Genomic DNA, 115,343 nt, shown 5'->3' with positions numbered 1-115,343 from the left:
GAGGCCGCCCTGCACGACATCCCGAAACCGGACCGTATTCTGGCCGTAGGCAAGCCCGCCGCCGCCATGGCACGGGCGGCCTTGGCGCGGTTCGGCACGGTTCCCACGCTTGTTGTGACCAAGGACGATCACGGCCGTGACTTGCCGGACACTGTCGAGGTGATCGAAGCCTCGCACCCGGTTCCGGACAACCGCAGCCTTGAAGGCGGGCGTGCTCTGCGTAAGGCGCTGGAACAGATGGACCCCGGATCACATGTGCTGCTTCTGGTGTCGGGTGGCGCATCTTCGCTGGCCGAAGACCTTTTGCCCGGAAAATCACTGAACGATCTCGAAGCATTGAACCGCAAGTTGCTTTCAGAGGGGATGGATATCGGTGCGATGAACGCTGAGCGGCGCAAACTGTCCCGCATCAAAGGCGGGGGGTTACTGTCGCACTTTGCGGGCGCGCGCGCGACCGTTCTGGCCATCTCGGATGTACCGGGCGACGACCTCAATGTCATTGGATCGGGTATCGGCGCTTTGCCTTCCAGCCACACATTTGGGGCCACCACTCGGATCGTGGCCTCAAACGCCCATGCCCGCAATGCGGTTGTGCAAGCCGCCGAAGCAGCTGGGCTAAAGGTTTGGGCCAATGAAGAGGCGCTGCATGATGACTATCTGAAGGTCGCCGCACATCTTGGCCAACTGCTGCGCGGAATGGAAAAAGGCGTGATGGTCTTCGGTGGGGAACCGACTGTGGTCTTGCCGGATCACCCAGGGCGCGGTGGACGAAACCAGGCACTGGCACTTGCGCTGGCGCAGGAGATTGCCGGGCAGTCAAACCTGACAGTTGTTGTCGGCGGAACGGACGGCACAGACGGACCGACCAATGCGGCAGGGGGAATCATTACCGGTGCAACATGGAACGACAGCGGGATGACTGCGCTTATAAATGCTGACAGCGGGTCGTTTCTGGACAAAGCACAAGCCTTGCTGACAACCGGGCCAACTGGCACCAATGTCATGGACCTGGTTGTCGCAATACGTGGATGAATTGACGCATATCGCACCGCGCCGTACCGCAAAGGCTCGGAAACTGGCCTGAAACAGAATTGTATCATAGTATTCTTGTGGAAAGGGCATCGCGCCAAACAAAGTTACTTGCGCTTCGGCCTTCGGCATCAAGGAGAAATATCCTTGCCCGGTCCGCCGAAATAAGTCAACGTTGACTCATGCGTCAACAAAAACCCGAAAAGGGTTAAAACCACTCGATAGGGAGAATACTCGATGAACGAACAAATCACGCATATGGCCGGTCAGGTCACAGCCGGAAAAATGACCCGCCGCGAATTCATGGGGAAAGCCGCGGCGCTGGGTGTTTCGGCTGCGATGGCCAGCACACTGTTCGCGGACGCCGCTCGGGCTGCTGGGCCGAAAAAGGGCGGTGATTTGAAGATCGGCTCTGTCGGTGGCGAATCGACGAACTCTCTGGACCCCGCAACTTACGCCAGCCAAGTGCCTGCGCTTAACGGTCGCCAATTCGGTGACACGCTTGTGGTTGTAGCGCCGGACGGCTCGATTGAATCGCGCCTGTCCGAAAGCGTCGAAGCCAGCGCAGACGCCAAAGTTTGGAACTTCAAGATCCGGCAGGGCGTTGAATTTCACAACGGCAAGACACTTACCAGCGAAGACGTGCTGAAGACCATGCAGCGCCATTCGGACGAAAACTCGAAATCTGGTGCCCTAGGCATCATGAAAGAGATTGAGTCGATGAAAGTTGACGGCGATGTCTTCTCTGTCACCTTGAACAGCCCGAACGCTGACTTGCCCTACCTCATGGCAGACTATCACCTGATCATTCAGCCAGGCGGTGGCCTCGAAAATCCAGGTGCAGGTATCGGTACCGGTCCGTACAAGTTGGAAGTCGATGAGCCGGGTGTGCGTCACGTCTTTAGGAAGTTCGAGAATTACTGGGCGGATGATGCGCACTTTGACAGTGTCGAGATAATCGCGATCAATGATTCCACGGCTCGGACTGCGGCACTTCAGTCCGGTCAGGTTCACCTTATCAACCGGGTTGAACCCAAGGTTGCAGGACTACTGGGTCGCGCACCGGGCCTCAGTGTACAACCCACGACAGGTCGCGGGCATTACGTCTTTATCATGCATTCGGACACAGCACCGTACGACAATCTCGATCTACGACTGGCTTTGAAATATGCGATCAACCGCGAGGAGCTGGTTGAGAAGATTCTACAGGGCTATGGCAGTGTCGGTAACGACATTCCAATCAATGCGGCCTATCCGCTCTTTGATGATACGATCCCGCAACGTCCGTTCGATCTCAAAAAGGCAGCTGAACACTACAAGAAGTCTGGCCACGACGGATCACCGATCGTACTGCGCACGTCTGAAGTTGCCTTCCCGGGCGCTGTGGACGCGGCTCAGCTCTTCCAACAAAGCGCCGCTGCCGCCGGTATCCCGCTCGTGGTCGAACGCGTGCCGGGTGATGGATATTGGTCTGAAGTCTGGAACGTGCAACCCTTCTGCGCCTCTTACTGGACTGGCCGCCCGGTACAGGATCAGATGTATACCACCGCGTATCTTTCGACCGCCGACTGGAATGACACACGCTGGAAACGGCCCGAGTTCGATGACATGCTGAATAAAGCAAAGGGTGAACTCGACACCGCCAAGCGTAAAGAGTTGTACTCCCAGATGGGTCGACTGCTTAACGAAGAGGGCGGTCTGATTTGTCCGATGTTCAACCAGTTTCTCGACGGTGTCAGCGATCAGTTGGCCGGTTGGGAACCTGATCCCTATGACGAATTAATGGGTGGACAAGCCAGCCGCAAAATGTGGTTCGCGTAAAACAGGCCACGGATCATGCATCCTATCATCAAACTGGTTTCCCAGCGCCTCGCGCTGGGACTCCTATTGCTGTTTGGCGCTTCGGCCCTGATTTTTGGCCTGACCGAAGCCCTTCCCGGAGACGCAGCGCAAGCCGTCCTGGGGCAGTCCGCAACCCCCGAGGCCCTTGCAAACCTGCGCGAAGAAATGGGCCTGAACCGGCCTGCCCTGACCCGCTATTTCGAATGGCTGGGCGGTATCGTTCAAGGTGATTTGGGTCAGTCCCTGACCAACAAGCTGGACATTGCGGAAAGCATTGGCAAACGGTTGGGCAACACGTTGTTTCTGGCATGCGCCGCAGCCGTGGTTTCGGTTCCGCTTGCCATCTTCCTGGGCTTGCTGGCAGTTCGCTACCGCAACCGCTGGCCGGACAAGCTGATCTCTGCCATCACGCTTACGACAGTGTCGATACCAGAGTTTCTGATCGGCTACGTGGTGATCTACTATGTCTCGGTAAAGCTGGGCTGGTTTTCCTCGCTTGCGATGATCAACGACTCGATGTCATTCGGGCAAAAACTCAATGCGATCGCGTTGCCCGCTTTCGTGCTGACGCTGGTGGTCTTGGCGCAGATGATGCGCATGACCCGCGCGGCGATCCTCAACCTGATGCAGTCAGCCTATATCGAAACGGCGGAACTGAAGGGGTTGTCAAACTTTCAGGTCATTGCGCGACACGCCTTTCCGAACGCGATCTCGCCCATTGTAAACGTGGTGATGCTGAACCTGGCCTATCTGGTCGTGGGTGTTGTCGTGGTCGAAGTGGTGTTCGTTTATCCCGGCATGGGACAATACCTTGTGGACTCGGTGACCAAGCGTGACGTGCCGGTCGTGCTGGCGTGCGGTGTGGTCTTTGCCGCCGTCTATATCGGGCTGAACATGGTGGCCGATATCGTGTCGATCCTGGCCAACCCAAGACTGAGGCATCCGAAATGATGAAGAATATTCCAATTTCGGCGATGATCGGTCTGTTTTTCACAGGTCTCTATTTCTTTGTCGCCTTAGCCGCGCCTTTGATTGCGCCCTACGGCATGGCCGAAGTGGTTGGCGATGTGTGGGAGCCATCAAGCGCCGAACACCTGTTGGGCACCGACAATATAGGTCGGGATCTGCTGACACGCATGATCTACGGCGGGCGTACGACGATCTTCATTGCGGCTGCGGCTACGATCCTCAGCTTTGTAACCGGCACGTCGCTGGGTTTGCTGGCTGCGGTTCTGGGCGGTTGGGCTGATCAGGTTCTCAGCCGGGCAGTTGATCTGGTCATGTCGATCCCGACCCTGATCCTGGCACTGGTCATTCTGGCCATTGTCCCGGTGACAGTCCCGATCCTGATCCTGGTGATGGGTCTTCTGGACGCGACACGCCCGTATCGCCTGTCGCGGTCGGTTGCCGTCGACATCAACGTGATGGATTATGTCGAGGCCGCCAAGTTGCGCGGCGAAGGCCGTGCCTGGATCATCTTCCGTGAAATCCTGCCAAACGCCCTGTCACCGCTGGTGGCCGAGTTTGGGCTGCGGTTTATCTTTATGGTCCTCTTCATCTCGACCCTTTCGTTTCTGGGGCTGGGCGTTCAGCCACCGCTGGCCGACTGGGGCGGCATCGTGAAGGAAAACAAGGACGGCATCGTTTATGGCATCGGCGCAGCTTTGTACCCAGCTGTGGCCATCGCGACGCTGGCGATCTCGGTCAACCTTGTCGCTGACTGGGTCCTGAACAGAACCACATCGCTGAAAGGAGGCCGGGGATGAGTGATACCCTTCTCAAGGTCCGTGACCTCAAGATCGGTGCAACGGTCTATCCACCGGGTGAAAAACCCCATGACATCGAAATCGTGCACGGGGTCAGTTTTGACCTCGAACGCGGCAAGGTGCTGGGCCTGATCGGAGAATCCGGTGCCGGTAAGTCCACCATCGGCCTCGCTTCTATGGCCTATGGCCGGGGCGGTGTTGAAATTACCGGCGGCGAGGTTTGGGTAAACGGGCGCGATATTCTGAAATCGTCGCATGGCGATATCCGCAATCTGCGCGGGGGTGAGGTTGCGTATGTGTCGCAATCCGCAGCCGCGTCGTTCAACCCGGCAAAGAAGATCATGGATCAGGTTGTCGAAGCTGCGGTCGAGCACAAGAAATTTTCGCGAAAAGAGGCCGAAGGCCGCGCGCGGGAACTGTTTGCCAAACTAGGCCTACCCGACCCGGATAATATCGGCGAACGCTACCCACACCAGGTTTCAGGCGGACAGTTGCAGCGATGCATGACGGCGCTGGCGCTGTGCCCTGAACCCGATCTGGTGGTGTTCGATGAACCCACCACGGCACTGGATGTGACCACGCAAATCGACGTGCTGATGGCGATCAAAGAAGCCATTCGCGATACCGGTGTTGCTGCTCTCTACATCACGCACGACCTTGCGGTCGTGGCGCAAGTCAGCGACGAAATCATGGTTTTGCGGATGGGGAATACGGTTGAATACGGGTCAACCGATCAGATCATCAACAACCCGCAGGAAGAGTACACGCAGGCTCTGGTCTCGGTCCGTTCGATCGAGCACGAGGAAAAACAGCCCACAGCGGAACCGCTGCTGAGCGTTGACGGTATCACCGCGCGCTACAAGGGGTTGAATTTCGACGTGCTGCACAACGTCAATGTCGAGCTTCATCCGGGTCAGACGCTGGCGGTTGTGGGTGAATCCGGGTCGGGTAAATCGACACTTGCCCGAGTGATCACCGGCCTGCTGCCGCCGCGCGACGGCGAGATTACGTTTGCCGGACGCAAGCTTTCGCCTGACCTTGCCGGACGATCCCGCGAGGACCTGCGCGAGTTGCAGATGATCTATCAGATGGCTGACGTGGCAATGAACCCGCGCCAGACAGTGGGTACGATCATCGGACGCCCGCTGGAGTTCTACTTCAACATGCGCGGTGCCGAAAAGCGCAAACGGGTCGTCGAACTGCTGGACGAGATCGAGTTGGGCGAGAAGTTCATCGACCGTTATCCGGCCGAGTTGTCCGGTGGCCAAAAGCAACGCGTCTGCATCGCGCGGTCACTGGCAGCCAAGCCCAAGATGATCATCTGTGACGAAGTGACATCGGCGCTCGACCCGCTTGTAGCGGACGGTATCCTCAAACTGCTGCTGGATTTGCAGAAGATCGAGGATGTGGCCTATCTGTTCATCACCCACGATCTGGCGACGGTTCGGGCGATCAGCGACAGCATCGCGGTGATGTATCAGGGACGCGTGGCTCGTTATGGTCCAAAGAGTCAGGTGCTCAGCCCGCCATTCGACGACTATACAGACCTTCTGCTGAGCTCGGTGCCCGAGATGCATCTGGGCTGGCTGGAAGAGGTCGTTGCCCATCGCAAAATGGAAAGTGCGGGGAACTGATCTCTGCGCCTGTAACATCACTTTGAAGAAATGGATTCCCGGCGTTTTGCACCTTGGCTGACGTCGGGAATTTATTATTTGGGACGCGATTTGGCAGGCGCGTGGTTTCAACTCGCGTATCGTCCGCATGAAATACTCAGATCAAAGGGCCAAGCCATGGACCGTAAACTACTATTGATCATTCTGGACGGAGTACCATACCGGAATTTCCGCCGCCTGTTCGGCAACCTCGAAGGCTGGGTCGACAGCGGCGAAGCTCGGGTGTGGAAGCACCGCGCAGTGCTGCCTTCAACTTCGGCCAGTTGCTATGCATCGATCCATACGGGCGTAACGCCGCAAGAACACGGCTGCACCGGAAACGGCAACGTCTTTCGCCTGAGCCATAAGGATGTCTTTAGCCAGGTACGTGAGGCCGGCGGCGTGACTGGGGCTGTCACACACAGTTTTTGGTCGCAGTTCTTCAACCGTCACCCGTTCGACTATGTCCGCGACGTCGAATATGACGAGCCAGAGAGCCAGACCATCAATCACGGTCGCTTTCACAGCATGACCGGCTACGGCAAAGACAACCAGATGACCCCGTCCGACGTCGATCTATTTGCCACCTTGACCAATCTGTGTCTGCGCTTTGGGCTGGACTATGGCATCCTGCACACCTGTACACTGGACAGCATGGGGCACCGTTTCTATCACGACTGCGAAGAAATGGATCATGCCTGCTTTGTTGCAGACGAGATGCTGGCCCCGTTCATCCCTCGCTGGCGCCAATTGGGGTATGAGGTGATCGTCACCGCCGATCATGGCCAAGACGAGCGCGGACACCACGGAGGGCGCAGCCCCCTGCAACAGGAAACCGCGCTGTATTACTTCGGCGATGCCGACGGGCCTGACGTAGAAACCGTAATCGACCAGATCCAATTGGCCCCGACCATTCTGAGCCGATTGGGTGCGCCCCTCGCAGACACGATGAGGGCTAAGCCGTTCCTGATGTAACTGACTCACTTCAGTCGTAGGGCCAGATCTCTTGCCCCAGTGCTTCGATAGCGACCGAGATCCGTTCGAAGCTGTCTGCTGCGCGCTTTACCGAGGTTCGCGCACGTAGGTACCCATGAACAAGGCCAGGTTCGTTGATCCAATGGGCCTGACCACCAGCCGCGCTTATCCGCTCGCAATAGACCTTCCCGTCATCGCGGAGCGGGTCACAGTCAGCGGTAATCACAACAGTTGGCGGCAGTTTCGAAAAATCATTGTCCTGTAGCGGCGCATAAGTCGGATCGCCTTGCGGATGGGCGCCTGTGTATCGGACGGTTTCATAGAATTTGATGTCGTCCAGTGTCAGTAAAGGAGCATGGGCGTGCTCAAGATATGAGCCGCGCGATTGATCTCCGCCAAGGCTGGGGTAGACCAGGACTTGCCCCAGAATATTGTCCAGCCGCCCGCGCGCATGGTGGGCAATAGCTGCTGACAAATTTCCTCCCGCGCTGTCCCCGGCCAGAACCAGCGGGTCGCCATACTCGGCCGCCGCCCATTTCACAGCTGTCCAGCAATCCTGGAACTGCGCTGGATGCACATGTTCAGGACACAGCCTGTAGTCGACTGAAACGACGCGGTATCCCGTCTGCGCACAAAACTCGGCACAGACATCATCGTGGCTGTCCAACCCGCCAACGACAAAGCCACCACCATGAAAATACACAACAGTTCGGGTCGGATGCCCGGCGGTATAATGGCGGACCGGCACGCCATCGGCGTACAGGTCCTGGGTTTCGACACCGGCAGGGCGCGGTTGGCGAAACTGCTTGCACATCGTGTCATAGACCCGACGCTGGTCCTCGATGGACAAATCGACCGCATCATCCGGATAGCTTTCGGCCGTGCGGCGTATGAACGCCCAGGTTTCTTCGTCGATCAGGCGTTCATAGTCCATTGTTCCTCCGGCTTATTTGGACCACTCCCAGGGCCGGGTATATGCGCCCAGCACTTTCGAGACATCGTCTTCCGAAGATCCGTTCGCGTCAAGCTGCGCGACAAGGCCACGCTTTTTATCGTCGATCACCAGAACAACCCGCGCAGCAAGACCCGCAGCGTCAAGAGCACCGTTGTAGATGCGGGTGATGGCGTGTTTGCGCAGGTCCGGCTTGAAAACCTTGCCGACGGCAGTTTTCGGCAACTCGTCAAGAATGGTTATATGCTTGGGTTGTGCGGCTCGCTCATGCACGTGAACTTTGCAATATTCCAGCAGCTCATTTTCAGTGACCGACGCCCCATCAACCAATTCGACAAAGGCGCAGGGCACTTCGCCCGAATGCGCGTCTGGCTGACCGATCGCTCCTGCGAAGGCAACTGCATTGTGACCCAGCAGCGCCTCTTCGATTTCGGCAGGATCGATATTGTGACCACCGCGAATGATCAGGTCCTTGGCGCGACCGGTGATCCAAAGGTAGCCGTCTTCGTCAAACCGCCCCAGGTCGCCCGTACGCAGGTACTTGTCAAAGTGATAAAGACCAATGTTCTTTTCGGCCTCTGTATACGTGTTGCCTGCATACACACCGGGATTCGAGATGCAGATCTCACCAATCTGATCAGTGCCGCACTCTGTCGGCCCATCCGGCCCGTCCAGCAGGATTTTGACATCCGTATAGGGGAACGGAATACCGATCGAACCGATCTTTTTCTCGCCATCCACAGGGTTGCACGAGACCAGACAGGTGGCCTCGGTCAGGCCGTAGCCTTCGACGATGGTGACGCCCGTCGCCTCTTCAAAGCGGCGGAACAACTCCACCGGCAGTGGCGCCGAACCCGAAAAGGCGGTTTTCACGCTTGAGATATCTGCATCCACCGGGCGTTGCATCTTGGCTGATATGGCGGTTGGAACAGTGATGATAAAGCTCACTTTCCAGCGCTCGATCAGCTTCCAGAAATTGTCGAACACACCGTCACCGCGATAACCTGCAGGTGTCGGGAAAATCACATGTGCACCCGACGACACGGCCGCCATCACGATAACATGCACGGCAAAGACGTGGAACATCGGCAGCGGGCACATGATGACGTCATTCTCATCAAACAACAGCGTGTTGCCTAGCCAGCCGTTGTAGATCAGACCCGAGTATTTATGCTGCGCCACCTTGGGCATCCCGGTGGTCCCACCGGTGTGGAAATAACAAGCAACGCGATCTTCTTTGCTGTCCTCGAATGTCAGCGTCGCCGGTTGCTTGGCAAGTTCCTTGTTGAAGTTTTTGTAATCCGCGTGCGCCAGCTTTTCTTTTTCGCCCATCTTGGGGCGCAGGAAGGGAACCAGCCACGACTTGGGCGGCGTCAGGTACCGGTTCAGGTCGATTTCCAGAATGGTGTTGACCTTGGGCGCGTGGCGCACCGCCTCTTCTACCTTTTGTGCAACATCTGTTTTCGGGAAAGACTTTAGTGTAACAACCACTTTGGCGCCTGTCTCGCGCAGGATCGCCGCAATCTGCTCGGGCTCCAGCAACGGATTGATCGGGTTCACGATTCCCGCAACTGCACCGCCCATCATTGTAATCAGTGTTTCGTTACAGTTTGGCAGCACATAGGCCACCACGTCTTTTTCACCGACACCCAGCGAGCGGAACAGGTTTGCCGCCTGATTGACCTTGCCCAGAAGTTCCGACCAGGTCAGGGTCTCAGCCTTGTCCGTGGGCCCGGACAGTAGCTGAAAACTGATGGCGTTGTGGTTGGGAAATCTCTCTGCCGTGCGCGACAGGAGCTGATGGAAGGTGACAGGCAGATCCCGATCCTCCCACGACATTTCCTGTTCCATGCGCGTTTTGTCTTCCAATCCCACAAAGGCCATGTGGTTCCTCCCGTTTTTCTCCCGTGTTTTTGCACGAGCTTGTTGTTCGCATCCAAGATGGAAGCAAAACAAACCTCGCGCAAGCGAGGCCTTAGCTTTGAAAGAGAGTAAACTGTAGAATGACGCTACGGCGAATTCACAAATGCCCGAGCGTCACTCCTATTCTGCTGCTACGCCATCGGTGAACTGCAACCGTGCGAGGCGCGCATATAGCCCATCCTGGGACACCAGATCATCATGGCTGCCCTGCGCCACGATACGGCCCTCGTCCAGCACGACAATGCGGTCGGCTTTCTTTACGGTGGCCAATCTGTGCGCAACAATCAGGGTCGTGCGGCCGGCACGCATCTGATCCACGGCGCCCTGCACCGCTCGCTCACTCTCCGCATCAAGAGCTGAGGTCGCCTCGTCCAGCAGCAGCACAGGTGCGTCGCGCAATATGGCGCGGGCGATTGCGATACGCTGCTTTTGCCCACCCGACAGCATGACACCGCGTTCGCCGACAAAACTGTCATACCCATCGGGCAATGCGGCAATGAAATCATGTGCGATGGCTGCACGGGCTGCGGCTTCTACTTCGGCATCCGTTGCGTCCAGACGACCGAAACGAATGTTTTCGCGGGCTGAGGCGGCAAAGATCACTGGATCCTGCGGCACCAATGACATGTACTTTCGGAAATCTGTGCGATCCAGTTCCCGCAGATCATGGCCATCCAACATCACCCGGCCCGAATTTGGGTCATAGAACCGTTGAATCAATTGAATGATCGTCGTCTTGCCCGCCCCTGACGGTCCGACAAAGGCAACGGTCTCGCCCGGGTTTACCTGAAGCGACAAGTGATCCAGCGCGATTGTATCGGGGCGCGCTGGATAGCGAAAACTTACATCTTCGAACCGGATTTCGCCCCGGACGTCCTTTGGCAAAGGAGCGGGTTTGGCCGGGTCCGAAACCGTATCTTCGGCATTCAGCAACTCGACAAGACGCTCGGTGGCTCCGGCGGCGCGCTGAAGCTCGCTCCAAATCTCGGACAGGGCCGCGACTGAGCCCGCCATGATGATCGAGTAGATCACGAATTGAATCAGAACGCCCTCGGTCATCACACCGTTGCGCACGTCATTTGCACCCATCCACAGAACGCCAACGATGCCTGAAAATACAAGAAAGATCACAATCACCGTCAGCACCGCGCGCGTCTGAATCCGACGCAGCGAAACGGTATAGGACATCTCGGTCATCTCATCAAATTGCTGGCGGCTGGCCTGTTCGTGGGTAAAGGCCTGCACGGTCTGCACCGCCCCCAATGCCTCGCCCGCGTTTCCGGATGACGCAGCGATCCAATCCTGGTTTTCACGGCTGATCACGCGCAAACGCCGACCCAGAATCAATATCGGCACTACCACCACGGGGATAAGCAGCAAGACAAGCCCGGTCAGCTTGGCCGAGGTCAACAGCATCAGAACCAGCCCGCCGATAAACATCAGCATATTGCGCAGCGCGATGGAAACAGATGAGCCAAGAACCGATTGGATGAGGGTCGTGTCGGTGGTAATCCTGCTCAGCACTTCACCGGTCATAATACGTTCGTAGAATTCGGGGCTCATGCCGATCACGCGATCGAACACAGCCTTGCGGATATCGGCAACCACACGTTCCCCCAACCGTGTGACCAACGCATATCTGATACCGGTTCCCGCAGCCAGAACAGCGGCAATGCCCAACGCTGCCAAAAAGTACCAGTCCAGCAATTCACCGTCCTGAATGCGGAAATTGTCAACCACGCGTCGCACGGCCAATGGCAGGGTCAACGTCATGCTGGCCGTCAGGATCAGAGCCAGTGTCGCCCCGATCATCAATAACCTGTAAGGCTTCATAAAGGGCCAGAGCGACCCCAGCACCCCGATTTTCCTTGAGCGGGCCCGCTCTTCGCTAGCGCCAGGAGCCGCTGATTGTGCTGGTTTATTGGCGGTCTGTCTTGCCATGTCCGGCCCTTGTGAATTGAACGCTACAAAGTGAACGCTTTCTTGGCCTCAGCCGTCGTTCCGGTCAAGCATTCCTGCCAAAAACAGCCAGCCATAAGGGCCATTTGACGCAGAAATCAGTGGGGATTGGAGCGGGTAGACGGAATCGAACCGACATAGCCTGCTTGGAAGGCAGGGGCTTTACCATTAAGCTATACCCGCAAATGGTTTGCGCTGGTTAAGTCATGCGCCGGGGCGCGTCAAGCGGGAAGTGTGAAAATTCGCGCGACCAAAACCGTGATATTTCCCGGTGGATGTACGGCCTTCAATCGTGACTGCGGAATATCCGCGTCGAGGAGAAAAACCGCTCAAGTTCCTCAATGCGTTCCTTGCTTTCTTCCCACCGTGCCTCTTGCACTTCAGCGATCAGGGTTTCCGATATCAGCTGCAATGCAATTGTTGAATCCCAGCTGGATGGTGCCTCGACCAGTGCGTGAAAGGTGTAATTGGCGGTCTTGCCTATCGGTGATCCCCACTGGTCGGTGAACAGGATAACCGTCACACCGCGGTTGGACGCGACCTGCGCCAGCTTCTCGAGATAGGCCTCGTATCTGCGGATATCAAAAATCACCAGAACCGAGGTTTCATCCATATCAAGCAGGTACTGCGGCCAAACGTTTGCCGAATTGCCCAGCATCGTCACATTGGGTCGAATAATCTGCATGTGATTGAACAGATAGTCCGCATTTGAACGTGTGATACGCCCGCCCACGACGTAAAGATGGCGATCCGTGTTTGCCAGAAGCTGGGCAACGGTGTCGAACATCTCTTTGTCCAGACGTTCCAGCGTGTGGCGCATATTTGTCCAAACGGCCTGCGCAAACCGCGTTGTGGGGTGTTCCGCCTCGTCATCCACAACCCAGGCATCCCGTTTCGAGATCGGCTTTTTGATCTGTGCCGCAACCTCTTCTCGCAGGGCATCCTGCAGGGCGGGAAAACCGTCGAAACCCAGCTTGCGTGCCATACGTATGACCGTCGGGGTCGAGACCTGCGCCGCAGCGGCCAGCTTGGTGATCGATTGCAAGCCGGTCATCGGGTAATCCTGCAAAAGTACCGAGGCCAGCTGCCGTTCTGACCGTGTCAGATCGTCAAGCTCTTCCTGGATCCGCTGTTTGACAAGTTTCGCAACGGTGGCCATCGGCACCTTCGTTTCTCAAATTTTCTACAGGATATGTTCGTTTGTAATTTTGTCTACAGTAATTTTCTTGACAGGTCTGAGGTTGCTGTAACAAATGCTACCTATGCACCACGATTCCGTGACATCAATGCTACTACCAACCGAAGCTCCGGCAGCCCGCGTGCAGAACGCCAACGGCCGGGCACAATGCGTTTTGGTATGCGAACATGCTAGCCGATTCATCCCAGCGTCACTGAACGGATTGGGCCTGACTGAAGACGCCGCATTGTCCCATGCCGCTTGGGATATCGGCGCATTGGCGCTTTCGGTCGAACTGACGAAGGCCTTGGACGCGCCGCTGGTTCATTCCTGCATCAGCCGACTTGTTTACGACTGCAACCGCTCGCCTGAACGTGCAGATGCTATGCCGCAGGTAAGCGAAGTGTTTTCCATTCCCGGCAATGAGAACCTGACAGACACCCAACGCGCCCAAAGAATCCACGAGGTTTACGAGCCGTTCAAACAGCTTTTGTCGTCCACTCTGGACGCGCAGGACCGGCCGCCTGTCGTTGTCACGATGCACAGTTTCACGCCCGTCTACAACGGAAAAACACGATCAGTCGAACTAGGCATTCTTCATGACGAAGACGACAGGGCGGCCCAACTTATGCTGCGCTGTGCCAAGGGCTCGGGTCTGAATGCCGCGTTGAACGAACCTTACTCTGCCACGGATGGCGTCACGCACACGTTGCAGGAACATGCGATCAGTCGGGGGCTTCCGAATGTCATGGTCGAGGTTCGAAACGATCTTATCGACACACCAACGGGAGTAGACCGCATCGCCGGGATTCTGACGCCGATCCTGCAAACGGTAATTGATGCGTATTCGCACACAGAGGCGAAACAATGAGAGTTGAGGTATCGAGATGAAGTTCTTGCGGGGCTACGTGGCGGTCATTGATCGAACGAACCGCTGGATCGGACGCGTCGTCATGTACGGCATTTTCGTCATGATGGGTATTCTGTTCTGGTCTTCGGTCTCGAAAACCTTTTTCGTACCGTCGCTCTGGACACTCGAGATGGCTCAGTTCGCCATGGTGGCCTACTATATGCTTGGTGGCCCTTATTCGATCCAGATGGGGTCAAACGTGCGAATGGACCTGCTTTATGGCGAATGGTCTCATCGCCGCAAGGCCTGGACGGATGCCTTCACAGTCGTATTCCTGATCATTTATCTGCTCATCTTGCTGTGGGGTGGATGGGACAGCCTGATGTATTCTTTCCAATATGGCGGTGAGCGCAGCGCGACGATCTGGCGGCCCTACCTGTGGCCGGTCAAGCTGATCATGGTTATCGGTATCTTCCTGATGCTGCTGCAAGCCGTGTCCGAATTGTTCAAGGATATCTTGCGCCTGTGCGGCGACGATATCCCGCGTGAGGTAATCTGATGTCATACGAGATGATTGCCTTGCTGATGTTCGCATCAATGATGCTAATGATGCTGACCGGCCAGCGCGTCTTTGGTGCAATCGGCTGTGTCGCTGTGGTTTCAGCCTTGTTCCTTTGGGGGGATAGGGGCGGTTACGATCTGGGTTTTGCCGCTGCGATCAAGGTCATGAAGTGGTACCCGCTGCTGACACTGCCCATGTTCATTTTCATGGGATACATCCTTTCCGAAAGTCGGATCGCAGATGACCTTTACAAGATGTTCCATGTCTGGATGGGTGGCTTGTCCGGTGGTCTGGCTGTCGGAACCATCGGACTGATGGTTCTGATCTCGGCAATGAACGGGTTGTCCGTTGCAGGTATGGCGATTGGTGCCACGATTGCCTTGCCGGAGTTGCTGCGCCGGAAATATGACAAGCGCATGGTGACCGGCGTCATTCAGGCCGGATCATCCCTTGGGATTCTGGTGCCACCATCCGTTGTTCTGGTTCTTTATGCCATGATCGCGCGGCAACCCGTTGGCCAGCTATGGCTCGCCGGAGTGATACCCGGGCTAATGATGGCTGCCATGTTCATCATCTACATTGTCATCCGCTGCCGCATCAATCCGTCGCTCGGCCCGGTCCTGCCCGCAGAAGACCGCGACATTCCGTTGCGAGAAAAGCTGCTGCTGTTGCAAGCCGGATTGTTACCCTTGGGCATATTTATGGTGATGATGGTCCCTTTTGTTAACGGTTGGACATCATTGGTGGAATCCTCTGCCATCGGAGCCACCACGGCCATGCTGGCCGCCTTTCTGAAAGGACGGCTGACACGCACGGTTTTCGAGAATTCAATTCGGCACACATTGGGCATCTCGTGCATGTTCATGTGGATCATTCTGGCGGCTCTGGCTTTTGGCGCTGTCTTCGACGGGTTGGGTGCGGTCAAGGCAATCGAAAGCCTGTTCACCGAAAAACTGGGTCTTTCCCCGTGGATGATCCTGGTTCTCATGCAGCTCAGCTTTATCCTGATGGGCACGTTTCTGGACGATACGGCCATGCTGGTTATCGTCGCGCCGCTTTACGTTCCGCTGGTGGGTGCGCTTGGCTTTGATCTTATCTGGTACGGCGTACTTTATACGATCACCACGCAGATCGCTTATATGACGCCGCCATTCGGCTATAACCTGTTCCTGATGCGCGCGATGGCCCCCCCGGAAATATCGCTGCGCGATATCTACAGTTCGATCGTTCCATTTGTTCTGGTGATGGTCTGCGCCTTGGCCATAATCATCATCTTTCCTGAAATCGCGCTATGGCTGCCTAATTATGTCTATGGAAATTAAGTCACAAGACCCCGGCAAGGGGCGAAGTTCAGCAAGACTAAACAGAGGAGAAAAGACAATGACTACAAGACGCAGATTTCTAAGCTCCGCCGGTCTGGCGGGAGCCGCCACACTGGCCTCTCCTGCGATCGTCAAAGCGCAATCCGCCATCAAGTGGCGGTTCCAGACCTATGCCGGTGGCGCATTGGGCGAGCATGTGACCAAGCCAGCCATCGATTACATCAACGCCAATGCCAATGGTGAACTTGAGATCGAACTTTTCTATGCAGACCAAATCGTTCCGACAGGTGAACTGTTCCAGGCCCTGCAACGCGGCACGATTGATGGTGTTCATTCGGACGACGATTCCATGGCTTCGCCTACTCCGCTGCGTCAATTCGGGGGCTATTTCCCCTTCGCGACCAAGCATATTCTGGATGTTCCGGTGCTGTTCAACCAGTACGGTCTGGCTGATATCTGGCGCTCGGAATATGAGAAGGTTGGTGTGACGTGGCTGTCGGCAGCGGGTCAGGACCCCTGCAACTTCAACACCAAAAAGGAAATCAAAAGCCTTGGCGACCTGGATGGGCTGAAGCTCTATACCTTCCCGACGGCCGGGCGTTTTCTTGCCAAGTTTGGCGTTGTACCGGTCAATATCCCCTACGAAGACGCGGAAGTGGCGGTGCAAACCGGTGAGTTGGACGGAATGGCCTGGTCGGGCATCACTGAAGACTACACCGTTGGCTGGGCCAATGTGACCGACTACTTCCTGACCAACAACATCTCGGGCGCGTGGATTGGGTCCTGGTTTGCAAACCAGGAACGCTGGGCCGAGCTGCCCGACCACCTGAAATCGGTTGTGATGGCGGGCGTCGAAGCAGGCCACACCTATCGTAACCAGTGGTACTGGGGCGGTGAAGCGGCCTTGCGCGCAAAGGGTGACAAGCTACAGCTGCGTCAGGTTCCGGCAGCGGAATGGAAAGAAGTGGAAAATGCCGCTATCGAATTCTGGGACGAGGTCGCACAGGAAGGCGAAATTCACCAGAAGATCGTTGGTATCTTCCGTGAGTATAACTCGGTCATTAACCAGGCCGGTGCCCCTTACACCTTCGATTGATATCAAAACAGGGGCGCTGTCATTCGGCGCCCCTACTCAACGCATGAGGTTTGTTTCATGACCGCAACTCTGACTTTCGAAACCCTGAAATCGCTTGTCGCAGACGGCGCGATCGACACAGTATTGGTTTGCATGGTTGACATGCAGGGTCGTTTGATGGGCAAGCGTTTTCATGCAGGTCATTTTGTGGCTGGCGCGTGGGAAGAGACACATTGCTGTAACTACTTGCTGGCCACGGACCTCGAGATGGCGACGCCGGATGGGTATGCCTCGACCAGCTGGGAGCGGGGTTATGGCGACTATGTGATGAAGCCAGACCTTAGCACATTGCGCCCGGTGCCCTGGCTGGAAGGCACCGCGATGGTCATGTGCGATATGCTGGATCACCACACCCATGAGGAAGTGCCACATGCGCCGCGTTCGATCCTGAAGAAACAGGTGAACCGCCTGAAGGCGATGGGGTATGAGGCGATGTGCGCCACCGAACTGGAATTCTTCCTGTTCGCGAAGAGTTTTGATGCAATCCGAAAGGAAGGGTTCCGCGATTTGGAGCCGATCTCGGGCTATAACGAAGATTATCACATTCTGCAGACCACCAAGGAAGAGCATGTGATGCGCCCGATCCGCAACCACCTGTGGGATGCGGGCATCCCGGTCGAGAACACCAAAGGTGAGGCCGAGGCCGGGCAGGAAGAACTGAACATCAAATACGCACCTGCGATGGACACGGCAGAGTATCACTCGATCGCCAAGAACGCGGTGAAAGAAATCGCCTGGCAGCAGGGTCATGCGGCGACCTTCCTGCCGAAATGGCATCATGAAAGGGTTGGTAGCTCGTCTCATGTGCATCAGTCGCTATGGGCGGATGGCAAACCTGCCTTCTATGATGCATCGGATGAGCTGGGCATGTCGGCGCTGATGAAAAGCTATATGGCCGGTCTGCTGAAATACGCCGCTGATTACACGTATTTCATGGCGCCTTACATCAACAGCTACAAGCGGTTTATGAAAGGTACTTTTGCACCGACACGGATCATTTGGTCTGTAGACAACCGTACGGCCGGGTACCGCCTGTGCGGGGATGGCACCAAGGCGATACGGGTCGAGTGCCGTATTCCCGGGTCGGACATGAACCCATATCTGGCGATTGCAGGGATGCTGGCGGCCGGGATCGCAGGGATCGAAGAAGGGCTGGAGTTGCAGCCGCCGACCAAGGGCGATGTCTATCAGGGCGAGACGGGAAAGATCCCGGGTACATTGAAGGATGCACGCAACGCTTTGCACGGATCACAGATGCTGCGCGCGGCGATGGGCGATGACGTTGTCGATCACTATACCCGTGCGGCTGAGGTCGAAATCGAGGAATTCGAGCGCGTGGTAACCGATTGGGAAATTGCCCGCGGGTTTGAGCGGGCTTGAGATGGAGGAAGCGAGGGGCCAGCCCCTCGCGCACCCCGGGATATTTATGGCCAGATGAAGCAGGGATCCTGCTCTCTTTAGAGATGGAGTAACTATGGGGCAGATGTTGCAATGTGTCTCGCCGATCGATGGATCGGTATTTGCGGAACGCGAGGTGCTGTCGCGGGAGGCTGCGTTTGAGGTCGCAGCGCGGGCGCGGGCGGCGCAGGGGGCCTGGGCAGCGCGACCGTTGCAGGAGCGGATTGATCTGGTGATGGCGGGCGTCGCGGCTGTCGGCGCAATGAATGATGAGATCGTTCCGGAACTCGCGCATATGATGGGCCGCCCGGTGCGCTATGGCGGCGAGTTTGGTGGCTTCAACGAACGTGCCAGCCATATGGCAAAGATCGCCGAGACGTCACTGGCCGATATTGCCGTGGGCGAGGATGAAACCTTCAAACGCTATATCAAACGTATTCCGCATGGGGTGGTCTTTGTAGTTGCCCCCTGGAACTATCCTTACATGACGGCGATCAACACGGTGGCGCCCGCGCTGATCGCGGGCAACACGGTTGTTCTGAAGCACGCAACCCAGACTTTGTTGGTTGGTGAGCGGATGGCGCAGGCGTTCCATTCGGCGGGGGTGCCCGAAGACGTGTTCCAGAATGTGTTCCTCAGCCACGACGTGACCAATGACCTCATCGCGGGTAACGCGTTCGACTTTGTGAACTTCACCGGTTCGGTCGGTGGCGGTCAGGCTATGGAGCGTGCGGCGGCGGGGACTTTTACGGGCGTGGGCACTGAACTGGGCGGCAAGGATCCGGGTTATGTCATGGACGACGCCGATCTGGACGCGGCGGTCGATACGTTGATCGACGGCGCGATGTTCAATTCGGGCCAGTGTTGCTGTGGGATCGAGCGGATTTACGTTCACGAAAGCCTGTATGATGACTTTGTCGCCAAGGCCGTTGAGATCGTGAAAGGCTACAAACTGGGCAATCCGCTGGACGCCGAAACAACCATTGGTCCGATGGCCAATGTGCGTTTCGCTGACGAGGTGCGCGCGCAGATTGCCGAAGCGGTTGAGGCCGGTGCGGTCGCGCATATTGAAGCCTTCCCCGAGGATGACGGCGGCGCATATCTCACGCCGCAGATTCTGACCAATGTGACCCATGATATGCGGGTGATGCGGGACGAAAGTTTTGGCCCGGTGGTGGGCATCATGAAAGTGTCCTCGGATGCTGAGGCCATCGCGCTGATGAACGACAGCGAGTTTGGTCTGACAGCCAGCCTTTGGACCCGCGATGTGGACCGCGCGGCGCGTGTGGGCGACCAGATCGAGACCGGCACCGTCTTCATGAACCGGGCCGACTATCTGGACCCTGGGCTGTGCTGGACCGGTTGCAAGAATACCGGGCGCGGCGGTGGTCTTTCGGTCATCGGCTATCACAATCTCACCCGTCCAAAATCCTACCACCTGAAGAAGGTCACCGGCTAAGGACGACGGCCTGCTCGGGGCTGACCCCCTCACCCGAGCAGGTCTCAAATCACAAAGGAAACCTGACATGTCACTTGTTGGAAACTGGTCCTATCCGACCGCAATCAAATTTGGTGCCGGGCGCATCAAGGAACTGCCCGAAGCCTGTGCCGCAGCCGGGATGAAGAAACCCCTGCTGGTCACGGACAAGGGGTTGGCCGATCTGCCGATCACAGCGGCGACGCTGGATATCATGGAGGCGGCCGGTCTGGGCCGCGGTGTATTCAGTGATGTGGACCCAAACCCAAATGAGAAAAACCTCGACGCGGGCGTTGCGGCATACAAGGCCGGTGGGCACGATGGTGTGATTGCCTTTGGCGGCGGCTCGGGGCTGGATCTGGGCAAGATGGTCGCCTTCATGTGCGGCCAGACGCGCCCGGTATGGGACTTTGAGGATATCGGTGACTGGTGGACCCGCGCCGACGCGGATGCAATCGCACCGATCATTGCGGTTCCAACGACTGCGGGGACCGGGTCAGAGGTTGGTCGTGCCAGTGTCATCACCAATTCCGAGACCCACGCCAAGAAGATCATCTTCCACCCCAAGGTGCTGCCAACGGTGGTGATCTGCGATCCGGAACTGACGGTTGGGATGCCCAAATTCATCACCGCAGGCACCGGTCTGGACGCCTTCGCGCATTGCGTCGAAGCCTATTCGAGCCCGCATTATCACCCGATGAGCCAGGGCATCGCACTGGAAGGCATGCGTTTGGTGAAAGACTATCTGCCGCGCGCCTACGCAGATGGCAGCGACATTGAGGCCCGCGCCCAGATGATGAGCGCGGCGGCCATGGGCGCGACCGCGTTCCAGAAGGGACTGGGTGCGATCCACGCCATGAGCCACCCGGTTGGCGCGCACTTTAACACTCATCACGGCACCACAAACGCGGTCTGTATGCCTGCCGTGCTGGACTTTAACGCCCCCGCCATCGCCGACCGGTTCCAGAACGCTGCCGCCTATCTGGGCATCAACGGAGGGTTCGATGGCTTCCGCGCCTTTGTGCAGGAATTCAACGACAGCCTTGGTATCCCGCGAAAGCTGGCAGACCTCGGCGTGACCGAAACCTCAATCCCAACCCTCGTCGAAGGCGCAATCATCGACCCTTCATGCGGCGGGAACCCGATTGAGTTGACCAAAGAAAACCTGACACAGCTGTTCAAAGCAGCACTGTAAAAAAACAAGCGCCCGGCAAGGAACCTGCCGGGCGCTTTAAGAACTGTTCTACCGGTGCCGGATCAATGCCCGGTCAGTACCAGAGTGTTGACCGGCATCAGGATCAGGCGCAAACGCAAACCTGCCGCATGGACCACGCCAATTGTGTCAACCACATGCAGGAAAGCAGCTTGCCAAAAGCCCAAATCCTCGTGTTCCAGACGGTCATGGTTGTCGGTGTAGACATTGGCCAGACAGTTGCTGCCTGGAGGAATGTCATCGGCCATACCTTTATACAGCGGCTCCATAAAGACCAGAATTGATCCGGGATTAGTATTGTTCTGTACATCCCGCAATTCATCTGATGGACGGATCTGGCCGGACGGTATGACATCCTGCACCTCGACCACCACAGTGGGGATAACGGTGAAAGGCTTGGTCATGCAGCCCAACTCACCGATCATACCTGGCTTGATCACCTGAGCAGACAGTTGGTTGAAAGCCGCCTGAAAACGGTCATGTCCGGTATGCGATGGAACGAGGATGCCAGCAGGACGCAACAAGGGGCTCACGTAATCACCGACTTGCAGGCTAAACTGCTCGACCCGTCCGGTAACACCGGCGACAATCAGTGTTTTGTCCAACTCGGTCTGCGCGGCGTCCAGCTGTGCTATGGCACTGGCCAGTTGCGCGGGGATCAGCTCCTCGATCTGCTGTTCAACTGCCGCACGTCTGGATTCGGCCGCAACAACCTGCGCCTCACGCTCGGCAACAAGGTTTTCCAACCGCTCAATCTCGGTCAGTCGGACAGCGCTTGAACCTTGGTCGCGCAGGGTCGTATTTCTTTCAAGATCGTCCAAGGACTGCGCCAAAGCCGCCTTGGCACCGGCAATACCGGCATCAGCCTCGGCCAGATCAGTTTCAGCCACTTTCAGCGAGGCCTGAACCTGTGCGATCTGTGCATTTGCCGCCTGAACCTGTGCTGTCTGGCTGAAATCTTCGATCCTGAAAACCGGCTGGCCAGCAGTTACCAGTTCATTGTTCTTAACGAAAATTTCCGAAACACGGCCACCTAGCTGCGGCAGGATCGTCACGGTTCGAAAATAGGACGCTGCGGTTTTGCTGGCTGGGTGAAAATAAAACAGCGTGGTGATTACCGTCAGCGCCAGAATGGCACAGGTCGTAAGACCCCAGCGCAATTCGTACCACATGGTGAAAAGGGTGATCTCGTGACCGATACGTTTGCCCTGAACAAACCGGCGGAACAGATAATCGGGCAGCACCGTGATCAGGGCGCAAAGCAGGGTCTCAATCATGTGTTTTGTTCCTGAACGTCGGTGGATTCTGAAACGCCAGGGGTTGGCGCAGGTGCCTCGGGCACCGGTTCCGGAGCAATCGCACGTCCAAGAGAACGAATGGCATCGGCGATGTTTTTAAGCGGGGTTGCAAAATCCGGAAACTGGAACCCTGCGACCAGTACGGCGGCAATCCAGAATATCCCGTTATGTGTAAATAGTGCCAGCAGTGCCAGAATACCCACCAACTGAAATTGCGGATGGTTGTTCTCGTGCGCCATTTTTTCCGGAACGGAATGAAGCGTCAGGTACCCAACACCGATCAGCACCACGAGAATGACAAAGAAGACGACCATAGCCGAAAAAAGGTAATCGCTTCCGTCAGCTGCGACGACGTATCGGGGAATGTGCCCAGTGGCCATTGGATGAAGATCTGCTGCGGTCACCTTGCCCTCCTGTTCGTTTTGATACTTCTTTGACCGGGTTGAAGCCCAAATTCAAGGCTGCATATATTTTGGAGAATCTTCGAAATGCCAAATGCTTGACCCAAAAAGCTAAATGAAACCCAGAAAACTTGTGGCGAACCTGCTGCGGAAGGAACACAAATAATGATCGATTTCCTCGTCATCGGGGGCGGAATTGCCGGGTTGAGCGCCGGAGCGCGCTTGTCGCAATATGGAACCGTGATGGTTTTAGAGGCCGAAGACGCCTTGGGGTATCACGCGTCGGGTCGCTCGGCAGCCCTGTTTGAAGAAAGCTATGGTCCGCCGTCCGTGGTGGCGCTGAACAGGGCTGGAGCGGAATTCCTGCGCACGCAGGACGGTGGGTACCTGACCCCGCGCGGATTGATGCTGATCGGTTCATTTGACCAGAGCGAAGTTTTCGAAGCCGACCGCACAGACCTGAACATGGAAAGAATTTCGATGGATCAGGCGATTTCGAGCGTTCCGATCCTGAACCCGGCCAAGGTGGGTTTCGCGGCAATCAGTGAAGCCGCATTTGACATCGATACTGACCGTCTGTTGCAGGATTTCGCGCGGACCATTCGCAAGAACGGTGGAACCGTTGCAACAAAAAGCAAAGTAACCGGCATTCGAAAAGAGCGGCATTGGCTGGTCGAGGCCGGGCAGATCTTCGAAGCCGGCAACCTGGTGAATGCGGCCGGTGCATGGGTGGACGAAATCGCCATGCTTGCCGGGGTACCACCTATCGGCATCTCTCCTCGCCGCCGATCAATGGCGCGGCTGCCCGCCCCCGGAGGCCATGATGTATCCGGATGGCCCATGATGCTGGGCACAGGCGAAACATGGTACGCCAAACCGGACGCGGGCAAGCTGCTTGTTTCGCCTTGCGAAGCCGACCCCGTACCACCTCAGGACGCCTATGCCGACGACATGGTGCTGGCCGAAGGTCTGGCGCGCTACGAAGAATTGATGACCGAGGCAGTAACACGGGTCGAAACGAACTGGGCCGGATTGCGCAGTTTCGCACCGGACGGAACCTTGGTGCTTGGGCCCGACCCGATTGACCCGTCGTTTATCTGGTCTGCGGGTCAAGGCGGGTATGGTTTCCAAACAGCACCAGCGGCTTCGCAGTTGTTGTGTGATCTGGTGGTTGGAAACACGCCGGTGCTGGATCCTGACAGTGTCAAGTCGCTGACCCCAAACAGGTTGAACAGATGATCAAACGCTATCTACCGCCCTCTGCGAGTGTCGCCAACGTGGGGGAGGATGGTAAACTTGTTGCCCCGGCAGCAACGCGGAACTCCGATGCGCTTTGTGCGGTGCTACAAGACTGGGCACCGCGCCGCGGGCACGCACTGGAGATTGCAAGCGGAACCGGTCAGCATGTCTGTGCGTTTGCTGATTTGCTGCCCGATCTGACGTGGCATCCCACCGAACCTGACCCTGAACGCCGCAATAGCATCGACGCCTATGCCAGCGCCTTACCCAACGTGGCAAGCGCCGAACATCTGGACGCAACGAATTCGGGCTGGCATGCGCGCTTCCCATCGCAGGACCTGATCGTCTTGATCAACCTGATACATTTGATCAGTTGGCAGGATACCAGAACCATTTTCGCCGAAATCGCTCAGTCCCTGACTGAAAACGGGAGGTTCGTTTTGTACGGCCCATTCAAACGCTCGGGCCAATTGACAAGCGACGGGGACAAAAGGTTTCACGAGGCTCTGATCGGACAAGATCCCGACATTGGCTACAAGAACGACAAAGATATGCTTGGCCTGTTCCAGCAGGTAGGGTTGCGCGTGCTGAAAACCATCGACATGCCCGCAAATAACCTTGCATTTGTTTCCGAGCGCCCTGCCAACTGATCGAGATCAAGGTCAACTTACCACTGCCCGCACATATTCCCGTTATCTTATATGAAAAAGGCACTCAAAATGGCTTGGCAAGAAAAGCTCTCGGCAACTCGTACAAGTTTGCGCAATCTCAACGGGGCCATTCCCGACACGTCGCGCGCATTCGGCGCGCTTGGGAAGGCTGTGAAGGAAGGCGGAACGCTCGACTATAAAACAAAGGAATTTATAGCGTTGGGCATGTCGGTGTCGCTCCGCTGCGAGCCCTGCATTACCCTGCACACCGACGCGTTGGTCAAAGCAGGCGCAACACGCGAGGAGGTGTCCGACGTTTTGGGTATGGCCATTCAGATGGGTGGTGGACCAGCCATGATGTATGCTGCCAAGGCGTTGGAATGTTTCGACGAACTATCCGCGTAACCAACAGAAAAGGCCCCGGAAATTCCGGGGCCTTAGATTGATCAACCGTCCTTGCGGATGGTTTCGTTTTTCGGATCATAGGGGCTGTCGCATGTCACGACAGCATCCCACAGCTTGTCCTGCATCTTGACCTTCAGCTTGGTGCCTTCGACTGCCAGATCAGGCTTCACATAGCCCATGCCGATCGACTTCTCGAACGCGACCGAATAGCCGCCCGAGGTCAGGCGGCCTACACGCTCGCCTTCTGGCGTGTACAGCGCCTCGCGGCCCCACGGGTCAGCATCGGCCGGACCGTCGATCAGCAAGGTGCAGCACTTGGCGCGCACACCGGTCTCCTCCAGCTTGGCCTTGCCGTGGAAGTCCTTGGACAGGTCGACAAAGCGCGGCAGGTCGGCTTCCAACGGGGTCGCATCGCGGCCCAGTTCGGTGCCAAAGGCGCGGTAGGATTTCTCCTGACGCAGCCAGTTCTGGGCACGGGCACCAACCAGCTTCATGCCGTGCTTCTCACCGGCCTTTTCCAGCAAATCGAACAGGTAGTTCTGCATCTCGATCGGATGGTGCAGTTCCCAGCCCAGCTCACCTGTATAGGCCACGCGGATCGCGTTGACCGGGCACATGCCCAGCTCGATCTGACGGGCCGACAGCCACGGGAAGCGTTTGTTGGACAGCGCGGTTTCCGGGTCGGCGTCCTTGATGACTTCTTTCAGAACATCACGCGACTTGGGTCCGGCGATAGCGAAGACGCCCCATTGCGTGGTCACGTCCTGGATTTCGATGTAACCGAACTCCCCCATCTTGTCCTCGGCTGCTTTACGCAGGTAGTCGGCGTCGTACTCGGTCCATGCACCGGCAGAGACGATGTAGTAGTTGTTCTCGCCATTGCGGACGATGGTGTATTCGGTGCGGGTGGTGCCGTGCGAGGTCAGCGCGTAGGTCAGGTTGATACGACCGACCTTGGGCAGCTTGTTGCAGGTGAACCAATCCAAGAATTGGGTGGCACCGGGGCCTTTGACGACATGCTTGGTGAAGGCCGACGCGTCGATCAGGCCAACACCTTCGCGGATCGCTTTGGCTTCTTCGACGGCGTACTGCCACCAGCCGCCACGACGGAACGAGCGTGCTTCCTTGTCGAAATTCTCAGGCGCGTCCAGCGGGCCGAAATAGTTCGGGCGTTCCCAGCCATTCACCCAGCCGAATTGAGCACCGCGCGCTTTCTGGCGATCATAGGCCGGAACGGTACGCAGCGGACGGCAGGCTTCACGCTCTTCGTCCGGGTGGTGCAGGATATAGACGTGCTCATAGCATTCTTCATTCTTGCGCGCCGCGAACTCGGTGGTCATCCAGTTGCTGCTGTAACGCTTGGGGTCCAGCGAGGCCATGTCGATCTCGGCTTCGCCATCGACCATCATCTGTGCCAGATAATAGCCGGTCCCGCCCGCAGCGGTGATGCCAAAGCTGAAACCTTCGGCCAGCCACATGTTACGCAAACCCGGAGCCGGACCAACCAGCGGATTGCCATCCGGTGTATAGCAGATCGGGCCGTTGAAATCATCCTTCAGGCCGGATTCGGCACAGGACGGCACGCGCTCGGCCATTGCCATGTACTGCTCGGCGATCCGGTCCAGATCCAGCGGGAACAGGTCGGCGCGAAAGCTGTCCGGCACACCGAATTCGAACTGTGCGGGGGCGCCGTGTTCATAGATGCCCAGAATCCAGCCACCGCGTTCTTCACGCGCATAGGATTCGTTGTCGGCATCGCGGACAACGGGGTGCTCGGGGTTGCCTGCTTCGCGCCATTTGACCAACTCGGGGTCTTTGTCCATGACGATAAAGGTATGTTCCACCGGGATGGCAGGCATCTTGATGCCCAGCATCTTGGCGGTGCGCTGCGCGTGGTTGCCCGACGCGGTCACAACATGTTCGGCGGTGATTACGACCTGCTTGTCGGAAGGCACCAGGTTGCCGCCCTTTTCAACCATCTTGGTGCAAGTCACTTCCCAGTGCGTGCCGTTCCAGTGGAACGCGTCAGCCTGCATCTTGCGCACGATCTCAACCCCGCGCTGGCGGGCCCCCTTGGCCATCGCCTGGGTCACATCGGCAGGGTTAATATAACCGTCCTCGGTGTGATAGATCGCGCCCTTCAGATCCGATGTCTCGATCAGCGGCCAGCGTTCCTTGATCTGGTCCGGGGTCAGCCATTCGTATTTCACATCACAGGTTTCGGCGGTCGAGGCATAGAGCATGTATTCGTCCATACGCTCTTGCGTCTGGGCCATGCGCAGGTTGCCCACAACCGCGAAGCCTGCATTCAGGCCGGTTTCTTCCTCAAGTGTCTTGTAGAAATCCACCGAATACTTGTGGATATGGGTCGTCGCATAGGACATGTTGAACAGCGGCAACAGGCCCGCGGCGTGCCAGGTGGACCCGGACGTCAGTTCGTCCCGTTCGATCAACATCACATCGTCCCAGCCCGCTTTGGCCAGGTGATAGGCAATCGAGGTCCCAACGGCGCCGCCGCCTACGACCAATGCTTTGACTTGGGTTTTCATAACCGGGCGTCTCCCCTTGAAATCAGTTGACACCATATGGCGTACTTAAGGGGGATAGCGCGACATTCATCCGACCAGTGATATGAAAAAAACGACCCGAATATCGAAAGCGGGTCGCATTTCATTCGCCGCACCGCTGCCCTCAACCACTGGAGCGGCAGCGTTTGCTTGTTCCGACCGAGACGCAGACCATTTTGCCAATTTCTTCCTAGGGATTCTTCACCGCCGGTTCCCGTGATGGCGAAGCCTGCGCCTCTGCCGCGAACCAGCCGTCAGAAAGACCGACACGCGAGGATACCGAGGCAATGTGTTCTTTCATGCCCAGACCATTTTCTGATGCTTTTGCTTGCTGAACATAGTCCAACCCTGCAACGGCCAACCCGCAGATGGCTACAAACGCCGCCAGATATTTTGCGCTCATGTCGCCCATCCTTTGTCCTCAACCCCGTGAAACCAGAACATGTGGACGTTTTGAGGGCGTAAACACGGAACAGAGGCGAATACGGCTACGTGTCGTCCGACAAGATCTTGCCAGGATTCATGATGTTGTCTGGGTCCAGCGCGGCCTTGATCGCTGCCATGTACCGCGTGGCGGCGCCCAGTTCCCTGGTCAGATAAGGCCGCTTTCCCTGCCCAATGCCATGTTCACCGGTACACGTGCCTTCCATGGATATCGCCATGTCGTTCAACCAGCCGACAAACGCCTCGGCCTTGGCAACTTCTTCAACGTTTTCCATGTCGATCAGCAGCAGCGTATGGAAATTGCCGTCCCCCACATGGCCCACGATGGGCGCCAACAAGCCGAGGCCAGCAGCTTTTTTCTGCGTTTCGGTCACACACTCGGCCAAACGCGAGATCGGTACGCAGACATCGGTCGAGATGCCCCGCGCACCGGGGCGCAATTGCAGACACGCCCAATACATATCGTGCCGTGCCTGCCAAAGTTTGTTCCGTTCTTCGGTGGTCGAAGTTGCTGCAAAATCTGTGCCACCAAACTCTTCGGCGATCTGACCAAAGGTTTCAGCCTGCTCTACGGCACCGCTTTCCGAGCCGTGAAATTCCAGCAACAACAAAGGTGTATCCGGCAGACTCAGCCCGGAATAGGCGTTGGCGGCCTGAACCGACAACTCGTCCAGCAACTCGATCCGGGCAACCGGGATGCCGTACTGAATTGTCATCATCACCGCACGGCACGCGGCGTCGACGGTCGGAAAGGAACACCGGGCCGAACTGATCGCTTCGGGGATACCCTGCAACCGCAATGTCAGCTCGGTGATGATTCCCAACGTGCCTTCCGCCCCGATCAGAAGACGGGCCAGATCATAGCCGGCTGAAGATTTCTTGGCCCGGTGCCCGGTACGAATGATCTGACCGTCTGGCATTACGGCTTCAAGGCTGAGAACGTTGTCTTTCATCGTCCCATAGCGCACTGCATTGGTGCCCGACGCGCGGGTAGCGGCCATCCCACCCAGCGACGCATTCGCCCCGGGATCAATCGGAAAGAACAGGCCCAGATCGCGCAAGTGTTTATTCAACGCTTCGCGCGTGACACCGGGCTGCACGACACAATCCAGATCCTCGGCATGAACTGCAAGCACACTGTCCATTTGCGTCAGATCGACCGAGATGCCCCCCGCCGGCGCATTTACATGCCCTTCCAGCGATGTTCCTGTTCCGAACGGGATTACTGGCACCCGATGCGCTGCGCAGGTTTTGACGATGTCCGAAACATCCTGCGTGGAATGCGGGAAAACCACGGCATCGGGGCTTTGGTTTTCGATCCAGGTCGTGGTGTGCCCATGTTGTTCACGGACAGCGGCACCCGTTTGCAACCTGTCGCCAAAGCGCTGCTTGAGAATGCCTATTACGGTTTCAATACCAGCTTCATTCCTTGGTAATGCGGTTGCCTGCACCATTGTCATCCTCCCCAGCCCCAAAAACGTTTTGGGCCTTTCAGCCTATGACTAAAAGGCCCGTTAAAAGCAGGCAATCCCCACTAATACCGAGGGTCTATTCGCCCAGCGCAATCCCTTCGCGGCGCGGGTCGGCACCACCGCTCAGCCTGTCACCGATTTCGATGGCGTGCAGCCCCGAAGTCAGGTCGCGTGCGTTGACTTCGAAACCCAGCTGAGCAAGCGCGTCTGTAAAACCTTCTGCCGAAGTCGCAGCCTCGACATCATATGTTCCGAACCGGTTGACCAGATGAGGCAGGGAAACCGCTTGCTGCACATCCATTCCCCAATCGGCCCAGGCGATGATGGACTTGGCGACATAGCCGATAATCCGGCTGCCGCCCGGAGACCCGATAGCCAGAACCGGCTCACCATCCTGCAACACGATGGTCGGGCTCATGGATGAGCGCGGACGCTTGCCGGGCTCCAGCCGGTTGGCAATCGGCACACCGTCGCTGTGTGTCTTGAACGAGAAATCAGTAAGCTCGTTGTTAAGCAGGAACCCGTTTGTCATCAGGCGCGACCCAAAACCATTCTCGATCGTCGTCGTCATCGACAACACATTGCCATAGCTGTCCACGATCGAAATTTGCGAGGTTGACGGCAGTTCCAGCGACACGTCGTCTGCCCAAATCAAAGCATGGTCAAATTCCGGTTTACCCGGTGCGACCTCAGACAAGGCCACTTCGCTTTCCAGCAACGCCGCCCGCTGGGACAAGTAACCCGGATCAACCAGCCCCTTGGTGGGCATGGGTATGAAATCGCTATCTGCCATGTACCGCCCACGATCCGCAAAGGCGAGGCGCGAAGCATCGCCGATCAGGCGCCATGCCTCGGCACTTTCGGCGCCCATTGCTGCAAGATCATAGCTGTTCATCATCCCCAGAATCTGCCCGACGGTCAGGGCACCCGACGACGGCGGGCCCATGCCGCAAACCTCGTAGGCGCGGTAATCGGCACAGACCGGTTTACGTTCGATCACCTGGTAGAGCGCCAGATCCACCCCCGCAAGAACGCCGGGATTTCCGGGGGCGTTTCGGACTGTTCGCACAATATCCGCAGCGACCTCACCTCCGTAAAACCCCGCAGCGCCATCGCTGGCCAGCACGCGCAATGTTTCGGCATAATCCGGGTTCATCAAGCGCTGTCCCTGCTGCAACGGCTGACCATCAGGCAGGAAATATGCGGCTGTTTCCGGAAACCGCGACAAGCGTTCGGAATCGTCTGCAACAAGGCTGGCAAGTCGCGGGGACACCAGAAACCCTTCATCCGCCAATCGGATGCCATCGGCAAACAACCCGGGCCAGGACGCGCGCCCCCATCTTCGATGCGCCTCTTCCAGCAGTGCAGGCGTACCCGGTGTACCCACCGACAATCCGCCCACCACCGCATCGAAGAATTTCAGCGGTTCGCCGTTTTCGTCCTGAAAGAGCGTCGGGGTTGCGGCAAGCGGTGCTGTTTCGCGGCCGTCCAGCGTCGTCATTTGCCCGCTGGCCGCGTCGTACCAAACCAGAAACGCACCCCCGCCCAGACCAGAGGATTGCGGCTCGACCAGCCCCAGCACGACCTGCACAGCCACCATCGCATCCGCGGCAGACCCGCCCGCGCGCAGCACTTTGGCCCCGGCCTCCACCGCCAGCGGATTGGCCGCAGCTATCATCCAGTTTTCGGATGTGACCGGAACTCCCTCAAGCTTGGCTTCGAGGGCTGCAATAACCTCATCGGTCATCGCCTGAACCTGCCCCTCTGTCGCGCCCTCAGGGGCGACGGCGTCGGCTGTTTCCTGCGCGAACCCCGGTGTCGAAATAGTAAGTGCGGTAGTAAGCAGCAGTGCTGAAACATGTCTCATCTGTTCTAACCCTCCAATACAATCTTTATTTTCAATCCTGTAAGGATTTTGCCCCCTCTGCAACGATCAGGCATGGTAGCGTGTTATCACAGCGAAGTTTCGCCATATCCGCTATGGTTCGGTTTCTTCGGCGCGACGATCCTGATCATAGCGGGTCATTCCGGTGAATTCGGGCAGCCACGCCTCGCGCCGTGTGGTCCAGCATTCATATGTCGGTGTGAATTGGTCAGGCGCGTCAAGGCTCCCCAAATACACTTCGACTTCGGCACCGCTTCGGGCAAATACCGGAGATCCGCAATCCGGGCAAAAGTACCGGTCAGAATAACCTTTCACATTGCCGGTGATCTTAACCGCATCCGCCGGGAAAATGGCTGCCGCATAAAACAACGCGCCATGGTGTTTGCGGCAGTCCAGACAATGGCAAATCCCGACGCGAAGAGGACGGCCCGAAGCCTTGATGCGCAGATTTCCACAGCGGCATCCCCCTTCAAACAAATCCATCCATGATCCTTTCCGACGCGTCAGAGCATCGCAGGCACAACCTGATCCGGTGGGCGGTGGCCATCCTCGAAGGTTTTGATGTTGATGATAACCTTTTCACCCATCTCAACCCGCCCCTCCAGCGTGGCCGACCCCATATGCGGCAGTAGAACCACGTTGGGCAATTGCCGCAAGCGCGGGTTCACACTGGTTCCCTGTTCGTAGACATCCAGCCCCGCGCCCGCAATTTCCCCCGTACGGATCATCCGGGTCAAAGCGTTCTCGTCAATAACCTCACCCCGCGAAGTATTTACGATCACTGCCGAGGGTTTCATTAGCTTCAGGCGGCGCGCGTTCATCAGGTGGAAGGTCGACGGCGTCGATGGACAGTTGATCGATATCACATCCATACGCGCCACCATCTGATCCAGACTTTCCCAATAGGTCGCCTCCAGTTCTTGCTCAATCTCTGGGCGCAATCGGCGGCGGTTGTGATAATGGATCTGCATACCAAACGCCTTGGCGCGGCGGGCCACGGCCTGTCCGATCCGGCCCATACCCAGAATTCCCAGTCGCCGCCCGCCAATGCGACCACCCAGAAACGCGGTGGGTGCCCACCCGGTCCAGTCGCCTTGCTGCATGACGCTCAACCCTTCGGGAATGCGCCGTGTGACAGCGAGAATCAGGGCCATGGTCATATCTGCCGTGTCGTCGGTCAGCACACCGGGCGTGTTGGACACCAATATGCCGCGCTGCCGCGCCGTCGCCACATCGATATTGTCGACACCAGCCCCGTAATTGGCGATCAGCCGCAACTTTTCACCCGCCTGACCCAATAGCCCGCCATCAATGGTATCGGTCACCGTGGGCACCAGCACATCGGCATCCTGCACCGCTGCTACTAATTCCTCACGCGTCATTGGGGTGTCGTCGTCGCGCAGGCGCACGTTAAACAATTCGCTTAACCGGGTTTCTACTGCCTCAGGCAACCGTCGCGTAACAACAACACTTAAACGTTCTCTTGGCACCTCGGCTCTCCCACTGCTTTGCAAACGGACGCGCGCCATGGCATCGTGGCGCAGGATAAGGCGGGGCACAAGAACCCCAATGGCATTGAGTCGACCTTTTTTCAAAACCGGATCAACAGGCATAAGAGCGGGCAGTCAGTGAGTGGCATTCTACCTGTAAAACGCCGATCTCTGGCGGCAGTTTCCGTATTTCTGGTCATGTTCGGTGTCTGTGCCGCACATGCCGAGGTAAAACGCGGTTCGGTCACCAACCTACCCCTGCCCCGCTATGTTTCGATGAAGGCAGCCGAAGGCAACGTGCGACGCGGACCATCCCTAACCCACCGAATCGACTGGGTATTCAAACGGCGCGGCATGCCGCTGCAGGTCACCGCCGAATACGGAAACTGGCGCAAGGTTCAGGACCGCGACGGCGCGGGTGGCTGGGTTCACTATGCCTTGTTGTCTGGCGTTCGAACGGTGCTGATCGAATCCGAGATGCTGCCTGTTTATGCCCGCCCCGATCTAGCCTCGCCCGTGAACGCTCATTTCGAGACCGGAGTAGTGGCGCGCCTTGGAACCTGTTCGCAGGACTGGTGCCGGATCACCGCTGGCGGATACCGTGGCTGGACATTGAAATCGAACCTTTGGGGCGTCGATCCTTCCGAAATTCGGGAATAGGCGAAAGACGAATTCCGGTATCCGCGGTTGCGCATCGCCCTGAAAAAGCGCGACAAGGTGTTTGAGTTACCGGCCCAATCGCCGCTTAACTCGACCTAAATGGAGGACGCTATGCGCGCAGTCACTTATTCAGCCTTCGGAGACGCTGTCGATGTCTTGCGTATACAGGATATTCCCCTGATCCAGCCTGAACCAGGTGAAGTCACGGTCGAGTTGTCCTATTCCGGCGTAAACCCCTCGGATATCAAGGCCCGTGCGGGAACCCGGCCGGGTGTCACGGAACCCCCGTTTCCGCTGATCGTTCCGCACAGCGACGGGGCTGGAGTCATCACAGCGGTTGGCGATGGAGTACCCGCGGCGCGGATTGGCCGGCGCGTGTGGATTTGGAACGGGCAATGGCAGCGCGCATTTGGTACAGCTGCCAGCCACATCACCCTGCCCGAATCTCAGGCTGTCGAACTGCCCGAGACAGTGTCACTTGAAACCGGGGCAATTCTTGGAATTCCGGGCCTAACCGCAAGCCATGCGGTGTTCTCGGGCGGCGCACCGGGCGGGCAAACCATATTGATCCATGGCGGGGCGGGCACCGTCGGGTATCTGGCTGTGCAGCTTGCCAAATGGGCCGGAGCCAAAGTGATCGCAACGGCCAGCGCCCGCAACTTTGACCGGGTCAAGGCAGCTGGTGCGGATGTCGTGCTCGACTACACCGGTGAACACCTTTCGGATCAGATCCTCGATGCAAATGATGGGCATGCAATCGGTCGAATCGTCGATGTCGAATTTGGACAGAACCTTGCCACCAACATTGCCGTCATCGCCGAAAACGGCCGTATCAACGCATATGGATCTGCCCGGAATATGACACCTGTCTTTCCCTTTGGACCCATGATGTTCAAGGCCGTGACGCTCGAAGCGGTTCTGATCTACCTGCTGCCCGCGGACTTGCGCGCCACCGCAATAAAGACATTACACAAGGCACTGACTGATGGCGCACTGATCTGCCCCGTTCACAAGGTCTTTACGTTGGAAGAATGCGCTGCGGCCCATGCGCTGGTACAAGAAGGCAACCGTACCGGAGCGGTGTTGATCGATACCAAATGAGGGGCCTTCAAAAAAAATTTACGGCGCTCGCTTTTTTTGCAAAACGCTCTTGAACCCTGCCATCAACAATCGTAGATAGCCGCTCACCGTTGGGGTGTAGCCAAGTGGTAAGGCAGCGGTTTTTGGTACCGTGTATCGTAGGTTCGAATCCTACCACCCCAGCCATGATTTTCCTATATATCACACACCGACGTCCTCGGGGCGGATTGTAGCGCCTTCTCAGCGGCTTGTCTGACGTCAGCACCATGTTGAGACGCGCAGGTTCATGCCCTTGGGAGAAAATGGGAAAGACCCCCGAGTTTTTTCTTGCCGCAGAGTAAGTGTTAAGGTACCCGCGTTTTACCGGTCCCGATGTGGCTAAGAGGGAATCCGAGGTGCCTTTTGGTGCCAACCGGAACTGCCCCCGCAACTGTAGGCGGCGAGCGCTGTCCATTCCGTCACTGGGCCATTTCGGTCTGGGAAGACAGGACAGACAAAGACCCGTCAGTCAGGAGACCTGCCGGTATGAAACCGAAACACACCGGGCGGGGTTGTCCGGGGAGGTTGCCGAAGAAACGCGCCGGGCGGGCTATGTTCCACTCTGCGCTCACAGCAGGCAGAAAAGCGTCTGTTGCTTCGGTAAATGCCCATTCACCCGTTCTCTGGTCATTGACACATGGAGATCGATTGTCATGTTTCTACGCACTGGCCTGATTGGCCTTTCCTTGCTGGCTACCAGCGCTGCCGCCGAAGGAAACTTTCCCTTAACCATCGAAAACTGCGGTCACTCGGTCACGTTTGACGCGCCAGTGACGTCGTCAGTCACGGTCGGCCAAGCCGCGACCGAGGTGCTTTATGCGCTGGGTCTGAGTGAGCAGGTTCTTGGAACCTCGGTCTGGTTCAACGAGGTGCTGCCTGAATATGCCGAGGTGAATGCCAAGGTAGAGCGTCTGGCAGACAATGATCCCAGCTTTGAAAGCGTTGTTGCCAAGCGGCCGGGACTGGTCGCAGCGCAATATGAATGGCATGTCGGACCCGAGGGCATCGTCGCCACGCGTGAGCAATTTCACGAACTGGGTATTCCAACTTACGTGATGCCTGCGGATTGCGTCGGCAAAGACAATACGGTCGGCGGCGATGGCACCCGCCTGCAAGCGTTCTCGACCGATACGCTGTATCAGGGTATCGAAGAACTGGCGGCAGCCTTTGATGTGTCCGAACGCGGCACGGACCTGGTTGCCGAGTACAAGGCCCGTGAAGCCGCAGCCGTCGCCAAGGCGCAAGCCGTGAAGCTGGACGATGTGTCCGCCGTATTCTGGTTTTCCTCTCCTGAAATGGAAAGCGATCCGTTTGTGGCCGGGCAGAAGGGCGCACCGGGATACATGATGAGCACATTGGGCATCCGCAACGTCGTCGAGACGGATGAAGAATGGCCAACAGTGGGCTGGGAAACCATTGCCAAGGCCAATCCGACGGTGATCGTGATTGCCAAGATGGACCGCCGTCGCTTTGCTGCGGACGACTACCTGAAAAAGCTGGAGTTCCTGCGCGCTGATCCGGTGACCAGCCAGATGGATGCGGTCAAGAATGACCGGATTGTCGTTATGGATGCGCAGGCCATGGACGCCACCATCCGCGCAATCCCGGCACTGGAGGATCTGGCCGAGAAGCTGGATACCATCGGAAACAACTTGTGAACGAGGTCGCCGCAATCTTTCGGCAGGGTTTCAAGGCCGCGTGCCTAACTGTGCCACTGTTGATTGCGGCGGTCCTTGCGGGCGCGATGATCGGGGAAACCTCGTTGTCGCCCGATTTGGTTCTCTCCGTTCTGGTCAACAAGCTGGCCGGAGCGGACCTGCCCGTCGACCCAATTGATCAGGGTATTATCTGGAGCTACCGGATTCCTCGCGCTCTGGTCGCTGCGTCCTGCGGTGCCGGTCTGGCTGTCGCAGGGGTCGTGTTGCAGGCATTGCTGCGAAACCCGTTGGCTGACCCTTATATTTTGGGCATTTCTGCCGGGGCCTCGACGGGTGCCGTGGCTGTTACCATCGCTGGTTTGGGCGGGGGAGCTTTGTCGCTGTCTTTTGGCGCGTTCAATGGCGCGCTTTTGGCTTTCGGTTTTGTCGCGTTGCTGGCCCGAGCCTCCGGCGCAGGCGGCGGGCGGGCTGCGACGGCGAAAATCGTTTTGGCGGGAATTGCCGGGTCTCAGTTGTTCAATGCGCTAACGGCCTTCATCATCGCCAAATCCGCCAATGCCGATCAGGCGCGCGGGATCATGTTCTGGCTGATGGGAAACCTCAGCGGCGTGCGCTGGCCGGATGTATATCTGGCCATTCCGGTGGCCCTTGCCGGCTGGCTTATTTGCCGCTTTCACGCCAGAGCTTTGGACGCATTTATTTTCGGCACTGATTCAGCGGCCTCGCTGGGCATATCGGTACGTCGGGTGCAGGCAACCCTGATCTTTGCGACCGCGCTCACGACAGCTGTCATGGTTTCTATCGTCGGATCCATTGGCTTTGTCGGGCTGGTCATCCCTCATGCTGCCCGGTTCCTTGTGGGACCGGGGCATCGCAGGCTTATCCCAACCTCCGCCTTGATCGGAGCGGTCTTCCTGATCGGCGCAGATATCGTGTCGCGCATCATCATCCCGGGTCAGGTTCTGCCGATTGGGGTGGTCACCGCTCTGATCGGTGCGCCTGCCTTTGCCGTAATTTTGGTGCGCGGCCAGAGGAGCGCCCGATGAAGATCGAGGCGCAAAACCTGACATATTCCGTTCGCGGCAAGACTTTGCTGTCAGACGTATCCTTTGTCGTGGAGCCCGGCGAAACACTTGCTTTGGTCGGACCTAACGGTTCGGGAAAATCAACGCTGATGCGCCTGCTGGCGGGGTTGGTACGTCCGGTTTCAGGAAAAGTCGTCATAGCGGGTCATCCCGTTTCGCATTTGTCGCGCAGACAAATTGCCCAACGGATTGCCATCGTTGAACAACAGGCTGATACGGCCGAACGCGTGACTGCACGATCCGTGGTCGAACTGGGCCGCACGCCCTGGCTGTCGGCCTTACGGCCGTGGCGCGCCGAGGACACCTGGCAAGTCGACAAAGCCCTGCAAACCGTGGAAATGGCCGATATGGCACACAGAGAATGGGCGACATTGTCGGGAGGAGAGCGCCAGCGACTGCACATCGCACGCGCTTTGGCTCAGCAACCGGGACTCTTGCTTTTGGACGAACCGACCAACCATCTGGACATTCATCACCAACTGTCGATCCTGAACTGTGTTCGAATTCTAAAAGTGACGACAGTGATGGCGCTGCACGATCTGAATCAGGCGATGGCCTGTGACCGGGTGGCTGTTTTGTCAAAAGGGCGGCTGGTCTCTCTTGGCCCGCCCGAACATGCCCTGTCTTTGGAAACCGTTTCAGAAGTTTTCGGTGTCAAAGCACAGTGGGGGTATAGTGCCGGCGGGACAGAACGATTTCTGTCCTATCATCTGGACTGACGGATTCCGATCGCTTCTGGTCGTACAGGATATCAGTGTCGTCAGCGCAGCATGTCAGATACGTACAATCTACGGCCTCAAAGCCATATTCCAACGGCGCGCAATCTTGACTTGGGTTTCCTCACAACCCGTCAAGTTGCCCGTCGAATGCTGTCTTGATTCTGACCTGGATTGGATTCGTTCGTATTTTTGCCTTCAAAGATGATCAGCAGGCGCGTTGTCCGAGCGTGGGTCGACCAAACCTCAATGATATGTTCACTACTTGTTTTGAACCGTGAAACAGATTCCTTTTGGAAACCTCTGAGGCCTGACACAAATCACGACACGCCATCAGGTTGAACAGATTGCGGCGACCGCATGTCGATATTGCAGATTACCCACAATCAAAGCCTCAATCTGAGCCTTAAATTAACGGTAGATTAACGAAACAGGGCACAACAAATCTCTGGATGACAAGTTCTTGATATACTTATGCCTATATCGAGATTTATTGGTGGGTAATCCTGCCGGTCTGTTGACTAGTCCAGTTTTTAACGAGGGGGTATCCCGGCAGGATCAGGGGGTGCCAGATCAGGCCAGTTCGAGGCCAACAGATCGCGGCACCCCCGCCGGTAAGCGCGAACCAGCAACCCATATTTCTCAGTTGATCTTGTTGCGTTGTGCGTGCGGCGTGATGCCGAAACTGGATCTGTATACCCTAGAGAAATGACCCGGATTTTCGAAGCCGCAGGCCACGGCGACTTCGGTAACCGACGCCTCGGTTTGCAAAAGCAGCTTCCGGGCCCGTTCCAGCCGCATTTCCATAAAGTACCTTTTAGGGGAAGTGTTTAGGTATTTGCCAAACAACCGTTCAAGTTGACGGGTGGAAATACCCAATTTGTCTGCAATGAAGGATGGGGAAACTGGGGTTTCCAGGCTGTCCTGCATAATGTCTATCGCCTTTGCCAGATGGGCATTGCGCATTCCATTGCGCGATTGCAGCGAAACGCGCTGATTGGCGGTCGCATTACGCACAGTGTTATAGACCATTTGATCCGCAACATCGGTGGCCAGCTCTTCGCCATGGTCGCGTTCAATCAGATGCAGCATCAAGTCTGCGGTCGCGGTCCCACCTGATGCGGTAATGTGTTTTTCGTCGGCGACAAAGACGCTGCGCACCAGATTGATATCCGGAAAGGCTTCCATGAACGCGTCGTGGTATTCCCAATGGATCGCCGCCTGCATACCGTTGAGGAACCCGGCCTCGGCCAGCAGCCACGCGCCGGAACACAATGCCCCGATCCGCGTTCCGCGCGCTCGTTCGCGCCGCAGTGTGGCCAGAAGGGAACGGGTCACGTGGTCACGCATGTGAATGCCCGACAAAACAAAGAGCTGATCGCACTTGGACAGTTCCTCAAGTCCGGAATGCACAAGGGTGACGGACCCATTGGAAGACACGGCCTGCTCGCCCTGTTCGGATACAAATGACCAGCGATACAGCTCTTCGCCACTTACAAGGTTGGCGATTCTCAGCGGCTCGACCGCACAGGAAAAGGCGAGGTGCGAAAACTCCTCGACCAGGATGAAGGCGAAGTGCTGCGTCTGAGGCATGAGCAGGACCATTTCCAAACTGGGCCGACGCCCGAACGTGAGTCTATTTTGCAGACATCCATGCTGCACGAGATTTTTTTGTATACAAGTTGTATTTTTTAGAAATACAAAACTGTGACCTCCGCGATTCGAACGCGGCGGCCACAGGACATAGTGAGGCCAAAGGATGAAAGACGAAGCCAAGTCGCGCAAAAATGCGCTCAGAGAACACCTGAAGATGTCCATCCTGACGCTGCGCCTTCGTCCAGGTGACGATCTGGATGAGGCGCATCTGTCCGATGAATTCGGCCTGTCGCGCACGCCTCTGCGCGAAGTGTTTCGTCAACTGGCTGGCGAAGGCTATCTGGATCTGCGAAAAAACCGCAGTGCCCGTGTTTCGGAAATGTCCTACACCACACTGCGCGATTTCTTCCTTGCCGCGCCGATGGTTTACGGGGCCATCCTGCGTCTGGCGGCAGTGAACGCGACTAACGCGCAAATCGAAGAACTGAAAGCGGCTCAGCAAGCATTCAAAGCTGCCCTTCGTTCAGGGTCGGCCGAAGATCGCGCACTTGCCAACAACCGTTTTCATGACGTGACCGGAGAGATGTCCGGCAATGTCTACCTGCTGCCGTCATTCAACCGGCTGCTGATCGATCATGCACGGATTGGCATGACATTCTACCGGCCACAGACAGTTGAAATGTCCGAAAACCTGTCGCTGGCCAGCCAACAGCATGACGCGATCATCGCAGCCATCGAGGCACGCGATGAAGCCGCGGCGGCGAAACTGGCCGAGGATCACTGGAACCTGTCCCGGGATCAGATCGGGATGTTCGTGATGCCTGACGCACTGGATGTCGCAATGGGTATCCCGCCACTTTCGAAACCCGCATGAGGACGGAATGAACCCGATTTTCAAGTTTGAAGGGATATATACCCCTGTGATCACCCCCTATCACGACGATGGTAGCGTGAACTGGGACGCCCTGTCCGACGTGATCGAATACCTGATCGAAAACGGTGTGCACGGCCTGATTTCCGGCGGATCCACGGGCGAGAATTATGCCCAGACCGTGGCGGAGCGGCTGGAACTGGCCAAATTCACGCATCAGCGCCTGAAAGGGCGGTTGCCCTTGGTGGTTGGCACGGGCGCGATGCTGACTTCGGACTCGATTGCGTTGGCCGCGGGCGCGCGCGACATCGGCGCGGATGCCATCCTGTTGGCAAGCCCGCCCTATTCGGTACCGACGGATCGCGAAAACGCGCTGAACGCGCTGGCCATCGACAAGGCCGCCGACCTGCCGGTGATGCTTTACAACTATCCGCACCGTACCGGCACAATGATGGGGGAAGAGTTCCTTGACCGCGTGGGTCGGAGCCGAAATTTCTGCGGCATCAAGGAAAGCTCGGGCGATATCAACCGGGTGCATCTGTTGGCGCGGGATTATCCGCATATCCAGCTGGGCTGTGGCATGGACGATCAGGCACTAGAGTTTTTCGCCTGGGGCGCACCATTCTGGGTTTGCGGCGGTTCGAACTTCCTGCCAGCGGAACATATGGCTCTATATCAGGCCTGCGTGATCGAAGGCAACTTTGCCAAAGGGCGCCGGATCATGTCTGCGATGATGCCGCTGATGCGGGTGCTGGAACAGGGTGGCAAGTTCATCCAGACCATCAAGCATGGCGTCACCATGAACGGGATCGACGCGGGTATCATGCGGCCTCCACTGAAGGGCCTGAACAAAGATGACAAGCGCGCGCTGGAACAGGTGACGCGCGTGCTGACGAAGACAATCGCTGACATCGTGGCTGAGGGGTGACAAACATGGATCTGCTGACACAGGACGAGTACAAATCCATCGCCGCAGGTCTGAACCTGCCGACAGGTGCCTTTATCGACGGCGCATTCCGTCCGTCGTTCTCGGGCCAGACCTTTGCGACAGAGAACCCTGCAACCGGTGAAAAGCTGACCGATATCGCATCCTGCGATGGGGCGGATGTGGATTTTGCGGTCGCGAAAGCTCGTGAGGCGTTTGACGATGGCCGCTGGAGCAAGCTGCATCCGTCTGATCGCAAGGATATATTGATCAGGTTGTGCAAGCTGATAACCCGCAACGCCCGTGAACTGGCCGTGATGGAGAGCATCGACAGCGGCAAGACGATCTTTGACTGCGAAACTGTTGATGTGCCCGAGACGATCCACTGCCTGAAGTGGCACGCCGAGGCGATTGACAAAATTTACGATCAGGTTTCGCCCGCCGGCGACGATCACATCGCTATGGTGGTGCGCGAGCCAATCGGCGTCGTCGGTCTGGTGCTGCCGTGGAACTTTCCGCTGCTGATGCTGGCATGGAAGATAGGGCCAGCACTGGCGGCAGGCTGTTCTGTTGTTGTGAAACCGGCGATTGAAACCACTTTGACGGCCCTGCGCCTTGCTGAATTGGCGATGGAGGCAGGTTTGCCACGCGGAGTATTGAACATCGTTCCCGGTGGCGGGGCCGAGGTGGGCGAACCCATTGGGCGGCACATGGATATCGACATGGTATCCTTCACAGGCTCAACCGTGACCGGCAAACGCTTTCTGACCTATTCGGCGGAAAGCAACGCCAAAGAGGTGGTCTTGGAGATGGGCGGCAAGAACCCAGCCATCGTGATGGACGATGCCGAAAACCTCGACAGGGTGGCGGCGCATATCGTCAATGGCGCATTCTGGAACATGGGTGAAAACTGCTCGGCCTCGTCACGCCTGATCGTACATAAGAAAGTGAAGGCCGAGTTGCTGGAGCGCATCGCGCATCACGCCAAACAATGGAACACCGGCGACCCGCTCGACCCCGAAACCCGCATGGGCGCACTGGTGAGCGAAGATCACTACACCAAGGTTTGTGGCTATCTGGATCAGGCCGAGAACGTGGTGATCGGTGGCAAAGCAGACAACGGGTTTGTCGAGGCCACCGTGGTCGAAGTGCCCGGCAACGACGCTGCATTGGCGCGCGAGGAAATCTTTGGCCCTGTCTTGTCGGTAATTGAAGTCTCGGGCTTCGATGAAGCGATCCAGATCGCGAACGACACCGACTATGGCTTATGCGCCTCGATCTTCACGGCCAATGTCAAACGCGCCATTCGAGGTGCGCGGATGATCCGCGCAGGCACCGTGACAGTGAACAGCTTCGGCGAAGGTGACATCACGACACCCTTCGGTGGTTACAAGCAATCGGGCTTTGGGGGTCGTGATAACTCGATACACGCGCATGATCAGTACACCCAGTTGAAAACCATCTGGATCGATCTGGCCGATGACGCGGATGAGGCCGTCGGTTGAGCCGACATGACGCCAAAAGGCTACCCCGGCAGACAGGTCCGTCGGGATGGAACGCGATTCTGCCGCCTCAAACACCTCTGGCGGTGCTGGAACGGAACCTTACCGCGGATATCACAATAGTTGGCGGCGGGTTTGCCGGGCTCAGCGCGGCACGGCGGCTGCATCAATTGGATTCTTCGCTGAAAATCGTTTTGCTGGAAGCCGATCGCTTCGCGGAGAGCTCGGCAGGCCGGAATTCGGGGTTCATGATCGACTTGCCCCATGATTTGGCCTCGGATAACTACGCGGGCAAGGGATCAGAGGCAGATCGCGCCACCATTGCGCTGAACCGCAAGGCCATTGCCTTTGCGACCGAAGTGGCCTCCGATTGCGGGCTGCCACAGGAAATGTTCGACCCTTGCGGCAAATACAATGCCGCCGCCACCAAAGCGGGCGACGCGCACAACCGCGCCTTTGCCGCGCACCTGACCAAACTGGGCGAGCCGCATACGCTTTATGATCAGCAGCAGATGCAAGAGATCACAGGCAGCCCGCACTATACCTCGGGGCTTTATGCGCCGGGGACAGTGATGATCCAGCCTGCGGCATATGTGCGGGCGCTGTCTGCCCGTCTGGCCGGGCAGATCAATGTATTCGAGCATTCACCCGTCATCCGTATTGAACAACAAGGCGCAGGCTGGGTGCTCAGCACCAACAAGGCCAAGGTCAGCACCGGGCGGATCATTCTGGCCAATAACGGTCATCTGGAAAGCTTTGGGTTCTACCAGCGGCAGTTGATGCATATTTGCCTCTATGCCTCGCTCACAGCGCCGCTGACCGACGCGCAGATCAAGACAATGGGCGGGCAGTCGCGATGGTCCGTGACGCCTGCGAACCCATTGGGGACGTCGGTACGGCGTATCTCGGGAAGCTATGGGGATCGCATCCTGATTCGCACCTGCTCAAGCTTTCATCCAACAATCGAGACCAGTCCAATGAGGCTGCGCAATGCAGGCTGGGTGCATGACAGAAAGTTCAGGGAACGCTTCCCGCATCTGCCGGATGTGCAGATGGAACATCGCTGGGCCGGGATGCTTTGCCTCAGCCGCAATGGATCAGCCGCGTTCGGTGAGCTTGAGGACGGTGTCTACTCTGCCTGTTGCCAGAACGGTCTGGGCATCGCACGGGGAACACTGCAAGGCATGGGCATCGCTGAACTGGTGCTGGACCGTCGGTCTGTCATCGCCGATCATTTTCTGGCGCAGCCGGACTTGCCGAGTTTGCCGCCCGAGCCATTCGCCTCGCTTGCCGCCAACAGTTATCTGATCTGGAAAGAGTGGCGATCCGGCAAAGAATGAACTTGTCCGTCAAGAAGTCTGGTTCAACTCATCCGCGGCCGGAATTTCCCTCTCGCGGCGGGCGATATAGTCCAGAAGGGCGTCGTTCTTGGCCTCATCCAGCTTGGGTTCCTGATACTCAGCCAAAAGCTTCCTCGCGTAGATCAGGGCGCGTTCGGTGATTTCAACTTCGCCTTCCGCCACCCATTGTTCGATCGAGTTGTTGTCAAACAGTTCGGGCATGAAAAAAGCCGTCTGAAAATTCTCCTGGGTGTGCGGATGCCCCAAATAGTGCCCGCCGGGACCCACATCCGGAATTGCGGCCAAGGCTTCGTCAAAATCATGCCATTTAGGCCCCTCCGCCATCCGATAGGCCATCGCGCATTGTTCCGCGTCCACAACAAACTTGGCGACCGAACAATGCATCCCCGCCTCGTTCCAGCCTGCCGAATGCCAGATGTAGTGGGCCCCTGCATGCAGAACAGCGCCCAGAGTTGTCGCGGATTCGTACCCGGCCTGCGCGTCAAACGTCTTGGCCCCGCCCAGCGTGTTCGAGGTGCGCCATGGCACATCGTAAAAGCGCGCCATCTGACCAATCATGAAATTCATCAGACTGATTTCAGGCGTCCCTGCCATCGGCGCACCGGATTTCATCGAAACGGTTGACAGATAGTGCCCCCAAATCGCCGGACAGCCCTTGCGGATCACCTGCGTATAAGCCAGCGCCGAAAGCGCCTCAGCGGTCAGCTGTGCCACGGTTGCGGGTACCGATGCGGGCGTATTGGCACCGCCCAGAACGAAGGGCGAGCACAAAACCGGCTGATTCCGGCGGCAGAAGGCGCGCATTGCACCCAGCATGGTTTCATCCCAGACCAGCGGGCTGTTGCCATTGCAGTTGCCCGTTGTAACCGGGTGGTCATCAATGAACCCTTGGCCGAAAAGGATATCGCACATGTCCATCACGTCTTCGGCATTCCGGGGCGAGGTGGTCATGCCCATGAACGTTTTGTCCGAGTATTTCATCGACGAATAAGTGATGCGCAGGTGCCGCTGGCTGATCGGGTGATCGTAAGGTTCGACGATATGATGGGCCGAACTGTGCAGTGCGGGCATCATGTGCGACAGTTTATGAAACATCGCCAGATCGTCCAGCGTCGGGTTCCGGCGCACGTCGTCAAGATCACGCAGAAACGGCGCGCCGGTCATCGGCACGAAGATCGAGTGCTTGCCGCCGAGAGCGAGGTTCTTTTGCGGATCGCGTGCGTGATAGGTGAATTGCGCCGGAATGGTCGCGATCAGCTCACGCACCATGTTGCGGTCCAGAAAGACCAGCTCTCCGTCAACCTTCGCGCCCGTTTTCTTCCAGTCTTCCACTGCGGTCGGGTCGCGAAACTGGACACCAACGTTCTCCAGAATATTCATGGCGGCCTTGTCGATAAGCTCAACCTGGCTTCCGTTCATAACTTCGCAATGCGGGATGCCGCGGGTCAAACCCGGCAGCATGTCGAAGTTCGGCGCGGTGCGAAGAGCGCGGCGCGCGGAACGCCCACCGGCACGTGCAAGAGTACGGGTCGACAAGGGGCAATCCTCCTGTTTTGAATCAGACTGACGGAAATACGCCGCGTTCACCTCTCCGATTGCGATATGTGTTTGCAGGAAGCGACACCGCCCTGATGACGGTTTTTCGCCGCGCCTGTTCACGTAAGGTCGTTCAGTCATTTTATCTTGTGTGACCTACTTCACTGCCAATCACGTGCAGACATCTGCAACAGATATCCATAAAGTTGTTTCAGGAGGGGCGCTTCAATGCACCACGCGACAGAGATGCTGATCATCGGTGCCGGGTTCTCAGGGCTGACGATGGCGCTTGAGGCACGCAAACACGGCATCAAAGATATCGCCATTCTGGAAAAGGCCGAAGATATCGGTGGCACGTGGCGCGAGAACACCTATCCTGGCGTCGCCTGCGATGTGCCTTCACATCTGTATTCCATGGCGACCCACCCTAATCCGTACTGGAGTCGCGCCTATGCCGGTGGCGCAGAGATACAGGAATATCTGCAAAATGTCGCGCATCAGGAAGGATTGTATAATCTTTGCCATTTTGGGCAGGAGTTGAAATCGGCGAGATGGGATGGCACGCATTGGCAGGTTGAAACCACGGATGGCCAGATCTGGTCAGCCAAGTTTCTGGTCTCGGCCATTGGCGCGCTGCATCATCCCAGCATTCCGGATATTCCCGGCACCGACAGCTTTCCCGGCCCCTGTTTTCATTCGGCCAAATGGGATCACACCGTCGATCTGACCGGAAAGCATGTGGCAGTTGTCGGCACCGGGGCGTCAGCCGTTCAGTTCGTGCCAGAGATTGCCAAGATTGCGCGCCACGTCACCGTTTTTCAGCGCAGCGCGCCTTACGTTATGCCGCGCCCTGACGGCCCGATCGCGCCATGGGTGCGCAAACTTTATGCCTACCTTCCCCTGCTTCCCCGCATCCGGCGCAAACTGATTTTCATGTTCTTCGAGTTCCGTCACCGCGTGTTCAGGGGCGAGGAACGCGCGATGAACTTTGCCCTAAAAATGTGGCGCAAGTCACTGGAAGGCGCGATTGCCGACCCAGAAGAACGGCGCATTCTGACCCCGGACTATCGAATTGGGTGCAAACGCATTCTCAGTTCAAATGACTGGTACCCGGCGCTGGCCCGCGACAATGTCAGCGTCATTCCGCACGGCGTAGCCAGTATCGATGGCAACAGCATCCTCGCGTCAGATGGCACCAGGGCAGAGGCAGACGCGCTGATCTGGGGCACCGGGTTTCAGGTCACCAATGTCGTAGAGAGGTTGAATATTACTGGCACAGATGGGCTAACGCTGCGGTCGGCCTGGACAAACGGGATGTCTGCTCATCTGGGCACAGCGATAGCCGGTTTTCCCAACTTTTTTATCCTTCTGGGGCCTCACACCGGATTGGGGCACAATTCGGTTGTGTTGATGATCGAAGCTCAGGTCGGGCATATCGGCCGGGTTCTGAGCGAGATGCAGCACAAGGAACTGTCGGTGATCGCCCCCGATGCGGCGAAACAGGCGGCCTTTACACGGGAAATGCAGGACCGCCACGCGGACAGTGTCTGGCAGACCGGAGGCTGCACATCCTGGTACATTGATGCGGACGGGCAAAACACGACGCTTTGGCCCGGAACAGTTGCCGAGTTTCAGAAACGCATGTCACAATCGGGATTGGAGCAATACATCCCTATTAGGACCGGAGACAGCTAGATGACAGTTTTTCTTAGCCTGGTTGCGGCCTTTGCCGTCTTTCTTCTGGCCATGGCCCTGTGGACCCGGCGTATAACCCGTCAGGGGCTAAAAACCGTGCCGCAGATGGGCCAGATCGTGCCCGTGCAGGGCGGCAGCATCCACTATGTGGAAAAGGGCAATCCGGACGCGCAGACGGTTATCCTGATTCATGGTCTGGCTGGGCAGTTACAGCATTTTACCTTCGCGTTGGCAGATCAACTGGCCGAGGATTTCCACGTCATCGCGCTGGATCGCCCCGGTTGCGGATATTCAACCCGGGATACGGCAGAACTCGCACAATTGCCGCAGCAGGCCGCGATGATAGCTGAGTTTCTTGAAACCAAGGGTGTGGATCAGGTTGTGCTGGTGGGGCATTCTCTGGGCGGTGCGGTGTCGCTGGCGCTGGCTTTAGACCACCCCGAGCGGGTATCCGGCCTCGCTCTGCTGGCGCCACTGACGCACAGGCTGCCTGAAACACCGGTGATCTTCAAACCGCTCGAGATCCGGACCAAATGGCTGCGCAGCCTGATTGCCAACACGATTGCGGTTCCCATGGCCTCTAAAACAGCACCGCACAGTCTGGGTGTGGCATTTGACCCTGAAACCCCTCCAAATGACTTTCTGGACCGTGCTGGTGGTGCGCTAGGGCTGCGCCCGTCGGCCTTTGTCACGGCCTCGCAGGACGTTATCGGGTTGGATGCCAGCTGCGATGCGCTGGTGGCCAGATACCCCGAGCTGTCGGTCCCCGGCGGGATATTGTATGGCCGCCAGGACGCGCTTCTGTCGCCTGCCCTTCACGGACCGCCGATGGCCAAATATGGTATGAGCTATGAAGAGCTTGACGGTCTGGGTCATATGATCCTGATCACAGAACCGGAGATATGCGCCGCGTTTATCCGCAGGATGGCGGACGCCACGATATTCCGTCAGACGCCCTTGCAGGACCCGGTGACAGAGCCCGTGAAAGAATTCCCCGGTTAGGGCGATTTCCCTCTTGACCCTCCCCGGCCCCTCGCTTACATCGCCTCTCACTCACGGCGGAGTAGCTCAGTTGGTTAGAGCAGCGGAATCATAATCCGCGTGTCGGGGGTTCAAGTCCCTCCTCCGCTACCAAAATCCCCCGACCTTCGAACTAAAACATCACTTCTGGTTTCTCCTTGAATTTCAGCGCTCATCGATCCGGCCGAAGATCGAGATATGGTGCCGCGCGTGTAATTTCGACAGCGTCCTGTACCCCGCCCGTATTCAAGTGGATGTTCAGCTGGCCAGTCCCACTGAACCGCGCGAAATAGGCGAACTCGATCATGTTCAGCGCACCCATATCCTGACACTGAATGACATAGTCTGCCTGAAACTCCGAGTGACTCTCTGCCGTTGTGGAGCCTGTGACTGCGTTCGCCTCACCTTTCTGCTGTGTGATGCCGTATGTCAAAATCACATGGGCCGTCACCGTAGAGCACCCAGCTTCGGGCGGGGTTACGAACAGGTCTAGCGGGTCGGAAAGTTCTGACATTGCTATGGCCACACGCGTGCGGTTGTCATCGTTTTCAACCGGGGATTCAAACCCGACGATGTCCATGCTTGGCACCCTCAGCGCCAAGGCGAACCCGGTGTCCGAAAACACGATATTGATCTGGCCTGAACCATGGTGATGAGGCGTGGAAATCTGCGTTGCTTGCGCTGCAAGTGCCGCAGGAAACAGGAACAAGGCCAGAACCACGCGCTTCATGAACAACAAACCACCTAAAAAGAATCACTAGGATGATTTTAGCCCGAAACATGTACCGCACAATGTGATCCGCCGGATCAAGACCTCGTCAGATATGGGGAGGGTGACCACCGGGCCAGCAACTCCATTTCCCGATAAAAAAACTCAGATTGACAATGTTGACTTTTTAACTCAGTTATTTCAGCGAAAGCCGCCGCGGGAAAAAACCCGCCTGATCTGACAGTTCTGACAAGAAAGTAATGACCTCAATGACCAAGTTGTTTGCAACAGCCAGCGCTTTGACATTTGCGACAGCCACTTTTGCTTTTGCCGGGGATGTACCTGCAAAAGCGGATATTCTGGAAACCTATGCCGATATTGCCGAAGCCAAGTATGACGACAGCCTGATTGCGGCAAAGGCTTTGCGGGATGCAGTCGATGCGCTGATTGCCGAACCCTCGGGCGTGACTCTGACTGCGGCACGGGCAGCATGGGTTGCAGCGCGTGTGCCTTATCAACAGACCGAAGTTTATCGTTTTGGCAATGCAATCGTTGATGACTGGGAAGGCAAAGTAAACGGTTGGCCACTGGATGAAGGTCTGATTGACTACGTCGACGCGGCCTATGGTGGCGCGACGGATGAGAACGAATTTGCGGTTCTGAATGTCATCGCCAACCCCAGCTTCGAACTGTCGGGCGAAACCATTGACGCCAGCGAGATTACTCCGGAACTGCTGAGCGAAACCCTGCACGAAGCTGATGGTATCGAAGCCAATGTCGCGACCGGCTACCACGCTATCGAGTTCCTGCTGTGGGGTCAGGACATGAACGGCCACGGGGCCGGTGCAGGCAACCGTCCAGCCACTGATTATGCAAACGGCGATACCTGCACTGGTGGCAACTGCGACCGTCGTGCCCAGTATCTGAGCGCCGCAACCGACCTGCTGGTCAGCGATCTGACCTGGATGGCCGATCAGTGGAAACAAGGCGGCGCGGCGCGCACGGCGCTGATGGAAAATGAAACGGCGGGTGTCAGTGCGATCCTGACCGGTATGGGTTCACTGTCCTACGGTGAACAGGCGGGTGAGCGGATGCGTCTGGGCCTGATGCTGAACGACCCGGAAGAAGAGCATGATTGCTTTTCGGACAACACCCACAACAGCCATTACTACGATGGGCTGGGCGTTCAGAACGTCTATCTGGGCAGCTATACCCGCATCGATGGAACACCTGTATCGGGCGCATCACTGGCCGAATTGGTAAACGCAACAGACCCGGAACTGGACGCCGAGATGAAAGCGAAACTGGCCGTCACGATGCAAGCCCTTGGCAGGATCAAATCGACCGCGGAAGCAGGGTTTGCCTATGACCAAATGCTGGAACGCGGCAACGAAGGCGGTGAAACCCTGATCATGACCGGCGTCAACGGCCTGATCGACCAGACCAAGACAATCGAGCGCATCGTGACCGCACTGGAACTGGACCAGATTGAATTTGAAGGATCAGACAGTCTGGATAACCCCGACGCGGTATTCCACTAAACAAGAACGCGCGCCGGGGGCTTGCCTGCCCCCGATACACTCAACACGCTGACCCGCCAGCCCACTGAGCCACACAAACTCAAGCCAACATCCATGATTGTCTGCCACTGCACCAACATCTCGGACCACGACATCCGTGCCGCCATCGACTGGATGCGGACAGCCGACCCCCGAACCATCATCACCCCGGGCAAGGTTTACCGTGCTCTTGGAAAATCGGCGGATTGCGGCGGATGCATGCCTCTGTTTCTGGACACGATGCGGTCAAGCGATAATCTCGAAGTACCCATGCAACTCCGCGCCCTGCGCGCGGCAGTATCACAGGAGAGTGCAGATGAAGGGCGATCCAAAAGTCATCGAATATCTCAACAAATCTCTGCGGCATGAACTGACTGCTGTCAGCCAATACTGGCTGCACTACCGGTTGCAGGAAGACTGGGGACTTGGCCACATGGCCAAGAAAAGCCGCGAGGAAAGCATCGAAGAGATGGGCCACGCGGACATGCTAATCGAACGGATCATCTTTCTGGAAGGCCACCCCAACCTTCAGAAGCTAGACCCGCTTCGGATAGGTCAAACACCAAAGGAAACGCTGGAATGTGACCTTGCGGCCGAGATTGATGCACGGGCCTTGTACAAGGAAGCGCGCGAATACTGTCGGGATGCCGGCGACTATGTCTCGATGTCGCTGTTCGAGAAGTTGATGTCCGATGAAGAGGGTCATATCGACTTTCTCGAAACGCAGCTCGACCTCTATGAAAGGATCGGCGAAGCCAATTATGCGCAACTCAACGCATCGAAAATGGACGAAGGCGAATAGCTTTGTCGCCCTGTCGATGGTCGCCTTTGCGGCCACCCCTTCCCTGTCAGCCGAACTGGTGGATCTGCATCTGAACGTCACCCCCCGCACTGACGATGAACGCGCCCGGATTGCCGTTGTCACGGCGCCGCCCCAGGATTTCAGCGCACCGCAGCAATTTGAAGAACTGCCCGCCGGGGCCGCGACAGTTCGGGTTCGTACGGACGCGGATGCGTTCTCGCAACCCTCAGACAATTTGAGCTTTGAACAGGAGCTGAATTTCAAGGTCGGAAACGGGCTGTTCAAGAAGGTTTGGGTTTCGTCGCCCTCATCGACGCTCGCCTCTGACGGGTTGGGGCCGCTCTATAACGCGCGGTCATGCCAGCGCTGCCATATCAAGGATGGGCGCGGGCACACGCCAAACGGGCCCGATGACAACGCGGTTTCGATGTTCCTGCGGGTCTCGATCCCCGGCACGTCGGAAGATGGCTATGCAGCGATCGAAGAATACATCGCCACTGTGCCCGAGCCTACCTATGGTGGGCAGATGCAGGATTTCGCACTGGCAGGTCATCCAGCGGAATACCGGCTGGACATCTCGTACGAAGAAATCCCGGTAGCGCTTTCTGACGGTGAAACCGCCTCACTGCGCCGCCCGACTTATCAGGCAGCCGGTCTGGGTTATGGTCCGCTGCACCCGGACGCGATGCTAAGCCCACGGATCGCGCCGCAGATGATCGGGCTTGGCCTGTTGGAAGCGATCCCGGTCGAAGACCTGCTTGCCAGGGCCGACCCCGACGATTTGGATGGGGACGGCATATCGGGTCGCCCGAATATCGTCTGGTCGGTCGAGTTTGACACCCCAATGATGGGCCGGTTCGGTCACAAGGCGGGGATGCCGACAGTTATGGAACAATCGGCTGCTGCTTTTGCCGGGGATATCGGCATATCGAACCCGCTCTACCCTGCTCCGCACGGGGACTGCACCAATGTGCAGGTGAACTGCATCAAAGCCCCGCACGGCGACGATGATGAGCGCGGCTTTGAGATCGATCATCAGGGTATGGACCTGGTCGCTTTCTACAGCCGCAATCTGGGCGTGCCGGGTCGCCGCGACGTGGACAACCCCAAGGTTTTGCGCGGGAAAGAGGTGTTTCACACGACCGGCTGCGCGTCATGCCACACACCGTCACATGTCACCCATCGGATGGAAGACCGGCCCGAGCACAGTTTTCAGTTGATCTGGCCCTACACCGACCTGTTGCTGCATGACCTTGGCGAAGGTCTGGCCGACAATCGCCCCGAGGCCCGAGCGACAGGCCGGGAATGGCGCACGCCGCCTTTGTGGGGCGTTGGCCTGACCGAACGCGTCTCGGGCCACACGGAGTTTCTGCATGACGGGCGGGCGCGCACCTTGCTAGAGGCGATCCTGTGGCATGGCGGTGAAGCGCAGGCTGCCCGCGATACAGTAGTGTGGATGCCCAAAGCAGACCGTGACGCCCTGATCAAATTTCTGGAGAGCCTGTGACCCATGCGTTTTCTTACCCTTGTTGCAGTGTTGTTGATGCCACTTGCCTCGCAGGCACAGGATCGCGCACCGGTCCTGATGGATGTGACTGAAACGCATATCCTGCCCCGGTTCGACACCCTTCCGGAAACGACCGGCGCGCTTGTCAGCGCATCATTGGTGGTGTGCGACCCGACCTCACCGGCACTGCGCGAGGCTTATGATGCGGCTTTTGACAGCTGGATTTCAGCCAGCCACCTGAGGTTCGGTCCGACTGAGGTCGATGATCGCGCTTTCGCCATGGCTTTCTGGCCCGACACGAAAGGGTTCACATCCAAAACTCTGTCCCAGCACATCGAGGCTCAGGATGATGCCGTGCAAAGTCCGGACGCCTATGCCGAAACGTCAATCGCAGGGCGCGGGTTCTTTGCCCTCGAACGGATGTTGTTCGATCCCACCTTCGCGGAACAGGGCAATGCCGAATATCGCTGCGCGCTGATCAGGGCGATCACGGCGGACATAGATGCCAATGCCCGGGCGATAGCGCAGGACTGGCACAGCTATGCCCCTAGCCTTACCCTACCCGGAGAGAACAGCCGCTATCGGACGCAGGACGAAGCGATGCAGGAATTGTTCAAGGCCCTGTCTACCGGTCTTGAGTTCACGGCTGACACTCGGCTGGGTCGCCCCATGGGGACAATCAACCGCCCCCGTCCGAACCGGGCCGAAGCGTGGCGGTCCGGGCGGTCTTTACGCCATGTAGAACTGTCGCTGATATCCTTGCGAGATTTAGCCGCACGGCTGTCTTTTGATCACCCCGAAATCGCGTCGGAACTGGATGCAGCGTTTGCACGTGCCATTCAGAACGCTCAATCCATTGACGATCCCTCGCTGGCCGGGGTTTCAGATCCCCAGGCCCGGTTCCGGATCGAGGCGCTTCAACAGTCGATCCACGATATCCGCACCATCGCCGTGACCAAGCTGGGTCCGACATTGGGGATCAGCGCAGGATTCAACGCGCTGGACGGAGATTAACCCATGACGTCACGCCGTCATTTTCTTGCCGGTCTTGCCGCGACCACGATTTCCCCGGTCCGCGGGTGGGCCTCGGCCGGTTCGCCTGATTTTCTTGCCGCAGGGCTGTTTCCCGACGGGTCCTTTCGACTTGCCGGGTTGAGCACATTGGGCGCGATCGTGTTCTCCGTGCCTCTACCCGGACGCGGACATGCGGCCGCTGCCCACCCGCACAAAGCTCTGGCGGTCGCGTTTGCCAGGCGTCCGGGCACCTTTGCCATCGTCATCGATTGCGCAACCGGCGCGCAGATTGCGCAACTAAAGGCCCCTGAAAGCCGACACTTCTATGGCCACGGCACATTCTCGGCAGATGGCGAGTATTTTTATGCCACCGAGAACGACTACGAAGCCGGGACAGGTATTATCAGTGTCTGGGACGCAGAAAGCTTTTCGCGTCTGGGTGAGTTTTCATCGGGCGGAATAGGCCCGCACGACATGCGCCTGATGCCCGACGGGGAAACGCTGGTGATTGCCAATGGCGGGATCGAAACGCACCCCGAAACCGGGCGCACAAAGCTGAACCTGCCGACGATGGCACCCAACCTGAGCTATCTCACCCTGTCGGGCAGGATCCAAGAGCAGGTGTCGTTACCTGACGAGCTTCACAAGAACTCGATCCGCCATCTGGCGGTGCGGAGCGACGGTCTGGTTGGCTTTGCCATGCAATGGCAGGGCAGCAAGTCCGAACACCCGCCCCTGTTGGGCCTGCATCGTCAGGGCGAAGCCCCGCGCCTGCTTGCCGCGCCGGATCACGAACAAAGCATGTTGCAGGGATACGCTGGCAGCATCGCATTTTCAGCCGACGCCGAGACGATCGCAATCACCTGTCCGCGCGGCAATGCGCTGCACCAGTTTGACACAACCAGTGGCACATTCATCGGCGCCTTCGCGCTTGAGGATGTCTGTGGGCTTGGGGCCGGTGCGAACGGGTTGGTCTTTACCACGGGAACAGGCGCCTTCGGGACATTGACGGGCGCGCGCCCAGCTGTTCGAACCCGCGCCGAATGCCAATGGGACAATCATCTGATCCCGATCCACCCGTCCGCGTAAAATTCGGAATCCCCAATCAGATAGTTTACACTTGGAAGAATCAAACTGCTGCCGTATTGGCGGGCGCGAAACTGGCACCCTACGTTAAGGACCGACTTGATTGAAACAGACGCCCGACGCACCGCATTCCATCTACGGAGTTGAGAAATGGGGCAAAGGCCTCATCGAGGTGACCGAACAGGGCGAGATCGGTCTGCGCAATCCCACGGCCCCCGAGACAGCGGCGATCAGCCTGCCCGGTATCCTCAGCGATCTGGACGACCGCGGCATCAAGGCACCGATGGTCCTACGAGTCGCGTCTTATCTGGAACACGAAATCGCCCATCTGAACGAAAGTTTCCAAGATGCGATTACGCGCGTGGGCTATAATGGCAGCTATCGCGGCGTATTCCCGATCAAGGTAAACCAACAGGCCCAGGTTGTTGACCGGATCGTCGAGTTTGGGAAGAAATATAACTATGGGCTCGAGGCAGGCTCCAAACCCGAACTGGTGATTGCGCTGGCCCATCGTCTGGCCCCTGACGCGCTGATCGTGTGCAACGGCGTCAAAGATGCCGAGTTCATCCAACTGGCGATTCTAAGCCGCAAGATTGGGTTCAACACGGTCATCGTTCTGGAAAGCCCGAAAGAGGCCGACACGGTAATAGAAGTTTACAACGAACTGGGCATCGAGCCCCTGATCGGTGTTCGGGTGAAGCTGACCAACCAGATCAGCGGCAAATGGGAAGAAAGTTCGGGCGACCGCTCGGCCTTTGGGATGAACACCGATCAGCTTATCGCCACGGTAGACAAGCTGAAAGACGCAGGCTTGCTGCATTGCCTCAAGCTGCAGCATTCACATCTGGGCAGCCAGGTTCAGGATGTCAACGATGTGCGCCGCGCTGTGGGCGAAGCCTGTCGCTATTACACCGAGCTAACTCGCGAAGGCGTTCCATTGACTCACCTGGATCTGGGTGGCGGCATGGGGGTCGATTACACCGGCGAAAAGAAAGCTGCCGAAAACTCGATCAACTACACGGTCGAAGAATACTGCGCCAATGTCGTCGAAACCGTGGCCTACGCCATGGACGAGGCAGAGGTGGGCCATCCGACACTGGTCACGGAAAGTGGGCGCGCGGTGGTGGCGACGTCCTCGATGCTGGTCTTCAACGTGCTCGAAAGCACGCTTTACGATGCGCCCAATGGCCCCGAGGTTGATCCGGATGACCACCACTTGGTCTCGGACCTCGCCGCGGTGCACGGATACCTCTCCCGCGACCGTCTGCAGGAATGCTGGAACGACGCCACCTTCTATCGTAACGAGCTGCGCGCCCTGTTTCGTCGCGGCTATGTCGACCTGCGTCAGATGGCCCGGGCCGAACGGATATACCTGTCGCTGATGGCGCGGCTCAAGGCGTTGGCCGCGTCAGAGGATCTGGAAACGGACCTGAACGACCAGCTTGAAAAGGTTGCGGATATCTATCACTGCAACTTCTCGCTGTTCCAGTCGCTGCCAGATGTCTGGGCCATCGACCAGCTGCACCCGATCGTGCCGCTGCAATATCTGAACCAGATCCCCGACCGTCGCGCCGTGCTGTCCGACATCACCTGCGACAGCGACGGCAAGATTGACCGGTTTATTCTGGCCGACGGTGTGTCCCCCAGCCTGCCGGTGCATTCCCTGCCTGAAGAGGACGAATACTTCATGGGCGTCTTCTTCGTCGGTGCCTATCAGGAGACATTGGGCGATCTGCACAATCTCTTTGGTGACACCAACGTGGTCACCATCGACCTGCGCCCGGATGGCGGCTTTGACCTGCTGCACGAACAAGAGGGCGACACGATCAGCCAGGTTCTGTCATATGTCGAGTTCGACCCGCAGGATTGCGTCGCCGCCTTCCGCAAAATGGTGGATGAGGCGATTTCGACTGGCACCCTGAAAGCCAAGGACCGCAAAACCCTGATGAGCGCTTACCGCGACTCGATCAACGGTTACACCTATTACGAATAACCCCTGAGAGGAGATCACCCCCATGGGCACTTTGAGTGGCAAAACACTGGTTGTCGGCGCGGGCGGCGTATCCCACGCTGCCGTGCACAAGATGGCAATGAATTCGGATATCTTCACCGAAATCACACTGGCCAGCCGCACGAAATCGAAATGCGACGCGATCGCCAAGTCGGTGAAAGACCGTGTGGGAGTTGATATCGCGACCGCCGAACTGGACGCCTACAAGGTCGAAGACACCGTAAAGCTGATCAAGGAAACTGGTGCTGAAATCCTCGTGAACCTCGCCCTGCCCTATCAGGATCTGGTGCTGATGGACGCATGCCTTCAGGCGGGCATTCATTATGTGGATACGGCAAACTATGAGCCCGAGGATGAGGCCAAGTTCGAATACCACTGGCAATGGGCCTATCAGGAACGGTTCAAAGCGGCCGGTTTGACCGCCATCCTTGGTTCGGGCTTCGATCCCGGCGTTACATCGGTCTTTGCCAAATGGTTGAAAAAGCACAAGCTGGACACCATCCGCCAGATCGACGTGCTGGACGCCAATGGCGGTTCGAACGATCAGGAATTTGCCACCAACTTCAACCCCGAAATCAACCTGCGCGAAGTGCTGGCCGAAGTGCGCCACTGGGAAAACGGCGAATGGAAACACTCTCCCGCCATGACCCACAAGGTCGAGTTCGATTTCCCCGCCATCGGCCCTAAGAACATGTACCTGATGTATCACGAGGAACTGGAATCGCTCTCGACCCACTTCCCCGAGATCGAGCGCGCCCGCTTCTGGATGACCTTCGGCGACGCCTATATCATGCATGCCAAGGTCTTGGAAAATGTCGGCATGACCCGCATCGACCCAGTGATGCATGACGGCAAGGAAATCATCCCGATCCAGTTCCTGAAAACCCTTTTGCCCGATCCCGGTGATCTGGGCGCGGAAACCAAGGGCAAGGCCTGCATCGGCGACATCGCCACAGGTCAGGCCAAGGATGGCTCGGGCGAGAAGACTTATTACATCTACAACATCTGCGATCACGAAGAATGTTATGCCGAGGTCGGCAGCCAGGCAGTCAGCTACACCACCGGTGTCCCCGCCATGATCGGCGCGGCGCAGGTGCTGAAAGGCAACTGGTCCGAGCCTGGCGTGTGGAACATGGAACAGCTCGACCCGGACGACTTCATGGACATGCTGAACGAACATGGCTTGCCATGGCAGGTCCATGAACTCGACGGCCCGGTTAACTTCTGATCCGCTTTAGCTTCATCTGGCCCTAAATATCCCGGGGGTCCGGGGGCAGCGCCCCCGGCCTCTCCACCAAACGGAGACGCCGGTTATGTCCGACATGATGACCACACAGGCCGGTGACGCCGGCGCCTTCCGCAATTTCGACCTCTCCCGTGTACCCAGCCCCTGCTTTGTGGTCGACGAAAAGGCGGTTGAACGGAATCTGAAAACCCTCGCTGATGTCGGAACCCGCTCCGGCGCGCATGTTCTCAGCGCACTCAAGGCGTTTTCGATGTTTTCGCTGGCCCCGTTGGTGCGCCGGCACCTTGCGGGAACCTGCGCCTCGGGTATCTATGAAGCCCGGTTGGGACGCGAGGAATATGGCGGAGAGGTCGCAACCTTCTGCGCCGGGTACAAAGACGCGGATATCGACGAAATCCTGTCGCTGTCCGATCACGTCATCTTCAACTCCGCTGCCCAAAAGGACCGGTTTCTCGCCAAAGCCCAAACCGCCAAAGTGCAGGTTGGCCTGCGCATCAATCCGGAACATTCCGAAGGCGAGGTTCCGAAATACGATCCCTGCGCCCCGTGCTCGCGCCTTGGCACACCAGTCAGCCAACTGACCGCCGACACGTTGCGCGGCGTTGACGGCTTGCACATGCATACGCTTTGCGAACAGGGGTTCGAACCGCTGCAACGCACGTGGACCGCCATCGAACCGAAGCTCAAACCCTACCTTGATCAACTCAAGTGGCTGAACTTCGGCGGTGGCCACCACGTCACCCGCGATGATTATGACCGCGACGGGCTGGTGGCCTTCCTCAAGGACATTCGCGAAACCTATGGCATTGATGTTTACCTTGAACCCGGTGAGGCTGTGGCGCTGGACGCAGGTATTCTGATCGGTGAAATCCTCGACCTGCCGACCAACGGCATGAACCTCGCGATCACTGATATCTCGGCCACATGTCACATGCCCGACGTGATCGAGGCCCCCTATCGCCCTGCCCTTATGGATGAGGCCGAAACAGGCCATACCTATCGCCTTGGCGGCCCGTCCTGTCTGGCGGGTGACGTGATTGGCGACTACACCTGGGGCAAGCCGCTGGAGATCGGACAGCGTTTTGCCTTCCTCGATCAGGCACATTACTCGATGGTCAAGACAAACACCTTCAATGGCGTCCCCCTGCCCACAATCGCCCTGTGGAACAGCGAAACGGACGAGCTGAAGATCATCCGGCAGTTCGGATATGACGACTTCAAGGACAGACTCTCATGAGCATTTTTCTCGACAGTGAATTGACCGCATCCGAACGCACCGAAGATGCCCGCTTTCGCGTGATCCCGGTGCCTTTGGAGCGCACGGTCTCTTACGGGTCCGGCACGACCAAAGGCCCCGAGGCAATTATCGAGGCCAGTAATGAACTGGAACGCATCACCGGTCACGCGGAGCCCTGTGTCGAAGGAATTTTCACCGAAGAACCGCTAAATTGTGACGGCCCGTTGCCCGAGGTAATGGAACGCCTTGCGCACCGCACCGAGGCTGCAATTCGGGCTGGAAAGGTACCGGTCACTTTGGGCGGCGAGCATTCCCTCAGCTATGGCGCAGTGATAGGTGTGGCCCGTGCGCTAAACCAACCCATCGGCATCGTCCAAATCGACGCCCATGCCGACCTGCGCAACGCTTATCAGGGCGAAAAACACTCTCACGCCTCAGTGATGCACCTGCTTGCCGAAGAAGGCGTTCGGCTCGCCCAGTTCGGTGTTCGCGCTTTTTCAACTGAAGAGGCCCAAAGCCGACTGAGAAACCACGTCTTTCACGTGGATGCCGAGGAACTGGTGACAGGTAACATCCATTCGGTCGACCTGCCTGCAGACTTCCCCGAGCTGGTCTATGTCAGTTTCGACGTCGACGGGCTGGATCCATCGCTGATGCCCGCCACCGGAACACCGGTGCCCGGTGGGTTGGGCTATTACCAGGCACTGCGACTGGTCGAACACGCGCTCAAGGGGCGCAGATGCGTGGGCTTCGACGTGGTTGAGCTGGCCCCGGACGGCAATGCCGCCTGGGACTTCACCACAGCTCAGATTGTCTATCGCCTGATGGCCGCTTGTTAATCTTCGGCAGTTTCGTTCAGCTCCATATGGCCTTCGCCCTTGCTCAGGATGCGGCGCAGCATGGGTTCAAAAAACTCCAGCGGTTTCGTCGGATAGTCTGGGTCAAACGCCTTCTGATCATATTCATGGCAGAAATAGCGACAGTCTTCCCAATGGGGGCTGTCGCGATACTTGTCACGCGCGTTGCGGTCGCCGCCAAGGTGGTGGTTGTAGTAGTAACCCTGAAACACGCAATGGTGTTTGAGTATCCAATAGGTTTTCTCGCTGACATACGGCTTCATCATCGCCGCTGACAGCTCTCCATGGTTGTAGGGTGACAGAATATCGCCGGTATCGTGGATCAGAGCGGCGACCACCAACTCCTCATCCGCGCCATCCTCATAAGCCCGGGTCGCGGCCTGAAGGCTGTGCTGATACCGGTTGACCGGATAGGGTGTCCATTCCTCGTCCAACGACCGAATAGCGTCGAGGATGCGATCCGGCAGAGCCGCATTATACGCCTCTTCATAATCCATAACGGCGTCCCAGTCGGCCTTGGTGGCACTTTCAAAACTGGTCCAGGTCGGTTTGTGGCTTTTGTCCAGCATGGCTGATCCCTTGGCGTGTTTCCTGAAGTCGACAATATTACGAGTCGCAACTTCAAAAAAATGAATTGATTTTATCACAATGATCAAAAAATACTCTCGGTATGCGAACCAAAGCTTTGAAAACCTTTCTATGTGTGGCTGAAACGGGTGGTTTTCATGCCGCTGCCCGTAAGCTGAATGTGACTCAAACGGCCGTCAGCGCGCGCATTCATCTGATCGAAGAAGAAACCGGCAGACCACTGTTTACCCGCGGCGCCGGTGGTACAGCGCTGACCGAATTTGGCAGACAATTCAAACCGTATGCAGAACAAATATTGTCCCTTTGGGCCTTCGCGTCGCGCGACTTACCGTTGCAGACGCAAAACCGCCCGGCACTTCGGTTGGGTGGTCAGCTCAGCATCTGGGACCCTTTGCTTGTGGATCTGGCTGTTCGGTTTGAACAGCGCTTTGACAAACTGCTGCTGACACTGAACTACGATCACGATCTGAACATGGTTGAAGCTGTGGCGACCCATGTGCTGGACGTGGCGATCACGCATGAAACGCCATCAGCCCGACGCGTCACTTATCACGAACTGGAACCGGAGCTTCTAACCCTCGTCAGAACACCGCAAGCAGCAACGGCAGAAAACGATTTGGTCTTCGTCAATCTTGAACTTGGAGAGATCTACCAGGATCACGTTAGATCGGCTGCGCGACGTGCCTCAGGGCAGACCTTGTTTCTTGGCAATTGCATGATGGCGCTACGATATGTCCTGCAAAGAGGCGGATGCGGCTACTTCCCCGACTACGTCATTTCGCAACATCTGGCTTCGGGTGCGCTCGAACGGGTCGAAGACAGTGTAAGCCTGCCGTTGCCGATGTATTTGGTCGCCCGTGGTGATCGCGAAGAATTCGACGACATTCGTTGTTGTCTGGAAGAACTTCGAACCTGAAATCAAGCGGGTGTTGCGATGACCTCGGACCCGCGCGCACGTTTCCGCAAAAGCGGACGACCTGCGACAAGCAGAAAACAGCACGAGATCAACACACCCATAACGGCGGGAAGGTAAAGCAGCGCCCAAAGCTTCGGGTCATCGATCACAACCGGGGACACAAACCCGCGTACGCCTTCAAGCAGCACAAGAATGGTAAAGGCACCCAAAATCTGAGGCCACAATCCAAACCGTGAAAAGCTGCCCAGCATCAGGGTTGAATACCCCGCCAGCGACACGGCGATGCAAATGGCTATCCAAGAAAATCGCTGATGCAGTTCTTCGATCAACTTACCCTGGCTGAACCCCTCGGTTTCTGAAATCGTATCCTGGTTGAGGATCAGATCAGAGGTCGGAATGGCTTCGAGGCTGCGGTTCGTCAACGGGCTTGCGTTCGTCAGTTGCGAAATGTCGTATGATGCGTCCTGAAACAGGGTCGAGGACAGAACCCTGCCCGCTTTGTTCAGGCGCAACGCCACCCCGTCGACCATCACCAGATGAACTCCCGCGTCGTTATTGACCAGATAAGCGGTCACGCTGGAATAGCTGACTGCGTTTTCCGGGTCGCGCCGATCGGACACGAACACCTCGTGCAACGTACCGTCTAAATCGATGCCACCGATGTAAACCGTAACATCTTCGGCGGGGTGCAGAAATTCGCCTTCATTCAACAACTGCGCTGTCACATCTCCTGCTACTTCGGCTTGCCGGTATTCCAGTTGTTGGACCGATGCAGGGCGCAGGAACACACTGATGGCAGCCATCATCAGACCGGTGATCACACCGAACAAAACAACGGCCCGCGCTAGTCGCCACGGGCTTGACCCGGTTGCCAGCATCACTGTCATCTCGCTTTCGCGACTCAATCTGTTGGTCGCATAGACGGCAGCCGCAAATACCGCCATCGGCATAACCGTACGAACAAGCGTTGGCAGGGTCAGCGCGGTGAATTCAAGAAACACCATAGCGGACTGGCCACCGCTGATGACTTTGTCAAACAGGCTGACAGAACGGGTGATCCAGAAGACACCCACCAGGACGAGGGTGAAGAAGCCGAATAAAACCAGCAATTGCCGCAGAAAATATCCATCAAAACGCGACATATATCCTCATCCGGCTGATTGCGTCGTGGCCGGACAATAAGTCAATCGCCCACCCAAGGAAACCTCGATTACCGCCTCAGAACCGGCATCGGCGGCAACCTAGTTATTCGGACATAGGAAGGGCGCGCTCAACCACAAGCGCGCCCCGGCCACAGGAGGGAAAAACAAAACAGCGTCATGTACCGAACGTGAGCGCCAACTCGTAACAGTTGTAAGTAAAGCGGGATTCTAGTGATTGGTCTGTGATTTAGTTCACCTTTGAACCGGTCACATGAACACTCTTATGGACAAGAACCCCAGCAAAAAGTTAACGACACGTTAACGCCTTGTTTCCAGCCCATTCACTGTACTACCAACATAGTGATACCTGTCGGTTTTGGTGAATGTCCGTGACAGGACGATTGCAAATAACAGTATCAGTTGGCACAAGGAGTCCGATGGCAATGCATAAACCTTCGACATCAGAAGCCGCTGCACTGAATGCGCAATTACTGAAAAAGACCGACTCGGATTACGATGTCGCTATGTGGGCCGCGTGTGCATTGATGGCGCTCCACTCAGGCAAACCAGCGGTGTTTCAAGAATATCAGAATATGTGGGCTGAAAAACTGGATGCGGTACGCCCGCACGAAAAAACAGGTGCCAACAAAAGATAACAACAGGTCACGATGGCCTCGCGCCATTGTGCCAGTGTTGTCGAAGCCAATGCTGCGACTAGTATTGATCCAAGCGCGAAATAGCTGAAGACAGGTATAGCGAACTCAAAGGCTGAAACCCGTTCATCCTTGGAAATCACAACTTAGTATTCGGACAATTTCAATGGCAGGGGCAGCAGGGTTCGAACCCGCGACCTACGGTTTTGGAGACCGTCGCTCTACCAACTGAGCTATACCCCTGTAGTGAGCCCCAGATATGCCAGCCGCGCGGCGGACTCAAGAGGCTTTTTCAGATTCCGATCCACGAAATGTCCGGACAAACAAGTTGCGCAAAATGCGTGGTGCGCTAAGACAAGGACCGGTTAGCAGAAGGAACCCGGCGTGAACCTCCGTAAGAAGATTGCAGACAGCGAAGCTGTGCTAAACTGGGTGGCGCGTCGGATTGCAAATTATATTCGGCTGGTACACCGCAACACACGTTGGCAGCGCATCGGCTATGAAGAACTGGACCAGTTGGCCGAACAGGGTGAGCCGGTCATCGTTGTTCTCTGGCATCAACGGCTGGCGCAGTCGCCTTATTTTTTCCCGCTGGACAAGGGGCGCATCTGTTCGATTACATCTTCTGCGCGGGCTGGCAGCATGGTGGGTCGCGTGCAAAAGTTGTTTGGAATGGACACCATTGCCATGGCCAGCAAGGCACGCCATGTCGCCCTGTCGCGACAGGTATTAGGCAAAATGAAACAGGGGATATCCATTGGCATAGCGGCGGACGGCCCCCGTGGGCCAGAGCGGGTTTTGTCAACGGTTCCTCTGGTTTGGGCGCGAACATCGGGTAAACGTGTTTTTGGTATTACCTTTTCGGCGAAACATGGGCGAGAAGCAGGAACATGGGATCATCTTTTGATGCCCCGCCCATGGGGTAACGAGGGGGTTTTTCTGTGCCGGGAATGGACAGAAACAGTTCCTCGGAAAGCCAGCGAAGACGAAATAGAAACGCTGCGTTTGAGTCTCGAACAACACATGAACGATATCACGGCCGAGGCAGACCGAATGGTCGGGCGCGAGCCTTGGTCGCCTGACGCTTAACCGCCTCTCAGCCTTTGCATCAAATAGACTTCACTGCCTTCGGGAATCGGTTCGGTCAGTCCGGTCGCGATCACGCGCCCGTCGACAGCGATAGACACGCCAGCGTCGATGGGTGCTTGAAGCTGCGGATGCGCACGCACGAGCGCACGCAGCAATTCTCCGGTGGTTTTGGCCTCGACCTCAACCACCTGCTGGCCCCCGGTCAGTGACCGGAGGCCGGACCAGAGGTGAACCTCAACCATTGCCCTTGAGAGCGGCCAGAATGCGTGGCGGCGACATCGGCAGCCGCTTCATTCGCACGCCAGCCGCGTTGGACACAGCGTTGGCGATGGCGGCCAGTGGCGGCACGATACCCGTTTCGCCCACACCGCGAACGCCAAACGGGTGGCCCGGATTCGGAACCTCGACGATCACGGTGTCGATCATCGGCAGGTCGCTGGCCACCGGGATGCGGTAGTCGAGAAAGATCGAGTTCTGCAAGCGACCGTCTTCGCCGTAGATATATTCCTCGTTCAGGGCCCAGCCGATACCTTGCGCGGCACCGCCCTGATACTGGCCTTCGACATAGGTCGGATGGATCGCCTTGCCTGCGTCCTGAATGACCGTGTAGCGGGTCACACTGGTCTTACCGGTTTCCGGGTCAACCTCGGCATCGACGATATGGGTGCCAAAAGACACGCCGGCACCTTCGGGGGTTGCCTCGAAATGGCCCGAGATCGGACCACCCGTGCGGCCCATATCAGCGGTGATATCGGCCAGCGGCATCGGATCGAAATCGCCTGCATTCGGGCCTGAGGGCACCGCACAGCCGTTTTCCCATTTCACCGCATCAACCGGGATGCCCCATTTGGCCGCGGCCCGTTCGCACAGTTTCTCAACCGCGTGTCTCGCAGCTTTGATCGTCGCCAGCCCTGACGCGTAGGTCACGCGAGAGCCATGGCTTACGTCATTGTAGCCCAGCGTGGCCGTATCGGCGATGGTCACCCGGATGTTTTCATACGGGATGCCCAGAACCTCGGCCGCCATCAGGGCCATCGACGCGCGCGAGCCACCGATATCAGGCGTTCCGACCATCACCTGAGCCGAGCCATCCTCGGACAAGGCAAGCGAAACGCTGGTCTCGCCACCATGGTTAAACCAGAAGCCACAGGAAATACCGCGCCCCTGCCCCGGCTTCAGCGGAGCTGAATAATGAGGATGCGCCTTGGCTGCCTCCAGCGTTTCGACAAGACCGATGCGCTCGTAGGTAGGTCCATAGCTGGCTTTCGTGCCCTCATGCGCGGCGTTCTTCAGGCGCACCTCAACGGGGTCGAGACCCAGCTTGTTGCACAACTCGTCAATCACGGACTCGACTGCAAAGGCGCCCATTGGTGCACCCGGCGCGCGGTACGCTGCCTGCTTTGGGCGGTTGGACATAACGTCATAGCCGATCTGCTTGACGTTGGTCAGGTTGTACGGCGCAAAGGCACACATGGCTGTCATGTCGCCCGGCGCACCGGGAAAGGCCCCGCCCTGCAAGCGGAAAACACCCTGGGCCGCCGAGATAGTGCCGTCTTTCTTCATGCCGATCTTGACGTCCATCGAGGCAGACGAAGTCGGACCAGTGGCCCGGAACACCTCGGACCGGGTCATCACAAGCTTGACCGGGCGATTGGCCTTACGGCTGAGCGCTAGTGCGACGGGTTCGATGAAAACGGTTGTCTTACCGCCAAACCCTCCGCCAATCTCAGACGCAGTGACGCGCAACTGCGAGGTTTCAATTCCCAGAAGCGCGGCACAGGTTTTCTGCGCAATCCAATGCCCTTGTGTCGTGCACCACAACTCACCTTTGCCGTCATTACCCAATATGGCCAGACAGGCGTGCGGTTCGATATAACCCTGATGCGTCGCTTCAGTGACGAAACTGTCTTCAATGACCAGATCCGCTTCGGCAAATCCGGCCTCGACATCGCCGTGACCACTTTCATGATAGCGGACAACGTTCGGGTGCATTCCTTCCGGCACGGAATAATCCGCTGCCCCTTCGCGGATCACAGGCGCGTCCGGTGCCATCGCCTTATCCACATCGGTGACGTGGGGCAGAACTTCGTATTCGACCTCGATCAGCTTGAGCGCGTCACGCGCCGCCAATGCCGAAGTCGCAGCGACCGCTGCAACCGCGTGCCCGTCATATAGCGCTTTCTCACCGGCCATAACGTTTTCCAGAACGTTGTAGAATTCACCTTCCAGACCGGGCTTGAACGGCACTTCAGCAAAGTCGGCACGCGTCACAACAGCTTTGACATCCTTGTGCGCCTCGGCTTTCGACGTGTCGATTTTCACGATCCGCGCATGAGCATGAGGTGAGCGCAGGATCGCGCCATGCAGCATTCCCGGGGCGTAGGCATCCGCTCCGAATTTGGCGCGGCCGGTCACCTTGTCCAGACCGTCGGGACGGTTGGGGCGGGTGCCGACAAAAGTGAAGTCTGATTTACGATCGTCCAGAGCCATTACGACGCCTCCCGCATCTCAGCCGCCGTATCCATCACGGCGCGAATGATCTTGTCATACCCAGTACAGCGGCAGAGGTTGCCTGCCAGCCAATACCGCGTCTCTTCCTCGGTCGGGTTCGGGTTTTTCTCCAGCAACGACTTGGCCGCCACCAGAATGCCCGGCGTGCAGATGCCGCATTGCAGGGCGGCGTATTCGATCATCTTCTTTTGCAGCGGGTGCAGAATATCACCGTCGGCGATGCCTTCGACGGTTTCGATCTGCTTACCTTCAGCCTCGACACCCAGCATCAGACATGAACAGACCAGACGGCCATCAACGGTGACCGAGCACGCGCCGCAATCGCCGGTGCCACAGCCCTCTTTCGCGCCTGTCAGGTTCAGCTTGTCGCGCAGACAATCCAGCAGAGTTTCACGCGGATCACACAGGTATTCGACCGCATCGCCATTCACGGTGGTGGTTACGTGGAGCTTTTTCATGCGTTTTCTCCCTTCGCGCGGGCATAGGCAATTTTTGCAGCGCGCTTTGCCAGAACGCCTGCGACCTCGGTACGGAACGCGATCGTGCCGCGCTTGTCGTCAATCGGGTTACAAGCGGCAGAGGCGGCGGCGGCCAGCGCAGCCAGGGCCGCATCATCCAGCGCGCTCCCGATAATGGCCTTGGCACAGTCTTCGACCAGCAGAACGGTCGGGGCCACGGCGCCCAGTGATACACGGGCCTCAGTGATGGTGTCGCCGTCAAGACGCAGGTTCACACCAACGCCAACCACAGCGATGTCCATTTCGGTGCGGGGGATGAACCGCAGATAGGCATCGCCGCCGTTTTCGCCACGTGCCGGGATATTGACCGCCGAGATCAGCTCGCCTTTGGCCAGCGAGGTTTTACCGGGGCCGGTCGGAATATCCTCGACCGCGACTTCGCGAGTGCCGTCCGGGCCGGTCACGGTAACAGTCACACCAGCTGCGACCATGGCGGGCACGGAATCAGCCGCAGGTGAGCCGTTACACAGGTTACCGGTCGGTGTTGCGCGCCCCTGCACCTGGGTTGATCCGATCAGGTCCATCGCCTCGACCACACCGGGCCAGTCACGACCCAACTCGGGATGCTCGCTCATTTCGGCACCGGTTGCGGCAATTCCCAACGTCCAGCTTCCATCAGCATTGCGGGTAATGTCGTGTACACCGTTGATTTTCTTGATGTCGATCAGCGTATCAGGCGTCACCAACTCCGAGCGCAGCTGCACCAAAACGTCGGTGCCGCCCGCCAGAAAGCGCGTGATGCCCGTCGCATTTGCGGCCAGAGCCGAAGCCTCGGCAAAGCTGGCGGGGCTGTGATAATCCATAATGCTACCTCGCACCTGTTGGTCAGGGATATCTGGGTTCGGGGCGACGTTAATTCACCACCCACCTGACGTCCATGGGCCGAGCGACCAAATTTAACCGTCCAAAGGTCGCTTTCTGACCATGCTTACAGATCGAGCTCGATCACACCATCCGGCTCCGCAGCGCGGCTTTGGCACAGAATCATCGCCCCTTGGCGCTGCTTTTTGGACAGCACGAAATCCCGATGCTCGACCTCGCCCGAAAGGACACCGCATTTGCACACACCACAGATACCATCGGCGCATTTCACATCCACGCGAAAACCCGCCTCGTTCAGAACCTGAGCGGCATCCTTGTCTGCGGGCACAGGCAACGTTTTACCTGAACGCGCGAGTTTCAGGATAAATGGGTGGTTTTCGTAGTCCGGGGTTTCCGGGACCGAGAAATACTCAAGATGTCGGGCCTCTTCGGGGAAACCCTGATGTTCCGCGGCCTGCATGACCCCTTCCATGTACCGATCAGGCCCGCATGTATAGACGTGCCATCCCTGCTGATACCCCGACAGGATCGCATCCAGATCAGCGCGCGAGCCTTCATCCGAGAAATGGTAGTGGACGCGATTCGCCCAGGGCATCCCCGCCAGATCATCCAGATACCCCGCACCGCCCCGCGTCCTGGCCGAGTAGTGCAACTCGAAATCCATGCCCAAAGCATGCAGGCGATGAGCAAATGCGATCATCGGAGTGATACCGATACCACCCCCCATCAAAATGGTTTTGGACGCCTCTTCGTCCAGTTCGAAATGGTTGATCGGTTTCGAGATGAAAACCTTGCGCCCTACGTTGAAAATTCGGTGCAGCAATGCCGAGCCACCCCGCCCTTCATCCTCGCGCAGAACACCGATCTGATAGGTTCCCCGTTCTGACGGGTCGCCGGACATGGAGTATTGTCGCAGGAACTCTGGCGCTACAAGCACATCCAGATGCGCACCTGCGGACCATTCCGGAAGCGGCGCACCGTCAAGGGAGGCAAATTCATACTTGGTGACGTCAGCGGTCATCTTGTCGACCTTAGTCACAGCGACCCTCATCACCGGCGCATCACCTGCGACCTGATAGCGATGAATGATCGACATATCCCCCGCAGCTTTGCGCGCCTTGTAGTCTTTGGCTGTCACCAAAGCCTCATAGGCGGCAATTCCTGCCTCGCGATCCATTGCAAACGGATAGGGCCAAGGGTGCGGGGCCAAATAGGCCGGGTAGACCGCCAATGTCTGATCCTCGTATCTAAGGTCCAGATCCTTTTGCAGATCGCGCCGGTTCAAAGGGTGTGTTGTTGGCCGATACGCCCCGTCGGGCTGCAACTCGATATCCCACCACCATTTCTTGGTGTCGTTCAAACCGCCATTGCCAACCGCATCATCCAGCTTGGCCAATGCAGGCGCCGCAGAGGGGATGTTCATCGCGGCCCAACGGAACGGGCGCTCCTTGAAGATACCCTCAAGGTTCCAGGGGCAGGTCTTCATGCACCGCCCGCACATCGCGCCTCCCGGAGTGGTCACGCGGTAGGTCGCGCATTTCTGGCTGTCGGATTTCCAGATTTCATAGCCGTTGAACATCAGCTTTGGCCCAGCCGTGATCGCGCCCGATGGGCATTCGCGCGCGCATTTGTTGCAAGATTCGCAAAAGCTTTGCAGACCGAAATCGATGGGCCTGTCATGCACGATCGGCATATCCGTGGTCACCACGCCTGATTTCAGTCGCGGCCCAAGATAGGGGTTCAGGATCACTTCGCCGATCCGGCTGACTTCGCCCAGACCGGACAGCAACAAAAGCGGAGGTTGCAGAACTTCGCCATCCATCACCGTATGCGCCTTGGCCTTGTAGCCAAGATTGCGGATCTGCTGTGCAATCACGCCACCCAGCAAGGAAAATCGCAGATAGGCGCGCATCGATTGGGCGACGCTGATCCAGTCGTCGCCGCTGGCACCCTCCATCGTTTCATAACCCTGATCGATGATCATGCTGACGGCCTGATCATGGGGCGGCACGATTTCTTCGCCCGTTGCGTCATGGGAATACCATGTCCATTCCGGACACCGGCTGAGACCAACCGCATCGCCCCCCAGAAAATAGGTCGCAGCCTTGATGTTTGCTGCGTTGCGTTGTGCGTCAGATGGCTTGGGCGCGTCAGCGCTTTCACCGTCCTGCAACAGTACAAACGCACCCAAAGCACGGCGTTGGGCAAAACTCGGCGCTGCCTTGCGGACATAATACCCGCCTTTGGCCGCATCCTGTAGCGACTTGCCCATATCTCCGAACTGCGCCCGAGCAAACATATCTGCACGCTTGGGCACACGAGCGACATTCTCTTCATCAATAAAGGTCGTTGGTGTCTCGACCCGTTTGAGTTTCTCAAACGGATGCGCCCCGTCCACATAGCGCCGTTTGGCATATGGGTCACGGTTGAGGGCGTTCTTGGCAAAGCCCGTGCCCAACCACCATGCCGGCCCCTGCGTCCGGAACCAGGGCTGATCGGCCATAGGCTTCAGCGGTTTGTCATGGGCCATCGGCATGTCAGTCGTCACAGCGGCCAAACCAAAGCGCTGGCCCAGCCAGGGCACGACAACCTCTCCATCCTCGACCGAAGCCAACCCGGCGGCGACCGCCAGCTTGCCCAAATCGACGTCGGTCGACATCATGCTGTGCGCCCGCGCGTCAAAGCCCAAAAGGCGAATGTAATTGGCAATGACCACCGCATTCTCGGTCGCCAGCAGACAGGCGCGATGGTCCTGCGCGTCGACTATCCAATCAGCGCCGGGTTCGGACGGGTCGGGATCGCGGTTGTGTTCATAAAGAAAGACAATGCTGTGCCGATGGCTGTCGATCGGCTTGGGCGCGGCCTCCATGCTGTCTTTCAGATCAGCCATGATGACGTCGATCCCGGATGCCAGCGTTTTGGTCTGACGGGTGCGCAACGCGTGGGCAAGCCGGTCAATATCGGGATTGCGGCGGGCCTCGGACAACAGGGCGTCAGATGGCAGTGGACCGCACCCCATCATCGACGCATCGTTGAAGTAGCCGAACGCTTTTATGTGGTTGGCCCGTTCCTGCGGGTTAGATGGAATCTCGGACGCAACCGGGTTCACCATTCCGTCGCGGATGGCGTCCATCATCGCCTGAAACTCACCCATCGCATTGACGATGCTGTCAGGGTGTTCCAGTCGGTGGAAGCTCAGCTCGGCCATAGGGGGCACAAGCGACAGATCCGGCATGTCATCTTGCCGGTCCAAACGCTCCAGCGGGTAGCCGCCCATATGAACGGGCCGGTTTCTGTCCGAGAATAAACGGATCCCCATCGAATATCTCCTGTTGATGCCCGTCCCGTACCCCGCCATGGACAGCAAATCCATTCATGATTAATCATAAATGGTATGAGCAAAATCGATTTCACTGACCTTGATGGCAAAGTTCTACGCACTTTTTTGACGATACTCGAGGAAAACTCGGTCTCGAAAGCCGCAGATCGGCTGGGGGTTACGCAATCTGCGATCAGTCATACTCTGGCCAAACTGCGGCAGGTCCTGGGCGACCCGCTTTTTGTTCGCTCAGGTCAGGGTCTGACGCCAACCGAACGGGCCCTGTCCCTGAAAGAGCCTGCGCAACAGGTACTGGACGGGATGCGCGCGCTGACCGACGGTCGACCGTTCGATCCGCTGTCGGAACGGATCAACATCCGCATCGCCACCAATGACATGCCACGAGAGCTGATCTTTCCACGGTTGCTGCGTGACACACGCGCCGAAGGCGCGCGCCTGCGGTTGGAATTCATCCCATCGGGTGTGCCCGACCCCGAATTGTTGCGCAGCGACCGGTGCCAGTTGATGCTAACCCCGCTGCCGCCCGACGGACCGGATATTTTCCAGAAAAGACTGATCGAAAGCCCGCTGATGGTGTTCTACGACGCGACGCAACGCCGACCACCGGGCAGCTGGCAGGACTATTGCCACAGCGACCATGTCGAAGTGCGCTTTGCCGATGGCCGAAACGCCCGCACTGTCATGCGCGGCGTTGATCAAAGCCAGATCAATCCTGCGGTTGTGACCCTGCCGCATTTCAACGCGATCCCGGCCTTTGTGCAGGGCAGCGACCTGATATCGACAGATACGGCACTGATGAAACAGGGCCCACTTGCCGCGCTGGATTGCGCACCTTTACCCTTCGCCTGCCCGCTTGTGTCCATCTATATGGTTTGGCATCAAAGATCGACCAATGACCCCGCCCACCGCTGGTTACGCGGCCGGATAGAAGCCATCGCAGCGTCCCTTCAGACCTGAGACAGCCGTCAGCTGCGCATGACCCGGGCCAGGTTCGGCTGCGGACACGGTCACGAGTACTCAACAAAACTGATTGGTCAAACCGCAAATCATTCGCCATCCTGAAACCAAATCAAAACGGAGATCTCAGATGGAGAAAGTAGCACTCATCACAGCAGGCGGCAGCGGCATGGGCGCGGATTCCGCGAGGCGGCTGGCCGCAGACGGTTTCAAGGTCGGGATTCTGTCATCCTCGGGCAAGGGCGAAGCGCTGGCGCATGAGTTGGGAGGCGTCGGTGTAACCGGCTCGAACCAGTCCACGGTGGATCTGCAAAAGCTTGTTGATGCGGCCATGGCCCATTGGGGGCGCATTGACGTCTTGGTCAATTCCGCCGGCCACGGCCCCCGTGCTCCGATCCTTGAGTTGACGGACGAGGATTGGCACACCGGTATGGACGTCTACTTTATGAATGCGGTCCGCACCACGCGGCTTGTGACACCGATCATGCAGGCGCAGGGCGGTGGATCGATCATCAATATCTCGACCTTCGCTGCATTCGAACCTGACCCGGTTTTCCCGACCTCAGGTGTGTTTCGCGCCGGGCTGGCCGCGTTCACCAAACTGTTCTCGGACAAATACGCTGCCGAAAACATCCGCATGAACAACATCCTGCCCGGTTTCATTGACAGCCTGCCCGAAAAAGAAGAATTCCGCGCTCGCATTCCCATGGGGCGCTATGGGCGCAGTTATGACGAGGTCGCCTCGGTCGTGGCCCTGCTGGCATCCGAAGGCGGTGGCTACATCACCGGGCAGAATATCCGGGTTGATGGTGGCATTACCCGCTCGGTCTGAATTCAGATCCGTGCCTTTATCAGATGCGTCAGCGCCGCGCCGGATTCAAAAAAGGCGCGGCGCACGCGCGTCCAGCTTTCGCGATGCTCATGCACCGCAGGAACGGGCAAAAGCGAAGGCTCACCTGCAAGAAGACTTTCGGCCATCATTCGCCCGAACACCGTGCCAGGGCCGATACCACGGCCGGAATATCCGTGCGCGGCCAGGGCGTTGGGGCCAATCTGCGTGATTTTCGGGATATGGTCCGAGGTCATGGCAATCCGCCCGTGCCAACCCTGTTCAAACGGCTGATCGGCAAGCTGAGGATAAAGCTCAGCCAGTTTGCGTCGGACCCATCCGGTATGCGCGCTGCGTCCTGCATTCCCCAGATCGCCCATGCCGCCAATGATCATCCGCCCCGCCTGATCCAGCCGGAAGGACGTCATGATCAGCCCGGTATCCCAGCATCCTTCTGCCTGCGGCAGAATGCTGGCGCGCAGATTATGCGACAGCGGGGCCGTAGCGTATTGAAAGTAATAAACGGGAACATAGGCGGGCGCAGTATCTGGCAAGCCAAGGTGATAGGCGTTGGTTGCCTGAATGACGGATTTGGCCCTGACAGTCCCGCCCGGTGTGGTCAACACCCATTGCCCACCTTCGTGCCGAAGGGTCTGCACTGCGCTTTGTTCATGGATCTGCACCCCGGCCTGAGACGCGGCACGCGCCAATCCCATGACATAAGCCAAGGGTTGTATTGTTCCTGCGCGAGGGTCGAACAACGCCCCATGAAAAGCATCGCTGCCGGTCCGGTCACGGGCCTGATCCGCCGACAGCAGCGCTACCGGCGCGCCAGACCCGCTTAGCTGCGCATGTCGCGTTTGCAGGTCCTTCAGGCCCGAGGCGGAATGCGCGCAATGCAGGGTTCCGTTGCGAATGGGCTCACATGTGATGCCGTGTTCTTCGATCAGGGAAAAAACGTCTGACGGTGCTTTGCCCAGCAGATCGATCAGGCGATCACCAGCCTCTGCACCGATATGCGCGCGGATCTCATCCGGTGGCAGCCACAGCCCGGCATTGACCAGACCGACATTGCGCCCTGACCCGCCAAACCCGATCTTCTGCGCTTCAAGCAAACAGACCGAAGCGCCGGTACGGGCTGCCGTCAAGGCAGCTGAACACCCGGTATATCCGCCACCTATAATGGCCAGATCAACAGTTGTGTCACTGCTCAGCGGCAGAGCTGTGACTGCTTCGGTACATGTAGTCCGCCACAAGGCTTGTTCGGGATCGTTCACGTCAGACCTCTGAGTCTTTTCGGCGGATCATCATACCGCTGCACGTCCTTTGCAAGTGGGCAACTGTGGTCGGGTCAGCAACGAAAAAACCCCGCAAGCACGGGCCTGCGAGGCCCAACAGAAGCGAGCATTCCGTCAGGAATGATGACATCAGGCAAGAGGCCGCCCGGATACCTTCAAACGTCAAGCGACCGTGCGATCACCTCTTTCATGACCTCGTTGGTGCCGCCGTAAATCATCTGCACGCGGGCGTCTGCGTAGAGACGGGCAATTGGGTACTCCATCATAAAACCGTATCCGCCGAACAGTTGCAGGCACTCGTGCATGATTTCGTTCTGCACCTCCGAGCCCCAGTATTTGGCCATCGAGGCGGTGGCCGCATCCAGTTCGCCTGCCTCCAGCTTGCCGATACAGTCATTGACGAAACTGCGCAGAACCTCGGCCTTGGTCTTGCATTCTGCAAGTTTGAAACGCGTGTTCTGGAAATCCATCACCCGCTGACCGAACGCTTTGCGCTCCTGCACGTACTTTACCGTTTCGGCAATGGCAAAATCGATCGAACCCAGCGCCATGATCGCGATATTCAGCCGTTCCCATGGCAGTTGCTTCATCAGCTGATAAAACCCCTGACCTTCCTCAGCCCCCAGCAGGTTCGTCATCGGTACTTTGACATCTTCAAAAAACAGCTCGGCCGTGTCGTTGCCCTTCATCCCCAGTTTTTTGAGGTTGCGCCCCCTGCGAAACCCCTCGGCCCCTTCGGTTTCGACCACGATCAATGACACACCCCGCGCGCCCTCGGACTTGTCAGTCTTGGCGGCCACGATGATCAGATCCGCCGTCTGGCCATTCGTGATGAAGATTTTCGAGCCATTCAGCCGGTAGGAGTTTCCGTCTTTCTCGGCCGTTGTACGCACAGCCTGAACATCCGAGCCGGTGCTAGGTTCTGTCATGGCAAGTGCGCCGACCATCTCGCCCGAAGCCATTTTGGGCAGCCATTTCTGTTTCTGATCTTCGCTGCCATAGGCGGTAAGATAATGGGTCACGATCGACTGAATACCATAGCCCCAGCCAGCGTCGCCCCGTGCGCCCTGTTCGTACGCGGTGATGGCGTCAAAGCCCATACCACCGCCGACGCCGCCATATTCTTCGGGGATTGCACCAGCCATCAGGCCGGTTTCACCAGCTTTGCGCCAGAAGTCGCGATCAACGGCCCCGTTTTCAACCCAGGTTTCGATATTCGGCGACAATTCGTCATCCATGAACCGGCCAGCCATATCCGCGAACATGCGGTGTTCGTCGGTGACCCATGCCGCGGTCGAAGTGAAAAGTGACATCAAAGGCTCTCCAAACAGTCTTTCGCAAAAGCCTAACGGTCGGCCCGATTCCCGCCAATCCACGTGACGTGGCGTTCCGACTTCGAACAACGCAACGTTTCTTTGCTAAGTAACTTAAAGAACCTGCTTGTTTTCAAGGAAATTAACTCAGCGCCGATGCCAGCAATTGCTGTGCCGCATCCCTGGCGTCCTCCGCAGGATCACAATTCTTGAGCAAAACCGCGGACACGATTGCCCCTTCCTGCAACAACACGATCTGGCTGGCGAGTTTCTGAGGATCACGCGCACTAGCCTGTTCGGCGACGGACGTGAAATGCTCCAGCAACAGCTGCTTATGTTCGGCAGCCTGCACATGGATCGGATGATCTGTATCCTGATATTCAGCCCCGGCCTTGATGAACATGCAGCCCCGGAACCCATCCTCTTTGAACCATTCCTTCAAGGCATCAAAACTGGCGATGAGTTGCTCGGCCGGTGTTTCTGCCATCTCTTCGATGCGCCGATAGAACCACTCGCGAAAATTCTCATCCCGCAGGCGCAGAGCGGCTACGATCAGGTCTTCCTTGGTGCGGAAATGTTTGTACATCGACGTTTTCGACACGCCCGTTTCCGCCACCAGCTTATCCATGCCGGTCGCGTGAAACCCGTCGCGGTAAAAAACCTTCAGGGCTTTGCTGACAAGTTCATCCCGTTTGTTTGGACGCATGATTCGGCTCCATGGTGTACCGTTCTGTACATATTACCCCGAAACATGAAGTACAACCGACCTAACACAAATCATTGTTTTCATTAGAATTCATGGCTCGCCTTGAAACGCGCGGAAAATTTTCTGCTTTTCCCCTTGCAAAAGTTCACAGATCGGTACACCTTATTAGAAAGTTAACCGATCAGTACACCAGAGGATTTGACCGATGAAACGTCGCGCCAGCATATTCCCCCCTCAGTACGTTCCATTTCTTTTGACACTGGCCATCCTTGCCGCCTCTCTGACCTGAAAGCCCCCTGCACCATGTCCCGCCCCCCACTTCCCCCCTTCACGTTCGAAACTGCCACACAAAAAGTACGCATGGCCGAAAACGCCTGGAACAGCCGCGATCCCGACCGCGTCACCCCCGCATACACAGATGACAGTCAGTGGCGTAACCGGGCGGAATTTCTGTCAGGACATGGCGAAATTCACGCCTTCCTAAGCCGTAAATGGCACAAGGAGCTGGACTATCGACTGATCAAGGAACTCTGGGCCTTTACCGGTAATCGCATCGCCGTTCGTTACGCTTACGAGTGGCACGACGATAGCGGTCAGTGGTTCCGGTCTTATGGCAACGAGAATTGGGAATTTGCCGAAGACGGGCGCATGTCGCATCGGCATGCCTCGCTGAACGATCACCCCATAGCCGAAAGCGACCGCTTGTTCCATTGGCCATTGGGTGAACGCCCCGATGACCATCTCGGGCTTTCTGATCTGGGTCTTTGAAAGGACATACCGTGCCGCGTGCGTTTTCCGAACTGACCTTCACCCCTACCGTCCGTGCCCATCAGGAGCGGATGGGATCGGCAAAAACCTATGCCAAATTCATTGAAAGTGGCCCGCAACAGGGCCATTTGATCGGCGAGCCGGAAAAACAGTTCATTCAGGCGCGCGACGGGTTTTATCAATCCTCGGTGTCTGAAACAGGCTGGCCTTATGTGCAGTATCGCGGCGGGCCGGTCGGGTTTCTGAAAGTACTGGGGCCCCAAACCATCGGATATGCCGATTTTTCGGGTAACAAACAGTATATCTCGCGCGGGAATCTGGACGGCAACGATCGGGTCGCGTTGATCCTGATGGATTACGCCAATCAACGTCGTTTAAAGATCCTGGGGCGTGTCGAATTCACGGAGGGTCAAGCCGCCGCTGCCAGCTTGTATCCAGAAGAGGCCGAAGCCCCTGCAGAGCGGGCGGTGATCATACGTGTTGAGGCGCTTGACTGGAACTGCCCGCGCCACATCACGCCGCGTTTCACCGAAGCCGAACTGCGACCGCATCTGAACAGTTTGGGCCAGCAACTCGCGCAGTTGCAGGCTGAAAATGAAAGGCTGAAACAAGAGCTGTCAAAGCTCTCGTGACGCGTAAGACACCACAGATTTTATTGAGTATAAACAGGGAATAAGCCAATGGTTCGTTCGGTCTTTCAGCTTTCTGCGGCGTGCCTTGCCGGAGCGGCCCTGATCCTTATGATAATGATGTTTGGTTTTTTTGCTTCGCCCAGCGCCGTCCGAACATCACCACCTTCTGTGTTCAGCACCATCCTGTTCAACCATTTGCAGCAATAGCAATGCCGCGCGTTCAACCGCGACTGGTCTGAACCATCGCTTCGATACCGGCTGCACAAAAATCGATCAGGCGTTCCACTTCTGACACCCTGCCGCCTTGCGACAGGGCCCCGACCCGCCAGCCACTGTTGAGATGCGCCAGCATTGCCGAAACGGAATAGACCTGGCCGCTGGCCAGCAGCGCAGGGTCAACATCTGGATAAAGAGCAGCGATTTCGTCGATAAAAAGCCGGGCGGTCGGATCGAAACACTCTGCCGCGATTTCGCGCCAGCGGGGATCGACCGAGACATGCGCCACAAGGCGCCCATAGGCCATCCATCCCGAACCGCCTGTTTCTGCCAGTTCCACATAAGGCCGGATAAAACTGTCCAAGATTCCGCGCAGTGTCAGTGGACCCGCCCCTTTGGCCCTGTTCAGCGCATCTGTTCTGATCTGTGCCAGCTTGCCAGCACGACGTGCTATGGCGCGAAAAAACAGCTCCTCCTTGCCGCCGCCGTGGTGATGAACAAGGCCAACCTGAACGCCTGCAAGCGCAGCGATATCGCGGATCGACGCACCTTCGAATCCGCGTTCAGCAAAGACTGTTTCGGCCGCATTCATGATCCGCGCTTTGGTTTCCAAAGACCGCTTGGAAGGTGCCCTTTGTCTTGGTTTTTCTACGTTTTTCAGCGTCATGAATTTCATCTTGCCTTATTTTGGTCGTTCGTTCAATTTAAACCTCACGAACTTTGGGAGGGTTCATGACAGAAACGCGCGACGAATTCGCCCTGATCGGGGCGGGACCAATGGGTTTGGCCGCGGCCAAGGTGCTGAAAGAACAGGGGATCGCATTCCAGGGGTTTGAGTTGCATTCGGATGTTGGCGGTCTGTGGGATATCGATGCCCCAAGATCAACCATGTACGAGTCAGCGCACCTGATCTCGTCCAAACGCATGACCGAATTTGCAGATTTCCCCATGGATGACGCGGTCGCCGAGTACCCCTCGCACCGGGCGATGCGCGACTATTTCCGCGCATTTGCGGATCGTTTCGGGTTGCGTGAGAATTACAAACTCCATGCGGAAGTCACTCAGATCACTCCGCTGGGCAATCCGGGTGACGGTTGGCGCGTGTGCTGGCGGGATCAGGATGGCGACCATCAGGCCGAATATGCCGGCGTACTCATTGCGAACGGCACCCTGTCGGAACCGAATGTACCCAGCTTTCCGGGTACATTTGACGGCGAGTTGATCCATGCCTCACAATATCGGTATCCCAGTCAGTTCGACGGCAAGCGTGTGTTGGTCGTGGGCGCAGGTAATTCCGGCTGTGACATCGCAGTGGACGCGATCCATCACGCGAAACGCTGCGATCTGTCGATGCGGCGCGGGTACTATTTCGTCCCGAAATACGTCTTTGGCAAACCCGCTGACACAATGGGCGGAAAGATCCGTCTGCCGATGTGGCTGAAGCGTAAGGTCGACAGCCTGATCCTTGGCTGGTTTGTCGGCGATCCGCAGAAGTACGGCTTTCCCAAACCGGATTACAGGCTGTACGAAAGCCACCCCGTGGTGAATTCGCTGGTTCTGTATCACGCAGGCCATGGCGATCTGAGAATCCGCCCGGACATTAAACGGCTGGAAGGCCACACCGTGCATTTCAAGGACGGCTCCTGCGACGACTATGACATGATCCTCGCCGCGACCGGATACAAACTGCACTACCCGTTTATCGACAAGGACCTGCTGAACTGGCAAGGCGACGCCCCGCATCTGTATTTGAACACGATACATCCCGAACGGGACGATCTGTTCGTGCTGGGCATGGTCGAAGCCACGGGCCTGGGCTGGCAGGGCAGGCACGAGCAGGCCGAGATGGTGGCGCGCTACATCAAGGGGCTTCGACACGGCTGCCCCGTGGCAGCCGATCTGCACGCAGAAAAGCAAAAAGACTATGCCCGCGCCACCGGAGGCATGAACTATATCGATCTGCCCCGCATGGCCTATTACGTGGACAAGAATACTTACAGAAAGGCTGTCACCGGCTGGATCGACCGGCTGCGGAAGGCCGCCGCATGAGTGGTATTGACCAGATCACACTGAATTTCAGTCCGGCGTCTCTGACGCTGTTGAATGCTATTCTGGCAATCGTGATGTTCTCGATTGCCATCGACCTAACGCCTCGGGATTTTGACCGTTTAAGGCGCGCGCCCAAACCAGTGGTTGTCGGATTGATTTCACAACTCGTCGTCCTGCCTGCGCTGACCTTTGTGATGGTGTGGATTACCGCACCGCAACCGTCAATTGCGCTTGGCCTGATCCTTGTCGCGGCCTGCCCAGGGGGCAATATCTCGAACTTCATCACCCATCGCGCGGGCGGGAATGCAGCGCTTTCGGTGTCGATGACAGCCTTCGCCACCATCGGTGCAATCTTTATGACACCTTTCAACATTGCGCTTTGGGGCGGGCTTTACCCACCGACCCGCGCAATCCTGCAACAGACCCAGATCGACCCAATGCAGATCGCAATCCTGGTCGGTCTGATGCTGATCCTGCCGCTGGTTCTGGGAATTACGCTGAATCAACGCCTTCCCGCCTTGACGGCACGGTTACGCGCACCGCTGCAACTTCTGTCGATGGGTATCTTTGCTGGGTTTATCGTACTTGCTCTGGCTGCCAACTGGGGGTTTTTCCTTGGGTTTGCCGGGGCTGTTGCCGGGCTTGTGATCCTTCACAATGCCCTGGCGCTGGGGGGCGGTTGGGTTGTGGCCACTCTGACCGGGCTGTCCCCCTTTGACCGCCGCGCCATCACCATTGAGACCGGAATTCAGAACTCTGGACTTGGGCTTGTCCTAATCTTTGCATTTTTCAACGGTCTTGGCGGCATGGCCGTGGTCGCCGCATTCTGGGGAGTATGGCACGCTATCTCGGGCCTGGCTTTGGCGTCGGTCATGGCACGAACCGAGGCCGCACGATGACCCGCATCCTGATTACCGGCGCTGCCGGGATGGTCGGGCAAGCGCTGTTACCCGAATTTGTGGGGCACGAGGTCTTTGCAACCGATCTGAAACGCCCGGATAACCTGCCGGAAGACGTCTCATTTTTGTCCATGGATGTTACTACCGACGCTCCTGCACGTGTGATTGCCAAGGTGAAACCGGATGTGATTGTGCATTTGGCTTCTGTCGTGACGCCGCCACCGAAGATGGCGCGCGCCGTAGCCTATGCTGTCGATGTCGAAGGCACGCGCAATGTGGTGAATGCCGCCATCGCAAACGGGGTGCGCAGATTGGTCGTCACATCTTCCGGTGCCGCTTATGGCTATCATGCAGACAATCCTGTAGCGTTGCGCGAAGACGACCCATTGCGCGGCAACCCCGAGTTTCCTTATTCAGATCACAAGCGTCAGGTCGAAGAGATTTTGGCCGAAGCCCGCAGCGCCGCCCCCGATCTTGAGCAGGTTGTTCTGCGCGTGGGCACGGTTCTGGGGGCTGGAACCGAAAACCAGATCACCGCCCTGTTTCTCAAGCCACGTTTGCTGGCGGTATCCGGCAGCGAAAGCCCGTTTGTCTTTATCTGGACCCGGGATCTGGCACGCATCCTTCAGCGTGCAGCAACCGACGGGCCAACCGGGATTTACAACGTCGCCGGTGACGGCACGATGGGCGTGACCGACTTGGCCCGCGCCATGGGAAAACCGGTTCTGCGCCTGCCCGCATGGGTGTTGAAAGCGGCCCTAGCCGTGGCGCGCCCACTGGGTTTATCTCGCTATGGGCCGGAACAGGTACGGTTCCTTCAATATCGGCCAGTTCTGGACAACTCCGCCCTGAAATCTGAATTCGGTTATGTGCCCGAAAAAACCAGCGCCGAGGTTTTTGCGCTCTGGCAACAGCAGGCCGGGTTATGAAAACCGCGGTCATCTCCGGCGGTGCGGGCGGTTTGGGACAGGCTCTAAGCCGCGCATTGCAAGCCCGTGGGTGGCGGGTGGTGCTGTTGGATCTTGATGTGTCCGGTCTCCAAACAGAACCGAACCAACTGCCAATTACTTGTGATCTGACAGACCCCGAACAGCTTGCCAACGCAATTCAAAGGGCGATCACGTCAAGCGACAGCATTGATCTGGTCATCTACAACGCCGGGGTTACGCAGATTCGGGGGTTTGACCAGTCTGACACGGCCAGTCACCGTGCACTGTTCGATATCAACTATTTTGCAGCCGTTGAGATGGCTCGTGCATTCTTGCAGCCTCTCCGCGTGTCAAAGGGAACGCATCTGGCTATCTCGTCGGTGGCTGGTTTCGCTCCGCTTTGCCATCGCACGGCTTATGCAGCCTCGAAACACGCGCTTGAGGGTTTTTTCAAATCGCTTCGATCCGAAGAAAAGCCACATGGCGTTCAGGTTCAGATTGCAGCGCCGTCTTTTGTGGCCACCAACCCCGACAACGCAATGGAGCAACCCGACGGAACCGCGCGCCCCGGATCGGCCAAGGACGGAATGGACGAAATGAGCCCCGAGAGCGCCGCCGTGGCGATCCTGCGCGGACTGGACAAATCGCAGCCCATGATCCCGGTCGGACGCGTTGCACACATGTCGTGGTGGCTCAACCGTCTGTCACCACGCCTGTATCAGCGCTTAATGGAGCGTAACATGCGCGGGCCGGGATCGTAGAATTTTGCCGCGACCCCCTTGACCTTCCTGTCACTGGAACCCCCATCTGGAGGGCAGAAAACCACGTGGGATGAGTCGCATGGCGCAAAAAGCACTGACAGAACTGAAAGTCACCGGCATGGGATGCGCGTCCTGTGTGGGCCGTGTCGAGGCTGCGCTGCGTAATGTATCTGGTGTTGATGCGGCCTCGGTCAATTTCGCGACTAAGACGGCGCAGGTGGAATTTGACGGGCCGGTTTCGGCCCTGACATCGGCGCTGGATGCAGCCGGCTATCCGGCTGAAACAAGTCAAGCGGATCTGAGCATCGAGGGCATGAGCTGCGCATCCTGCGTTGGTAAGATCGAGCGTGCGTTGGCATCCACCGCTGGCGTAATTGAAGCACAGGTCAATCTGGCAACTCGGACGGCCACGGTGACTTACGCGACAGCGGCAACTACACCCGAGGCGCTGGCACAGGTTATTACCGGAATTGGATACCCCGCGCGTATCCAAAGTGTTGCCGAACCAGAAAGCCGGGAAGACGACGAAATTCAGCGGCTAGCCCGTTCCACAATACTGGCAGCGGCACTAGCCCTGCCCGTATTCATTCTTGAGATGGGCGGGCACATGATCCCCGTCTTCCACCATTGGATACAGGCGACCATTGGAACGCAGACGAGCCATCTGATTCAGTTTGCCCTGACCTCGGCTTTGCTGATCGGACCGGGCCGTGTGTTTTACCGCAAAGGAATCCCGTCGCTGTTGCAGGGCACGCCGGACATGAACGCGTTGGTAGCGCTTGGGACCGGCGCAGCTTATCTGTATTCGGTCACGGCCACATTCACGCCCGGCCTGCTGCCGCAAGGTACCGCCAATGTCTATTTCGAAGCGGCCGCGGTGATCGTGGTTCTGATCCTTCTCGGCCGATTGATGGAGGCGCGTGCCAAAGGCAAAACAGGTGCTGCGATCCGAAAACTGGTGGGTTTGCAACCAAAAACCGCGCGGGTCGAACTGGACGGACAGATACAGGACCGGCCAATCGCCGAAATCGTTGTCGGAGATATCCTGCACATCCGCCCCGGCGAGCGTGTACCGGTGGATGCCGATGTGCTTGAAGGCACCTCTTACGTTGATGAGAGCATGATCACGGGCGAGCCTGTGCCTGTTGGCAAGTCGGTGGGAGCGCCTGTTGTCGGCGGCACCGTGAATGGCACCGGCGCTCTACGGGTAAGCGCCACCCGGGTCGGTGGCGACACGGCTCTGGCACAGATCATTCGTATGGTGCAGCAGGCGCAGGGCGCGAAACTGCCTATTCAGGGGTTGGTGGATCGGATTACCTATCGCTTTGTTCCTGCGGTCATCGCTGTTGCGGTGATCACCGTCGCGCTCTGGCTGATCTTCGGCCCCAGCCCGGCCCTTCCCCTTGCGCTTGTCGCAGGTGTTTCAGTTCTGATCATCGCCTGCCCCTGCGCAATGGGGTTGGCGACCCCAACCTCGATCATGGTGGGTACCGGACGTGCGGCAGAACTGGGGGTATTGTTCCGCAAGGGTGATGCGTTGCAACAGCTTCAGCAGGCGCGCGTCATCGCGTTGGACAAGACCGGAACCCTGACGCTGGGACGCCCCGAACTGGACAGCGTGACAACGGCGAAGGGGTTTGACCGGGAGGAAGTTCTGCGACTGGCCGCAGCCCTTGAGGCACGGTCAGAACACCCGATCGCATCCGCCATCACCCGCGCGGGGCCCGCGACACTGCCAGAGGTATCGGATGTCCGTTCGCTTACCGGGCTTGGCCTGCAAGGGTTGGTCGAAGGCCGCGACGTGTTGATCGGGTCGCACCGGTTGATGCAGCAGCGTGGGATTACACTTGGAGCCCTGGCGGAAGAGGCCGAAGCCCGTGCCGCCCAGGGGGCAACCCCTCTGTTCGTCGCTCTGGATGGGCAGGCGGCGGCCACGTTGTCCGTTTCTGACCCGATCAAGCCCGGCACAGTGGAGGCGCTGGAACGGTTGCACCAGATGGGTTTGACCGTGGCAATGATCACTGGTGACAACGCGCGCACCGCGCAGGCTCTGGCCGACCGGCTGGGGATTGATCATGTCACTGCCGAGGTACTTCCCGATGGCAAGGTAGAAGCAATCACGGCCTTGCGGGACCGGTTCGGAGTGCTGGCCTTTGTCGGTGACGGGATCAACGACGCCCCCGCTCTGGCGGCGGCTGATATCGGCATCGCCATCGGAACCGGCACGGATGTAGCCATCGAAACAGCCGACATTGTCCTCATGTCTGGTGATTTGCGGGGCGTCGCGAATGCGACCGAGATCAGCCGCCGGACAATGAAGAATATTCGCCAGAATTTGGGCTGGGCCTTCGGATACAATGTCCTTCTGATACCGGTGGCTGCCGGTGCGCTGTACCCGTTTGGCGGCTATCTGCTGTCCCCATCGCTGGCAGCTGGTGCAATGGCACTGTCGAGCGTTTTTGTGGTCTCGAATGCGCTGCGCCTGCGCCGTATTCGCGCCAGCGTGCCGGAAGCCTCAGGTACGGCCACCAAAGAGGTGCGCGCATGAATATCGGAGATGTTTCCACGCGCACCGGCCTGCCCGCCAAGACGATCCGGTATTATGAGGACATCAACCTGATCAAACCAATGCGCGACGACAATGGCTATCGCCGGTTTCGCGACCAGGACGTGCACAAGCTGAACTTTCTGGGCCGCGCCCGGGCTCTTGGGTTCACCATCGAGGATTGCCGGACCTTGCTGGCGCTGTACGAAGATGAAACCCGTGCCAGTGCCGACGTGAAACAAGTTGCACGCGACCATCTTGTTCAGATCGAAACCAAGATCGCAGACCTGAACGCCATGCGCGATACGCTAAGCCACCTGATCGACGCCTGCGCCGGGGACGACCGGCCCGATTGCCCGATCCTGCGGGATCTGGGTGGGAAAGGCTGACTTGGGGTTGCCCTTTGGGCGCAGCTTTGCTTTGTCTTCGCCAGAGATTTTGGTCAGGCCTGTTTCGCGGAAGCCGACCGAACAGCGGAGAGGATCACAAAATGGCAAAAGTCGCGTTCCTTGGCCTTGGTGTCATGGGCTATCCCATGGCCGGACATCTGCAAACCGCAGGCCATGACGTCACCGTTTACAACCGTACGACCACCAAGGCCGAGGCCTGGGTCGCGCAGCATGGCGGCGCGATGGCAGCCACTCCGAAAGACGCCGTCAAGGATGCTGAGTTTGTCATGGCCTGCGTCGGCAATGACGACGACTTGCGCATGGTTTGCACCGGTGAGGATGGCGCGTTTCAGGGAATGTCCAACGGGGCCATTTTTGTTGACCACACGACGGTTTCAGCAAAGGTCACGCGCGAGCTTTACGCTGCTGGCCTATCTCAGGGTATCGCTTTTGTGGACGCCCCGGTTTCGGGCGGTCAGGCCGGCGCTGAAAACGGCGTTCTCTCAATTATGTGTGGCGGCGATCAGACAGCTTATGATGCGGCTGAGCCGGTAATGAACGTCTATTCCAAAATCTGCCGTCGCCTCGGAGCCAGCGGCGCGGGCCAGATGACCAAGATGTGCAACCAGATCGCGATTGCCGGTCTGGTTCAGGGTCTCAGTGAAGCCTTGCACTTTGCCGAAAAAGCGGGCTTGGACGGAAAGGCTGTTGTTGAGGTGATCAGCCAGGGTGCTGCAGGCAGCTGGCAGATGGCAAACCGGTATGAAACCATGCTGAATGATCAGTTCGAACATGGCTTTGCTGTGGACTGGATGCGCAAGGATCTGGGGATTTGTCTGGATACGGCCAATGAAACCGGTGCGTCTCTGCCGGTGACCGCTCTGGTCGATCAGTTCTACAAGGACGTGCAGAAACTGGGCGGCGGGCGATGGGACACGTCATCGCTGTTCAAACGTTTGCGTGCCTTGGATTAAGGGGTCGGGGGGCTGTCTGCCCCCTCTTGTCCCTTTGGGCCAATTCACCCCCGAGGATATTTTCGGCCAGATGAAGAGGATCCCGGATGAGCGGGACGGAGAAAGACATGAGCGATTTGGTGAACTTCTGGGCGGACGCGCTGCGCCAAAACTGGGGACTGGACGCACGGTTGACTCGGCTGGATGGCGAATATGATCTGAACTTTCTGGCGCAAGCCACAAATGGTCAGGACTATGTGCTGAAAGTCATGCGCGCGGGGTGCGATGCGAGTCTGGTAGATCTTCAGATCGAAGCGCTTGCGCATATCGCCTCGGAAGCACCGGGGTTGCCGTTTCCCAAGGTGTTCCCGGCGTTGAACGGCGCAATGTTGCCGGAAATTTCCGATTCCGAAGGGAAATCGCGGCTGGTGTGGTTGCAGGAACGCCTGCCCGGGCGCTGCTATGCACAAGCGAACCCGAAATCCGAAGAGCTGATCCTGAAATTGGGTCGTGTTTTGGGCGCAACAGATCGCGCGCTGGAGGGGTTTCAGCATGAAGCTTTGCACCGCCCAGATTTCAAATGGGACCTGACACAAGCGGGTTGGATCAGTGACAAACTGGGCGCCATCAGCGATCCCGCGCGTCAGGCGTTGCTTCGGGATATCTGCAACGAATTCACGGCGATCACGGATAGGCTTGAGGGCCTGCCGAAACAGGCCATTCACAACGACGCCAATGATTATAACGTTCTGGTTGAAGGCGAATTGGGCGAGCGGAGGCGGGTTTCCGGCCTTATTGATCTGGGTGACATGTGTGCAGCACCGCGCGTCTGTGACCTTGCGATCGCCGGGGCCTATGTGGTGCTAGATCATGCCAGACCCGAGCGGGCATTAACTGCTCTCATACGGGGGTACCATGCCGCAAACCGACTGCAAGCCGAGGAGATCGACCTGATCTGGCCTCTGCTGCGGATGCGACTGGCAGTATCTGTCCTCAACTCGACCCTGATGGCGGTCGAAAACCCGGACGATCCATATGTGACAATCTCGCAGGCACCTGCGTGGCGGTTTCTTGAGAATGCATCCGTCAACGGCGGACTGATGTCTGCGCGTCTTCGGGCAGCGTGCGGGCTGCCGGTCGTGGACGGCGCAGAACGCATCCATGCGTATCTGCAAGAACATCGCGGCCGGTTTTCCCAACTGTTCGGTCAGGACCTAAGCGATGTTCCTATGGGGTCGTTGTCGGTTGAAAATTGTGTGTGGCCCCAGAACCCTTTCCACATGCCATTGGCCGAGGCCGCACATGTTGGTGAAGAATACGGCGAAGGGCTGTGGCTGGGCTATTACAACGAACCCCGCCTGATCTATGCCGAGCCGGGATTTCGCAAAGGGCCTTGGAAAGCCTCGGATCGGCGAACAGTGCATCTGGCGGTAGATGTGTTTGCACCTGCCGGGACAGTGCTGCATGCGCCAATGAGCGGGCGGGTCGAAGTGGTCGAGAACCGAGATCAGCACCTCGATTACGGTGCGGTGATAATCCTGCACCATGGAACGCCGGATAGCGATCCGTTCTACACGCTCTATGGTCATCTGGACCCGGAATGCTGTGACCGGTTGAAACCCGGCGATCCGGTGGCACAGGGGGCGGCGTTCGCCCGGTTGGGCGACGCCAGCCAGAATGGCGGATGGGCACCGCATGTGCATTTCCAGCTGGCGCTGACAACCAATGGCATGGAGGCGGATTGGCCCGGTGTCGGCGATCCGGATGAGATGGAGTTGTGGCACGCAGTCTGCCCGAACCCGGCGGCCTTACTGAACCTGCCGGATGACAAGGTTTTCTACCAACCCACCGACAAACAGGCGATCCTGCAAGGCCGCCGCGATCACTTTGGCGGCAACCTGTCGCTGACTTATGATGACCCTGTCATGCTCGTACGCGGGTGGAAACATCACCTGTTTGACGAATGGGGCCGCCCCTATCTGGACGCCTATAACAACGTCCCTCATGTGGGTCATGCGCATCCCCGCATTCAAGCTGTAGCGGCGGATCAGTTGAAGCGGATGAACTCGAATACCCGCTACCTGCATCCGGCACAGACAACTTTTGCTGACAAGATCCTGTCCAAACTGCCCGATCACTTCGAGGTCTGCTTCTTCGTCAATTCCGGAACTGAAGCGAACGAACTGGCCCTGCGGCTTGCCCGTGCCCATACCGGCGCCAAGGGGATCGTGACGCCAGACCATGGCTATCACGGCAATACGAATGCGGCTGTGGCGATATCGGCCTACAAGTTCAACAAACCCGGTGGCATCGGGAAAGCCGACTGGGTTGAACTGGTCGAGGTTGCGGACGACTATCGCGGTTCGTTCAAGCGTGACGATGCGGATCGGGCGCAGAAGTTTGCCGATCTTGTGGACCCGGCCATTGCTGCCTTGCAGGACCGGGGTCAGGGTCTGGCCGGGTTCATCGCCGAAACTTTCCCGTCTGTCGGTGGACAAATCATTCCGCCCAAAGGTTACCTGCCTGCGGTTTATGAAAAAATCCGTGCCGCCGGGGGTGTCTGCATAGCAGATGAGGTACAGACCGGTCTGGGTCGCCTGGGTGAGTATTACTTTGGATTTGAACATCAGGGCGCGCTTCCTGATATCGTGGTGATGGGTAAACCCATTGGTAACGGGCACCCTCTGGGTGTGCTGGTGACGACGCGGGCGATTGCCGACAGCTTCAATAACGGGATCGAATTCTTCTCGACCTTTGGCGGATCGACGCTGTCTTGCCGGATCGGCAAGGAAGTATTGGACATCGTCGATGATGAAGGCCTGCAGGACAATGCGCGTCAGATGGGTGACCGCCTGAAAATCGGGCTGCGCCAGATCGAAGCCGACTTTGGTTGCGTTGGCGATGTACGGGGCATGGGACTGTTTCTGGGTGTTGAGCTGATCAATCCCGACGGAACCGAAGGAACCGAGATTTGCAGCTATGTCAAAAATCGGATGCGTGATCACCGAATTCTGATCGGCAGTGAGGGACCAAAGGACAACATCCTGAAAATCCGCCCACCGCTGACGATTGAGGCCGAGGATGTGGACATGATCCTGTGGGCGCTAAGGGACGTGCTGTCCGAGGTCGGTGACTTCTCTCCTGCTCCGGTTTGCGGTCACGACCATCACCACGCGGGATGCGGGTGCTGCTGAAGGATTGACCCCGGCGCTTTGCCGGGGTTTGACCGTCCTGCAAGCACAGTCAATGCAAAACGGCAGTGCGGGTATCGTGGCCTGTCGTCGGAATCGCATTTCCCGTCGTCATACGCCGGAGCGTCAGGCCCAGTTCCTCCGACAGGGATGCCAGAGCAGGCGCAAAATCCGGGCGCACGATCAGTGACGCCATCATCATCGCGTCTTCGCGTGCCCCTTCGGATGCGGCGGCAACCATTTGGGCAAAACAATTCTCATCCGCGCCCAGACATGCACACCCCAGACCGTGCCTGATTAGCGGGCGTCGACAATGCGTTGCGCAAAGCGAACACAGACGATCCAGCGTCAGCATGGCGGCACGCCCATAATCTGATCCCAGCGCTATGCAAAAATCGCTCGCGATATCAGCGCGACCGCTTTCACCCTGGCTCCACATCCGCAGATACATCACCGCACCCGCTTCGACTGGATCAAGATCCGCCAGACGGCCGACCGCGGCACCGCCGCGCAATGAATGCGCGCTCATTTCGTCAGGATCAGTTTACCTGCACGGGTGATGCGCAGGGTATACAATTGGTCACCCAACTCGATATGGGCCAGGTGGCCACCTTTGGTCAAATCCTCGGCCTTGTGCGCAGGCAGCATCGAGACAGCATAACCTTGGGTTGGGGTCGGGTTCTGTACGTTCATCGGGGCATCTCCAGAGCGAGTCGGCATGGTGCCATACCTGTTGCGTTTCGTTTTATCTGGCTGACCCGAGAGGGTTGGCTTTCCGTTTCTGTCATTAAATCTGATTATTTTAGTAAGGAATGTCAAGCGCTGTTTCAAATCAGGCGTCATTGAGCCGATTGCGCCCCTGAAAACGACGGGTTAAGACTTGGGGCGGGTATTGAAAGGCAAGCAAAACATGACCGCAGCAGTTGTTTTTGATCTGGATGGAACGTTGGTCGACAGCGTCGGGGACCTGGCAGCAGCGGCCAATAAAACGCTGAATGGCGTCGGTCACGATCCTATACCCGTTGATGTGGTCAGAGGGTTTGTTGGCAATGGCCTTCCCAAACTGGTCGAGCGCCTGATGCGACACTGTGATTTGCCCATGGATCGCCACGCGGAACTCACACAACAGACACTGAAGCATTACAATGCGGCCGTCAGTGCAACGACTGTGCCTTATCCCGGAGTTCCCGAAGCCCTGGAAAAACTGAAACAGATGGGGTGCGTTCTTGGTATCTGCACCAACAAACCCGAAGCACCCGCACGTCACGTGCTGGAGGCGCTCAACCTATCCCGGTTCTTCGACGTTGTTTTCGGAGGTGATACATTGCCAATTCGCAAACCGGATCCGGGCCACCTGCTGGAAAGCTTCAAAGCACTTGGGACCTCGGGCACACGCTTGTATGTCGGCGACAGCGAAGTCGACGCAGAAACAGCTGTAAACGCCAGGATACCGTTTCTGTTGTTCACGGAAGGGTACCGCAAAACCCCGGTGGCCAGTATACCGCACACCGTTGCGTACAGTGCATCCGAAACACTGCCGACACTCGTGACCAAATTGATCCAGAACTAAGTACGTTCACACGATGTCAGTTATCAAACGAATGGCTTGGGCTTTCGCGAACCCCTAAAAGTTAAGAGGGGCCGGTCGAGGGGGTGTGACCAGCCCCTCATCGGGGAAAGTAAATACCGTGTTTGTGTGTGGTAAGTACGGTAAGTCATGTGTACCCCCGATCGGCAGCCAGCGAAATTGGGGGATTCCCGTAGTTCGGCTAAAATAACTGTAAAACTGGAAAAAACAGCAATTCAGGCCACCCAATTTACCTGTGAAAATTTGCCTATAAGATGGCTTGACGGCTCGAACATTCAGTTCGCAAGCTGAATGCGGGTGAAAGGTAACCCATGGAAAAACAGGCCAGAAATCAGAGAGCGGCGCATTTGCAAATCCTGCAGGGCATTCTGCCTTTTGACTGTGCGCGCCTTCCGGCGGAAATGCTGGCTGGTCTGAGTTTTGCCTGTCTCGCGATCCCCGAAGTCATGGGTTACACCAAAATCGCCGGCACTCCGGTCATGTCCGGGCTGTATACAATCCTGATTCCCATGGCTCTGTTTGCGCTGTTCGGCTCGTCCCGACACCTTGTTGTCGGTGCCGATTCGGCGACTGCAGCCATCACCGCCTCGGGGCTGGCGGGCTTGGCGGTGTCCGGAACCTCCGAGTATCTGGCACTTGCGTCCTTGCTGGCACTTATGGCTGCCATGCTTTTGATAGGTGCGCGTGTCATAGGACTAGGGTTTCTGGCCGATTTCCTGTCCAGAACGGTATTGGTCGGCTTTCTGACCGGCGTAGGCATTCAGGTTGCGACAGGTCAAATCCCCGGATTGTTGGGCATCGAATCCGCTGGGCACGGAACACTTGCGAGATTGAAGTACGTTTATTTCAACATATCCAACGTCAACTGGCCAACCGTGATCGTCTCATCAGCCGTGCTGGGCATTGTCCTAGGATGCACAAGACTTTCGCGCAAAATCCCGGGGCCATTGGTTGCCATAGTCGGGGTGGTCCTGTGCAGTTGGGCCTTTTCATTCGGCACTTCCGGAATTTCGGTGTTGGGAGAGGTTGCCGGCGGTTTGCCCTCCTTCTCGATCCCGGACGTGCAGTGGAACTGGACCTTGTTTAAACAACTGCTTCCCACGGCCCTGTCCATCTTCGTTGTCATTCTGGCACAAAGCGCCGCCACATCGCGGGCATACGCCTCAAGATATGATGAGACATTCAACGAAAACACGGACCTGATCGGACTGGGTCTTGCAAATTTTGGGGCTGCATTCATGGGAACATTTGTGGTCAATGGCAGCCCCACAAAGACCGAGATGGTCACCAGCGCCGGAGGGCGCAGCCAGGTAGCGCAGCTGACAACAGTGGTAATAGTTCTGTTGGTTATCCTGTTTCTGACCAAGCCTTTAGCCTATCTTCCCACAGCAGCACTGTCGGCCATCGTTTTCCTGATCGGTCTCAAGCTGATCGACCTGCACGGAATGGCAACAATTTACAGGCAGGCCCGGTCCGAGTTCTGGGTTGCCACGGCAACTGCCACCGTGGTCGTTCTGGTTGGGGTCGAGCAAGGCGTCATTTTTGCCATGGTCCTGTCTCTGGTCGACCACACGCGCAGGGGATATCGCCCAAAGAATTCGGTAGTATTGCGCACTGAGTCAGGTGGCTGGCGTTCAAAGGGATTGGAAGCGCCAAACCAGTTCGAACCCGGTCTGGTAATCTACCGGTTTTCACACGGTATGTACTACGCGAACATGCAGATTTTCACCGAGGAAGTGACAACAATCGTTCAGAACGCAGACGGCAACCTGACATGGTTCTGCATCGACGCCTCGGCAATTGACGTTGTCGATTTCACAGCCGGGTTCACTTTGCGCAGTATCGCCAATTTCCTGCGATCAAAGGGGATACGGCTGGTTTTCACGCTGGTCGAGCCAGATGTGAAAGCCGAGCTGGATTGCTACGGCATCACAGAACTGATTGGTGAAACTGCGTTTTATGAAAACGGCAAAGCCCTGCTGGATGCCTATCACACGCGCCCAAATCCCATGTGACCGTTAATCACCTGTAGCTTCGCGCCTTGTGCATTTTCCCGTTCCCCGGATTGAAAGAGTTGGCCGGATCGCAGCAATTGTAATGCGCCGCCAAATCGGGTTTGGCTTTGTACATGTGCCCCACATAGTGTTCGGCAGAATTTTCCGCACCGCATTCGTCAAACAGGGTCAGCATTGCCGCCTTCAGCGCGCTCGGTCGCGTGCCCCTATCGGGTAGTCCGGTTTGTTTGTTAGTGCATCGTGGGCCTCTGGTCTATCGGGACGATGCTTTCGGGCGCAGGCGGGCAGGAGCCCAACGCGCTGTGCGGCCTGACGGTGTTGTAGTGGATACGAGATTGCTCGATCAGAGTTTGCGCCTCCTTTAGGCTTTAGAAGATTTCGCCGTTGAGCAGCTCATCCCGGAACCGGGCGTTGAAGCTTTCGCAATGACTGTTCTCCTAGGGTGATCCCGGTTCGATGTAAGCCGTCTTCGCCCCGACAGCTGCAATCCACTCCCGCACCTTCTGGGCGATAAATTCCGGCCCATTGTCGGATCTTATGAATGCCGGCGGGCCGCGGAGGATGAACAGGTCAGTCAATGCATTCAGCACATCTGTTGAGTTGAGCTTACGATCGACGCGGATCATCAGCGCCTCGCTGGTGTATTCGTCAATGATGTTCAGCGTCCGATACACGCCCACGCCAGTCAGAACCCATACCACTGGATAGCCAGTGAACAACTCCGAAGGGGTCCAACACAACCAGTTTGCCCGCAAGAAGGTTAGGTTTCCCTTGCGGTTCTTTCGAAAACCCGGCGTCAGATATCTTGACCGGGCGGTTCCAAAAGACCGCCGGGTTCTAACAATGCCCGCTCTGACAGCCATGGGTTAAGTTCTAGCGCCTCGGCAAGGGCAGCGCGCGCGTCGTCAAGGCGCTTCAGACCCAACAATGACAAGGCGCGACCGCTCAGCGCACCTATGTGGTTCGGCGACAACTCGATCGTGACATTCAGATCCTGCAAGGCAGCAGCGAAGTCTTGTCTGAGATAGTTCACAAATGCGCGCTGATTGTAGCCTTCGGCGTAGTTCGGGCAGTAATCGACAAGCTGGTCAAGCTCTTCCAACGCGCCCAGTAAATCCCAAGCCTCCCGCCGTGCCATTCCCCGGTCCAGCAAGCCTTGCGCACGCGCATCCGGCGCGTCCGTCCAAAGCTCCCACATCTGGTTGGAAATAACGCGCGCATCACTTTGCGATTCTGCCTTCCGAACCTGATTGATTAGCGCATCCACACCTTCTGAATGATCCGGAGCATCAGGGCAGGACTGGGCGTGCGCCGCACAAGACAAGGCAACAACAGAAAGAGCAGCGAGGAAAGCATGTGTCATGTACCAAGGATGGCTCGTAATCCTGATCCGTCAAGCCTGATGCTCGAACCCACCCAAACTGCCGGCTTCCTTAACCGCCTCCATCGCCACAAAGGTCGAGGTGCTGGCGACATGCGGCATGGATGAAATCTTTTCGGCCAGAACACGACGATACTCTGACATCGTGGCTGTGCGGACCTTCAACAAATAGTCGAAATTCGAAGCAATCATATGGGCTTGCTCGACCTCGGCAGTTTTTCGGACAGCCGCATTGAACTCGGCCAGTGCCTTTTCGCGGGTATCGGTCAGGCGCACTTCGACAAAGGCAACGTGGTCCAGCCCCAGTCTGATCGGATCCAGCATCGCCCGGTATCCTTTGATCACCCCGCTTGCTTCAAGCCGTTTCAGGCGCGCCTGTGTCGGTGATTTCGACAGACCAATTTCGCGCGCAAGATCGGCGACCGAAATGCGCCCATCCTCGGCCAGAATTCTCAGAATCGACCGGTCAAACCGGTCCAGGTCAGGAAAGTTCATTTGCGCTGCTCTCTGGCGAAATTTCAGGTGTTCCGCCTTCAATTATCGTAAACTCAGGCGATTGTCCTGAGTTTTCGCAGGTATATTGGCACAAAGACCGGAGGACTCATGTCTCATACCCTGCGTACATTAATCGACACCTCAACCTATGCTGACCAGTCGGCGATCCTTGAAACCCTGATCTCTCAGGCCAGCCTGAGCGCCACAGACCGCAGCGCCATCAGCGCCGCCGCCGCGCAGCTTGTGCGCGACATCCGCTCCAGCACGTCTCCGGGGTTGATGGAGGTGTTTCTTGCCGAATACGGCCTGTCCACCGACGAAGGCGTCGCCCTGATGTGCCTGGCCGAAGCGCTGTTGCGCGTGCCGGATGCCGACACGATTGACGCGTTGATTGAAGACAAAATTGCCCCTTCGGACTGGGGCAAGCATCTTGGGCACTCGTCTTCATCCTTGGTGAACGCCTCAACCTGGGCGCTGATGCTGACGGGCAAGGTTCTGGACGAAGGCAAGGCCTCGCCTGTTGGCGCCCTGCGCGGGGCCATCAAGCGATTGGGTGAACCCGTGATCCGTACCGCCGTGTCGCGGGCGATGAAGGAAATGGGGCGGCAATTCGTGTTAGGTGAATCCATCAACGCCGCGATGGAGCGTGCGCGCGGGATGGAAAACAAGGGATATACCTACTCCTACGACATGCTGGGAGAGGCCGCGCGAACCGAGGCGGACGCCGCGCGATATCACCTGTCGTATTCACGCGCCATCTCGGTCATCGCCGAAGCCTGCACCCATGAGGATATCCGCGCCAACCCGGGAATTTCAGTCAAGTTGTCAGCCCTGCATCCCCGTTATGAATTAGCGCAGGAAAAGCGCGTGATGGATGAACTGGTTCCCCGACTGCGGGCGCTGGCCCTTTTGGCCAAGGCCGCTGGTATGGGGCTAAACGTCGACGCCGAAGAGGCGGATCGCCTGTCTTTGTCACTGCAGGTGATTGAGGCGGTGATGTCCGATCCGGCGCTGGCCGGCTGGGATGGGTTCGGCATCGTGGTTCAGGCTTATGGGCCACGCGCGTCGCTGGTTCTGGACACGCTCTATGACATGGCGGAACGCTACGATCGCAAGCTGATGGTCCGTCTGGTCAAAGGCGCCTATTGGGATACCGAGATCAAACGCGCGCAGGTCGAAGGTGTGGACGGCTTTCCCGTCTTCACCCACAAGGCGGTCACCGATGTGTCCTATATCGCCAATGCGCGCAAATTGCTGGGCATGACAGACCGGATCTATCCGCAATTCGCCACCCACAACGCCCATACAGTCAGCGCCATCCTGCACATGGCCGAAGGTCAGCCTTTTGAATTCCAGCGCCTGCATGGCATGGGCGAGACATTGCATCAGCTTGTGATGAACAGGCAGAAGACCCGCTGCCGAATTTATGCACCGGTTGGCGCGCATCGTGACCTGCTGGCCTACCTTGTGCGGCGTTTGCTGGAAAACGGAGCGAACTCATCCTTCGTCAACCAGATTGTCGACGATAACGTCCCGCCGGAAGTGGTTGCCGCAGATCCGTTTGTTACTGTTCAAACGCCTCCGCCCCCGCTGCCCACCGGCCCCGAACTGTTCCAGCCGGATCGCCCCAATTCCAAGGGCTTCGATCTGCACCACACCCCAACGCTGGACAAGGTTGACGCAGCGCGGGACCAGTTCCGCGCGTATCACTGGTATGCACAGCCCTTGCTGGCTGACGCTGCCAAACCCCAGGCGGATGAGCAGGTAATCAACCCGGCGAATCCTCCCGACAAGCCGGGCGCGGTGGCTCCGGCGAGTGAAGCAGATGTGGAACTGGCGCTGGCTTCGGCAAAGCCGTGGCAGGCCCCGGCAGTCGAACGTGCCCGCATCCTGAACTCTGCCGCCGATCTTTACGAAACGCATTTTGGCGAGTTGTTCGCCCTGCTGGCGCGTGAGGCTGGCAAATCGCTGCCCGACGCGGTGGCCGAACTGCGTGAGGCGGTGGATTTCCTACGTTACTACGCCGCCAACATTCCCGATGCCGAGCCCGCTGGCATATTTACCTGCATCAGCCCGTGGAACTTCCCGCTGGCGATTTTTTCCGGGCAGGTTTCGGCTGCTTTGGCGACCGGAAATGCCGTCCTGGCTAAGCCTGCACCGCAGACACCCCTGATCGCGCACCGCGCCATTCAATTGCTGCATGAGGCTGGTGTGCCGCGCGACACGCTGCAATTGCTGCCGGGTGGTCCGGCCGTGGGCGCGGCGCTGACATCGGATGCGCGCGTCTCGGGCGTGGCCTTCACTGGTTCAACGGCAACCGCTCTCAGGATACGGTCGGCAATGGCTGGGTCCATGCGCCCCGGCACCCCGCTGATCGCGGAAACCGGCGGCCTGAACGCCATGATCGTTGACAGCACTGCACTTCCGGAACAGGCCGTGCAATCGATCATTGAAAGTGCCTTTCAATCCGCGGGCCAGCGGTGTTCGGCACTGCGATGCCTGTACCTGCAACAGGATATCGCAGATGACGTGCTGACCATGCTCAAAGGGGCAATGGATGCCCTGCGCATCGGGGACCCCTGGCTGATCTCTACCGATTGCGGCCCGGTGATCGACGCGCAGGCCCGGCAGGTCATCGCCGATCACGTCGCTACGGCACGGGCCGAAGGGCGCGTTCTGAAAGAGCTGCCGCTGCCGCCCGAAGGCATCTTTGTTGCCCCAACGTTGATCGAAATCTCGGGCATTGCCGCGCTGGAGCGTGAGATTTTTGGCCCCGTGTTGCACGTGGCAAGATTCAAAGCGCAGGAGATCGACAAGGTCATCGCGGATATCAACGCAACCGGATACGGGCTGACCTTTGGCCTGCAAACCCGGATCGACGACCGGGTGCAGCATGTGACCGAAGCTATCCATGCCGGAAACATCTATGTAAACCGCAATCAGATCGGTGCCATCGTTGGCTCCCAACCTTTTGGCGGTGAAGGGCTGTCAGGCACCGGCCCGAAGGCGGGCGGCCCGAATTACATGGCCCGGTTTTGTGCACCGGATCGGCAAATCACGACAGAAACCTGGGAGCATTTGGCAGACCTACCTGCTCCTCAGGGCCAGCCGGCCCCAATCCGGACCCGTTCTCTGCCCGGCCCAACCGGAGAATCGAACCGGCTAAGCGAATATCCCCGCCCGCCTCTTCTGTGCATGGGGCCGGGGGAAACGGCAGCGCGCGCGCAGGCTGACGCCGTACAGGCGCTGGGTGGCACGGCCATTCAGGCAACCGGAATGCTTGACCTTCACCGGTTGGAGAACCTGACCGGTATCTCTGGTGTCCTTTGGTGGGGCGACGCTGAAACCGCGCAGCAGATCGAACAGCACCTGGCCCGCCGGAACGGTCCCATTGTGCCCCTGATTCCGGGCAGACCCGACCGCGCGCGTGTGCTGGGTGAACGCCATGTGTGTGTCGATACGACCGCAGCCGGCGGAAACGCTGCGTTGTTGGGAGGTGCGGCATAAGCTTGCCTTGACGCTGGGCGCGCAAAAGCCCAGCGTCACCTCATGTTTCCGATCCGCGACCATAACCCCTCAGGGCGCACGCCTTATGTTGTCTACGCCTTATTGGCGGCCAACATCCTGATCTTCCTCAGCTATGTGGGGATCATGAATGATGCGCCACTGATAAACCGGTTGTTCTTCGACTATGCCATCATCCCGGCGCGGGTCAGCGACTGGGTTGGCCTGGAAACCCTTGTGACATCCATGTTCCTGCATGGGGGCTGGATGCATCTTGCCGGGAACATGCTGTTCTTATGGATATTCGGCGACAATCTGGAAGACGAAATGGGCCATCTGCCCTTTTTACTGTTCTATCTGGTCGCAGGTATCGGCGCAGGTCTGATCCATGTGGCTACAGGGCCGGACTCTCAGGTGCCTACCGTCGGCGCCTCGGGCGCGATTGCAGGTGTCATGGGTGGATACCTGCTGCTGTTTCCCAAGGCGCGTGTGGATATTCTGCTGATCCTAGTTGTCTATTTCAGGGTCTTTACCATCCCCGCCTTCATCATGCTGGGCGTGTGGCTGGCGATTCAGTTCTTTGGCAGCGTCACCAGCAACCCGGACGAAGGCGGTATCGCCTATTGGGCCCATACCGGCGGGTTTGCCGTGGGCCTGATCCTATGCGTGCCATTGTGGCTGCGGCGCGGTGGCGTGCAGTTTTGGAACCGCACGCACGGGCACCCGCCCCACCCAGAGGCAACGTACAAGCTGTCGCAGTCACGTATTCCGCGCGTTCCGCGTCGATAAAGCTGGGCTAAGAGGCGATCAGCCCCGGATGACTTTGGCGAATTGATCAAAGATCGGTTCATTCGAACAGATCACTTCACCATCTTCTAGCGCGTTGCCCTCGAGGTTCAGGGCCTGTACGAAGCCGCCCGCCTCTTTCACGATGATGATACCGGCGGCAACATCCCACGCGTTCAGGCGGCGTTCCCAGAAACCTTCGTACCGACCCGCGGCCACATATGCCATGTCAAGCGCCGCAGCACCCCAACGGCGCACACCGGCGCAAGCGGGCATCAGACGCGCCAGATCCTGCAGGGTTGCAGGCAGGTCAGAACGACCCCCAAAGGGCAGGCCGGTTGCAAAGATCGATTCAATCATGCGGTGACGCCCCGACACACGAATTCGGGTGTCGTTCATCCACGCACCTTCGCCTTTTTCAGCAAAGAACATCTCATCCTTGGCAGCATCATAGATCACGCCAGCAACGATCTTGCCCTTATGTTCCAGTGCAATCGAAATTGCCCAATGCGGCAGGCCATGTAGAAAATTGGTGGTGCCGTCCAGCGGATCGACGATCCAGCGGCGGGTCGGGTCTTCTCCGTCGATGGAACCGCCCTCTTCGGCCAGCCAGCCATAGGTCGGGCGTGCGCCCAGCAATTCGTCCTTCAGGATGGCCTCGGCCGCGATGTCGGCCTTGGAGACAAAGTCGCCCGCGCCTTTCATCGACACCTGCAGATTCTCGACTTCACGAAAGTCCTTGACCAAAGAACGCCCCGCCTTGCGCGCGGCCTTGATCATGATGTTGAGATTTGCACTGCCAACCATTGTAAAAGGGCTCCTGTCCGGTCAAACCGCGCGTATACTGCCGCAAGGCTTCCTTGCCAAGAGGAATGATACGCATAACAGACCCGCAGAAAACGCCTCTACCGGGATTGCAGCTTGTGCGCCTCTTCGCGGGCCAGTTTCACCAGTTCCTGCACGTAGGGTTTATCCAGATCATCTGATCGGACCGCTGCGTAAAGGCGACGCGTGATCCCCTCTTTGGTCAGGGGCCGGGTCACATAGTCCGAGTTGTATTTGACCTCGCGCACGACCCAATCCGGCAGAACCGAGATGCCTCGGTTTGATGCCACCAGAAGCAGGATCACAGCTGTCAGTTCCACCTGCCTGATCGAGGCAGGTTCGACCCGTGCAGGGATCAACAATTGGCTGAACACATCCAGACGTGTGCGTTCCACCGGGTAGGTGATCAGGGTCTGGCCTCGGAAATCCTCAGCCTCGATATAGGCTTTTTCCGCCAGTGGATGGGCTGATGCAGCGACAAAGACGGGGTTGTAGTCAAACAGTTCCACAAACTCGACACCCGGCAGATCTTCGGGATCGGATGAGACCACCAGATCAACCTCTTCCTTCTGCAAGGCTGGAAGGGCGTCGAAGGCCAGACCGGGTCGAATATCTACATCCACATCGCCCCAGGATTTCCTGAAGGATTCGAGAACCGGAAACAGCCATTCGAAACACGCGTGACATTCGATGGCGATATGCATCCGTCCGGTACGCCCGTCCCGCAGCGATGAAAACTCATTCTGTGCCGCCTCGACCTGCGGCAGGATCTGCTCGGCCAACCGCAGCAGACGCAAACCGGCGGCTGACAGCTTCATCGGCTTTGAACGTCGCAGAAACAGCTCGACCCCGGCCTGATCCTCCAACCCTTTGACCTGATGACTCAATGCGGATTGGGTGATGTTCAATTGGTCGGCAGCGCGTGCCAACCCACCACATTCATGGATCGCCTTGATGGTTCGCAGGTGCCGGAATTCAATGTGCATCTCAAGTATCGTTCATGTTGTTGTTGAATAATATGAGTTTGTCTCACAATGCCTGTCATGGCACAAGATAGTCAGTTGATCCAGTGAGGCAGCCATGTCCAAACCCGAAATTTCATTCGAGTTCTTTCCGCCCAAAACTCTGGAGGCTTCTTTCCGCCTTTGGGATACGGTCCAGACATTGGCACCGCTGGAGCCCCGTTTTGTTTCCGTCACCTACGGTGCAGGCGGTACGACCCGGGAACTGACGCGCGACGCGGTCGCAACCCTGCATAAATCCTCTGGATTGAACGTCGCTGCGCATCTGACCTGTGTTGACGCTTCGCGGCAGGAAACGCTGGAGATCGCCGACACATTCGCACGTGCGGGCGTGCAGGACATCGTGGCCCTGCGGGGCGACCCGCCAAAAGGGCATGATCGGTTCGTACCGCACCCCGAAGGCTTTAACAGTTCGATTGAGTTGATTGAGGCGCTGGCTGAAACCGAAATGTTCAGCATCCGTGTCGGGGCTTATCCTGACAAGCACCCTGAAGCCGCCGACATGTCAGCAGACGTGGATTGGCTGAAGGCCAAACTTGACGCGGGCGCTGACGAAGCGCTGACGCAATTCTTTTTCGAGGCCGAAACCTTCTTTCGTTTCCGTGATGCCTGCGCCAAGGCAGGTATCAATAAACCGATCGTTCCGGGCATTCTGCCGATAGAAAACTGGGCAGGTGCGCGCAAGTTCGCCAAAAGCTGTGGCACACATATTCCCGATTGGGTCGAACAAGCCTTTGAAAAGGCCGTGCGCGACGGGCGTGAGGATCTGCTGGCAACTGCGATCTGCACCGAGTTGTGCTCGGACCTGATCGAAGGTGGCGTGGACAAGCTGCATTTCTATACCCTGAACCGCCCGGAATTGACGCGCGATGTGTGCTTTGCCCTTGGGATCACGCCGCAGGTCGATCTTCAAAACGTCGCCTGACAACTGAAAAATCCAATGATTCGCCCGGGTTACTAACTTGTCCGGGCGTTTTCCTTTTCTTGTGCGTGACCTGTATCACAGTTACATCCGTGAATTCACGCCTTTGCGGAACAATGGATTCTTCGCATCGCGATTGTTGTCAGCTTCCCTCTCAATCAACAGTGAAATTTGACAAAACCATGCCCTCGGCAACACTAGGGGTGTGTAGTTTTTAATGAGTGTTTTGAGTATGGAATCTGTCGATAAGGTCAGGGCACGCACGGATGCCCTGGCAGATCTGGGCCTGAACCCGTCTGCCAATTCCAGTGAAATACGAGAGGCGTGGCGTCACATCGCCTTTCACACGCATCCTGATCACAAGGAAGGCGACAGTTCCGGGTTTTCACGCGCCAAGGCAGCCTATGATTTTCTGCGCAAAGAAGGGCTGGCGACAAAGGGCGGTGCCGCTGCTGGCCCGCCACAACCACGTCGGGCACGGTTGAAGAAACGAATCATCGAGCTTCCGCAGGAGGATATTGCCGCATGCGAGGCGATGCTGAATCCCGGGCAGGCGCTGTCGCATATGAACAGTCAGACTGGTATTCAACCCAAATGCGGCAGCGATGTTGCTGACCATGTTCCCGACGCGGTCGGATGCTATGGGCGGCACCTGACTTACTTTGTCACGACTCCGGTCAATCAGGGCGCAAATCGTGTGGCTTTGCCAACGACCGTTCTGACCAGTGCGCGGCACACCACAGCGGAAATCCTGAGCTTTCAGTCCAGCGACACGGGCGCCGGGGAGGTTGTCATTCCCGATACGATCCGCGAACGCAAATTTCCGGGTGCCAAGAGCGTCAGGATCCGGTTTGACGCCGACCAGACGATACGGGATCAGTTCTGGCTTGCTGGCTGAACGAAAAAGCCCGGCTGGGTAAGCCGGGCTTTGTGCAATTTTGGCCGGGTCAGTTTTTCACCGGACCTTCCGAGGTAAATTTCGGGATCACGCTGGTCGAGGCGTCAGACGGCTCGATACCCGGCCAGTTGCCTTCAGCAAGGTTGATGTTGCCCGGAATGTCTTCTTCGAAGAACCCGACGACCACATCCGTGATGTTGAGATACAGCTTGTCGTCAACGATCCGCCACAAGTTCGGGTTTGCCGGAACCTTGCCACCGCGCGACACGCCATAGGCGCAGTGCCCATCATATTGCGGCGCATAATAGGCCGGGTTTTCCAGAAATTTGTCGCGGTTTTCCTCGGACGAGAATGCCCAGGTTGCACCATTGTATTCGGCAGTAATGCTGGCATTGCCACGCACGCCTTCGTGCTGTGGCTGACCTACCGGTACCTGATCCAGGTTGCGATAGGCGACAACATCATACCCCGAGACGGCAAACCCTGTGCCGTCAATATATTGCGGCCCGGCAAATGCCGGAACGGCCAGGGCCATGGCCGCAGCAAAGGTCAAAGCAAAGCGTTTCATGTAGTTTATCCTTTTCGTTCCAGCGGTATCGGTGACGCCGTGATGGCAGGTCTGGCAAAACAATATGCGATTCCCATTCTGTTCGTAGCCCTCCTCGCGCCGCTGTGACCCCTCTCGAGCAAACGTGAGAGTTTGGTCGCGGATTATTACAAATTATGCCGGAAAAGCTGGGTTGGACTCGGCGGATTGCAACACTACCTGTAAGACTGCACCGAACGCGGCCCGGACAAAGGCATGAAAGGCAAGAAATGAGCGACCAATCTTCGTATACCCCACCAGCAGTCTGGACATGGGATAGTGAAAGTGGCGGACAGTTCGCCAACATTAACCGACCTATTGCCGGCGCAACCTATGACAAGGACTTGCCGGTTGGACGTCACCCATTGCAGTTGTATTCCCTTGCCACGCCCAACGGTGTCAAAGTCACGGTAATGCTGGAAGAGTTGCTGGCATTGGGTCACGAAGGCGCTGAATACAACGCCTGGCTGATCAACATCGGCGATGGCGACCAGTTCGGTTCAGGGTTTGTCGAGGCCAACCCAAACTCGAAAATTCCGGCCCTTTGGGATCGCTCTGGCGACAAGCCGGTTCGGGTGTTTGAAAGTGCCTCAATCCTGTTTCATCTGGCTGAGAAGTTCGGAGAGTTTCTGCCCGCGTCCGGGCCGGAACGGACCGAAGTCATGAACTGGATATTCTGGCAAATGGGCAGCGCCCCTTATCTGGGTGGCGGGTTTGGCCATTTCTACGCTTACGCGCCTGAAAAGTGGGAATACCCGATCAACCGCTTTGCGATGGAGGCAAAACGCCAGTTGGACGTTCTGGACAGGGAACTGGCGAACAAGACCTATATCGCGGGCGAGGAATATACCATTGCCGACATGGCGATCTGGCCGTGGTACGGTCAACTGGTTCTGGGCCGACTGTATAGCGCGGCAGAGTTCCTTGACGCAGAATCCTACAAGAACGTGGTGCGCTGGGCCAAGGCGATAGACGCGCGGCCTGCGGTTCAGCGTGGCCGTATGGTCAACCGCGCCTTTGGCGAGCCGCACACACAGCTTCACGAGCGTCACGACGCCAGCGATTTCGAAACACGTACGCAGGACAAACTGGACGCTGCTGCGGAATAGCAGCGTCCCATCCTGGTGGCACGCGGCGCAACATGCGCCGCGTGTTTGCGTTTTGGTCGTTATTTCAGAATTGGCGGTTTCGCGGGATTGCTGCCCGGAACCTCGCGCACCAGATCTGCAACCTGCGGTTCGGGCAGGTCAAAGCGAAGCCCGGTCTTCGCCAACAGCGCGGCAGCGACGTCATCTGTGGCAAAGAACCCGACATCCATCGCCCCCGCCTCGATCCCGGAAAACGTCAGCGCCTCCGAAGCTGCTTTGGCCAGGGCGGGCTCGGCCCCTTCGATTGCACCGACAAACCCCAGCAAATGACCCTGAGCGCCCGCCTCGGATTTCGTGGCGACCAGATAGGCTGCACTGGCAAGCCCGCCAGCAGTTGCCAGCTTTGCATCAAGGGCGGTCAACAGGCTGTCCGGCAAACCGGCGGGAGGCATGAACTCGGCCAGCTTTTCCTCGACCTCTTCCGGGCCAAGCTGCAACGTTTCGGCCAGCCAGCCCAAGGCCTCGGCAGGCACCAGCATGGATGATGGAGCAGTTTCCAGGTTCAGGCCCAGCCCGATACCCTGACCCGCCAGCATCCCCGACAACACGCGCCCCGACAGCGCAACATAAGGCACGGGCCGCCCGGCAAACCGCGCCAATCGTTCCTCGCGGTCGAAAGCCAACACAAAGCGCCCATCGGCCACATCGAACACTTCGGGCGAGATGTTTTCGCCCACCGCTTCCTCGGTCAGCATCAAAAACAGCTCGCTATCTGCAAGCCGTTCAAAAAACCGCAGACGGGTGGCATCGTTCTGCGGATCTGCCAGCATCGTGGCATGCGCCGTGTCCAACGCTGTGGTTTCAGTCATTCAGCACCTCTTGAACCCGCGCGCGCAGAACCGGCAGCAGTTCTGCCTCGAACCACGGGTTTTTCTTTACCCATGCCGTATTCCGCCAGGACGGATGAGGCAAGGCAAAGACCCGCGGCGCATGGTCCTGCCAGTTCCGAACGGTATCTGTCACCGACCCGCGCGCGCCCAGATGATATTTATGCGCATGACCGCCGACCAACACCGTCAACGGCACCTGCCCCAGTTCCTGCATCACCCTGTCATGCCAGGTATTGCCGCATATCACGGGCGGAGGAAGGTCCGCACCGCGGGCATCATAGCCGGGGAAACAGAATGCCATGGGCACAATCGACACGAGGTCACGATCATAAAAAACAGGTTCATTGACCCCAAGCCAGTGGCGCAGCCTGTCGCCTGACGGGTCAGTAAAGGGCTGCCCCGACTCGTGCACGCGCGCACCCGGTGCCTGCCCTGCGATCAGGATGGGTGTTCCGCGCCGAAACCAAACCACCGGGCGGGGTTCATGAGCAGTTTTGGTTTGCGTAAAGGACGCAGCGCACAGGCGGCACGCGCGGATTTCGCCATCTAGATTTTCCATCTGGTTGCGTAACCTCCCAAAGCTGTTTTGCAAAGATCAGGTGTGAAACCACATAATAAAGGTGCGGCAGATTACCAGAAGTGCAGCGGAATTGCCGACAACCGATCAGTTGTTTGCGGGTTTGGCAGCAACGCATTGAACATTTGTTTCGTAATTCGACATAATGTAGCCAACATGGATTGGTAAAAACCATCCTTTCTGACCGCCTGAAAGCGCGGCGACACAACGGAAACGAGCAGCAGGCCCCGAATGCTAGAGTTCGACAATGTCAGCAAGTCCTTCTGGACCGGGACGCGCCGCAAGGTGATCCTGGACAGGGTCTCGTTCCGTGTCGAACTGGGTACGTCGCTGGGCGTTCTGGCCCCGAATGGTACTGGCAAAACCACACTGATCAACATGATGGCCGGTCTGGAAAAGCCCGACGAAGGTGTGATCCGCCGCGAATGCCGGGTCTCTTTTCCCATGGGTTTTACCGGGGGTGTAACCGGCAAGTTGTCAGCGCTTGAGAACGCGCGATACATCGCCAAGATTTACGGCATGGACCCGGACTATGTTGAGGCGTATTGCAAATGGCTCTGCGGCTTGGGTGAATATTTCGAACAGCCGTTGTCCACCTATTCTTCGGGGATGCGATCACGATTCACGTTTTCTTTGATGCTGGCGCTGGATTTCGACATGTATCTTGTCGATGAAGGGATGCCAGCATCTACCGATGTTGAATTCAACGAAAAGGCAGGGGCGATCCTGAAGGAAAGGTTGCGCACTACGACTTTGGTGATCGTGTCGCACAGCCCGACTGTATTGGAGAAATTCGCTCAGCAAGCCGCCGTTCTGCTGGACGGGCAATTGTACATGTTTGACTCCTTGGAAGAGGCAAAGCAGCTATATGACTACGAAACCCAAGGTTAGAAAGTACAACTGGCGCAACAATCGTCAGGTGGAAGATTCGGCCGAGGCGCGTGCGGATGCAATCTCTCGCATACGGGGCGCGACGCAAGGCCAGGCACCAGCGGCCGAGGCTCAGCCAGGCACGCAAATTGACGACATCAAGCGCGAAGGCCTGACAGGCCGCCAGTTGCGCATCGCGCGAAAACTGGCGCAGAAACACGGACTGGCAGCAACATCGGACTATGATGCGGTGCGCTTGCTGCGCAAGAAAGGCATTGATCCGTTTCAGCGCACGAACCTTCTTGATCTTGCCGCGGCAAAGCCCTCGGCACAGGGCGACAGTTCGAAGGTCAAAGACAAGATCAGCATTCAGTTGCCGCAATCCATTGGCGCAAGCACACCGAACCTTCCGGGACCCGAGCTCAGCCCGGCTGAGCGGCGCAACCTTGAAATCGGTCAGATTCAGAAGGACATCGCGCGTCGACGCAGGCGTAAGCTGTTTGGCCTTTTCGCACGTTTGGCCGCTTTTGTGTTCCTGCCGACTTTTGTTGTGGGGTTCTATTTCTATCGCATCGCCACCCCGATGTATGCCAGCGATTCCGAGTTTCTGATCCTGCAAGCCGATGGCGGGCCAGGCTCTATCGGCGGGCTGCTTGCCGGGACGCAATTCGCCACCACGCAGGATTCCATCTCGGTTCAGTCTTTCCTGGAGTCGAAAGAGGCTTTGTTGCTGCTGGATCGGGACGCAGGGTTTTCCGATGTCTTCAGGCAGGAAAAGATTGATCCGATTCAAAGGCTATCACCCGACGCCACGCTGGAAGACGCATACAAGCTGTTCAAACGCATGATCACCATCGGGTATGACCCAACCGAAGGGGTCATTCGGATGGAGGTTGTAGCACCGGACGCACAGACCTCGACCGAGTTCTCGGAGCGTTTGATCTCTTACGCCGAAGATCGGGTGAATGCCCTGTCCGGCAAGAAGCGCGAAGACCAGATGCGCGATGCATTGGAAAGCTTTGAAGCGGCGCAGGAGGCGCGGCGGCAGGCGCAGGAGGAATTGATCGAGCTTCAGCTTCAAGGGGCGGTGCTGGACCCCGAGAATGTCATTGCCAGCCTGCGCGCCCGCATCAACGAGATCGAGATATTGGTGCAGGACAAAGAGCTTGAACTTGCCGCCCTGCAGGACAACCTGCGCCCGAACAAAGCCAAGGTTGACGGTGTCAAGGCTGACATTGCCCGGCTTGAAAAGGTGCTGGAACAACTGAATGCCGAGATGCAGGATGCTTCCGATGGCGAAAATTCGCTGGCGCGGTTGAGCGTGCGCATCCAGATCGCTCAAGCGGATCTGGCGGCGCGGGACATGATGCTGCAAACGGCAATGCAGCAAATGGAATCGACCCGATCCGAAGCCAATCGGCAGGTGCGTTATCTGACCGTCTCGGTGAACCCGATCCCCAGTCAGGAACCCAGCTATCCGCGCAAGTTCGAAAATACGATTTTGGCATTCCTGTTGTTTGCTGGTATCTACCTCATGATCTCGCTTACCGCGTCGGTCCTTCGTGAACAGGTATCCTCATAAGACTCATGAAACATGTAAAAATCTCCGACCTGACAGTCGGCAACGACCTTCCGCTGACCATCATTGCAGGCCCCTGCCAGCTTGAAACGGCAGACCACGCGCAGATGATTGCTGGCAAGATGAAAGAGGCCTGCGACGCAGCCGGTGCGCAATATGTCTTCAAAGCATCTTATGACAAGGCAAACCGGACCTCGCTGTCCGGCAAGCGCGGCATGGGCATTGATGCGGGGTTGCAGGTTCTGGATAGCATCCGCAAATCGATGGGCATTCCGGTCCTGACCGATGTTCATACCGAAGCGCAGTGCGCCATCGCCGCCGAGGCGGTAGACGTCCTGCAAATCCCGGCGTTTTTGTGCCGCCAGACGGATATGCTGCTCGCTGCGGGCAATACCGGCGCAGTGGTCAATGTAAAAAAGGGTCAGTTTCTCGCGCCGTGGGAGATGCCCAATATCGTGTCCAAGATCGAAAGCACGGGGAATCATAATATCTTGCTGACCGAACGTGGCACTTCGTTCGGCTATAACACGCTGGTGGCTGATATGCGGTCCCTGCCGCAAATGGCCCAAACCGGTTATCCGGTGGTGATGGATGCGACCCATTCCGTGCAGCAACCGGGTGGAAAAGGTGGCTCCTCGGGCGGGCAACGCGAATTTGCTCCGGTCATGGCGCGCGCCGCCGTGTCGCTGGGTATTGGCGCGGTGTTCATTGAAACACACCAAGATCCGGACAATGCCCCTTCGGATGGGCCCAACATGATTCCGTTGGATCAGATGCCCCAACTCATTGACACTTTGATGCGCTTCGATGCGCTGGCCAAAGCTGATCCTATTCAGATTTAACGATTGAGACTTGTTATGACCAAACCGATTCCCGAGGTAACACCAAACACCTGGAGCTTTCTCCGCAACGCAATGATCAAACCCACCGGGTTTCGCGAATACGACGCCCGATGGAAGTATCCGGAAGAGATTAACCTGCCGGGCATGACGGCGCTTGGCCTAGGACTTGGCACGCAAATGCGCAGGCGCGGGATCGAGCCCGTGATCGCTGTAGGAAACGATTACCGTGACTATTCACTGGCGATCAAAAACGCCCTGATCCTGGGTTTGATACAGGCCGGTATCCGCGTGAAAGACATTGGCCCTGCGCTTAGCCCGATGGCCTATTTCGCACAGTTTCACCTGGATGTACCGGCCGTGGCGATGGTTACGGCCAGCCACAATCCAAACGGCTGGACTGGGGTCAAAATGGGCTTTGACCGCCCTTTGACACACGGCCCCGACGAGATGTCTGAATTGCGCGACATCGTTCTGAATGGCGAAGGTCAGACGCATGCGGGTGGATCTTGGGAATTCGTCGAGGGCGTGAAAGAAGCGTATATCGACGACCTCGTCGGCGATTTCAAAGTGTCCCGCCCGCTAAAGGTTGTCTGCGCAACCGGAAACGGCACCGCTTCGGCCTTTGCGCCCGAAATCTTCGAACGGATGGGGGTTGAGGTCGTCCCCAGCCATAACCGGCTGGATTACACTTTCCCGAATTACAACCCGAACCCCGAAGCGATGGAAATGCTGCATGACATGGCGGCAACGGTAAAATCCAGCGGTGCCGATCTGGCACTTGGGTTTGACGGTGACGGTGATCGTTGCGGCGTCGTCGATGATGAAGGTGAAGAAATCTTTGCCGACAAGGTGGGCGTGATCATGGCCCGCGATCTGGCCAAGCTGCACCCCGGATCGACCTTTGTCGCAGATGTGAAATCTACTGGCCTGTTTGCCAGCGATCCCGAGCTACAGGCCCTTGGCGTCAAGGCAGATTACTGGAAAACCGGCCACAGCCACATGAAACGGCGCGTCAAAGAAATCGGTGCGCTGGCTGGGTTTGAAAAGTCGGGCCATTACTTTCTGGCCGAGCCGGTCGGGCGCGGTTATGACTGCGGAATGCGCGTCGCGGTCGAGATCTGTAAACTGATGGACCGCAACCCGGATCAAAGCATGTCCGACCTGCGCAAAGCTCTGCCCAAGACCTGGTCGACGCCCACCATGTCACCCTATGCAGCAGATACCGAAAAATACGATATCCTGCAGCGACTGGTCGACAAGCTGGTTGCCAAAAGCGAAGCTAATGAGACATTTGCTGGCCGCGCGATCAAGGAGGTCGTTACGGTGAACGGCGCACGTGTGATTCTGGACAATGGCAGCTGGGGGCTGGTGCGGGCTTCATCCAACACACCCAATCTGGTGGTCGTGTGTGAAAGCAGCGAAAGCGAAGCTGAGATGCGTGCGATCTTTGCCGATATCGATGCGGTGATCCGAACCGAACCCAGTGTTGGCGATTACGACCAGACCATCTGAAGAAAAATGCTTGGGACATATCTGATTGCCCCAAGCGCAACACTTGCTCAGTTGCCGCCAAACAGTTTGAGCAGCCCTTTCTTCGCCTCTTCTTCAAGCTTGTTCTTGAGCGCATCTTCGATCTGATCGCTGTCCGTGATGGTGGTGTCCAGCTCGTTTCCAACCTTCTCGAAAACTTTCTGTTTCGCGTCGTTTTCCAGCTCTTTAACCTTCACATCTGCCGCCGCTTCGATGACCTTGGACAGGTCCGGCTTGATTGACGGGTTGCTCCACGGGCCAACGATGCGCACAGGCACCGAGATGCCCTGCCCCGAATTGGCACGCAAAGCTACAGGCGTGAACAGATAATCGATATTGCGCGCACCCAGCCCCACGACCCCCTGACCATCGGCGCGGTAATTCTTGAGCGACATAAGCAGATCGTTATTCGTCAATACACCCTGATCGATGATGAAGCTGGCCGACAGGCTGTTGAACACCGTTGTTCCGCCCGATCCGGTCCCCTGCCCCATAAGTCGATCCAGATCGAAACCGGATATTACCCCCGTCCCGACATCCAGATTTCCCTTCCCGCTGAGAGAGCGCATGATCTGATCCTCAGACTGACCGACACCCAGAAACTCAATGGTTCCTGCCGCGCTTCCCGACAGGCGTTCGACACCGGCCAACGTTGACAATGCCTGTTTCAGATCAATCTCACTTGCCGTCACCTTGCCGCCCACGGACAGGCCATTGCGATTGTTGGCAACCACCTGCCCGTTCAACTGACCCGAAAACAACGTCGCCGGATGCATCGCAAGAACCGCCCGCGCGTGATCCAGTGTCAGCGTCAGGTCACTTTTCCCAAACGTCATGCCGGGAACTGCGATTGAGTTGGCCGTCAGGCGAATATTGCCATTCGCCAAAGCCAACGCGGATGCGTCGATTGGGTCTTTTGACCAGCCCTCCTGAACTGGTGAGGCAGATTGAGACGCGCCACCCAGCCCAGCGCCGGTTTCAGATATCTTCGACAGGTCCAGATCGCCCGCATCCAGGCGTGCGACGATCTGAGGGGGATCGGAAATGGTGATATCCGCCTCTCCGACAAACCGGTTGCCATCCAACTGCGCTGTCATATTTCGCAGGGAAATCCGACCGTCCCGCGTATAGGTCATTTGCGAAGAGATATCGGCAACGTTACCCAATCCCGACGGCACAGCCACGCCCGCCTGACCGAAGGCCGCCAGCATCTTTTCTGTATCTTGGGTGATGATCTTTGTGGTTCCGTCCATCTCTCCGGCCAGATTGACGTGGCCGTCAAAGCCAATCTTACCACCCGGTGCAGTCAGGACCAATTCAAGCGCGGTTACGAACCCTGCGGCAAAGCCTGGCAAGTCCGGAATCTTCAAATCAACCTGAACAGCACCTCCGGGTACAGGCATTGATGCCTCCATTACCATCGGTGCAGTGACCTGAGGCCAACTGGCCGACAAGGTTACATCAGGAAAGTCCATCTGCGTGGCACCGTCTTCCACATAGATCAGTCGCGCATTATTAAGCTGCAACTCTTCCAAAGTTACGGCCGACGATGCGCTGGCCGGAACCGTCCCTGCAGACGGTGTGGCAGTCGCGGTGGTCACAGGCACGCTCAGCTCCCAGTTTCCGCGCCCTTGCGAACGCTCCAGCCGCAGCACCGGGTTTTCCGCGAAAACGCGTTTGATCCGCAGATCCCCATTCAAAAGCGCAGCAGCATCCACGCCCACGGCAAGGCTATCAGCGCTCAGCATCGGCTCTGGCCCGGCCCAGCTGGCGTTCCCAAAACGCACGGGCCCGGTTTCCATCCCCAGCACCGGCCAGAACGACAGGCGCACGTCGCCGCTCAATCTCAGTTCGCGCCCGGTCTGGGCTTTGACCTGCTCAGCCAGAATCGCGCCAAGCTTGTCTCCGGGCATCAGCAAAAGCGCGCCAATTACCAGCGCAATCACTGCCACAACAATAAACAGGATGCGTATCAGCCATTTCATGATCTGCTCTCCGCCTTTTGGCTTGTCTTTGCCGCGATCATTCAAATCGCACGTCACATTTGCAAGAGGAAGCTTTCCCCACTATATGCCGCGCCATGACGACGAACCCGCCAAACCTCCGCCCCGACCTGGCTCCGGCCGCCCGGATCACCGAGACACCCCGTTCAAACCAGCCGACGATCGGCATGGTGTCGCTGGGCTGTCCAAAAGCTTTGGTCGACAGCGAACGCATTCTGACCCGGCTTCGTGCTGAAGGATACGGCATTTCGCCCGATTATGCCGGGGCCGATGCCGTCATTGTGAACACCTGCGGGTTCCTCGACAGCGCCAAGGCGGAATCGCTGGACGCAATCGGAGAGGCGCTGGTTGAAAACGGCAAGGTCATCGTCACCGGCTGTCTGGGGGCCGAACCGGATTACATCCGCGAGCACCACCCCCGCATCATGGCGGTCACCGGACCGCATCAGTACGAGCAGGTTCTGGATGCGGTTCACGCCGCCGTTCCCCCTGACCCTGACCCGTTCGTTGATCTGCTGCCCGCCAGCAGCGTTCGATTGACCCCCCGCCACTACAGTTATCTGAAAATCTCAGAGGGCTGTAACCACAAATGCAAGTTCTGCATCATCCCCGATATGCGAGGAAAACTGGCCAGCCGTCCGGCCCATGCGGTTCTACGCGAGGCGGAAAAGCTGGTCGAAAACGGCGTGCGAGAACTGTTGGTGATCTCGCAGGATACTTCGGCCTATGGGCTGGACCGGAAATACGATGTGAACCCGTGGAAAGACCGCGAGGTGCGCAGCCACATCACCGATCTGGCCCGTGAACTGGGTCAGATGGATGCCTGGGTGCGGCTGCACTATGTCTATCCCTATCCACATGTGCGCGAGTTGATCCCCCTGATGGCGGATGCCGGGTCCAACATATTGCCGTATCTGGATATCCCGTTCCAGCACGCCCACCCGGATGTTCTGAAACGGATGGCCCGCCCCGCCGCAGCGGCCAAAACTCTGGACGAAATCCAAGCCTGGCGCGCAATCTGCCCCGATATCACCCTGCGTTCGACCTTTATCGTTGGCTATCCGGGTGAGTCC

The 115,343-nt window shown here is 57.6% G+C and carries 99 protein-coding genes, 4 tRNA genes, 3 pseudogenes and 1 riboswitch (2 of these 107 cut by a window edge); of the genes and pseudogenes, 66 read left to right on the top strand and 40 right to left on the bottom strand.

The window, feature by feature from the left end; translation table 11 throughout:
• The 6 genes from ACR3FC_RS13800 to ACR3FC_RS13775 form a co-directional block, all read left to right on the top strand.
• On the top strand, nucleotides 1-1,032 hold the 3' portion of the coding sequence (locus ACR3FC_RS13800; protein ID WP_480475724.1) for a glycerate kinase type-2 family protein. Its footprint begins 72 nt before the window's first position; the window shows 1,032 of its 1,104 coding nt (coding positions 73-1,104); its start codon lies off the left edge, out of view; it ends in the stop codon at nucleotides 1,030-1,032.
• Between the two features lie 234 nt (nucleotides 1,033-1,266).
• Entirely contained in the window at nucleotides 1,267-2,850 is a 1,584-nt protein-coding gene (locus tag ACR3FC_RS13795) for an ABC transporter substrate-binding protein (protein WP_480475722.1), read from the top strand.
• Between the two features lie 15 nt (nucleotides 2,851-2,865).
• Nucleotides 2,866-3,822 (top strand): ABC transporter permease, encoded by a 957-nt coding sequence (locus ACR3FC_RS13790; RefSeq protein ID WP_209504642.1) that lies wholly within the window; start codon nucleotides 2,866-2,868, stop codon nucleotides 3,820-3,822.
• Complete coding sequence (locus tag ACR3FC_RS13785; protein ID WP_480475720.1) at nucleotides 3,822-4,637, top strand: ABC transporter permease; 816 nt, start codon at nucleotides 3,822-3,824, stop codon at nucleotides 4,635-4,637. The genes ACR3FC_RS13790 and ACR3FC_RS13785 overlap by 1 nt, the downstream gene beginning before the upstream one ends.
• Nucleotides 4,634-6,271, top strand: coding sequence for an ABC transporter ATP-binding protein (locus ACR3FC_RS13780; protein ID WP_480475718.1), 1,638 nt, complete (start codon nucleotides 4,634-4,636; stop codon nucleotides 6,269-6,271). Before ACR3FC_RS13785 ends, ACR3FC_RS13780 begins: the two co-directional genes overlap by 4 nt.
• Before the next feature lie 156 nt (nucleotides 6,272-6,427).
• Nucleotides 6,428-7,264 (top strand): alkaline phosphatase family protein, encoded by an 837-nt coding sequence (locus ACR3FC_RS13775; RefSeq protein WP_480475716.1) that lies wholly within the window; start codon nucleotides 6,428-6,430, stop codon nucleotides 7,262-7,264.
• A gap of 10 nt (nucleotides 7,265-7,274) precedes the next feature.
• Here ACR3FC_RS13775 and ACR3FC_RS13770 read toward each other — a convergent pair whose 3' ends face one another.
• The 5 genes from ACR3FC_RS13770 to ACR3FC_RS13750 form a co-directional block, all read right to left on the bottom strand.
• A complete protein-coding gene (locus tag ACR3FC_RS13770) occupies nucleotides 7,275-8,198 on the bottom strand; it encodes an alpha/beta hydrolase (protein WP_480475714.1) in 924 nt (307 codons plus the stop codon).
• Between the two features lie 12 nt (nucleotides 8,199-8,210).
• Nucleotides 8,211-10,100, bottom strand: a complete 1,890-nt coding sequence (locus ACR3FC_RS13765; protein ID WP_480475712.1) for an acyl-CoA synthetase — start codon at nucleotides 10,098-10,100, stop codon at nucleotides 8,211-8,213.
• 159 nt (nucleotides 10,101-10,259) lie between these two features.
• Complete coding sequence (locus ACR3FC_RS13760) at nucleotides 10,260-12,080, bottom strand: ABC transporter transmembrane domain-containing protein (RefSeq protein WP_480475710.1); 1,821 nt, start codon at nucleotides 12,078-12,080, stop codon at nucleotides 10,260-10,262.
• A gap of 127 nt (nucleotides 12,081-12,207) precedes the next feature.
• Nucleotides 12,208-12,281: transfer RNA gene (locus ACR3FC_RS13755), tRNA-Gly, on the bottom strand.
• Between the two features lie 103 nt (nucleotides 12,282-12,384).
• Nucleotides 12,385-13,257 carry a MurR/RpiR family transcriptional regulator gene (locus ACR3FC_RS13750; RefSeq protein ID WP_267364875.1) on the bottom strand — a complete coding sequence of 291 codons (873 nt, stop codon included), beginning with the start codon at nucleotides 13,255-13,257 and terminating at the stop codon, nucleotides 12,385-12,387.
• A gap of 103 nt (nucleotides 13,258-13,360) precedes the next feature.
• Here ACR3FC_RS13750 and ACR3FC_RS13745 point away from each other — a divergent pair, with 103 nt between their 5' ends.
• The 7 genes from ACR3FC_RS13745 to ACR3FC_RS13715 all read left to right on the top strand — a co-directional run bounded on the left by ACR3FC_RS13745 (nucleotide 13,361) and on the right by ACR3FC_RS13715 (nucleotide 21,214).
• Nucleotides 13,361-14,146 (top strand): N-formylglutamate amidohydrolase, encoded by a 786-nt coding sequence (locus tag ACR3FC_RS13745; RefSeq protein ID WP_480475708.1) that lies wholly within the window; start codon nucleotides 13,361-13,363, stop codon nucleotides 14,144-14,146.
• Between the two features lie 16 nt (nucleotides 14,147-14,162).
• Nucleotides 14,163-14,684, top strand: coding sequence for a TRAP transporter small permease subunit (locus ACR3FC_RS13740; protein WP_480475706.1), 522 nt, complete (start codon nucleotides 14,163-14,165; stop codon nucleotides 14,682-14,684).
• Nucleotides 14,684-16,009, top strand: a complete 1,326-nt coding sequence (locus ACR3FC_RS13735; RefSeq protein ID WP_480475704.1) for a TRAP transporter large permease — start codon at nucleotides 14,684-14,686, stop codon at nucleotides 16,007-16,009. Before ACR3FC_RS13740 ends, ACR3FC_RS13735 begins: the two co-directional genes overlap by 1 nt.
• Before the next feature lie 58 nt (nucleotides 16,010-16,067).
• A complete protein-coding gene (locus ACR3FC_RS13730) occupies nucleotides 16,068-17,105 on the top strand; it encodes a TRAP transporter substrate-binding protein (RefSeq protein ID WP_480475702.1) in 1,038 nt (345 codons plus the stop codon).
• Nucleotides 17,106-17,162: 57 nt separating this feature from the next.
• Entirely contained in the window at nucleotides 17,163-18,524 is a 1,362-nt protein-coding gene (locus tag ACR3FC_RS13725) for a glutamine synthetase family protein (RefSeq protein ID WP_480475700.1), read from the top strand.
• 94 nt (nucleotides 18,525-18,618) lie between these two features.
• The gene (locus ACR3FC_RS13720; RefSeq protein WP_480475698.1) at nucleotides 18,619-20,001 is read left to right on the top strand and encodes an aldehyde dehydrogenase family protein; all 1,383 of its coding nucleotides are present in this window, start codon (nucleotides 18,619-18,621) and stop codon (nucleotides 19,999-20,001) included.
• 67 nt (nucleotides 20,002-20,068) lie between these two features.
• Nucleotides 20,069-21,214 (top strand): iron-containing alcohol dehydrogenase, encoded by a 1,146-nt coding sequence (locus tag ACR3FC_RS13715; RefSeq protein ID WP_480475696.1) that lies wholly within the window; start codon nucleotides 20,069-20,071, stop codon nucleotides 21,212-21,214.
• Nucleotides 21,215-21,276: 62 nt separating this feature from the next.
• On the opposite strand, the gene ACR3FC_RS13710 is transcribed toward ACR3FC_RS13715, so the two are convergent.
• Nucleotides 21,277-22,509, bottom strand: coding sequence for an HlyD family secretion protein (locus ACR3FC_RS13710; RefSeq protein ID WP_480475694.1), 1,233 nt, complete (start codon nucleotides 22,507-22,509; stop codon nucleotides 21,277-21,279).
• Nucleotides 22,506-22,910, bottom strand: a complete 405-nt coding sequence (locus ACR3FC_RS13705; protein WP_480476916.1) for a hypothetical protein — start codon at nucleotides 22,908-22,910, stop codon at nucleotides 22,506-22,508. Before ACR3FC_RS13705 ends, ACR3FC_RS13710 begins: the two co-directional genes overlap by 4 nt.
• Nucleotides 22,911-23,096: 186 nt before the next feature.
• Between ACR3FC_RS13705 and ACR3FC_RS13700 the strand changes: the two genes are divergently transcribed.
• The 3 genes from ACR3FC_RS13700 to ACR3FC_RS13690 all read left to right on the top strand — a co-directional run bounded on the left by ACR3FC_RS13700 (nucleotide 23,097) and on the right by ACR3FC_RS13690 (nucleotide 25,225).
• Complete coding sequence (locus ACR3FC_RS13700) at nucleotides 23,097-24,170, top strand: NAD(P)/FAD-dependent oxidoreductase (RefSeq protein ID WP_480475692.1); 1,074 nt, start codon at nucleotides 23,097-23,099, stop codon at nucleotides 24,168-24,170.
• Entirely contained in the window at nucleotides 24,167-24,820 is a 654-nt protein-coding gene (locus ACR3FC_RS13695) for a DUF938 domain-containing protein (RefSeq protein WP_480475690.1), read from the top strand. Before ACR3FC_RS13700 ends, ACR3FC_RS13695 begins: the two co-directional genes overlap by 4 nt.
• 69 nt (nucleotides 24,821-24,889) lie before the next feature.
• On the top strand, nucleotides 24,890-25,225 hold the full coding sequence (locus ACR3FC_RS13690; RefSeq protein ID WP_209504659.1) for a carboxymuconolactone decarboxylase family protein: 336 nt from the start codon (nucleotides 24,890-24,892) through the stop codon (nucleotides 25,223-25,225).
• Nucleotides 25,226-25,266: 41 nt separating this feature from the next.
• Here the strand turns inward: ACR3FC_RS13690 and ACR3FC_RS13685 are convergent, their stop codons facing one another.
• The 6 genes from ACR3FC_RS13685 to ACR3FC_RS13660 form a co-directional block, all read right to left on the bottom strand.
• Nucleotides 25,267-27,774, bottom strand: coding sequence for a GcvT family protein (locus ACR3FC_RS13685; protein WP_480475688.1), 2,508 nt, complete (start codon nucleotides 27,772-27,774; stop codon nucleotides 25,267-25,269).
• Between the two features lie 208 nt (nucleotides 27,775-27,982).
• Nucleotides 27,983-28,195, bottom strand: a complete 213-nt coding sequence (locus ACR3FC_RS13680) for a hypothetical protein (protein WP_480475686.1) — start codon at nucleotides 28,193-28,195, stop codon at nucleotides 27,983-27,985.
• Nucleotides 28,196-28,280: 85 nt separating this feature from the next.
• Nucleotides 28,281-29,690 (bottom strand): FAD-binding oxidoreductase, encoded by a 1,410-nt coding sequence (locus tag ACR3FC_RS13675; RefSeq protein WP_480475684.1) that lies wholly within the window; start codon nucleotides 29,688-29,690, stop codon nucleotides 28,281-28,283.
• 94 nt (nucleotides 29,691-29,784) lie between these two features.
• A complete protein-coding gene (gene ggt / locus ACR3FC_RS13670; protein WP_480475681.1) occupies nucleotides 29,785-31,575 on the bottom strand; it encodes a gamma-glutamyltransferase in 1,791 nt (596 codons plus the stop codon).
• Between the two features lie 111 nt (nucleotides 31,576-31,686).
• On the bottom strand, nucleotides 31,687-32,076 hold the full coding sequence (locus ACR3FC_RS13665; protein WP_480475679.1) for a GFA family protein: 390 nt from the start codon (nucleotides 32,074-32,076) through the stop codon (nucleotides 31,687-31,689).
• A 20-nt stretch (nucleotides 32,077-32,096) separates the two neighbouring features.
• The gene (locus tag ACR3FC_RS13660; RefSeq protein ID WP_480476914.1) at nucleotides 32,097-33,083 is read right to left on the bottom strand and encodes a 2-hydroxyacid dehydrogenase; all 987 of its coding nucleotides are present in this window, start codon (nucleotides 33,081-33,083) and stop codon (nucleotides 32,097-32,099) included.
• A gap of 198 nt (nucleotides 33,084-33,281) precedes the next feature.
• Between ACR3FC_RS13660 and ACR3FC_RS13655 the strand changes: the two genes are divergently transcribed.
• The 6 genes and pseudogenes from ACR3FC_RS13655 to ACR3FC_RS13630 form a co-directional block, all read left to right on the top strand.
• Nucleotides 33,282-33,743 carry an SH3 domain-containing protein gene (locus ACR3FC_RS13655; RefSeq protein ID WP_480476912.1) on the top strand — a complete coding sequence of 154 codons (462 nt, stop codon included), beginning with the start codon at nucleotides 33,282-33,284 and terminating at the stop codon, nucleotides 33,741-33,743.
• A gap of 111 nt (nucleotides 33,744-33,854) precedes the next feature.
• Complete coding sequence (locus ACR3FC_RS13650) at nucleotides 33,855-34,844, top strand: NADPH:quinone reductase (protein WP_480475677.1); 990 nt, start codon at nucleotides 33,855-33,857, stop codon at nucleotides 34,842-34,844.
• Nucleotides 34,845-34,934: 90 nt separating this feature from the next.
• Nucleotides 34,935-35,009, top strand: a tRNA-Gln gene (locus tag ACR3FC_RS13645).
• A 161-nt stretch (nucleotides 35,010-35,170) separates the two neighbouring features.
• Nucleotides 35,171-35,362, top strand: a riboswitch (cobalamin riboswitch).
• 153 nt (nucleotides 35,363-35,515) lie between these two features.
• Nucleotides 35,516-36,520 carry an ABC transporter substrate-binding protein gene (locus ACR3FC_RS13640; RefSeq protein WP_480475675.1) on the top strand — a complete coding sequence of 335 codons (1,005 nt, stop codon included), beginning with the start codon at nucleotides 35,516-35,518 and terminating at the stop codon, nucleotides 36,518-36,520.
• Entirely contained in the window at nucleotides 36,517-37,566 is a 1,050-nt protein-coding gene (locus tag ACR3FC_RS13635) for a FecCD family ABC transporter permease (protein WP_480475673.1), read from the top strand. Before ACR3FC_RS13640 ends, ACR3FC_RS13635 begins: the two co-directional genes overlap by 4 nt.
• A pseudogene (locus tag ACR3FC_RS13630) lies at nucleotides 37,563-38,072 on the top strand (ABC transporter ATP-binding protein); the annotation flags it as partial. The gene ACR3FC_RS13635 and the pseudogene ACR3FC_RS13630, both read left to right, overlap by 4 nt.
• 891 nt (nucleotides 38,073-38,963) lie before the next feature.
• Here ACR3FC_RS13630 and ACR3FC_RS13625 read toward each other — a convergent pair.
• Nucleotides 38,964-39,914: a GlxA family transcriptional regulator gene (locus tag ACR3FC_RS13625; protein WP_480475671.1), complete on the bottom strand. Its 951-nt coding sequence runs from the start codon at nucleotides 39,912-39,914 to the stop codon at nucleotides 38,964-38,966.
• A 166-nt stretch (nucleotides 39,915-40,080) separates the two neighbouring features.
• Between ACR3FC_RS13625 and ACR3FC_RS13620 the strand changes: the two genes are divergently transcribed.
• The 4 genes from ACR3FC_RS13620 to ACR3FC_RS13605 are packed head-to-tail and all read left to right on the top strand — an operon-like array spanning nucleotide 40,081 to nucleotide 44,555.
• The gene (locus ACR3FC_RS13620; protein WP_480475669.1) at nucleotides 40,081-40,791 is read left to right on the top strand and encodes a GntR family transcriptional regulator; all 711 of its coding nucleotides are present in this window, start codon (nucleotides 40,081-40,083) and stop codon (nucleotides 40,789-40,791) included.
• 7 nt (nucleotides 40,792-40,798) lie between these two features.
• Nucleotides 40,799-41,716, top strand: a complete 918-nt coding sequence (locus ACR3FC_RS13615) for a dihydrodipicolinate synthase family protein (protein WP_480475667.1) — start codon at nucleotides 40,799-40,801, stop codon at nucleotides 41,714-41,716.
• A 5-nt stretch (nucleotides 41,717-41,721) separates the two neighbouring features.
• Nucleotides 41,722-43,218 carry an aldehyde dehydrogenase gene (locus ACR3FC_RS13610; protein ID WP_480475664.1) on the top strand — a complete coding sequence of 499 codons (1,497 nt, stop codon included), beginning with the start codon at nucleotides 41,722-41,724 and terminating at the stop codon, nucleotides 43,216-43,218.
• A complete protein-coding gene (locus ACR3FC_RS13605) occupies nucleotides 43,215-44,555 on the top strand; it encodes an NAD(P)/FAD-dependent oxidoreductase (protein ID WP_480475662.1) in 1,341 nt (446 codons plus the stop codon). Before ACR3FC_RS13610 ends, ACR3FC_RS13605 begins: the two co-directional genes overlap by 4 nt.
• A 9-nt stretch (nucleotides 44,556-44,564) precedes the next feature.
• On the opposite strand, the gene ACR3FC_RS13600 is transcribed toward ACR3FC_RS13605, so the two are convergent.
• Nucleotides 44,565-46,253, bottom strand: a complete 1,689-nt coding sequence (locus tag ACR3FC_RS13600; protein WP_480475660.1) for a trimethylamine methyltransferase family protein — start codon at nucleotides 46,251-46,253, stop codon at nucleotides 44,565-44,567.
• A gap of 87 nt (nucleotides 46,254-46,340) precedes the next feature.
• Between ACR3FC_RS13600 and ACR3FC_RS13595 the strand changes: the two genes are divergently transcribed.
• The 3 genes from ACR3FC_RS13595 (at nucleotide 46,341) to ACR3FC_RS13585 (ending at nucleotide 48,941) form a co-directional block, all read left to right on the top strand.
• Nucleotides 46,341-47,807, top strand: coding sequence for a flavin-containing monooxygenase (locus ACR3FC_RS13595; RefSeq protein ID WP_480475658.1), 1,467 nt, complete (start codon nucleotides 46,341-46,343; stop codon nucleotides 47,805-47,807).
• Nucleotides 47,808-48,809: an alpha/beta fold hydrolase gene (locus ACR3FC_RS13590; protein WP_480475656.1), complete on the top strand. Its 1,002-nt coding sequence runs from the start codon at nucleotides 47,808-47,810 to the stop codon at nucleotides 48,807-48,809.
• A 55-nt stretch (nucleotides 48,810-48,864) separates the two neighbouring features.
• Nucleotides 48,865-48,941 (top strand) — tRNA-Met (locus tag ACR3FC_RS13585).
• 58 nt (nucleotides 48,942-48,999) lie between these two features.
• Here ACR3FC_RS13585 and ACR3FC_RS13580 read toward each other — a convergent pair.
• Complete coding sequence (locus ACR3FC_RS13580) at nucleotides 49,000-49,557, bottom strand: ZrgA family zinc uptake protein (RefSeq protein WP_480475654.1); 558 nt, start codon at nucleotides 49,555-49,557, stop codon at nucleotides 49,000-49,002.
• A 248-nt stretch (nucleotides 49,558-49,805) separates the two neighbouring features.
• Between ACR3FC_RS13580 and ACR3FC_RS13575 the strand changes: the two genes are divergently transcribed.
• The 10 genes from ACR3FC_RS13575 (at nucleotide 49,806) to speB (ending at nucleotide 60,837) form a co-directional block, all read left to right on the top strand.
• Nucleotides 49,806-51,077, top strand: a complete 1,272-nt coding sequence (locus tag ACR3FC_RS13575; RefSeq protein ID WP_480475652.1) for an imelysin family protein — start codon at nucleotides 49,806-49,808, stop codon at nucleotides 51,075-51,077.
• Between the two features lie 93 nt (nucleotides 51,078-51,170).
• On the top strand, nucleotides 51,171-51,464 hold the full coding sequence (locus ACR3FC_RS13570) for a (2Fe-2S)-binding protein (protein ID WP_480476910.1): 294 nt from the start codon (nucleotides 51,171-51,173) through the stop codon (nucleotides 51,462-51,464).
• Nucleotides 51,412-51,897 carry a bacterioferritin gene (bfr, locus tag ACR3FC_RS13565; RefSeq protein ID WP_480475650.1) on the top strand — a complete coding sequence of 162 codons (486 nt, stop codon included), beginning with the start codon at nucleotides 51,412-51,414 and terminating at the stop codon, nucleotides 51,895-51,897. Before ACR3FC_RS13570 ends, bfr begins: the two co-directional genes overlap by 53 nt.
• A 16-nt stretch (nucleotides 51,898-51,913) precedes the next feature.
• Entirely contained in the window at nucleotides 51,914-53,404 is a 1,491-nt protein-coding gene (locus ACR3FC_RS13560) for a di-heme oxidoreductase family protein (RefSeq protein WP_480476908.1), read from the top strand.
• A gap of 3 nt (nucleotides 53,405-53,407) precedes the next feature.
• The gene (locus tag ACR3FC_RS13555) at nucleotides 53,408-54,418 is read left to right on the top strand and encodes an imelysin family protein (protein ID WP_480475648.1); all 1,011 of its coding nucleotides are present in this window, start codon (nucleotides 53,408-53,410) and stop codon (nucleotides 54,416-54,418) included.
• A gap of 3 nt (nucleotides 54,419-54,421) precedes the next feature.
• Nucleotides 54,422-55,507 carry a DUF1513 domain-containing protein gene (locus ACR3FC_RS13550; RefSeq protein WP_480475646.1) on the top strand — a complete coding sequence of 362 codons (1,086 nt, stop codon included), beginning with the start codon at nucleotides 54,422-54,424 and terminating at the stop codon, nucleotides 55,505-55,507.
• A gap of 100 nt (nucleotides 55,508-55,607) precedes the next feature.
• Nucleotides 55,608-57,497 (top strand): biosynthetic arginine decarboxylase, encoded by a 1,890-nt coding sequence (speA, locus tag ACR3FC_RS13545; protein WP_480475644.1) that lies wholly within the window; start codon nucleotides 55,608-55,610, stop codon nucleotides 57,495-57,497.
• Nucleotides 57,498-57,519: 22 nt separating this feature from the next.
• Complete coding sequence (locus ACR3FC_RS13540; RefSeq protein WP_480475642.1) at nucleotides 57,520-58,743, top strand: saccharopine dehydrogenase family protein; 1,224 nt, start codon at nucleotides 57,520-57,522, stop codon at nucleotides 58,741-58,743.
• Nucleotides 58,744-58,828: 85 nt separating this feature from the next.
• Nucleotides 58,829-59,998 (top strand): carboxynorspermidine decarboxylase, encoded by a 1,170-nt coding sequence (gene nspC / locus ACR3FC_RS13535; protein ID WP_480475640.1) that lies wholly within the window; start codon nucleotides 58,829-58,831, stop codon nucleotides 59,996-59,998.
• Complete coding sequence (gene speB, locus ACR3FC_RS13530; RefSeq protein WP_480475638.1) at nucleotides 59,995-60,837, top strand: agmatinase; 843 nt, start codon at nucleotides 59,995-59,997, stop codon at nucleotides 60,835-60,837. The genes nspC and speB overlap by 4 nt, the downstream gene beginning before the upstream one ends.
• Here speB and ACR3FC_RS13525 read toward each other — a convergent pair.
• Nucleotides 60,834-61,424 carry an HD domain-containing protein gene (locus ACR3FC_RS13525; protein WP_480475636.1) on the bottom strand — a complete coding sequence of 197 codons (591 nt, stop codon included), beginning with the start codon at nucleotides 61,422-61,424 and terminating at the stop codon, nucleotides 60,834-60,836. The two genes, speB and ACR3FC_RS13525, sit on opposite strands and share 4 nt — an antisense overlap.
• A gap of 101 nt (nucleotides 61,425-61,525) precedes the next feature.
• Here ACR3FC_RS13525 and ACR3FC_RS13520 point away from each other — a divergent pair, with 101 nt between their 5' ends.
• Nucleotides 61,526-62,359 carry a LysR family transcriptional regulator gene (locus ACR3FC_RS13520; protein WP_480475634.1) on the top strand — a complete coding sequence of 278 codons (834 nt, stop codon included), beginning with the start codon at nucleotides 61,526-61,528 and terminating at the stop codon, nucleotides 62,357-62,359.
• Nucleotides 62,360-62,361: 2 nt separating this feature from the next.
• On the opposite strand, the gene lptF is transcribed toward ACR3FC_RS13520, so the two are convergent.
• Nucleotides 62,362-63,501, bottom strand: a complete 1,140-nt coding sequence (lptF, locus tag ACR3FC_RS13515) for an LPS export ABC transporter permease LptF (RefSeq protein WP_480475632.1) — start codon at nucleotides 63,499-63,501, stop codon at nucleotides 62,362-62,364.
• A gap of 437 nt (nucleotides 63,502-63,938) precedes the next feature.
• Between lptF and ACR3FC_RS13510 the strand changes: the two genes are divergently transcribed.
• Nucleotides 63,939-64,157, top strand: a complete 219-nt coding sequence (locus tag ACR3FC_RS13510; RefSeq protein ID WP_480475630.1) for a hypothetical protein — start codon at nucleotides 63,939-63,941, stop codon at nucleotides 64,155-64,157.
• Between the two features lie 164 nt (nucleotides 64,158-64,321).
• On the opposite strand, the gene ACR3FC_RS13505 is transcribed toward ACR3FC_RS13510, so the two are convergent.
• A tRNA-Trp gene (locus tag ACR3FC_RS13505) sits at nucleotides 64,322-64,397 on the bottom strand.
• Between the two features lie 141 nt (nucleotides 64,398-64,538).
• Between ACR3FC_RS13505 and ACR3FC_RS13500 the strand changes: the two genes are divergently transcribed.
• The gene (locus ACR3FC_RS13500) at nucleotides 64,539-65,243 is read left to right on the top strand and encodes a lysophospholipid acyltransferase family protein (protein WP_480475628.1); all 705 of its coding nucleotides are present in this window, start codon (nucleotides 64,539-64,541) and stop codon (nucleotides 65,241-65,243) included.
• Here ACR3FC_RS13500 and ACR3FC_RS13495 read toward each other — a convergent pair.
• From ACR3FC_RS13495 to ACR3FC_RS13475, 5 genes are all read right to left on the bottom strand, one after another.
• A complete protein-coding gene (locus tag ACR3FC_RS13495) occupies nucleotides 65,240-65,485 on the bottom strand; it encodes a MoaD/ThiS family protein (protein WP_170346142.1) in 246 nt (81 codons plus the stop codon). The genes ACR3FC_RS13500 and ACR3FC_RS13495 overlap by 4 nt on opposite strands.
• A complete protein-coding gene (locus ACR3FC_RS13490; protein WP_480475626.1) occupies nucleotides 65,478-67,733 on the bottom strand; it encodes a xanthine dehydrogenase family protein molybdopterin-binding subunit in 2,256 nt (751 codons plus the stop codon). The genes ACR3FC_RS13495 and ACR3FC_RS13490 overlap by 8 nt, the downstream gene beginning before the upstream one ends.
• Nucleotides 67,733-68,212, bottom strand: a complete 480-nt coding sequence (locus tag ACR3FC_RS13485; protein ID WP_209597982.1) for a (2Fe-2S)-binding protein — start codon at nucleotides 68,210-68,212, stop codon at nucleotides 67,733-67,735. Before ACR3FC_RS13485 ends, ACR3FC_RS13490 begins: the two co-directional genes overlap by 1 nt.
• Entirely contained in the window at nucleotides 68,209-69,075 is an 867-nt protein-coding gene (locus ACR3FC_RS13480) for an FAD binding domain-containing protein (protein ID WP_480475624.1), read from the bottom strand. The genes ACR3FC_RS13485 and ACR3FC_RS13480 overlap by 4 nt, the downstream gene beginning before the upstream one ends.
• A gap of 125 nt (nucleotides 69,076-69,200) precedes the next feature.
• Nucleotides 69,201-72,413 carry a reductive dehalogenase gene (locus ACR3FC_RS13475; RefSeq protein ID WP_480475622.1) on the bottom strand — a complete coding sequence of 1,071 codons (3,213 nt, stop codon included), beginning with the start codon at nucleotides 72,411-72,413 and terminating at the stop codon, nucleotides 69,201-69,203.
• A 75-nt stretch (nucleotides 72,414-72,488) separates the two neighbouring features.
• Between ACR3FC_RS13475 and ACR3FC_RS13470 the strand changes: the two genes are divergently transcribed.
• Nucleotides 72,489-73,391, top strand: a complete 903-nt coding sequence (locus ACR3FC_RS13470; RefSeq protein WP_480475620.1) for a LysR family transcriptional regulator — start codon at nucleotides 72,489-72,491, stop codon at nucleotides 73,389-73,391.
• Nucleotides 73,392-73,521: 130 nt separating this feature from the next.
• Nucleotides 73,522-74,223 (top strand): SDR family oxidoreductase, encoded by a 702-nt coding sequence (locus tag ACR3FC_RS13465; RefSeq protein WP_480475618.1) that lies wholly within the window; start codon nucleotides 73,522-73,524, stop codon nucleotides 74,221-74,223.
• 2 nt (nucleotides 74,224-74,225) lie between these two features.
• Here the strand turns inward: ACR3FC_RS13465 and ACR3FC_RS13460 are convergent, their stop codons facing one another.
• From ACR3FC_RS13460 to ACR3FC_RS13450, 3 genes are all read right to left on the bottom strand, one after another.
• Entirely contained in the window at nucleotides 74,226-75,497 is a 1,272-nt protein-coding gene (locus ACR3FC_RS13460; protein ID WP_480475616.1) for an NAD(P)/FAD-dependent oxidoreductase, read from the bottom strand.
• 176 nt (nucleotides 75,498-75,673) lie between these two features.
• A complete protein-coding gene (locus ACR3FC_RS13455) occupies nucleotides 75,674-76,831 on the bottom strand; it encodes an acyl-CoA dehydrogenase family protein (RefSeq protein WP_480475614.1) in 1,158 nt (385 codons plus the stop codon).
• Nucleotides 76,832-76,973: 142 nt separating this feature from the next.
• Nucleotides 76,974-77,537: a TetR/AcrR family transcriptional regulator gene (locus ACR3FC_RS13450; protein ID WP_480475612.1), complete on the bottom strand. Its 564-nt coding sequence runs from the start codon at nucleotides 77,535-77,537 to the stop codon at nucleotides 76,974-76,976.
• 303 nt (nucleotides 77,538-77,840) lie between these two features.
• On the opposite strand from ACR3FC_RS13450, the gene ACR3FC_RS13445 reads away from it, so the two are divergent.
• The gene (locus ACR3FC_RS13445; RefSeq protein ID WP_480475610.1) at nucleotides 77,841-78,305 is read left to right on the top strand and encodes a nuclear transport factor 2 family protein; all 465 of its coding nucleotides are present in this window, start codon (nucleotides 77,841-77,843) and stop codon (nucleotides 78,303-78,305) included.
• Nucleotides 78,306-78,316: 11 nt separating this feature from the next.
• Nucleotides 78,317-78,937, top strand: coding sequence for a pyridoxamine 5'-phosphate oxidase family protein (locus tag ACR3FC_RS13440; RefSeq protein ID WP_480475608.1), 621 nt, complete (start codon nucleotides 78,317-78,319; stop codon nucleotides 78,935-78,937).
• A 220-nt stretch (nucleotides 78,938-79,157) separates the two neighbouring features.
• Here the strand turns inward: ACR3FC_RS13440 and ACR3FC_RS13435 are convergent, their stop codons facing one another.
• The gene (locus ACR3FC_RS13435) at nucleotides 79,158-79,820 is read right to left on the bottom strand and encodes a TetR/AcrR family transcriptional regulator (RefSeq protein WP_480475606.1); all 663 of its coding nucleotides are present in this window, start codon (nucleotides 79,818-79,820) and stop codon (nucleotides 79,158-79,160) included.
• Between the two features lie 65 nt (nucleotides 79,821-79,885).
• Between ACR3FC_RS13435 and ACR3FC_RS13430 the strand changes: the two genes are divergently transcribed.
• The 8 genes from ACR3FC_RS13430 (at nucleotide 79,886) to ACR3FC_RS13395 (ending at nucleotide 90,872) form a co-directional block, all read left to right on the top strand.
• Nucleotides 79,886-81,202 carry a flavin-containing monooxygenase gene (locus tag ACR3FC_RS13430; protein WP_480475603.1) on the top strand — a complete coding sequence of 439 codons (1,317 nt, stop codon included), beginning with the start codon at nucleotides 79,886-79,888 and terminating at the stop codon, nucleotides 81,200-81,202.
• Nucleotides 81,199-82,101, top strand: coding sequence for a bile acid:sodium symporter family protein (locus ACR3FC_RS13425; protein WP_480475601.1), 903 nt, complete (start codon nucleotides 81,199-81,201; stop codon nucleotides 82,099-82,101). Before ACR3FC_RS13430 ends, ACR3FC_RS13425 begins: the two co-directional genes overlap by 4 nt.
• Nucleotides 82,038-83,030, top strand: a complete 993-nt coding sequence (locus ACR3FC_RS13420; RefSeq protein ID WP_480475599.1) for an SDR family oxidoreductase — start codon at nucleotides 82,038-82,040, stop codon at nucleotides 83,028-83,030. The genes ACR3FC_RS13425 and ACR3FC_RS13420 overlap by 64 nt, the downstream gene beginning before the upstream one ends.
• Entirely contained in the window at nucleotides 83,027-83,791 is a 765-nt protein-coding gene (locus tag ACR3FC_RS13415) for an SDR family NAD(P)-dependent oxidoreductase (RefSeq protein ID WP_480475597.1), read from the top strand. The genes ACR3FC_RS13420 and ACR3FC_RS13415 overlap by 4 nt, the downstream gene beginning before the upstream one ends.
• Nucleotides 83,792-83,870: 79 nt before the next feature.
• Nucleotides 83,871-86,339, top strand: a complete 2,469-nt coding sequence (locus ACR3FC_RS13410) for a heavy metal translocating P-type ATPase (RefSeq protein WP_480475595.1) — start codon at nucleotides 83,871-83,873, stop codon at nucleotides 86,337-86,339.
• Nucleotides 86,336-86,725, top strand: a complete 390-nt coding sequence (cueR, locus tag ACR3FC_RS13405; protein ID WP_480475593.1) for a Cu(I)-responsive transcriptional regulator — start codon at nucleotides 86,336-86,338, stop codon at nucleotides 86,723-86,725. Before ACR3FC_RS13410 ends, cueR begins: the two co-directional genes overlap by 4 nt.
• Before the next feature lie 59 nt (nucleotides 86,726-86,784).
• Complete coding sequence (locus ACR3FC_RS13400) at nucleotides 86,785-87,699, top strand: NAD(P)-dependent oxidoreductase (RefSeq protein WP_480476906.1); 915 nt, start codon at nucleotides 86,785-86,787, stop codon at nucleotides 87,697-87,699.
• 107 nt (nucleotides 87,700-87,806) lie between these two features.
• Nucleotides 87,807-90,872 (top strand): aminotransferase class III-fold pyridoxal phosphate-dependent enzyme, encoded by a 3,066-nt coding sequence (locus ACR3FC_RS13395; protein WP_480475591.1) that lies wholly within the window; start codon nucleotides 87,807-87,809, stop codon nucleotides 90,870-90,872.
• A gap of 49 nt (nucleotides 90,873-90,921) precedes the next feature.
• Here ACR3FC_RS13395 and ACR3FC_RS13390 read toward each other — a convergent pair whose 3' ends face one another.
• Nucleotides 90,922-91,398 (bottom strand): hypothetical protein, encoded by a 477-nt coding sequence (locus tag ACR3FC_RS13390; RefSeq protein ID WP_480475589.1) that lies wholly within the window; start codon nucleotides 91,396-91,398, stop codon nucleotides 90,922-90,924.
• On the bottom strand, nucleotides 91,395-91,562 hold the full coding sequence (gene hemP, locus ACR3FC_RS13385; RefSeq protein WP_209504713.1) for a hemin uptake protein HemP: 168 nt from the start codon (nucleotides 91,560-91,562) through the stop codon (nucleotides 91,395-91,397). The genes ACR3FC_RS13390 and hemP overlap by 4 nt, the downstream gene beginning before the upstream one ends.
• A gap of 217 nt (nucleotides 91,563-91,779) precedes the next feature.
• On the opposite strand from hemP, the gene gph reads away from it, so the two are divergent.
• Nucleotides 91,780-92,439, top strand: a complete 660-nt coding sequence (gene gph, locus ACR3FC_RS13380) for a phosphoglycolate phosphatase (protein ID WP_480475587.1) — start codon at nucleotides 91,780-91,782, stop codon at nucleotides 92,437-92,439.
• A gap of 365 nt (nucleotides 92,440-92,804) precedes the next feature.
• Nucleotides 92,805-94,472 carry a SulP family inorganic anion transporter gene (locus ACR3FC_RS13375; protein ID WP_480475585.1) on the top strand — a complete coding sequence of 556 codons (1,668 nt, stop codon included), beginning with the start codon at nucleotides 92,805-92,807 and terminating at the stop codon, nucleotides 94,470-94,472.
• A 7-nt stretch (nucleotides 94,473-94,479) separates the two neighbouring features.
• Here ACR3FC_RS13375 and ACR3FC_RS13370 read toward each other — a convergent pair.
• The 4 genes and pseudogenes from ACR3FC_RS13370 to ACR3FC_RS13355 all read right to left on the bottom strand — a co-directional run.
• Nucleotides 94,480-94,668 (bottom strand): annotated as a pseudogene (locus tag ACR3FC_RS13370) (D-lactate dehydrogenase); the annotation flags it as partial.
• A gap of 34 nt (nucleotides 94,669-94,702) precedes the next feature.
• A pseudogene (locus tag ACR3FC_RS13365) lies at nucleotides 94,703-95,149 on the bottom strand (integrase core domain-containing protein); the annotation flags it as partial.
• A gap of 119 nt (nucleotides 95,150-95,268) precedes the next feature.
• On the bottom strand, nucleotides 95,269-95,835 hold the full coding sequence (locus ACR3FC_RS13360; RefSeq protein ID WP_480475583.1) for a tetratricopeptide repeat protein: 567 nt from the start codon (nucleotides 95,833-95,835) through the stop codon (nucleotides 95,269-95,271).
• A gap of 30 nt (nucleotides 95,836-95,865) precedes the next feature.
• Entirely contained in the window at nucleotides 95,866-96,348 is a 483-nt protein-coding gene (locus tag ACR3FC_RS13355; RefSeq protein ID WP_480475581.1) for an Lrp/AsnC family transcriptional regulator, read from the bottom strand.
• A 108-nt stretch (nucleotides 96,349-96,456) separates the two neighbouring features.
• On the opposite strand from ACR3FC_RS13355, the gene putA reads away from it, so the two are divergent.
• Both putA and ACR3FC_RS13345 read left to right on the top strand, forming a co-directional pair.
• A complete protein-coding gene (gene putA / locus ACR3FC_RS13350) occupies nucleotides 96,457-99,855 on the top strand; it encodes a bifunctional proline dehydrogenase/L-glutamate gamma-semialdehyde dehydrogenase PutA (protein ID WP_480475579.1) in 3,399 nt (1,132 codons plus the stop codon).
• A 42-nt stretch (nucleotides 99,856-99,897) separates the two neighbouring features.
• On the top strand, nucleotides 99,898-100,641 hold the full coding sequence (locus ACR3FC_RS13345) for a rhomboid family intramembrane serine protease (protein ID WP_480475577.1): 744 nt from the start codon (nucleotides 99,898-99,900) through the stop codon (nucleotides 100,639-100,641).
• A gap of 18 nt (nucleotides 100,642-100,659) precedes the next feature.
• Here ACR3FC_RS13345 and ACR3FC_RS13340 read toward each other — a convergent pair whose 3' ends face one another.
• Both ACR3FC_RS13340 and ACR3FC_RS13335 read right to left on the bottom strand, forming a co-directional pair.
• Entirely contained in the window at nucleotides 100,660-101,445 is a 786-nt protein-coding gene (locus ACR3FC_RS13340) for an inositol monophosphatase family protein (protein ID WP_480475575.1), read from the bottom strand.
• Between the two features lie 98 nt (nucleotides 101,446-101,543).
• Nucleotides 101,544-102,449 carry a LysR family transcriptional regulator gene (locus ACR3FC_RS13335; protein WP_480475573.1) on the bottom strand — a complete coding sequence of 302 codons (906 nt, stop codon included), beginning with the start codon at nucleotides 102,447-102,449 and terminating at the stop codon, nucleotides 101,544-101,546.
• Between the two features lie 94 nt (nucleotides 102,450-102,543).
• Between ACR3FC_RS13335 and metF the strand changes: the two genes are divergently transcribed.
• On the top strand, nucleotides 102,544-103,410 hold the full coding sequence (gene metF, locus ACR3FC_RS13330; RefSeq protein ID WP_480475571.1) for a methylenetetrahydrofolate reductase [NAD(P)H]: 867 nt from the start codon (nucleotides 102,544-102,546) through the stop codon (nucleotides 103,408-103,410).
• Between the two features lie 229 nt (nucleotides 103,411-103,639).
• Entirely contained in the window at nucleotides 103,640-104,305 is a 666-nt protein-coding gene (locus ACR3FC_RS13325) for a DnaJ domain-containing protein (RefSeq protein ID WP_480475569.1), read from the top strand.
• A 49-nt stretch (nucleotides 104,306-104,354) separates the two neighbouring features.
• Here ACR3FC_RS13325 and ACR3FC_RS13320 read toward each other — a convergent pair whose 3' ends face one another.
• Nucleotides 104,355-104,873, bottom strand: a complete 519-nt coding sequence (locus tag ACR3FC_RS13320) for a YHS domain-containing (seleno)protein (RefSeq protein ID WP_480475567.1) — start codon at nucleotides 104,871-104,873, stop codon at nucleotides 104,355-104,357.
• A 248-nt stretch (nucleotides 104,874-105,121) separates the two neighbouring features.
• Here ACR3FC_RS13320 and yghU point away from each other — a divergent pair, with 248 nt between their 5' ends.
• Nucleotides 105,122-106,000 (top strand): glutathione-dependent disulfide-bond oxidoreductase, encoded by an 879-nt coding sequence (gene yghU, locus ACR3FC_RS13315; protein ID WP_480475565.1) that lies wholly within the window; start codon nucleotides 105,122-105,124, stop codon nucleotides 105,998-106,000.
• Between the two features lie 59 nt (nucleotides 106,001-106,059).
• Here the strand turns inward: yghU and ACR3FC_RS13310 are convergent, their stop codons facing one another.
• Both ACR3FC_RS13310 and ACR3FC_RS13305 read right to left on the bottom strand, forming a co-directional pair.
• On the bottom strand, nucleotides 106,060-106,848 hold the full coding sequence (locus ACR3FC_RS13310; protein ID WP_480475563.1) for an SseB family protein: 789 nt from the start codon (nucleotides 106,846-106,848) through the stop codon (nucleotides 106,060-106,062).
• Nucleotides 106,841-107,428 (bottom strand): uracil-DNA glycosylase family protein, encoded by a 588-nt coding sequence (locus ACR3FC_RS13305; protein ID WP_480475561.1) that lies wholly within the window; start codon nucleotides 107,426-107,428, stop codon nucleotides 106,841-106,843. The genes ACR3FC_RS13310 and ACR3FC_RS13305 overlap by 8 nt, the downstream gene beginning before the upstream one ends.
• A 249-nt stretch (nucleotides 107,429-107,677) precedes the next feature.
• Here ACR3FC_RS13305 and ACR3FC_RS13300 point away from each other — a divergent pair, with 249 nt between their 5' ends.
• The 4 genes from ACR3FC_RS13300 to ACR3FC_RS13285 are packed head-to-tail and all read left to right on the top strand — an operon-like array spanning nucleotide 107,678 to nucleotide 112,249.
• Entirely contained in the window at nucleotides 107,678-108,337 is a 660-nt protein-coding gene (locus ACR3FC_RS13300) for an ABC transporter ATP-binding protein (RefSeq protein ID WP_209504732.1), read from the top strand.
• Nucleotides 108,315-109,898: a capsule biosynthesis protein gene (locus ACR3FC_RS13295; RefSeq protein WP_480475559.1), complete on the top strand. Its 1,584-nt coding sequence runs from the start codon at nucleotides 108,315-108,317 to the stop codon at nucleotides 109,896-109,898. The genes ACR3FC_RS13300 and ACR3FC_RS13295 overlap by 23 nt, the downstream gene beginning before the upstream one ends.
• 5 nt (nucleotides 109,899-109,903) lie before the next feature.
• Entirely contained in the window at nucleotides 109,904-110,737 is an 834-nt protein-coding gene (gene kdsA, locus ACR3FC_RS13290; RefSeq protein ID WP_480475557.1) for a 3-deoxy-8-phosphooctulonate synthase, read from the top strand.
• 15 nt (nucleotides 110,738-110,752) lie between these two features.
• Complete coding sequence (locus ACR3FC_RS13285) at nucleotides 110,753-112,249, top strand: phosphomannomutase/phosphoglucomutase (RefSeq protein WP_480475555.1); 1,497 nt, start codon at nucleotides 110,753-110,755, stop codon at nucleotides 112,247-112,249.
• Nucleotides 112,250-112,296: 47 nt separating this feature from the next.
• Here the strand turns inward: ACR3FC_RS13285 and ACR3FC_RS13280 are convergent, their stop codons facing one another.
• Nucleotides 112,297-114,252, bottom strand: coding sequence for an AsmA family protein (locus ACR3FC_RS13280; RefSeq protein WP_480475553.1), 1,956 nt, complete (start codon nucleotides 114,250-114,252; stop codon nucleotides 112,297-112,299).
• Nucleotides 114,253-114,347: 95 nt separating this feature from the next.
• On the opposite strand from ACR3FC_RS13280, the gene rimO reads away from it, so the two are divergent.
• Nucleotides 114,348-115,343, top strand: the 5' portion of a protein-coding gene (gene rimO / locus ACR3FC_RS13275; protein ID WP_480475551.1) for a 30S ribosomal protein S12 methylthiotransferase RimO. It continues 393 nt past the right edge of the window; the window shows 996 of its 1,389 coding nt (coding positions 1-996); the start codon lies at nucleotides 114,348-114,350; its stop codon lies beyond the right edge, outside the window.

Source organism: Ruegeria sp. AF3 (genome assembly GCF_056536285.1).
The sequence above is the reverse complement of the archived record's forward strand: the minus strand, read 5'-3'. Positions and strand labels throughout refer to the sequence as shown.

Coding starts and splice junctions, on each gene's coding strand:
- ACR3FC_RS13795 (WP_480475722.1), top strand. CDS start 1,267: ATGAACGAACAAATCACGCATATGGCCGGTCAGGTCACAGCCGGAAAA.
- ACR3FC_RS13790 (WP_209504642.1), top strand. CDS start 2,866: ATGCATCCTATCATCAAACTGGTTTCCCAGCGCCTCGCGCTGGGACTC.
- ACR3FC_RS13785 (WP_480475720.1), top strand. CDS start 3,822: ATGAAGAATATTCCAATTTCGGCGATGATCGGTCTGTTTTTCACAGGT.
- ACR3FC_RS13780 (WP_480475718.1), top strand. CDS start 4,634: ATGAGTGATACCCTTCTCAAGGTCCGTGACCTCAAGATCGGTGCAACG.
- ACR3FC_RS13775 (WP_480475716.1), top strand. CDS start 6,428: ATGGACCGTAAACTACTATTGATCATTCTGGACGGAGTACCATACCGG.
- ACR3FC_RS13770 (WP_480475714.1), bottom strand. CDS start 8,198: ATGGACTATGAACGCCTGATCGACGAAGAAACCTGGGCGTTCATACGC.
- ACR3FC_RS13765 (WP_480475712.1), bottom strand. CDS start 10,100: ATGGCCTTTGTGGGATTGGAAGACAAAACGCGCATGGAACAGGAAATG.
- ACR3FC_RS13760 (WP_480475710.1), bottom strand. CDS start 12,080: ATGGCAAGACAGACCGCCAATAAACCAGCACAATCAGCGGCTCCTGGC.
- ACR3FC_RS13750 (WP_267364875.1), bottom strand. CDS start 13,257: ATGGCCACCGTTGCGAAACTTGTCAAACAGCGGATCCAGGAAGAGCTT.
- ACR3FC_RS13745 (WP_480475708.1), top strand. CDS start 13,361: ATGCACCACGATTCCGTGACATCAATGCTACTACCAACCGAAGCTCCG.
- ACR3FC_RS13740 (WP_480475706.1), top strand. CDS start 14,163: ATGAAGTTCTTGCGGGGCTACGTGGCGGTCATTGATCGAACGAACCGC.
- ACR3FC_RS13735 (WP_480475704.1), top strand. CDS start 14,684: ATGTCATACGAGATGATTGCCTTGCTGATGTTCGCATCAATGATGCTA.
- ACR3FC_RS13730 (WP_480475702.1), top strand. CDS start 16,068: ATGACTACAAGACGCAGATTTCTAAGCTCCGCCGGTCTGGCGGGAGCC.
- ACR3FC_RS13725 (WP_480475700.1), top strand. CDS start 17,163: ATGACCGCAACTCTGACTTTCGAAACCCTGAAATCGCTTGTCGCAGAC.
- ACR3FC_RS13720 (WP_480475698.1), top strand. CDS start 18,619: ATGGGGCAGATGTTGCAATGTGTCTCGCCGATCGATGGATCGGTATTT.
- ACR3FC_RS13715 (WP_480475696.1), top strand. CDS start 20,069: ATGTCACTTGTTGGAAACTGGTCCTATCCGACCGCAATCAAATTTGGT.
- ACR3FC_RS13710 (WP_480475694.1), bottom strand. CDS start 22,509: ATGATTGAGACCCTGCTTTGCGCCCTGATCACGGTGCTGCCCGATTAT.
- ACR3FC_RS13705 (WP_480476916.1), bottom strand. CDS start 22,910: ATGGCCACTGGGCACATTCCCCGATACGTCGTCGCAGCTGACGGAAGC.
- ACR3FC_RS13700 (WP_480475692.1), top strand. CDS start 23,097: ATGATCGATTTCCTCGTCATCGGGGGCGGAATTGCCGGGTTGAGCGCC.
- ACR3FC_RS13695 (WP_480475690.1), top strand. CDS start 24,167: ATGATCAAACGCTATCTACCGCCCTCTGCGAGTGTCGCCAACGTGGGG.
- ACR3FC_RS13690 (WP_209504659.1), top strand. CDS start 24,890: ATGGCTTGGCAAGAAAAGCTCTCGGCAACTCGTACAAGTTTGCGCAAT.
- ACR3FC_RS13685 (WP_480475688.1), bottom strand. CDS start 27,774: ATGAAAACCCAAGTCAAAGCATTGGTCGTAGGCGGCGGCGCCGTTGGG.
- ACR3FC_RS13680 (WP_480475686.1), bottom strand. CDS start 28,195: ATGAGCGCAAAATATCTGGCGGCGTTTGTAGCCATCTGCGGGTTGGCC.
- ACR3FC_RS13675 (WP_480475684.1), bottom strand. CDS start 29,690: ATGGTGCAGGCAACCGCATTACCAAGGAATGAAGCTGGTATTGAAACC.
- ggt (WP_480475681.1), bottom strand. CDS start 31,575: ATGAGACATGTTTCAGCACTGCTGCTTACTACCGCACTTACTATTTCG.
- ACR3FC_RS13665 (WP_480475679.1), bottom strand. CDS start 32,076: ATGGATTTGTTTGAAGGGGGATGCCGCTGTGGAAATCTGCGCATCAAG.
- ACR3FC_RS13655 (WP_480476912.1), top strand. CDS start 33,282: ATGTTCGGTGTCTGTGCCGCACATGCCGAGGTAAAACGCGGTTCGGTC.
- ACR3FC_RS13650 (WP_480475677.1), top strand. CDS start 33,855: ATGCGCGCAGTCACTTATTCAGCCTTCGGAGACGCTGTCGATGTCTTG.
- ACR3FC_RS13640 (WP_480475675.1), top strand. CDS start 35,516: ATGTTTCTACGCACTGGCCTGATTGGCCTTTCCTTGCTGGCTACCAGC.
- ACR3FC_RS13625 (WP_480475671.1), bottom strand. CDS start 39,914: ATGCCTCAGACGCAGCACTTCGCCTTCATCCTGGTCGAGGAGTTTTCG.
- ACR3FC_RS13620 (WP_480475669.1), top strand. CDS start 40,081: ATGAAAGACGAAGCCAAGTCGCGCAAAAATGCGCTCAGAGAACACCTG.
- ACR3FC_RS13615 (WP_480475667.1), top strand. CDS start 40,799: ATGAACCCGATTTTCAAGTTTGAAGGGATATATACCCCTGTGATCACC.
- ACR3FC_RS13610 (WP_480475664.1), top strand. CDS start 41,722: ATGGATCTGCTGACACAGGACGAGTACAAATCCATCGCCGCAGGTCTG.
- ACR3FC_RS13600 (WP_480475660.1), bottom strand. CDS start 46,253: ATGACTGAACGACCTTACGTGAACAGGCGCGGCGAAAAACCGTCATCA.
- ACR3FC_RS13595 (WP_480475658.1), top strand. CDS start 46,341: ATGCACCACGCGACAGAGATGCTGATCATCGGTGCCGGGTTCTCAGGG.
- ACR3FC_RS13590 (WP_480475656.1), top strand. CDS start 47,808: ATGACAGTTTTTCTTAGCCTGGTTGCGGCCTTTGCCGTCTTTCTTCTG.
- ACR3FC_RS13580 (WP_480475654.1), bottom strand. CDS start 49,557: ATGAAGCGCGTGGTTCTGGCCTTGTTCCTGTTTCCTGCGGCACTTGCA.
- ACR3FC_RS13575 (WP_480475652.1), top strand. CDS start 49,806: ATGACCAAGTTGTTTGCAACAGCCAGCGCTTTGACATTTGCGACAGCC.
- ACR3FC_RS13570 (WP_480476910.1), top strand. CDS start 51,171: ATGATTGTCTGCCACTGCACCAACATCTCGGACCACGACATCCGTGCC.
- bfr (WP_480475650.1), top strand. CDS start 51,412: ATGAAGGGCGATCCAAAAGTCATCGAATATCTCAACAAATCTCTGCGG.
- ACR3FC_RS13560 (WP_480476908.1), top strand. CDS start 51,914: ATGGTCGCCTTTGCGGCCACCCCTTCCCTGTCAGCCGAACTGGTGGAT.
- ACR3FC_RS13555 (WP_480475648.1), top strand. CDS start 53,408: ATGCGTTTTCTTACCCTTGTTGCAGTGTTGTTGATGCCACTTGCCTCG.
- ACR3FC_RS13550 (WP_480475646.1), top strand. CDS start 54,422: ATGACGTCACGCCGTCATTTTCTTGCCGGTCTTGCCGCGACCACGATT.
- ACR3FC_RS13540 (WP_480475642.1), top strand. CDS start 57,520: ATGGGCACTTTGAGTGGCAAAACACTGGTTGTCGGCGCGGGCGGCGTA.
- nspC (WP_480475640.1), top strand. CDS start 58,829: ATGTCCGACATGATGACCACACAGGCCGGTGACGCCGGCGCCTTCCGC.
- speB (WP_480475638.1), top strand. CDS start 59,995: ATGAGCATTTTTCTCGACAGTGAATTGACCGCATCCGAACGCACCGAA.
- ACR3FC_RS13525 (WP_480475636.1), bottom strand. CDS start 61,424: ATGCTGGACAAAAGCCACAAACCGACCTGGACCAGTTTTGAAAGTGCC.
- ACR3FC_RS13520 (WP_480475634.1), top strand. CDS start 61,526: ATGCGAACCAAAGCTTTGAAAACCTTTCTATGTGTGGCTGAAACGGGT.
- lptF (WP_480475632.1), bottom strand. CDS start 63,501: ATGTCGCGTTTTGATGGATATTTTCTGCGGCAATTGCTGGTTTTATTC.
- ACR3FC_RS13510 (WP_480475630.1), top strand. CDS start 63,939: ATGGCAATGCATAAACCTTCGACATCAGAAGCCGCTGCACTGAATGCG.
- ACR3FC_RS13495 (WP_170346142.1), bottom strand. CDS start 65,485: ATGGTTGAGGTTCACCTCTGGTCCGGCCTCCGGTCACTGACCGGGGGC.
- ACR3FC_RS13490 (WP_480475626.1), bottom strand. CDS start 67,733: ATGGCTCTGGACGATCGTAAATCAGACTTCACTTTTGTCGGCACCCGC.
- ACR3FC_RS13485 (WP_209597982.1), bottom strand. CDS start 68,212: ATGAAAAAGCTCCACGTAACCACCACCGTGAATGGCGATGCGGTCGAA.
- ACR3FC_RS13480 (WP_480475624.1), bottom strand. CDS start 69,075: ATGGATTATCACAGCCCCGCCAGCTTTGCCGAGGCTTCGGCTCTGGCC.
- ACR3FC_RS13475 (WP_480475622.1), bottom strand. CDS start 72,413: ATGGGGATCCGTTTATTCTCGGACAGAAACCGGCCCGTTCATATGGGC.
- ACR3FC_RS13470 (WP_480475620.1), top strand. CDS start 72,489: ATGAGCAAAATCGATTTCACTGACCTTGATGGCAAAGTTCTACGCACT.
- ACR3FC_RS13465 (WP_480475618.1), top strand. CDS start 73,522: ATGGAGAAAGTAGCACTCATCACAGCAGGCGGCAGCGGCATGGGCGCG.
- ACR3FC_RS13455 (WP_480475614.1), bottom strand. CDS start 76,831: ATGTCACTTTTCACTTCGACCGCGGCATGGGTCACCGACGAACACCGC.
- ACR3FC_RS13450 (WP_480475612.1), bottom strand. CDS start 77,537: ATGCGTCCAAACAAACGGGATGAACTTGTCAGCAAAGCCCTGAAGGTT.
- ACR3FC_RS13445 (WP_480475610.1), top strand. CDS start 77,841: ATGTCCCGCCCCCCACTTCCCCCCTTCACGTTCGAAACTGCCACACAA.
- ACR3FC_RS13435 (WP_480475606.1), bottom strand. CDS start 79,820: ATGACGCTGAAAAACGTAGAAAAACCAAGACAAAGGGCACCTTCCAAG.
- ACR3FC_RS13430 (WP_480475603.1), top strand. CDS start 79,886: ATGACAGAAACGCGCGACGAATTCGCCCTGATCGGGGCGGGACCAATG.
- ACR3FC_RS13425 (WP_480475601.1), top strand. CDS start 81,199: ATGAGTGGTATTGACCAGATCACACTGAATTTCAGTCCGGCGTCTCTG.
- ACR3FC_RS13420 (WP_480475599.1), top strand. CDS start 82,038: ATGGCACGCTATCTCGGGCCTGGCTTTGGCGTCGGTCATGGCACGAAC.
- ACR3FC_RS13415 (WP_480475597.1), top strand. CDS start 83,027: ATGAAAACCGCGGTCATCTCCGGCGGTGCGGGCGGTTTGGGACAGGCT.
- ACR3FC_RS13410 (WP_480475595.1), top strand. CDS start 83,871: ATGGCGCAAAAAGCACTGACAGAACTGAAAGTCACCGGCATGGGATGC.
- cueR (WP_480475593.1), top strand. CDS start 86,336: ATGAATATCGGAGATGTTTCCACGCGCACCGGCCTGCCCGCCAAGACG.
- ACR3FC_RS13395 (WP_480475591.1), top strand. CDS start 87,807: ATGAGCGATTTGGTGAACTTCTGGGCGGACGCGCTGCGCCAAAACTGG.
- ACR3FC_RS13390 (WP_480475589.1), bottom strand. CDS start 91,398: ATGAGCGCGCATTCATTGCGCGGCGGTGCCGCGGTCGGCCGTCTGGCG.
- hemP (WP_209504713.1), bottom strand. CDS start 91,562: ATGAACGTACAGAACCCGACCCCAACCCAAGGTTATGCTGTCTCGATG.
- gph (WP_480475587.1), top strand. CDS start 91,780: ATGACCGCAGCAGTTGTTTTTGATCTGGATGGAACGTTGGTCGACAGC.
- ACR3FC_RS13360 (WP_480475583.1), bottom strand. CDS start 95,835: ATGACACATGCTTTCCTCGCTGCTCTTTCTGTTGTTGCCTTGTCTTGT.
- ACR3FC_RS13355 (WP_480475581.1), bottom strand. CDS start 96,348: ATGAACTTTCCTGACCTGGACCGGTTTGACCGGTCGATTCTGAGAATT.
- putA (WP_480475579.1), top strand. CDS start 96,457: ATGTCTCATACCCTGCGTACATTAATCGACACCTCAACCTATGCTGAC.
- ACR3FC_RS13345 (WP_480475577.1), top strand. CDS start 99,898: ATGTTTCCGATCCGCGACCATAACCCCTCAGGGCGCACGCCTTATGTT.
- ACR3FC_RS13340 (WP_480475575.1), bottom strand. CDS start 101,445: ATGGTTGGCAGTGCAAATCTCAACATCATGATCAAGGCCGCGCGCAAG.
- ACR3FC_RS13335 (WP_480475573.1), bottom strand. CDS start 102,449: ATGCACATTGAATTCCGGCACCTGCGAACCATCAAGGCGATCCATGAA.
- metF (WP_480475571.1), top strand. CDS start 102,544: ATGTCCAAACCCGAAATTTCATTCGAGTTCTTTCCGCCCAAAACTCTG.
- ACR3FC_RS13325 (WP_480475569.1), top strand. CDS start 103,640: ATGGAATCTGTCGATAAGGTCAGGGCACGCACGGATGCCCTGGCAGAT.
- ACR3FC_RS13320 (WP_480475567.1), bottom strand. CDS start 104,873: ATGAAACGCTTTGCTTTGACCTTTGCTGCGGCCATGGCCCTGGCCGTT.
- yghU (WP_480475565.1), top strand. CDS start 105,122: ATGAGCGACCAATCTTCGTATACCCCACCAGCAGTCTGGACATGGGAT.
- ACR3FC_RS13310 (WP_480475563.1), bottom strand. CDS start 106,848: ATGACTGAAACCACAGCGTTGGACACGGCGCATGCCACGATGCTGGCA.
- ACR3FC_RS13305 (WP_480475561.1), bottom strand. CDS start 107,428: ATGGAAAATCTAGATGGCGAAATCCGCGCGTGCCGCCTGTGCGCTGCG.
- ACR3FC_RS13300 (WP_209504732.1), top strand. CDS start 107,678: ATGCTAGAGTTCGACAATGTCAGCAAGTCCTTCTGGACCGGGACGCGC.
- ACR3FC_RS13295 (WP_480475559.1), top strand. CDS start 108,315: ATGACTACGAAACCCAAGGTTAGAAAGTACAACTGGCGCAACAATCGT.
- kdsA (WP_480475557.1), top strand. CDS start 109,904: ATGAAACATGTAAAAATCTCCGACCTGACAGTCGGCAACGACCTTCCG.
- ACR3FC_RS13285 (WP_480475555.1), top strand. CDS start 110,753: ATGACCAAACCGATTCCCGAGGTAACACCAAACACCTGGAGCTTTCTC.
- ACR3FC_RS13280 (WP_480475553.1), bottom strand. CDS start 114,252: ATGAAATGGCTGATACGCATCCTGTTTATTGTTGTGGCAGTGATTGCG.